Annotated in this window: 113 protein-coding genes and 4 tRNA genes (2 of these 117 running past the window's edge); 48 read left to right on the top strand and 69 right to left on the bottom strand. The window is 63.8% G+C overall.

Annotated elements, in window-relative coordinates; all coding sequences use genetic code 11:
- The 10 genes from E8Q40_RS11280 to E8Q40_RS11235 all read right to left on the bottom strand — a co-directional run.
- Window positions 1–398, bottom strand: the 5' end (the start) of a protein-coding gene (locus tag E8Q40_RS11280) for an ABC transporter permease (RefSeq protein WP_246662808.1). The gene continues 409 nt to the left of window position 1, outside the view; the window shows 398 of its 807 coding nt (coding positions 1–398); it begins with the start codon at window positions 396–398; the stop codon falls past the left edge of the window.
- Between the two features lie 33 nt (window positions 399–431).
- Window positions 432–1,511 (bottom strand): ABC transporter substrate-binding protein, encoded by a 1,080-nt coding sequence (locus tag E8Q40_RS11275; protein WP_137044648.1) that lies wholly within the window; start codon window positions 1,509–1,511, stop codon window positions 432–434.
- A gap of 16 nt (window positions 1,512–1,527) precedes the next feature.
- A complete protein-coding gene (locus tag E8Q40_RS11270) occupies window positions 1,528–2,586 on the bottom strand; it encodes an ABC transporter ATP-binding protein (RefSeq protein ID WP_137044647.1) in 1,059 nt (352 codons plus the stop codon).
- The gene (locus E8Q40_RS11265; RefSeq protein WP_137044646.1) at window positions 2,583–3,368 is read right to left on the bottom strand and encodes an ABC transporter permease; all 786 of its coding nucleotides are present in this window, start codon (window positions 3,366–3,368) and stop codon (window positions 2,583–2,585) included. The genes E8Q40_RS11270 and E8Q40_RS11265 overlap by 4 nt, the downstream gene beginning before the upstream one ends.
- Window positions 3,369–3,535: 167 nt before the next feature.
- A tRNA-Val gene (locus E8Q40_RS11260) sits at window positions 3,536–3,610 on the bottom strand.
- 120 nt (window positions 3,611–3,730) lie between these two features.
- Window positions 3,731–6,157, bottom strand: coding sequence for an endopeptidase La (lon, locus tag E8Q40_RS11255; protein ID WP_137044645.1), 2,427 nt, complete (start codon window positions 6,155–6,157; stop codon window positions 3,731–3,733).
- Window positions 6,158–6,616: 459 nt separating this feature from the next.
- Entirely contained in the window at window positions 6,617–7,894 is a 1,278-nt protein-coding gene (clpX, locus tag E8Q40_RS11250) for an ATP-dependent Clp protease ATP-binding subunit ClpX (RefSeq protein WP_137044644.1), read from the bottom strand.
- Between the two features lie 376 nt (window positions 7,895–8,270).
- Complete coding sequence (gene clpP / locus E8Q40_RS11245; RefSeq protein ID WP_137044643.1) at window positions 8,271–8,903, bottom strand: ATP-dependent Clp endopeptidase proteolytic subunit ClpP; 633 nt, start codon at window positions 8,901–8,903, stop codon at window positions 8,271–8,273.
- Window positions 8,904–9,167: 264 nt separating this feature from the next.
- Entirely contained in the window at window positions 9,168–10,520 is a 1,353-nt protein-coding gene (gene tig / locus E8Q40_RS11240; RefSeq protein ID WP_137044642.1) for a trigger factor, read from the bottom strand.
- Window positions 10,521–10,636: 116 nt separating this feature from the next.
- Window positions 10,637–10,721, bottom strand: a tRNA-Leu gene (locus E8Q40_RS11235).
- Between the two features lie 213 nt (window positions 10,722–10,934).
- On the opposite strand from E8Q40_RS11235, the gene E8Q40_RS11230 reads away from it, so the two are divergent.
- Window positions 10,935–12,413, top strand: coding sequence for a multicopper oxidase family protein (locus E8Q40_RS11230; protein ID WP_137044641.1), 1,479 nt, complete (start codon window positions 10,935–10,937; stop codon window positions 12,411–12,413).
- Window positions 12,414–12,418: 5 nt separating this feature from the next.
- Here E8Q40_RS11230 and E8Q40_RS11225 read toward each other — a convergent pair whose 3' ends face one another.
- Window positions 12,419–13,909, bottom strand: coding sequence for an NAD(P)H-hydrate dehydratase (locus E8Q40_RS11225; RefSeq protein WP_137044640.1), 1,491 nt, complete (start codon window positions 13,907–13,909; stop codon window positions 12,419–12,421).
- A gap of 361 nt (window positions 13,910–14,270) precedes the next feature.
- Here E8Q40_RS11225 and E8Q40_RS11220 point away from each other — a divergent pair, with 361 nt between their 5' ends.
- The 7 genes from E8Q40_RS11220 to E8Q40_RS11190 all read left to right on the top strand — a co-directional run bounded on the left by E8Q40_RS11220 (window position 14,271) and on the right by E8Q40_RS11190 (window position 22,398).
- On the top strand, window positions 14,271–14,609 hold the full coding sequence (locus E8Q40_RS11220; protein WP_115518811.1) for a P-II family nitrogen regulator: 339 nt from the start codon (window positions 14,271–14,273) through the stop codon (window positions 14,607–14,609).
- Between the two features lie 79 nt (window positions 14,610–14,688).
- On the top strand, window positions 14,689–16,098 hold the full coding sequence (glnA, locus tag E8Q40_RS11215; protein WP_137044639.1) for a type I glutamate--ammonia ligase: 1,410 nt from the start codon (window positions 14,689–14,691) through the stop codon (window positions 16,096–16,098).
- Window positions 16,099–16,692: 594 nt separating this feature from the next.
- On the top strand, window positions 16,693–17,787 hold the full coding sequence (locus tag E8Q40_RS11210; protein WP_304577522.1) for a methionine ABC transporter ATP-binding protein: 1,095 nt from the start codon (window positions 16,693–16,695) through the stop codon (window positions 17,785–17,787).
- The gene (locus tag E8Q40_RS11205; protein WP_137044636.1) at window positions 17,777–18,445 is read left to right on the top strand and encodes a methionine ABC transporter permease; all 669 of its coding nucleotides are present in this window, start codon (window positions 17,777–17,779) and stop codon (window positions 18,443–18,445) included. Before E8Q40_RS11210 ends, E8Q40_RS11205 begins: the two co-directional genes overlap by 11 nt.
- Window positions 18,446–18,465: 20 nt before the next feature.
- Complete coding sequence (locus E8Q40_RS11200; protein ID WP_137044634.1) at window positions 18,466–19,245, top strand: MetQ/NlpA family ABC transporter substrate-binding protein; 780 nt, start codon at window positions 18,466–18,468, stop codon at window positions 19,243–19,245.
- Between the two features lie 141 nt (window positions 19,246–19,386).
- Window positions 19,387–21,369: a PhoX family phosphatase gene (locus tag E8Q40_RS11195; protein ID WP_137044632.1), complete on the top strand. Its 1,983-nt coding sequence runs from the start codon at window positions 19,387–19,389 to the stop codon at window positions 21,367–21,369.
- A 99-nt stretch (window positions 21,370–21,468) separates the two neighbouring features.
- Window positions 21,469–22,398, top strand: a complete 930-nt coding sequence (locus E8Q40_RS11190; RefSeq protein WP_137044631.1) for a glutaminase — start codon at window positions 21,469–21,471, stop codon at window positions 22,396–22,398.
- 68 nt (window positions 22,399–22,466) lie between these two features.
- On the opposite strand, the gene E8Q40_RS11185 is transcribed toward E8Q40_RS11190, so the two are convergent.
- Window positions 22,467–22,652 (bottom strand): DUF2735 domain-containing protein, encoded by a 186-nt coding sequence (locus E8Q40_RS11185; RefSeq protein WP_137044629.1) that lies wholly within the window; start codon window positions 22,650–22,652, stop codon window positions 22,467–22,469.
- A 487-nt stretch (window positions 22,653–23,139) separates the two neighbouring features.
- On the opposite strand from E8Q40_RS11185, the gene E8Q40_RS11180 reads away from it, so the two are divergent.
- The 4 genes from E8Q40_RS11180 to E8Q40_RS11165 all read left to right on the top strand — a co-directional run bounded on the left by E8Q40_RS11180 (window position 23,140) and on the right by E8Q40_RS11165 (window position 26,823).
- The gene (locus E8Q40_RS11180; protein ID WP_137044628.1) at window positions 23,140–24,177 is read left to right on the top strand and encodes a glutamine synthetase beta-grasp domain-containing protein; all 1,038 of its coding nucleotides are present in this window, start codon (window positions 23,140–23,142) and stop codon (window positions 24,175–24,177) included.
- 117 nt (window positions 24,178–24,294) lie between these two features.
- The gene (locus E8Q40_RS11175) at window positions 24,295–25,164 is read left to right on the top strand and encodes an SAM-dependent methyltransferase (RefSeq protein WP_137044626.1); all 870 of its coding nucleotides are present in this window, start codon (window positions 24,295–24,297) and stop codon (window positions 25,162–25,164) included.
- Window positions 25,164–26,075, top strand: a complete 912-nt coding sequence (locus E8Q40_RS11170; protein ID WP_137044624.1) for a class I SAM-dependent methyltransferase — start codon at window positions 25,164–25,166, stop codon at window positions 26,073–26,075. The genes E8Q40_RS11175 and E8Q40_RS11170 overlap by 1 nt, the downstream gene beginning before the upstream one ends.
- 10 nt (window positions 26,076–26,085) lie before the next feature.
- Complete coding sequence (locus E8Q40_RS11165; RefSeq protein ID WP_137044623.1) at window positions 26,086–26,823, top strand: pseudouridine synthase; 738 nt, start codon at window positions 26,086–26,088, stop codon at window positions 26,821–26,823.
- A gap of 52 nt (window positions 26,824–26,875) precedes the next feature.
- On the opposite strand, the gene E8Q40_RS11160 is transcribed toward E8Q40_RS11165, so the two are convergent.
- From E8Q40_RS11160 to E8Q40_RS11130, 7 genes are all read right to left on the bottom strand, one after another.
- Window positions 26,876–27,136, bottom strand: coding sequence for a hypothetical protein (locus tag E8Q40_RS11160; RefSeq protein ID WP_137044621.1), 261 nt, complete (start codon window positions 27,134–27,136; stop codon window positions 26,876–26,878).
- 53 nt (window positions 27,137–27,189) lie between these two features.
- A complete protein-coding gene (locus E8Q40_RS11155; RefSeq protein WP_168197806.1) occupies window positions 27,190–28,449 on the bottom strand; it encodes a GGDEF domain-containing protein in 1,260 nt (419 codons plus the stop codon).
- A gap of 185 nt (window positions 28,450–28,634) precedes the next feature.
- Window positions 28,635–29,861 carry a diguanylate cyclase gene (locus E8Q40_RS11150; protein ID WP_168197805.1) on the bottom strand — a complete coding sequence of 409 codons (1,227 nt, stop codon included), beginning with the start codon at window positions 29,859–29,861 and terminating at the stop codon, window positions 28,635–28,637.
- A 197-nt stretch (window positions 29,862–30,058) separates the two neighbouring features.
- A complete protein-coding gene (rpsI, locus tag E8Q40_RS11145; RefSeq protein ID WP_137044615.1) occupies window positions 30,059–30,535 on the bottom strand; it encodes a 30S ribosomal protein S9 in 477 nt (158 codons plus the stop codon).
- A 2-nt stretch (window positions 30,536–30,537) separates the two neighbouring features.
- The gene (gene rplM / locus E8Q40_RS11140) at window positions 30,538–31,005 is read right to left on the bottom strand and encodes a 50S ribosomal protein L13 (RefSeq protein WP_137044614.1); all 468 of its coding nucleotides are present in this window, start codon (window positions 31,003–31,005) and stop codon (window positions 30,538–30,540) included.
- A 168-nt stretch (window positions 31,006–31,173) separates the two neighbouring features.
- Window positions 31,174–31,605, bottom strand: a complete 432-nt coding sequence (locus tag E8Q40_RS11135; protein WP_137044612.1) for a PaaI family thioesterase — start codon at window positions 31,603–31,605, stop codon at window positions 31,174–31,176.
- A 171-nt stretch (window positions 31,606–31,776) separates the two neighbouring features.
- Complete coding sequence (locus E8Q40_RS11130; RefSeq protein ID WP_137044611.1) at window positions 31,777–32,106, bottom strand: DUF3175 domain-containing protein; 330 nt, start codon at window positions 32,104–32,106, stop codon at window positions 31,777–31,779.
- A gap of 117 nt (window positions 32,107–32,223) precedes the next feature.
- On the opposite strand from E8Q40_RS11130, the gene E8Q40_RS11125 reads away from it, so the two are divergent.
- The 4 genes from E8Q40_RS11125 to E8Q40_RS11110 all read left to right on the top strand — a co-directional run bounded on the left by E8Q40_RS11125 (window position 32,224) and on the right by E8Q40_RS11110 (window position 34,563).
- Window positions 32,224–33,042, top strand: coding sequence for an enoyl-CoA hydratase (locus tag E8Q40_RS11125; RefSeq protein ID WP_137044610.1), 819 nt, complete (start codon window positions 32,224–32,226; stop codon window positions 33,040–33,042).
- 13 nt (window positions 33,043–33,055) lie between these two features.
- Window positions 33,056–33,280 (top strand): cysteine rich repeat-containing protein, encoded by a 225-nt coding sequence (locus E8Q40_RS11120; RefSeq protein WP_370455243.1) that lies wholly within the window; start codon window positions 33,056–33,058, stop codon window positions 33,278–33,280.
- Between the two features lie 96 nt (window positions 33,281–33,376).
- On the top strand, window positions 33,377–33,997 hold the full coding sequence (locus E8Q40_RS11115) for a pyridoxamine 5'-phosphate oxidase family protein (protein WP_137044609.1): 621 nt from the start codon (window positions 33,377–33,379) through the stop codon (window positions 33,995–33,997).
- A 23-nt stretch (window positions 33,998–34,020) separates the two neighbouring features.
- Complete coding sequence (locus E8Q40_RS11110; protein WP_137044608.1) at window positions 34,021–34,563, top strand: CoA-binding protein; 543 nt, start codon at window positions 34,021–34,023, stop codon at window positions 34,561–34,563.
- 25 nt (window positions 34,564–34,588) lie between these two features.
- Here E8Q40_RS11110 and E8Q40_RS11105 read toward each other — a convergent pair whose 3' ends face one another.
- Window positions 34,589–35,092 carry a DUF2846 domain-containing protein gene (locus tag E8Q40_RS11105; protein WP_137044607.1) on the bottom strand — a complete coding sequence of 168 codons (504 nt, stop codon included), beginning with the start codon at window positions 35,090–35,092 and terminating at the stop codon, window positions 34,589–34,591.
- Between the two features lie 261 nt (window positions 35,093–35,353).
- Here E8Q40_RS11105 and E8Q40_RS11100 point away from each other — a divergent pair, with 261 nt between their 5' ends.
- Both E8Q40_RS11100 and E8Q40_RS11095 read left to right on the top strand, forming a co-directional pair.
- The gene (locus tag E8Q40_RS11100; protein WP_137044606.1) at window positions 35,354–36,637 is read left to right on the top strand and encodes an O-acetylhomoserine aminocarboxypropyltransferase; all 1,284 of its coding nucleotides are present in this window, start codon (window positions 35,354–35,356) and stop codon (window positions 36,635–36,637) included.
- A gap of 165 nt (window positions 36,638–36,802) precedes the next feature.
- Window positions 36,803–37,585 (top strand): M15 family metallopeptidase, encoded by a 783-nt coding sequence (locus E8Q40_RS11095; protein ID WP_137044605.1) that lies wholly within the window; start codon window positions 36,803–36,805, stop codon window positions 37,583–37,585.
- On the opposite strand, the gene E8Q40_RS11090 is transcribed toward E8Q40_RS11095, so the two are convergent.
- On the bottom strand, window positions 37,485–38,267 hold the full coding sequence (locus tag E8Q40_RS11090) for an enoyl-CoA hydratase/isomerase family protein (RefSeq protein WP_137044604.1): 783 nt from the start codon (window positions 38,265–38,267) through the stop codon (window positions 37,485–37,487). The genes E8Q40_RS11095 and E8Q40_RS11090 overlap by 101 nt on opposite strands.
- Window positions 38,264–39,331, bottom strand: a complete 1,068-nt coding sequence (locus tag E8Q40_RS11085; RefSeq protein ID WP_137046678.1) for a COX15/CtaA family protein — start codon at window positions 39,329–39,331, stop codon at window positions 38,264–38,266. The genes E8Q40_RS11090 and E8Q40_RS11085 overlap by 4 nt, the downstream gene beginning before the upstream one ends.
- Before the next feature lie 174 nt (window positions 39,332–39,505).
- Here E8Q40_RS11085 and E8Q40_RS11080 point away from each other — a divergent pair, with 174 nt between their 5' ends.
- Both E8Q40_RS11080 and E8Q40_RS11075 read left to right on the top strand, forming a co-directional pair.
- Entirely contained in the window at window positions 39,506–39,721 is a 216-nt protein-coding gene (locus E8Q40_RS11080) for a DUF2842 domain-containing protein (RefSeq protein ID WP_137044603.1), read from the top strand.
- Between the two features lie 45 nt (window positions 39,722–39,766).
- Window positions 39,767–40,042 carry a GNAT family N-acetyltransferase gene (locus tag E8Q40_RS11075; RefSeq protein ID WP_137044602.1) on the top strand — a complete coding sequence of 92 codons (276 nt, stop codon included), beginning with the start codon at window positions 39,767–39,769 and terminating at the stop codon, window positions 40,040–40,042.
- Window positions 40,043–40,063: 21 nt separating this feature from the next.
- On the opposite strand, the gene E8Q40_RS11070 is transcribed toward E8Q40_RS11075, so the two are convergent.
- Window positions 40,064–40,915 (bottom strand): hypothetical protein, encoded by an 852-nt coding sequence (locus tag E8Q40_RS11070; RefSeq protein ID WP_137044601.1) that lies wholly within the window; start codon window positions 40,913–40,915, stop codon window positions 40,064–40,066.
- Between the two features lie 306 nt (window positions 40,916–41,221).
- Between E8Q40_RS11070 and E8Q40_RS11065 the strand changes: the two genes are divergently transcribed.
- Together E8Q40_RS11065 and E8Q40_RS11060 are read left to right on the top strand one after the other, a co-directional pair.
- Entirely contained in the window at window positions 41,222–41,470 is a 249-nt protein-coding gene (locus E8Q40_RS11065; RefSeq protein WP_137044599.1) for a hypothetical protein, read from the top strand.
- Window positions 41,471–41,566: 96 nt separating this feature from the next.
- Window positions 41,567–42,121: a Spy/CpxP family protein refolding chaperone gene (locus E8Q40_RS11060; RefSeq protein WP_137044597.1), complete on the top strand. Its 555-nt coding sequence runs from the start codon at window positions 41,567–41,569 to the stop codon at window positions 42,119–42,121.
- Here E8Q40_RS11060 and E8Q40_RS11055 read toward each other — a convergent pair.
- The 4 genes from E8Q40_RS11055 to E8Q40_RS21965 all read right to left on the bottom strand — a co-directional run bounded on the left by E8Q40_RS11055 (window position 42,106) and on the right by E8Q40_RS21965 (window position 44,519).
- The gene (locus E8Q40_RS11055; RefSeq protein WP_137044595.1) at window positions 42,106–42,690 is read right to left on the bottom strand and encodes a hypothetical protein; all 585 of its coding nucleotides are present in this window, start codon (window positions 42,688–42,690) and stop codon (window positions 42,106–42,108) included. The genes E8Q40_RS11060 and E8Q40_RS11055 overlap by 16 nt on opposite strands.
- A gap of 22 nt (window positions 42,691–42,712) precedes the next feature.
- Window positions 42,713–43,351: a hypothetical protein gene (locus E8Q40_RS11050; protein ID WP_137044593.1), complete on the bottom strand. Its 639-nt coding sequence runs from the start codon at window positions 43,349–43,351 to the stop codon at window positions 42,713–42,715.
- A gap of 331 nt (window positions 43,352–43,682) precedes the next feature.
- Window positions 43,683–44,336 (bottom strand): trimeric intracellular cation channel family protein, encoded by a 654-nt coding sequence (locus E8Q40_RS11045; RefSeq protein ID WP_137044591.1) that lies wholly within the window; start codon window positions 44,334–44,336, stop codon window positions 43,683–43,685.
- A gap of 45 nt (window positions 44,337–44,381) precedes the next feature.
- A complete protein-coding gene (locus tag E8Q40_RS21965; RefSeq protein WP_168197803.1) occupies window positions 44,382–44,519 on the bottom strand; it encodes a hypothetical protein in 138 nt (45 codons plus the stop codon).
- Window positions 44,520–44,687: 168 nt separating this feature from the next.
- Between E8Q40_RS21965 and adhP the strand changes: the two genes are divergently transcribed.
- From adhP to E8Q40_RS11015, 6 genes are all read left to right on the top strand, one after another.
- On the top strand, window positions 44,688–45,728 hold the full coding sequence (adhP, locus tag E8Q40_RS11040; protein WP_137044589.1) for an alcohol dehydrogenase AdhP: 1,041 nt from the start codon (window positions 44,688–44,690) through the stop codon (window positions 45,726–45,728).
- 116 nt (window positions 45,729–45,844) lie between these two features.
- Window positions 45,845–46,123, top strand: coding sequence for a hypothetical protein (locus tag E8Q40_RS11035; RefSeq protein WP_137044588.1), 279 nt, complete (start codon window positions 45,845–45,847; stop codon window positions 46,121–46,123).
- Between the two features lie 233 nt (window positions 46,124–46,356).
- Window positions 46,357–47,451, top strand: coding sequence for a PAS domain-containing protein (locus E8Q40_RS11030; protein ID WP_137044586.1), 1,095 nt, complete (start codon window positions 46,357–46,359; stop codon window positions 47,449–47,451).
- A 239-nt stretch (window positions 47,452–47,690) separates the two neighbouring features.
- Window positions 47,691–48,008: a ribbon-helix-helix domain-containing protein gene (locus E8Q40_RS11025; protein WP_137044584.1), complete on the top strand. Its 318-nt coding sequence runs from the start codon at window positions 47,691–47,693 to the stop codon at window positions 48,006–48,008.
- Window positions 48,009–48,055: 47 nt separating this feature from the next.
- Window positions 48,056–48,331, top strand: coding sequence for a GNAT family N-acetyltransferase (locus E8Q40_RS11020; RefSeq protein ID WP_137044583.1), 276 nt, complete (start codon window positions 48,056–48,058; stop codon window positions 48,329–48,331).
- Between the two features lie 90 nt (window positions 48,332–48,421).
- Window positions 48,422–49,438 carry a sterol desaturase family protein gene (locus E8Q40_RS11015; protein WP_137044581.1) on the top strand — a complete coding sequence of 339 codons (1,017 nt, stop codon included), beginning with the start codon at window positions 48,422–48,424 and terminating at the stop codon, window positions 49,436–49,438.
- A 10-nt stretch (window positions 49,439–49,448) separates the two neighbouring features.
- Here the strand turns inward: E8Q40_RS11015 and E8Q40_RS11010 are convergent, their stop codons facing one another.
- The 3 genes from E8Q40_RS11010 to E8Q40_RS11000 form a co-directional block, all read right to left on the bottom strand.
- Window positions 49,449–50,027 carry an NAD(P)H-dependent oxidoreductase gene (locus tag E8Q40_RS11010; protein ID WP_137044579.1) on the bottom strand — a complete coding sequence of 193 codons (579 nt, stop codon included), beginning with the start codon at window positions 50,025–50,027 and terminating at the stop codon, window positions 49,449–49,451.
- Window positions 50,028–50,109: 82 nt separating this feature from the next.
- The gene (locus tag E8Q40_RS11005; RefSeq protein WP_137044578.1) at window positions 50,110–50,817 is read right to left on the bottom strand and encodes an alpha/beta fold hydrolase; all 708 of its coding nucleotides are present in this window, start codon (window positions 50,815–50,817) and stop codon (window positions 50,110–50,112) included.
- A 21-nt stretch (window positions 50,818–50,838) separates the two neighbouring features.
- Window positions 50,839–51,705: a sulfite oxidase heme-binding subunit YedZ gene (locus tag E8Q40_RS11000; RefSeq protein WP_137044576.1), complete on the bottom strand. Its 867-nt coding sequence runs from the start codon at window positions 51,703–51,705 to the stop codon at window positions 50,839–50,841.
- Window positions 51,706–52,037: 332 nt separating this feature from the next.
- On the opposite strand from E8Q40_RS11000, the gene E8Q40_RS10995 reads away from it, so the two are divergent.
- Window positions 52,038–52,445 carry a hypothetical protein gene (locus E8Q40_RS10995; RefSeq protein ID WP_137044575.1) on the top strand — a complete coding sequence of 136 codons (408 nt, stop codon included), beginning with the start codon at window positions 52,038–52,040 and terminating at the stop codon, window positions 52,443–52,445.
- Between the two features lie 16 nt (window positions 52,446–52,461).
- On the opposite strand, the gene E8Q40_RS10990 is transcribed toward E8Q40_RS10995, so the two are convergent.
- Genes E8Q40_RS10990 through E8Q40_RS10980 form a run of 3 tightly spaced genes read right to left on the bottom strand, consistent with a single transcriptional unit; the run spans window position 52,462 to window position 54,917 of the window.
- Window positions 52,462–52,917 carry a MaoC family dehydratase gene (locus E8Q40_RS10990; protein ID WP_137044573.1) on the bottom strand — a complete coding sequence of 152 codons (456 nt, stop codon included), beginning with the start codon at window positions 52,915–52,917 and terminating at the stop codon, window positions 52,462–52,464.
- Between the two features lie 3 nt (window positions 52,918–52,920).
- The gene (locus tag E8Q40_RS10985; RefSeq protein WP_137044571.1) at window positions 52,921–54,138 is read right to left on the bottom strand and encodes an MFS transporter; all 1,218 of its coding nucleotides are present in this window, start codon (window positions 54,136–54,138) and stop codon (window positions 52,921–52,923) included.
- Window positions 54,139–54,149: 11 nt separating this feature from the next.
- Window positions 54,150–54,917: a substrate-binding domain-containing protein gene (locus E8Q40_RS10980; RefSeq protein WP_137044569.1), complete on the bottom strand. Its 768-nt coding sequence runs from the start codon at window positions 54,915–54,917 to the stop codon at window positions 54,150–54,152.
- A gap of 492 nt (window positions 54,918–55,409) precedes the next feature.
- Here E8Q40_RS10980 and E8Q40_RS10975 point away from each other — a divergent pair, with 492 nt between their 5' ends.
- Window positions 55,410–55,565: a DUF1127 domain-containing protein gene (locus E8Q40_RS10975; RefSeq protein WP_137044567.1), complete on the top strand. Its 156-nt coding sequence runs from the start codon at window positions 55,410–55,412 to the stop codon at window positions 55,563–55,565.
- Between the two features lie 71 nt (window positions 55,566–55,636).
- Here the strand turns inward: E8Q40_RS10975 and E8Q40_RS10970 are convergent, their stop codons facing one another.
- Window positions 55,637–56,254 (bottom strand): hypothetical protein, encoded by a 618-nt coding sequence (locus E8Q40_RS10970; protein ID WP_137044566.1) that lies wholly within the window; start codon window positions 56,252–56,254, stop codon window positions 55,637–55,639.
- Between the two features lie 53 nt (window positions 56,255–56,307).
- On the opposite strand from E8Q40_RS10970, the gene trmFO reads away from it, so the two are divergent.
- Entirely contained in the window at window positions 56,308–57,747 is a 1,440-nt protein-coding gene (gene trmFO / locus E8Q40_RS10965) for a methylenetetrahydrofolate--tRNA-(uracil(54)-C(5))-methyltransferase (FADH(2)-oxidizing) TrmFO (RefSeq protein WP_137044564.1), read from the top strand.
- A gap of 3 nt (window positions 57,748–57,750) precedes the next feature.
- On the opposite strand, the gene E8Q40_RS10960 is transcribed toward trmFO, so the two are convergent.
- The 5 genes from E8Q40_RS10960 to yajC are packed head-to-tail and all read right to left on the bottom strand — an operon-like array spanning window position 57,751 to window position 62,076.
- The gene (locus tag E8Q40_RS10960) at window positions 57,751–58,602 is read right to left on the bottom strand and encodes a phytoene/squalene synthase family protein (RefSeq protein ID WP_137044562.1); all 852 of its coding nucleotides are present in this window, start codon (window positions 58,600–58,602) and stop codon (window positions 57,751–57,753) included.
- A gap of 8 nt (window positions 58,603–58,610) precedes the next feature.
- Entirely contained in the window at window positions 58,611–59,000 is a 390-nt protein-coding gene (locus tag E8Q40_RS10955; RefSeq protein ID WP_137044561.1) for an Mth938-like domain-containing protein, read from the bottom strand.
- A 2-nt stretch (window positions 59,001–59,002) separates the two neighbouring features.
- The gene (gene secF / locus E8Q40_RS10950) at window positions 59,003–60,067 is read right to left on the bottom strand and encodes a protein translocase subunit SecF (protein ID WP_137044559.1); all 1,065 of its coding nucleotides are present in this window, start codon (window positions 60,065–60,067) and stop codon (window positions 59,003–59,005) included.
- Between the two features lie 21 nt (window positions 60,068–60,088).
- Window positions 60,089–61,687 carry a protein translocase subunit SecD gene (gene secD, locus E8Q40_RS10945; protein WP_137044557.1) on the bottom strand — a complete coding sequence of 533 codons (1,599 nt, stop codon included), beginning with the start codon at window positions 61,685–61,687 and terminating at the stop codon, window positions 60,089–60,091.
- Window positions 61,688–61,728: 41 nt separating this feature from the next.
- The gene (gene yajC / locus E8Q40_RS10940; RefSeq protein WP_137044555.1) at window positions 61,729–62,076 is read right to left on the bottom strand and encodes a preprotein translocase subunit YajC; all 348 of its coding nucleotides are present in this window, start codon (window positions 62,074–62,076) and stop codon (window positions 61,729–61,731) included.
- A gap of 237 nt (window positions 62,077–62,313) precedes the next feature.
- Here yajC and E8Q40_RS10935 point away from each other — a divergent pair, with 237 nt between their 5' ends.
- Window positions 62,314–63,276, top strand: a complete 963-nt coding sequence (locus E8Q40_RS10935) for an ATP-binding protein (protein ID WP_137044553.1) — start codon at window positions 62,314–62,316, stop codon at window positions 63,274–63,276.
- A gap of 49 nt (window positions 63,277–63,325) precedes the next feature.
- On the top strand, window positions 63,326–63,928 hold the full coding sequence (locus E8Q40_RS10930) for a TlpA disulfide reductase family protein (protein WP_168197802.1): 603 nt from the start codon (window positions 63,326–63,328) through the stop codon (window positions 63,926–63,928).
- 7 nt (window positions 63,929–63,935) lie between these two features.
- Here the strand turns inward: E8Q40_RS10930 and E8Q40_RS10925 are convergent, their stop codons facing one another.
- Together E8Q40_RS10925 and E8Q40_RS10920 are read right to left on the bottom strand one after the other, a co-directional pair.
- A complete protein-coding gene (locus tag E8Q40_RS10925) occupies window positions 63,936–65,324 on the bottom strand; it encodes a peptidoglycan DD-metalloendopeptidase family protein (RefSeq protein WP_137044550.1) in 1,389 nt (462 codons plus the stop codon).
- Between the two features lie 156 nt (window positions 65,325–65,480).
- A complete protein-coding gene (locus E8Q40_RS10920) occupies window positions 65,481–66,155 on the bottom strand; it encodes a protein-L-isoaspartate(D-aspartate) O-methyltransferase (RefSeq protein WP_137044549.1) in 675 nt (224 codons plus the stop codon).
- A gap of 192 nt (window positions 66,156–66,347) precedes the next feature.
- On the opposite strand from E8Q40_RS10920, the gene E8Q40_RS10915 reads away from it, so the two are divergent.
- Window positions 66,348–66,656, top strand: a complete 309-nt coding sequence (locus E8Q40_RS10915) for a response regulator (RefSeq protein ID WP_137046677.1) — start codon at window positions 66,348–66,350, stop codon at window positions 66,654–66,656.
- Between the two features lie 168 nt (window positions 66,657–66,824).
- Here E8Q40_RS10915 and surE read toward each other — a convergent pair whose 3' ends face one another.
- The 10 genes from surE to E8Q40_RS10860 form a co-directional block, all read right to left on the bottom strand.
- Window positions 66,825–67,586 carry a 5'/3'-nucleotidase SurE gene (gene surE, locus E8Q40_RS10910; protein WP_137044547.1) on the bottom strand — a complete coding sequence of 254 codons (762 nt, stop codon included), beginning with the start codon at window positions 67,584–67,586 and terminating at the stop codon, window positions 66,825–66,827.
- Between the two features lie 190 nt (window positions 67,587–67,776).
- Window positions 67,777–69,102 (bottom strand): serine--tRNA ligase, encoded by a 1,326-nt coding sequence (gene serS / locus E8Q40_RS10900; RefSeq protein ID WP_137044543.1) that lies wholly within the window; start codon window positions 69,100–69,102, stop codon window positions 67,777–67,779.
- 154 nt (window positions 69,103–69,256) lie between these two features.
- Window positions 69,257–70,093, bottom strand: coding sequence for a twin-arginine translocase subunit TatC (tatC, locus tag E8Q40_RS10895; protein WP_137044541.1), 837 nt, complete (start codon window positions 70,091–70,093; stop codon window positions 69,257–69,259).
- On the bottom strand, window positions 70,090–70,617 hold the full coding sequence (gene tatB, locus E8Q40_RS10890; protein ID WP_137044540.1) for a Sec-independent protein translocase protein TatB: 528 nt from the start codon (window positions 70,615–70,617) through the stop codon (window positions 70,090–70,092). Before tatB ends, tatC begins: the two co-directional genes overlap by 4 nt.
- A gap of 100 nt (window positions 70,618–70,717) precedes the next feature.
- Window positions 70,718–70,957: a twin-arginine translocase TatA/TatE family subunit gene (locus E8Q40_RS10885; protein WP_137044538.1), complete on the bottom strand. Its 240-nt coding sequence runs from the start codon at window positions 70,955–70,957 to the stop codon at window positions 70,718–70,720.
- A 322-nt stretch (window positions 70,958–71,279) separates the two neighbouring features.
- On the bottom strand, window positions 71,280–72,077 hold the full coding sequence (gene scpB, locus E8Q40_RS10880) for an SMC-Scp complex subunit ScpB (RefSeq protein ID WP_137044536.1): 798 nt from the start codon (window positions 72,075–72,077) through the stop codon (window positions 71,280–71,282).
- Window positions 72,078–72,090: 13 nt separating this feature from the next.
- Entirely contained in the window at window positions 72,091–72,885 is a 795-nt protein-coding gene (locus tag E8Q40_RS10875) for a ScpA family protein (protein ID WP_246663090.1), read from the bottom strand.
- 70 nt (window positions 72,886–72,955) lie between these two features.
- On the bottom strand, window positions 72,956–73,960 hold the full coding sequence (nagZ, locus tag E8Q40_RS10870; RefSeq protein WP_137044532.1) for a beta-N-acetylhexosaminidase: 1,005 nt from the start codon (window positions 73,958–73,960) through the stop codon (window positions 72,956–72,958).
- A 73-nt stretch (window positions 73,961–74,033) separates the two neighbouring features.
- Window positions 74,034–75,488 (bottom strand): SPOR domain-containing protein, encoded by a 1,455-nt coding sequence (locus tag E8Q40_RS10865; protein WP_137044530.1) that lies wholly within the window; start codon window positions 75,486–75,488, stop codon window positions 74,034–74,036.
- A gap of 95 nt (window positions 75,489–75,583) precedes the next feature.
- Window positions 75,584–77,350 carry an arginine--tRNA ligase gene (locus tag E8Q40_RS10860; protein ID WP_137046676.1) on the bottom strand — a complete coding sequence of 589 codons (1,767 nt, stop codon included), beginning with the start codon at window positions 77,348–77,350 and terminating at the stop codon, window positions 75,584–75,586.
- A gap of 208 nt (window positions 77,351–77,558) precedes the next feature.
- Here E8Q40_RS10860 and E8Q40_RS10855 point away from each other — a divergent pair, with 208 nt between their 5' ends.
- From E8Q40_RS10855 to E8Q40_RS10830, 6 genes are all read left to right on the top strand, one after another.
- A complete protein-coding gene (locus E8Q40_RS10855; protein ID WP_137044529.1) occupies window positions 77,559–77,918 on the top strand; it encodes a hypothetical protein in 360 nt (119 codons plus the stop codon).
- Window positions 77,919–77,980: 62 nt separating this feature from the next.
- Entirely contained in the window at window positions 77,981–78,874 is an 894-nt protein-coding gene (bla, locus tag E8Q40_RS10850; protein ID WP_137044527.1) for a class A beta-lactamase, read from the top strand.
- 328 nt (window positions 78,875–79,202) lie between these two features.
- Window positions 79,203–80,630 carry an ethylbenzene dehydrogenase-related protein gene (locus E8Q40_RS10845; RefSeq protein WP_137044526.1) on the top strand — a complete coding sequence of 476 codons (1,428 nt, stop codon included), beginning with the start codon at window positions 79,203–79,205 and terminating at the stop codon, window positions 80,628–80,630.
- Between the two features lie 2 nt (window positions 80,631–80,632).
- Window positions 80,633–81,205: a heme ABC transporter permease gene (locus tag E8Q40_RS10840; RefSeq protein WP_137044524.1), complete on the top strand. Its 573-nt coding sequence runs from the start codon at window positions 80,633–80,635 to the stop codon at window positions 81,203–81,205.
- 248 nt (window positions 81,206–81,453) lie between these two features.
- Entirely contained in the window at window positions 81,454–82,866 is a 1,413-nt protein-coding gene (locus tag E8Q40_RS10835; protein WP_168197801.1) for a methyl-accepting chemotaxis protein, read from the top strand.
- 102 nt (window positions 82,867–82,968) lie between these two features.
- Window positions 82,969–83,169: a hypothetical protein gene (locus tag E8Q40_RS10830; RefSeq protein ID WP_137044521.1), complete on the top strand. Its 201-nt coding sequence runs from the start codon at window positions 82,969–82,971 to the stop codon at window positions 83,167–83,169.
- A 9-nt stretch (window positions 83,170–83,178) separates the two neighbouring features.
- On the opposite strand, the gene E8Q40_RS10825 is transcribed toward E8Q40_RS10830, so the two are convergent.
- Entirely contained in the window at window positions 83,179–84,387 is a 1,209-nt protein-coding gene (locus E8Q40_RS10825) for a deoxyguanosinetriphosphate triphosphohydrolase (RefSeq protein WP_137044519.1), read from the bottom strand.
- 108 nt (window positions 84,388–84,495) lie between these two features.
- On the opposite strand from E8Q40_RS10825, the gene erpA reads away from it, so the two are divergent.
- Entirely contained in the window at window positions 84,496–84,843 is a 348-nt protein-coding gene (gene erpA, locus E8Q40_RS10820; RefSeq protein WP_137044518.1) for an iron-sulfur cluster insertion protein ErpA, read from the top strand.
- A gap of 22 nt (window positions 84,844–84,865) precedes the next feature.
- Here the strand turns inward: erpA and E8Q40_RS10815 are convergent, their stop codons facing one another.
- From E8Q40_RS10815 to E8Q40_RS10795, 5 genes are all read right to left on the bottom strand, one after another.
- Entirely contained in the window at window positions 84,866–85,837 is a 972-nt protein-coding gene (locus E8Q40_RS10815; RefSeq protein ID WP_137044516.1) for a tripartite tricarboxylate transporter substrate binding protein, read from the bottom strand.
- Window positions 85,838–85,925: 88 nt separating this feature from the next.
- Complete coding sequence (locus E8Q40_RS10810) at window positions 85,926–86,366, bottom strand: NfeD family protein (RefSeq protein ID WP_137044514.1); 441 nt, start codon at window positions 86,364–86,366, stop codon at window positions 85,926–85,928.
- Window positions 86,367–86,374: 8 nt separating this feature from the next.
- Window positions 86,375–87,295, bottom strand: a complete 921-nt coding sequence (locus E8Q40_RS10805) for an SPFH domain-containing protein (RefSeq protein WP_137044512.1) — start codon at window positions 87,293–87,295, stop codon at window positions 86,375–86,377.
- A 124-nt stretch (window positions 87,296–87,419) separates the two neighbouring features.
- Window positions 87,420–90,551, bottom strand: a complete 3,132-nt coding sequence (locus E8Q40_RS10800) for an efflux RND transporter permease subunit (protein WP_137044510.1) — start codon at window positions 90,549–90,551, stop codon at window positions 87,420–87,422.
- Between the two features lie 84 nt (window positions 90,552–90,635).
- A complete protein-coding gene (locus E8Q40_RS10795; RefSeq protein WP_246663071.1) occupies window positions 90,636–91,778 on the bottom strand; it encodes an efflux RND transporter periplasmic adaptor subunit in 1,143 nt (380 codons plus the stop codon).
- A gap of 247 nt (window positions 91,779–92,025) precedes the next feature.
- On the opposite strand from E8Q40_RS10795, the gene xth reads away from it, so the two are divergent.
- A complete protein-coding gene (gene xth, locus E8Q40_RS10790; protein WP_137044507.1) occupies window positions 92,026–92,814 on the top strand; it encodes an exodeoxyribonuclease III in 789 nt (262 codons plus the stop codon).
- A gap of 6 nt (window positions 92,815–92,820) precedes the next feature.
- On the opposite strand, the gene E8Q40_RS10785 is transcribed toward xth, so the two are convergent.
- From E8Q40_RS10785 to ilvD, 4 genes are all read right to left on the bottom strand, one after another.
- Window positions 92,821–93,507 carry a class I SAM-dependent methyltransferase gene (locus E8Q40_RS10785; protein ID WP_370455242.1) on the bottom strand — a complete coding sequence of 229 codons (687 nt, stop codon included), beginning with the start codon at window positions 93,505–93,507 and terminating at the stop codon, window positions 92,821–92,823.
- 22 nt (window positions 93,508–93,529) lie between these two features.
- Complete coding sequence (locus E8Q40_RS10780) at window positions 93,530–93,994, bottom strand: Rrf2 family transcriptional regulator (protein WP_137044504.1); 465 nt, start codon at window positions 93,992–93,994, stop codon at window positions 93,530–93,532.
- Window positions 93,995–94,098: 104 nt separating this feature from the next.
- Window positions 94,099–94,950, bottom strand: a complete 852-nt coding sequence (locus tag E8Q40_RS10775; protein ID WP_246663070.1) for a tetratricopeptide repeat protein — start codon at window positions 94,948–94,950, stop codon at window positions 94,099–94,101.
- Window positions 94,937–96,661 carry a dihydroxy-acid dehydratase gene (gene ilvD / locus E8Q40_RS10770; RefSeq protein WP_137044502.1) on the bottom strand — a complete coding sequence of 575 codons (1,725 nt, stop codon included), beginning with the start codon at window positions 96,659–96,661 and terminating at the stop codon, window positions 94,937–94,939. Before ilvD ends, E8Q40_RS10775 begins: the two co-directional genes overlap by 14 nt.
- Window positions 96,662–96,960: 299 nt before the next feature.
- Between ilvD and E8Q40_RS10765 the strand changes: the two genes are divergently transcribed.
- Window positions 96,961–97,527, top strand: a complete 567-nt coding sequence (locus E8Q40_RS10765) for a DNA-3-methyladenine glycosylase (RefSeq protein WP_137044500.1) — start codon at window positions 96,961–96,963, stop codon at window positions 97,525–97,527.
- Between the two features lie 112 nt (window positions 97,528–97,639).
- On the opposite strand, the gene E8Q40_RS10760 is transcribed toward E8Q40_RS10765, so the two are convergent.
- Entirely contained in the window at window positions 97,640–100,378 is a 2,739-nt protein-coding gene (locus E8Q40_RS10760) for a valine--tRNA ligase (RefSeq protein WP_137044498.1), read from the bottom strand.
- A gap of 79 nt (window positions 100,379–100,457) precedes the next feature.
- On the opposite strand from E8Q40_RS10760, the gene E8Q40_RS10755 reads away from it, so the two are divergent.
- Complete coding sequence (locus E8Q40_RS10755; protein ID WP_137044496.1) at window positions 100,458–101,678, top strand: MFS transporter; 1,221 nt, start codon at window positions 100,458–100,460, stop codon at window positions 101,676–101,678.
- 8 nt (window positions 101,679–101,686) lie between these two features.
- On the opposite strand, the gene E8Q40_RS10750 is transcribed toward E8Q40_RS10755, so the two are convergent.
- From E8Q40_RS10750 to E8Q40_RS10740, 3 genes are all read right to left on the bottom strand, one after another.
- Entirely contained in the window at window positions 101,687–102,364 is a 678-nt protein-coding gene (locus tag E8Q40_RS10750; RefSeq protein ID WP_137044494.1) for a PopZ family protein, read from the bottom strand.
- A 197-nt stretch (window positions 102,365–102,561) separates the two neighbouring features.
- Entirely contained in the window at window positions 102,562–103,974 is a 1,413-nt protein-coding gene (locus E8Q40_RS10745; RefSeq protein WP_137044493.1) for a TolC family outer membrane protein, read from the bottom strand.
- A gap of 224 nt (window positions 103,975–104,198) precedes the next feature.
- A complete protein-coding gene (locus E8Q40_RS10740) occupies window positions 104,199–104,858 on the bottom strand; it encodes a protein-L-isoaspartate O-methyltransferase (protein ID WP_137044491.1) in 660 nt (219 codons plus the stop codon).
- A gap of 187 nt (window positions 104,859–105,045) precedes the next feature.
- Between E8Q40_RS10740 and E8Q40_RS10735 the strand changes: the two genes are divergently transcribed.
- Both E8Q40_RS10735 and E8Q40_RS10730 read left to right on the top strand, forming a co-directional pair.
- Window positions 105,046–105,119: transfer RNA gene (locus tag E8Q40_RS10735), tRNA-Cys, on the top strand.
- A 91-nt stretch (window positions 105,120–105,210) separates the two neighbouring features.
- Window positions 105,211–105,285: transfer RNA gene (locus E8Q40_RS10730), tRNA-Asn, on the top strand.
- Window positions 105,286–105,333: 48 nt separating this feature from the next.
- Here the strand turns inward: E8Q40_RS10730 and E8Q40_RS10725 are convergent.
- The 4 genes from E8Q40_RS10725 to E8Q40_RS10710 all read right to left on the bottom strand — a co-directional run bounded on the left by E8Q40_RS10725 (window position 105,334) and on the right by E8Q40_RS10710 (window position 107,170).
- Window positions 105,334–106,167 carry a sterol desaturase family protein gene (locus E8Q40_RS10725; protein WP_137044489.1) on the bottom strand — a complete coding sequence of 278 codons (834 nt, stop codon included), beginning with the start codon at window positions 106,165–106,167 and terminating at the stop codon, window positions 105,334–105,336.
- Between the two features lie 6 nt (window positions 106,168–106,173).
- Window positions 106,174–106,449, bottom strand: coding sequence for a cysteine rich repeat-containing protein (locus tag E8Q40_RS10720; RefSeq protein WP_137044488.1), 276 nt, complete (start codon window positions 106,447–106,449; stop codon window positions 106,174–106,176).
- Window positions 106,443–106,676 (bottom strand): GCG_CRPN prefix-to-repeats domain-containing protein, encoded by a 234-nt coding sequence (locus E8Q40_RS22420; RefSeq protein WP_370455255.1) that lies wholly within the window; start codon window positions 106,674–106,676, stop codon window positions 106,443–106,445. Before E8Q40_RS22420 ends, E8Q40_RS10720 begins: the two co-directional genes overlap by 7 nt.
- A 149-nt stretch (window positions 106,677–106,825) precedes the next feature.
- Window positions 106,826–107,170: a hypothetical protein gene (locus E8Q40_RS10710; RefSeq protein WP_137044484.1), complete on the bottom strand. Its 345-nt coding sequence runs from the start codon at window positions 107,168–107,170 to the stop codon at window positions 106,826–106,828.
- A gap of 169 nt (window positions 107,171–107,339) precedes the next feature.
- On the opposite strand from E8Q40_RS10710, the gene E8Q40_RS10705 reads away from it, so the two are divergent.
- Complete coding sequence (locus E8Q40_RS10705; protein ID WP_137044483.1) at window positions 107,340–108,050, top strand: response regulator; 711 nt, start codon at window positions 107,340–107,342, stop codon at window positions 108,048–108,050.
- Between the two features lie 12 nt (window positions 108,051–108,062).
- Window positions 108,063–108,785, top strand: partial view of a cell wall metabolism sensor histidine kinase WalK gene (locus E8Q40_RS10700; protein WP_137044481.1) — the 5' portion only. The gene runs 627 nt beyond the window's last position; 723 of the gene's 1,350 nt are visible here — the first part of the coding sequence; it begins with the start codon at window positions 108,063–108,065; the stop codon falls past the right edge of the window.

The raw sequence follows: 108,785 nt of genomic DNA, 5'->3' as shown, positions 1-108,785 counted from the left end.
TGTGGCGAAAACAGAAGCCGCGAAAAGGCAACCGGATCGGCGCCAACATAGGACAGGATTTGCGTGATGAAGCCGGCACGGCCGTAAGACAGGATGAAGCCATAGGCCACGATCAGGCCGGAGAAGGTCAGCGGCAGTGCGATGAAAAACATCAACACGGTGCGCGCCCGTTCCGACAGCCGCGACAAATGCAGCGCCACGATGAAGCCGACGATAAGCGAAAACACCGATGCCGTCGTGCCCAGGATCAGCGAACCGCGCAGGCCGCCCCAGAACAGCTCGTTGTGAACGACACGCAGGAACGCCGCGCCGCCGCCGGTAAAACCGTCGGCGGACACGGCAATCAGCGGGATCAGGAAAAAGAAAACGAACACGGCTGCGCCGGGCAGCGCGAGCATGAGCTGATAATCCCGGCGCATTGCCGTTCGTCTCTAGTTCGCCACCGCGGCCTTGGCCCAGCCGGTGTCGATTTCCTGCTTCTTGGCCGCGGCTTTCTGCACGTCGAGCGGCTTGACCTGCGGCGCCGGCGGCAGCTTGTCGGCAACGCTCGCCGGCAGCTTGACGCCCGGCACCGACGGACGCACGAAGCCTTCGGCGAAGATGCCCTGTCCGAAGTCGGTCATGATGAAGTTGAGCCAGAGCTTGCCGGCATTCGGGTTCGGCCCGTTCTTGACGAGGCTGATGCCGTAAGGCGCCGCGACCGAACCGTCCTTCGGCACAACGACCTCAACCTGGTCGCCGAGACCGTCGATGTACTTGGCCTTCATGCCGTCATTCTCATAGGAGATCCAGACCGGGATCTCGCCCTTGACGAACTGCGAATACGGCGTCGTGCCGACCACGCGCAGCACCGAACCGGCCTTGTGCAGCTTGCCGAGATAGTCGATGCCCGGCGTGACATTGTCGACGCTGCCGCCGTTGGCGTACGCGGCGCCGAAGGTCATCACTTGGCCGACACCGGTCGAGCGCGGATCGAGATAGACCACCGTGTTCTTGTATTCCGGCTTGAGCAGATCGGCCCAGGTCTGCGGCACCTGCTTGACCAGCTTCTTGTTGACGATAAAGGCGATGGTGAGCTGGTGGATGGTGAACCACTTGCCGCTCGGCTCGCGGAACACGTCCGGCAGCTTGTCGAAGTTCACCGGCTTGAACGGCGCGACGACGTCCTTGGCCACCGCGTCAACCGCCGAGGCGGCGAAATAATAAGCGGTGTCGGCCTGCGGGCGGTTACGCGCCTTGTCGAGCGCGATCACGGTCGCGGCCGAGCCGAGATCGTTATAGGCCATCTCGACCGCCGGATAGCGCGTTTTGAAGGCCTTGAACTGCGCCGCCCAGTTGGCCCAGGTCGGGCCGGTGTCAAACGACACGACCATGCCTTCCTTGGCCGCCGCCTCGTAGAGCGCCTTCTCGCCCGGATAGAGCTCCGGGGAGTTCATCACGGTCTGCGCCTGCGCCAGAACCGGCGCCAGCGTCAGCGCGGCGATCGTCAACGATCTCTGCAGTGCTCTCATCGATGCCTCCAGTGGTTTACGGCGCCTTGCCGTCGTGATCCGCCAGCAGCTGGATGGCTTCTGGCGCAATGTGAATGGACGTGATTTCGGCCATGTCTCCGGTCTCGCCGAGCAACGTGACGCCACCGACTTCGAAGTCGAAGCGGCGAAAGCTGCCAAGAAAGCGGTCGCGCGTGACCTTGCCGGCAAACGTGTTGACGCCATTGGCGGCGGGGCCAATAGCGAGTTTTTCCGGCCGCACCAGGACGACGATCGGCTCACCGACGGCGAAACCATGCGGCGCAGTCGTCAGGACACCGAACGGCGTCTCAACGCTCGTGCCGTTGGCGATGCGCCCGCGCCACAGATTGGCGTGGCCGATGAAGGACGCGACGGCGTGGTTGGCCGGGCGCGCGTAAAGCGCCTTGGGCGCATCGACCTGTACGAGGCGGCCGTCGCGCATGACGGCAACGCGATCGGCCATCGAGAGGGCTTCTTCCTGGTCGTGGGTGATGTGCATGGTCGCGATATGGTGCGCGCGCTGCAGCCGGCGGATTTCGTCGCGCATTTCGACGCGCAGTGCGGCGTCTAGCGCCGACAAAGGCTCGTCGAGCAGCAGAGCCTGCGGATCGAACACCAAAGCGCGCGCCAGCGCCACGCGCTGCTGTTGCCCGCCCGACAACTGCGCCGGCAGCTTGTCGACATGATCCTTGAGGCCGACGCGCCCGAGAATATCGAGCGCCATGCTCCGCCGCGTCGCGGCCGGCTGGCCGCGCAGTTTCAGTGGATAGGCGACGTTCTCGAGAGCCGTCATGTGCGGGAACAGCGTGTAGGACTGGAACACGATGCCGATATTACGCTCGCGCGGCGGAATGCCGGCGGCATCCTTTCCGGCGATAATGACGCGGCCGCGTGACGGCTGAACGAAACCGGCAATGATCTTCAACAAGGTCGATTTGCCGCAGCCGCTCGGCCCGATCACCGCCAGGAGTTCGCCAGGCCGGATGCCCAGATTGACGTCATGCACGCCGATATTCGTGCCCGGATAGGTGAAGGTTACGCCTTCGAGCAGGACGGTGAAATCGGAAGCAGTCATGCGCCGGCTCCATAGGCGCCCTGCGCGCCGCGTGCAGTGAGTGCGCCGCCAACCGAAGCCAGCAACGCCAGCGCCAGCAGCACCACGGTCGCGGCGCAGGCGAAGCCGGTCGCACCATAGAAGGCCTGCAACAGCACGACCGGATAAGGCCGCGTCAGAAAGCCGGCGACGAGATTGGACAGTTGAAATTCGCCGATCGACAAAGCCGCGACCGTGATCAGCCCGGACGCCAGGCTGTGCCGCAGGCTCGGCAGCACGATGTCCAGGAAGCGCCGTGTCGCGCCGGCACCAAGCGACTCGGCGGCGAGTTCGACCTCGGCCAGCTTGAGGTGGCGCATGTCGCCGATCAAAGTCTGCAAGAGATAAGGCAGCGTCAGCACCAGATGGCCACCGACCAGCACCCACAGGCTACCGAGAAACGGCAACGTGTCGCTTGAGAACACGAGGACGAAGCCGAAAGCGAGCACCAGCGGCGGCACCGCGATCGGCAGCAGATAGATGATGCGGGCGGCGGCGCGCGCCTTGCGCGAGGCGGCTCGGTAGATGGCGTAAGCCAGCGGCACGCCGACCGCGGCGCCGATCACGCAGGTCAGTGCGCAGACTTTCAGGCTGGTCCAGAAGGCGCGCTGGAAGCTGCCGTCATTGGCGACCTGAATGTACCATTCGGTGGTGAAGCCCGATGGCAACAGCGTGTTGAACCACACCTGCCCCACCGAACCTATCAGGAGCAGCGCGATCGGCGTGAACAGGTAGACGAGATAAAGATAGGTCGCGAGCGCCATTCCTGCTGTCGATCTCGCACGGGACAAATGCTAGCCCGCGAAAGCTCGCCCCGGCTTTAAAGGGGTCAATTTAGCAAAGAAACGCTGAGGCGACTCTGCCGTACCGACATTGACCTAGCGCAAGCGTGTGACAGTTCTGCGAAACTCTGCTGCACTTGCGAAGGGAATGGTGGGCAGTGAGAGGATCGAACTCCCGACCGTCCCGGTGTAAACGGGATGCTCTACCGCTGAGCTAACTGCCCGGCCCCATCTGGCGTCCGTTTATCGCTATTGCGGCGCATCGCGCAAGCCGCCCCGCGGCCCCTTAAATCAAAAACGGCGCCCGGAGGCGCCGTTTTCGCATTTTCTGCTGGACTCGCCGCTTAGTGCGCAGTCAGGCCCGAACCTTCTTCATCGGCCTTGCCATCGGTAGCCGCAATCTTGGCCGCAGCCTCGTCCCATTCGATCGGCTCGGGCTTGCGCACCAGAGCCTTGGCAAGCACCTCGTCCATCCGGGAGACCGGAATGATCTCGAGGTGCTTCTTGATGGTCTCGGAGATCTCCACCAAGTCCTTGGCGTTCTCCTCCGGGATCAGCACCGTCTTGATGCCGCCGCGCGCGGCGGCCAGCAACTTCTCCTTGAGACCGCCGATCGGCAGCACGCGGCCGCGCAGCGTGATCTCGCCGGTCATGGCGACATCCTTGCGCACCGGAATGCCGGTCATCACCGAGACGATGGCCGTGACCATCGCCACGCCGGCCGACGGACCATCCTTCGGCGTCGCGCCTTCCGGCACGTGCACGTGGATGTCCTTGCGGTCGAACAGCGGCGGCTCGATGCCGAAGGCGACCGCACGGGAGCGGACGTAGGACGCCGCCGCCGAGATCGACTCCTTCATCACGTCACGCAAGTTGCCGGTGACGGTCATACGACCCTTGCCCGACATCGACGTGCCTTCGATGGTGAGCAGCTCGCCGCCCACATCCGTCCACGCCAGACCGGTGACCACGCCGACCAGATCGTCCGCCTCGACCTCACCGAAGCGATACTTCGGCACGCCAAGATAGTCCGACAGGTTCTTCGCGGTGACGGCGATCGACTTCTTCTTCGAGGTCATGATCTCCTTGACCGCCTTACGCACGAGCGTCGACAGCTCTCGCTCAAGGCTGCGCACGCCCGCTTCGCGGGTGTAGCGCCGGATCATCAAGAGCAGACCTTCGTCGTCGATCGTCCATTCCGCAGGCGACAGGCCGTGCTTGGCGACCGCGTGCGGGATCAGATGCTTGCGCGCGATCTCGACCTTCTCATCCTCCGTGTAACCGGCGATGCGGATGATCTCCATGCGGTCCATCAGCGGGCCGGGAATGTTCAGCGTGTTGGCCGTGGTGATGAACATCACGTTCGACAGATCGTAATCGACCTCGAGATAGTGGTCGTTGAACGTCGAGTTCTGCTCCGGATCGAGCACCTCGAGCAGTGCCGAGGACGGATCGCCGCGGAAATCGGAACCCATCTTGTCGATCTCGTCGAGCAGGAACAGCGGGTTCGACGTCTTCGCCTTCCGCATCGACTGGATGACCTTGCCGGGCATCGAGCCGATATAGGTGCGGCGGTGACCGCGGATTTCGGCCTCGTCACGCACGCCGCCGAGCGACACGCGCACGAACTCGCGGCCGGTCGCCTTGGCGATCGACTTGCCGAGCGAGGTCTTGCCGACGCCTGGAGGCCCGACGAGACACAGGATCGGACCGGTCAGCTTGTTGGCGCGCTGCTGCACGGCCAGATACTCGACGATGCGTTCCTTGACCTTCTCGAGGCCGTAGTGATCGGCATCGAGGATGGTCTCGGCGGCGGTGAGATCCTTCTTGACCTTGCTCTTCTTGCCCCACGGGATCGAGAGCAGCCAGTCGAGATAGTTGCGCACGACCGTCGCCTCGGCGGACATCGGAGACATCTGCCGCAGCTTCTTGAGTTCGTGCGTCGCCTTCTCGCGAGCTTCCTTCGAGAGCTTGGTCTTCTTGATCTTGTCTTCCAGTTCGGCGAGCTCGTCGCGACCTTCCTCGTCGCCAAGCTCCTTCTGGATCGCCTTCATCTGTTCGTTGAGGTAGTACTCGCGCTGCGTCTTCTCCATCTGCCGCTTGACGCGGGTACGGATGCGCTTTTCCACCTGCAGCACCGAGATTTCGCTCTCCATCAGGCCGAGCACCTTCTCCAGGCGCGCGGTGACGGACGGCGTCTCCAGGATGTCCTGCTTGTCCGGAATCTTGACGGCGAGATGCGAAGCCACAGTGTCGGCGAGCTTGGCGTAATCCTCGATCTGCTGGATCACGCCGACGACTTCCGGCGACACCTTCTTGTTGAGCTTCACATAGTTCTCGAACTCGGTGACGACCGAACGCGCCATGGCTTCCGCCTCGACGCGCTCGCCGAGGTCGTCGGCAATCGCGGTCGCGTCGGCTTCGTAGTAGTCGGCACGGTCGGTGTACTTGGAAACCTTGGCGCGCGTCGCGCCCTCGACCAGCACCTTCACGGTGCCGTCGGGCAGCTTCAGGAGCTGCAGCACGCTCGCCAGCGTACCGACCTCGAAAATCGAGTCGGTTGCCGGATCGTCGTCGGACGCGTTCTTCTGCGTCGCCAGCAGAATGAAGGTGTCGGAGCGCATCACCTCTTCCAGCGCCTTGATCGACTTTTCGCGGCCGACGAAGAGCGGAACGATCATGTGCGGAAACACCACGATGTCGCGCAACGGCAGCACCGGATAGGAGCGGCTTTCGCCAGGCTGCAGCGTGGGTCGTGGCTTGTTGGTCATGGTCTTCCAGTCCTTTTTGTTGTGCCCCTGATCCGAGGACCCGCTTCAAGCGGCATCGCAAGATCAGTGCCGGTCAGGATGGGGAACGTTGGATGCGCGCTTCCTGTTTCGCGGTCCACCCGAAGGCTTTCGGGTAATCATCCAAGTCGCAGATCAAGTCGCAAGTTCGGTCGAATAACGACGAAGATTGGTACGCCGGTTCTCGGACAGCACTATACGTAGGATGACGGCCACCCCGCCGCAAGTAACGCCCGAAACTCCAGTTAAGATGACACTACGCGGGATCAGGACACCACAAACAGCGTCGATTCGGCGACGAAATCGCGCCGGAAAAGCCGTTATCCAGCCACGCTCGGAAGGCTGGTCCGGTATCCGACAAAGGGCTAGCCGGTCGGGGCCAACCGGTCGCGGCCGGCGCCCAAAGCGGGCGCCGGTGGAACTTCCGTGCCGGTCCTGACGTCAGGCGCTGGCCGATCCCTGGTCGGCGGTGCGGTCGCTGCGGTCGGCGTAGATGTAAAGCGGCCGGGCGGTACCGTCGACCACCTCCTTGGAGATCACGACCTCCTCGACGCCTTCCAGCGACGGCAGGTCGAACATGGTGTCGAGCAGGATGCCCTCCATGATCGAGCGCAGGCCGCGCGCGCCGGTCTTGCGCTCGATCGCCTTGCGGGCGATGGCGCCGAGCGCCTCCTCGGCGAGCGTTAGATCAATCTGCTCCATTTCGAACAGCCGCTGGTACTGCTTGACCAGCGCGTTCTTCGGCTCGACCAGGATCTTTTTGAGCGAAGCCTCGTCGAGGTCCTCCAGGGTTGCGACGACCGGCAGACGGCCGACGAACTCGGGAATGAGACCATACTTGAGCAGATCTTCCGGCTCGACCTCGCGGAAGATCTCGCCCTGGCGGCGGTCTTCCGGCGCAGTGACCTTGGCACCGAAGCCGATCGAGGTCGACTTGCCGCGGCCGGAGATGATCTTGTCGAGGCCGGAGAAAGCGCCGCCGCAAATGAAGAGAATGTTGGTCGTATCTACCTGCAGGAACTCCTGCTGCGGATGCTTGCGGCCGCCCTGCGGTGGCACCGACGCAACGGTGCCTTCCATGATCTTGAGCAGAGCCTGCTGGACGCCCTCACCCGACACATCGCGCGTGATCGAGGGGTTGTCGGACTTGCGGCTGATCTTGTCGATTTCGTCGATATAGACGATGCCGCGCTGGGCGCGCTCAACGTTGTAATCGGCGGCCTGCAACAGCTTGAGGATGATGTTTTCGACGTCCTCGCCGACATAGCCGGCTTCGGTCAACGTCGTCGCGTCCGCCATTGTGAACGGCACGTCGAGGATGCGCGCCAAAGTCTGAGCCAGCAGCGTCTTGCCCGAGCCGGTCGGACCGATCAGCAGGATGTTCGACTTCGCGAGTTCGACGTCCTGGTGCTTGGTCTGGTGATTGAGGCGCTTGTAGTGATTGTGCACGGCGACCGACAGCACGCGTTTGGCGTGGAACTGGCCGATCACGTAATCGTCGAGGACCTTGCAGATTTCCTTCGGCGTCGGGATGCCGTCGCGCGACTTCACCAGCGAGGACTTGTTCTCCTCACGGATGATGTCCATGCAAAGTTCGACGCATTCATCGCAGATGAACACGGTTGGGCCGGCAATCAGTTTCCTGACTTCGTGCTGGCTCTTGCCGCAGAACGAGCAATACAGGGTGTTCTTCGAATCGGTGCCGCCGACTTTGCTCATTCCGTTCTCCGTATCACTCTTCCGTATACGCGACCTAAGACAGCCCGATCTTTAAAAGCAGCCTGGTCTCGTATCGTTCACTGGCGCCGCCCCCGCCGTGAGGCAGATCAATCGTCTGCCCTACTACCGAAGCAAATTCCGCGCCGGAAATTAAGGCCCGGCAACCCGCTCATTTCGGGAGGCCGCTCCCGACTACACTCCCACACCCCGAGCGAAGCATGCTACGGGCAGGATGATCAAGAATGTATTAACGATAACAATGGCCGTTTTTGTCCACAAAACGGGCCGAAATTACCGCTGTCTGCGGGCCGCCGAAGGCCCGGTCGCGCATCTTGTCGCGGGGAACTTTCGCCACCCGAAACAATCCAGGCCCGGGTCAAGCGGGCTTCACGGCCACGTCCTGCGGCCGCTTTTCGATGACCTTGTCCACGATACCGAAGTCGCGCGCCGCTTCCGCGGTGAGGAAGTAGTCGCGCTCCAGCGCGTCCTCGATCTTCTTCAGCGACTGGCCGGTATGGTGCACGTAAATCTCGTTGAGCCGCTTCTTCAGGTTCAAAATCTCCTGAGCGTGCAGCATGATATCGGTCGCCTGGCCCTGGAAGCCGCCGGACGGCTGATGCACCATGATGCGGGCGTTCGGAAGGGCAAAACGCATGTCCTTCTCGCCGGCGGCGAGCAGCAGCGACCCCATCGACGCGGCCTGGCCGATGCACAGGGTCGACACCGCCGGTCGGATGAACTGCATGGTGTCGTAGATCGCCATGCCCGACGTCACCACCCCGCCCGGCGAGTTGATGTACATCGAAATCTCTTTCTTCGGGTTCTCGGCCTCAAGGAACAGAAGCTGGGCGACGATCAGGGTCGACATGCCGTCCTCGATCGGTCCCGTAATGAAAATGATCCGTTCCTTCAGGAGCCGGGAGAAAATGTCGTAGGCCCGTTCGCCGCGGTTGGTCTGTTCGACCACCATCGGCACGAGGTTCATGTAGGTTTCGACCGGATCTTTCATAACGGCTCCAGGACGCGCATTGAGGCGCTTTGACGCGAATCGCAAGGGCTAGCTTAGCGGGTCGCCCTGCTTCGACGATCTATTTTCGGTTGCCCCGGAGCGCAAGGGCCGCTCCGAGGATGGTGACAGGTCTCTTAAGAAGAGTTGCAAACTGGGTTGGCGCGGCGCCTCAAAGACAGACCGCCCGGCGAGGCTATTCCCCACCGGGCGGCGTGTGTAACAGAAGCCGATTAAGCAATCGTGGAGAGACTGCGGCGGAAATCGTTAAGCCGCCTCTTCGTCTTCCTTCATCAGCTCTTCCTTGGAGACCTTCTTCTCGGTCACGTCGGCGAGCTCGAGCAGGAAGTCGACCACCTTCTCCTCGTAGATCGGTGCGCGCAGTGAGGCGAGAGCTTCCGGGTTCTGGCGGTAGTAATCCCACACGCGCTGTTCCTGGCCGGCGAACTGGCGGGCGCGCTCGGCAACCGCGCGCGACAGCTCCTCGTCGCCGACTGTGATCTTGTTCTTGTCGCCGATCTCGGCGAGCACGAGGCCGAGGCGCACGCGGCGATCAGCAATGCCGCGATACTCTTCCCTGGCCTTCTCTTCCGTCGTGTTCTCGTCCTCGAAGGTCTTGTTCTCCGCCTTCAGCTCCTCCGTCACCGAGGCCCAGACGCGATTGAATTCTTCTTCGGCGAGCGTCGGCGGCAGGTCGAACTTGTGCATCTTGTCGAGCGCGTCGAGCAGCGCGCGCTTCACTTTCTGACGCGACATGCGCTGGTAGTCGCGGCCAATCTGTTCCTTCACCGCGTCGCGCAGCTTGGCGAGCGATTCAAGGCCGAGCTGCTTGGCGAATTCGTCATCGACGGTGACGGTGCCGGGGGCTTCGATCTTCTTGGCCGTGACAGCGAACTCGGCGGCCTTGCCGGCGAGTTCGGCATTGGCGTAAGCGGCCGGGAACGTCGCCTTCACGGTGCGGTTCTCGCCGGCGGCGATGCCGATGAGTTGCTCCTCAAAGCCCGGAATGAAGGTGCCGGAGCCGATATCAACAGCAATGTCCTGACCGGTGCCGCCCTGGAAGGCGACGCCGTCGATGGTGCCGACGAAGTCAATGGTGACGCGGTCGCCGCTCGCGGCCTTGGCGCCCTCACCTTTGTCGGCGAACGGGGTGTTCTGCTTGGCGATGCGGCCGAGCGCCTCATCGATCTCCGCTTCCGCAACTTCGGCCACCGGCTTCTCGAGCTTGATGGTCTTGAAGTCGCCGAGCTTGATCTCGGGCACGATTTCGATGCCGACCGTATAGTTGAGATCGGCCGAACCGCTGATCAGCTTCTCGACATCGGCTTCCTCGGTCGGCAGCGTGACCTTCGGATCAGCGGCCAGCTTGAAATTGTTGTCGGTCACGATCTTCTGGTTGGCGTCGCGCACCGAAGCCTCGATGACCTCGGCCATCGCCGAGCGGCCATACATCTTCTTGATATGCGAGACCGGTACCTTGCCCGGACGGAAGCCGTTGAGCTTGATCTTGTCCTTGAGTTCGGCGATGCGGGCATCGACCTTGCTGGCGAGCTCGGCGACCGGAATGCTGACGCTGTATTCGCGCTTGAGGCCTTCGGAAAGTGTCTCAGTAACCTGCATGATCTCACTTGCTTCTCGTTACGCGCGCCACCGCCCACAAGGACCGTTTCGCACCGTGGTGTCCTGAATTGCGGGACCGTTCCCGCATTTCGTACGCAAACCCATAAACCTTTGTCTGGTGCGGGCGGAGGGACTCGAACCCCCACGACTTTCGCCACTGGAACCTAAATCCAGCGCGTCTACCAATTCCGCCACGCCCGCAAAGGGCCTTCAAATCTTGTCTGCCCGCGACGGGCGGACATAACGCCTCATCCGGGCAAGGGCAAGGCGATAAAGCGCCGCCTCCGCTCGGAACGAGCCAAAGCCATCTAAATACCAACTTATTTCTGTTATTTATGTCCGGTTTGCGGTGGCTCAAGTTCGGCCCGGTATCGAGGGCCTATCATTGTAACAAAGCGCACATAGGAGGCGTCCATGACCTTCCGCCCGACGACCCTATCCCGCCGGCGTGTAATCGCCGGACTGGGAGCCAGCGCAACGCTGATTGTCCTGCCGCCCTCTGTGGCTGTTGCGCAGCCGGCCGGAGACGACGGCTTCCGCGTGCTGCGCGCCAAAGCCGGGACGGCGCACTTGCGCGGCCCGGCTGCGCGGCCGACCCGGATTTGGGGCTATGACGGGTTGTCACCCGGGCCAATCCTGCGAGTGAAGCAAGGCGAGGAACTGAAGGTCCGTCTCGTCAATGAGCTCGACCAGACGACCGCGATTCACTGGCATGGCCTTCGTATCGACAATGCGATGGACGGCGTGCCGCACCTGACACAGCGTCCAGTCGCGCCGGGCGAGAGTTTCGATTATCGCTTTACGCCGCCCGATGCGGGCACCTTCTGGTACCACACTCACTTCTTGTCATCCGAGCAGCTCGAGCGCGGCCTGTACGGCGCGCTGATCGTCGACGAAACAACGCCCGTCAATGTCGACCGCGACATGACGCTGGTGCTCGACGACTGGCGGCTGACCGCCAACGGCGACATCGACCCGAGCTTCGGCAACATGCACGACGCCATGATGGAAGGGCGGCTGGGGCAATACGCCACGATCAACAGCCAGGACGAATTCGAGATCAAGCTACGCACCAACGAACGTATGCGCCTGCGCCTCATCAACGCCGCCAATGCCCGCATTTTCCGCCTTCGCATCACGGATCACGAAACGCGCGTGATGGCGGTGGATGGCCAGCCATGCCCGCCGGAAGTGATCGCGGATGGCTGGCTGCGCCTTGGTCCGGGCGCGCGCACCGATCTGTTCCTGGACGCCACACTCAAATCCGGCGCGACCGCGCGCATCGTTATCGACAATGGCCGCGGCGGCGAATTCGCCCTCGGTACGCTTGCCTACGACAATAGCGCGCCGCTGCGCGAGGCGCCGCTGCCGGCGCCGGACGCACTGCCGGCCAATCCGCTGCCGACCCAAATCGATCTGAAGTCCGCGCTCACGATCGACATTCCGCTCGACGGCGGCATGGGCATGATGATGGGGGGCGGCATGATGGGAGGCATGGGAGGTGGAATGGGCGGCGGCATGCGCGGCGCCATGGGACCCGGCCGCTTTAATGGCTTTGGCCTGCCATCGCAGGAACGTCTCTGGGCGCTCGCCAGTATCTCATCGAGTGGACATGACGGCCCGCCGCTGTTCCGCGTCGCGCGCGGCCGCACCGTCATGCTCGATTTCGTGAACCGAAGCCTGATGCCGCACGCCATGCACGTCCACGGTCATCATTTCCGGCAAATATCGAATGGCGGCATGACGCCCTATTGGCTGGACACGGTCATCGTCGACCCCGAGCGCAGCGAGCGTGTCGCTTTCGTCGCCGACAACCCCGGCAAGTGGATGCTGCACTGTCACATGATCGAACATATGGCGACCGGCATGGCCGCCTGGTTCGAGGTGACCTGAGCGATCTACCGCAGGCCCTCGACCAGCCGCCGGTAGACCGCCGGGAGCGCCTCCGGCAGGTCCTCGGCGATCAAACCGGGACCAAAGGCCGCGGCCGCTTCGCCATGGAGCCAGGCGGCCGCGCTGGCCGCCTCGAAGCCGGCCATGCCTTGGGCCAGCAAACCGGCAATCATGCCGGCGAGAACATCGCCGGCGCCGGCGGTAGCGAGGTAAGGCGGCGCGTTGTTGGCAATCGATGCCCGGCCGTCCGGCGCCGCCACCACGGTATCCGGCCCCTTAAAAAGCAGGACGGCACCACTGGCGCGCGCGGCGGCCCGCGCCATTTCAAGTTTTGAATTAACTTTAGAATTATCAATTATTTTATTGAATATTCTAGCAAACTCACCGCTGTGAGGGGTGAGCACAGTGTTCGCCACGCCCGCCTTGATGGCTGCAAACAAAGGTTCCGGATCGCCGGCAAAACTGGTCAGCGCGTCGGCGTCCAACACCACGCCCGCCTTACTTCGCAGTGTAGCGGTAACTTGTTGCCGCATCGTTTCGCCGACGCCGCCTCCCGGTCCCAGCACCACGGCGTTCCGCCGCGGATCGCCCAGGAATTCGGCCAGTTCCGCCACGCCGTCGACCGGCCGCACCATGATGGCGAGATTGCTCGCCGCGTTGACTGCGAGCGCCTCGCGGGGGCTGGCGATGGTCACGAGCCCTGCCCCAGCCCGTAGCGCCCCGCGCGCCGCCAGCCGCGCGGCGCCGGTGGTCGACAGGCCGCCGGAGACCACGACGGCGTGGCCGCGGCTGTATTTGTGACCATCGATGCGCGGGCGCGGAAATGCCGCACCCCAGAGCCCCGGCCCGTTGGCGAAGGTCCTGGGCTGGACTGCGTCGAGCACGCTCGGCGCAATGCCGATATCGGCGACTGTGACCGGCCCGCAATGCAGACGGCCAGGGAACAGCAGATGTCCCGGCTTGCGCCGGAAGAAGGTCACGGTCTGCGTCGCCTTGACGGCCAGACCCATCACCGCGCCCGTCGCACCATTGATGCCGCTCGGCAGGTCGACGGCGATGATGGGCTTGCCGCTGGCGTTCATCGCCTCGATCATCGCCCGCGCGGCGCCTTCCACCGGACGATCGAGCCCGGCACCGAACAGGGCGTCGATGATGATGTCGCAGTCGTTGAGTGCATCCGGTGACGCAGCCTCCACCGGTCCGCGCCAGCGCTCGAACGCGGCGCGCGCGTCGCCCTTGAGACGATCCGGATCGCCGACCAGAACGACCTTCGCGTTATGGCCGCGCTCGGCCAGCAATCGCGCCGCGACGAAGCCATCACCGCCATTGTTGCCTGGCCCGGCAACAACCGTGACGCGTCCTTGCGGCATCAGCGCCGCCGTTGCATCGGCGGCCGCCGCGCCGGCATTCTCCATCAAGGTCAGCCCCGGCGTGCCGCCAGCAATTGTGAGCCGGTCGGCCTGCGCCATCTCGTCGGGTGTGAGCAGTTCGTTCATGCCCTCGACACTATCCGTCGTGAATATGACCGACAATTCGGCGGCGACGCATCGCCTCCCGTCATCGCCAAGCTGCTGCACTGCAATGGTCTTTCTTACCTATGGCCATTTTGTAATCACGATGCTTAATTGCGAGGCAGTAAATCTTAGGCAGACACCCGGCTGAACCTGACACGAAGCAGCAAGCCCTTGCTGTAGAATGAAAATCGGGTGCCACCCGATTTGGCACAGGACCTGCAAACATCAGCGCGGCCAGACGTCAGCGCGGCACATTCAGTTGGGCTGCCGGCCGGATGAAGGCTTCGGAACGAAAAGCTCCGGACAATCAAGACCCGGAGTTCATTGGAAGAGAGACAAGCGGATGAAGAAAATCGAGGCCATCATCAAGCCGTTCAAGCTCGACGAAGTGAAAGAAGCGTTGCAGGAAGTCGGTCTGCAAGGCATTACGGTCACGGAAGCCAAGGGTTTCGGCCGCCAGAAGGGCCATACCGAACTGTACCGCGGCGCAGAATACGTTGTCGATTTCCTGCCGAAGGTGAAGATCGAGATCGTCCTGGGCGACGACATGGTGGACAAGGCGGTGGACGCCATCCGCCGCGCTGCCCAAACCGGTCGCATCGGCGACGGCAAGATTTTCGTCTCCAATATCGAGGAAGCGATCCGCATCAGAACCGGTGAATCCGGTATCGACGCGATCTAATCCGCTATTGACGCCATCTGGCGCTTGGCCAAATGTCCCGGTCTGATCGACCCATTCCAGCCAGGGGGAAATGCTACCGATGACGACAGCCAAGAACGTCATGAAGATGATCAAGGACAACGACGTCAAATACGTCGATTTCCGCTTCACCGATCCGCGCGGCAAGTGGCAGCACGTCACTTTCGACGTGTCGATGATCGAGGAAGACACCTTCGTTGAAGGCCAGATGTTCGACGGCTCGTCGATCGCCGGCTGGAAGGCGATCAATGAATCCGACATGAACCTGATGCCGGACCCGGCCACGGCCTGCATCGATCCGTTCTTCGCCGAGACCACCCTCGTCCTGGTGTGCGACGTGCTCGAGCCGACGACGGGCGAGCCCTACAACCGCGATCCGCGCGGCATCGCCAAGAAGGCCGAAGCGCTGGTGAAGTCACAGGGCCTCGGCGACACTATCTTCTTCGGCCCCGAAGCCGAGTTCTTCGTGTTCGACGACGTCAAGTACAAGGCCGATCCCTACAACACCGGCTTCAAGCTCGACTCGATCGAACTGCCGACCAACTCCGACACCGATTACGAAGGCGGCAATCTCGGCCACCGCATCGGCATCAAGAAGGGCTACTTCCCGGTGCCGCCGCAGGACTCGGCGCAGGACATGCGCTCTGAAATGCTCGGTGCCATGGCGCGCATGGGCGCCAAGGTCGAGAAGCACCACCACGAAGTGGCCTCGGCCCAGCACGAACTCGGCCTCAAGTTCGCGCCGATGACCTACATGGCCGACCACATGCAGATTTATAAATACTGCATCCAGCAGGTCGCCCAGATCTACGGCAAGTCGGCGACCTTCATGCCGAAGCCGATCTACGGCGACAACGGCTCGGGCATGCACTGCCACCAGTCGATCTGGAAGGACGGCAAGCCGATGTTCGCCGGCGACAAGTATGCCGGCCTCTCGGATATGTGCCTGTCCTACATCGCCGGCGTCATCAAGCACGCCAAGGCGGTGAACGCCTTCACCAACCCGACCACCAACTCCTACAAGCGTCTGGTGCCGGGCTTCGAAGCGCCGGTGCTGCTCGCCTACTCGGCGCGCAACCGCTCGGCCTCGTGCCGCATCCCCTACACCGAGAGCCCGAAGGCCAAGCGCGTCGAAGTGCGCTTCCCCGATCCGCTGGCCAATCCGTATCTGTGCTTCTCGGCGCTGCTGATGGCCGGCCTCGACGGCATCAAGAACAAGCTCCACCCCGGCGATGCCATGGACAAGGATCTCTACGACCTGCCGAAGGCCGAGCTGAAGCAGATCCCGACCGTCTGCGGCTCGCTGCGTGAGGCGCTCGAGAGCCTCGACAAGGACCGCGACTTCCTCAAGGCGGGCGGCGTGTTCGATGACGACTTCATCGACGCCTATATCGAACTGAAGATGACCGAGGTCATCCGCTTCGAGCACACGCCGCACCCGGTCGAGTTCGAGATGTACTATTCGGCGTAAGCCGATCGGTTCGCCGGCGACGACCGGCATCGCAATACCGGACGCCTCGTTGAAGCGAGGCGCCTTGAAATCAAACAACAAGTCCTCGCCATCAGGTCATCGCCGTGGCGGGGACTTTTTGATTCCACGGCGGAGAAGAACATTCGCCGCACGAACCGCGCGGGACATCGCGTTATCTCTTTCGGCGCTCGTTGCGGCACGGAACTTCTTATTTATCGCCGGGCCGTTGACGGATGGCGGGGTCTGTGGCGATCTCACATCCGGTAGCACTAATTGAGCGGAACTTGTCGCCGGCCCGCTACCCCGGTGCAACGAGCCCCAGATGCCTTTGAACGCTCAGCGAATGCTCTGTTGTTGCGGCTGTCACGCCGTCACCTGCGCTTAAAGGCTTTGGCGAGCCGGCAGGCTCCGCACTGATCCTCAATTCAGCGTTGCAGACTGGCGGCTCGCCGGACCGAACCCCCGTCTCTCCAAATTCAAATTCCCAGGCTTTTCGGAATCTCCATGAGCACGACTTCTGACTTATCGGGTAACCTGCTCCGTCCAACCGCCTTGCGCGGCTCCCTGACTGACTTCTTTGCAGGTATATCCGCCGTGAACGACACCACCGCGCCGACCGTAGGGGCGCACCAAGGCGCCCTCGCCGGCGAACTCATCAAGTTCGATCGCGTTCGCAAGACATTCCCGGCGCGCGGCAGCGCGACCGAGGTGGGCGCTCTGCATGACGTCTCGCTGACCGTCCGTGCCGGGTCGATCATGGGCGTCATTGGCCGCAGCGGCGCCGGCAAGTCGACCTTGATCCGTCTGGTCAACGGCCTCGACAAACCAACGAGTGGTCATGTGCTGTTCGATGGTGTCGATGTCGGGAGCCTCACCGGCGGCGCGCTTCGGCAAACCCAGCGCCAGATCGGCATGATCTTCCAGCACTTCAACCTGCTGTCGTCGCGTACGGCGTTCGACAACGTTGCCCTGCCTCTCGAAATAGCCGGCGTCGATCGCGCGACCATCGGCAAACGCGTCAACTCGCTGCTGGAACTCGTGGGGCTGGCCGACAAGCGCGACCGCTATCCGAGCGAATTGTCCGGCGGTCAGAAACAGCGCGTCGGCATTGCGCGCGCGCTGGCGACCGAACCGAAAGCACTCCTGTCCGACGAGGCCACCTCGGCGCTCGACCCGGAGACCACCCGCTCCATTCTCGACCTGCTCAAAACCGTCAACCGCGAGTTGGGGCTCACCATCCTTCTCATTACGCATGAAATGTCGGTGGTGCGCGAAATCGCCGACGAAGTCGTGGTTCTCGACCATGGCCGCGTCGTCGAGCACGGCCATGTCTATGACGTCTTCACCCAGCCGCAACACGCGGTGACACGCTCGTTCTTCGCCAATGACGCCGGACGCCAGTTGCCGGCCGATATCAGCGCGCGGCTCCAACCGACGGCAACTCCGGGCGGTAAGGCTATCATTCGCATCGTGTTCCGAGCCGCGTCGGCCGACGACGCCGTGTTGTCGAAGCTGGCGCGCGATCTCGGTGTCGACGTCAACATCATGAGCGCGACGGTGGATACTTTGGCAGGAAAGCCATTCGGCTGGTTCATCGCCAGTATCAACGGCAACAGACCGGCGGAAGAAATCGTTTCCTACCTCTCCCAGTACGGCGTCAGCGCGGAGGTGCTCGGTCATGTCGCCTGAAATCATCCGCCTGATCCTCAATGCGTCAATCGACACGCTTTACATGGTGGCGCTGGCGCTCAGCTTCGGCACGTTGATCGGCTTGCCGCTCGGCATCTTCCTCGCGACCGGCGGCAAGGGGGAACTGCTCGCGCTCCCGGCAGCGAAGACGGTCCTCGGCTTCATTGCCAACGCGACGCGATCGACGCCATTCATCATCCTTGTCGTCGCCATCATCCCGTTCACACGGCTGGTCGCCGGCACCTCGATCGGCACCACCGCGGCGATCGTACCGCTGACCATCGCCGCCATTCCCTTCATCGCGCGCCTGATCGAGGGAGCGATCCGCGAAGTCGATTACGGCCTGGTCGAAGCGGCACGCGCCATGGGCGCGACGCCGCTTCAGATCGTGCGCAAGGTGCTCATTCCCGAAGCCTTGCCCGGCATCGCGCTCGGGCTCACATTGGCGGCCGTCAATCTCATCGGTTTTTCGGCCATCGTCGGCGTGGTGGGTGGCGGCGGCCTTGGCGATCTCGGCATCCGTTACGGCTACCAACGCTTCATGCCGGAGGTGATGGCGGTCGTGGTCGTCGTCCTCATCGTTCTGGTGCAGGGCGTGCAATCCTTCGGCGACCGCCTGTCGCGCCGGCTCAATAAACGCCTTCGTCACTCGTCCTGAACATTCAAAGGAGAACTCGCATGTCCTTACGTCTCATCCTGTCCGCTGCCATCGCGGCGGCCATCGGCACCAGCGCCGCGCAAGCCGAAACCATCAAGATCGGCGTCACCCCCGGGCCGCACGCCCAGGTGCTCGAAGTCGTCAAGCCGATCGCCGCCAAGAAGGGCCTCGATATCCAGATCATCGAATTCTCGGATTACGTCATTCCGAACACCGCGCTCGACGCCGGCGAAATCCAGGCGAATTCGTTCCAGCACCAACCTTATCTGGACAACCAGAAGAAGGACCGCGGTTTCAAGATCGAGAGCGTCGCCACCACGTTGAACTTCCCGCTCGGCATCTATTCCAAGAAGCACAAGTCGTTTGCCAATGTGCCGGCTGGCGGCACCATCGCGATCCAAAACGATCCGACCAATGGCGGCCGCTCGCTGCTGTTGCTGCAGGCCAATGGCATCATCAAAGTGAAACCCGAGGCCGGCCTCAAGCCGAGCGTCGCCGACATCATCGACAATCCGAAAAAATTGAAGATCATCGAAGTCGAGGCCGCGCAGGCGCCGCGCTCGCTTGACGACGTCGATGCCGCGTCGGTCAACACCAATTACGCGACCCAAGCCGGGCTGACACTCAACGACGCCATCCTCAAGGAAGACGCCAAGGGCCCCTATGTGAACGTGATCGCGGTGCGTTCGGTCGACAAGGACAAGCCGTGGGTCAAGACCTTGGTCGAATCCTATCACACCCGGGAAGTAAAGGCGTTCGTGCAGGACAAGTTCAAGGGGGCGGTGCTGCCTAGCTGGTGATCCCGAACAGGCCGAGTTCACCAATCCGCCGGCCGGTCACGGCCGGCGGTGATTTTTCCGCACACCCGGTACGGTCCCTGTCACGGATAGGTCATTTGCGCTCCTTAGATTGGTTCGCAACCAGGGAAACCGGAGGCGGATATGAGCGAAACAATGCTGACGCGCGCGCAGGCTTTTGAAGAAGCCGAGAATGCCGGCAGCAATCCGAGCGGCAATCCCAGCATCGGCGATATCATCGCCGCTCGCTATCACCGCCGAGATGTTCTGAAAGGCGCGCTCGGCGTGGCGGCCATCGCCGCGACCGTCAGCCCGCTCGCGCTTGCCGCCTCCCAGAAAGCTCATGCCGCCGTTGCCGGCTTCAAATTCAAGGAGGTCGCGGCCGGCGTCGACGAGCGTCATCATCTCGCCGAAGGCTATGACGCCGACATCCTGATCCGCTGGGGCGATGCCGTGTTGCCCGGCGCGCCGGCTTTCGATCCGGCGCAACAGAGCGCCGCCGCCCAAAAGCAGCAGTTCGGCTACAACAACGATTACATCGGCTATCTGCCGATGCCGGGCGCTGCCAATTCGTCCGCGCACGGGTTGCTGGTCGTCAATCACGAATACACCAACGAAGAGCTGATGTTCTCCGGCGTCGGCCGGCAGGACGTCAAGGAGAACCCGTTCGCCAAAATGACAAAGGAGCTCGTCGATATCGAGAAGGCCGCGCATGGCGGCGCGGTGCTCGAGATCAGGCGCGAGGGCGGTAAGTGGTCGGTGGTGTCGAACTCGAAATATGCCCGCCGCATCAACGCCGACACGCCGATCGAAATTTCTGGCCCGGCCGCCGGGAGCGACCGCCTGAAGACCAAGGCCGATCCGACCGGCCGTAGAGTCCTCGGCATGGTCAATAATTGCGCCGGTGGCGTCACGCCGTGGGGCACGTGGCTGTCCTGCGAGGAAAACATCAACGGCTATTTCTGGGGCAAACTTGCCGACGATCATCCGGAAGCCCGCGGCTTCAAGCGCATGGGGATTCCGGGCAACGCCTATGCCTGGGGCAAGTTCGAGGATCGCTTCGACATCGCAAAAGAGCCGAACGAAGCCAACCGCTTTGGCTGGGTGGTCGAGATCGACCCGTTCGATCCGGCATCTACGCCGAAGAAGCGCACCGCCATGGGCCGCTTCAAGCACGAAGGCGCCGCCGGCATCACCAACAAAGATGGCCGTTACGTCGTCTACCAGGGCGACGACGAACGCTTCGACTATGTCTACAAGTTCGTCACGCAGGCCGCCGTCAGCACCGACCGCGCCGCCAACCGCGACATCCTCGATAGCGGTACGCTCTATGTCGCCAAATACAACGCCGACGGCAGCGGCGAATGGATGCCGCTTACGCACGGCCAGGGTCCGCTCACGGCCGCGAACGGCTTCAAGGACCAGGCCGATGTGCTGATCGAGGCGCGCCGCGCCTCGGACCTGCTCGGCGCCACCAAGATGGACCGGCCTGAGGATGCCGAGGTCAATCCGGTGACGCAGAAGGTCTACGTCATGTTGACCAACAACACCCGGCGCAAGCCCGATCAGGTCGATGCCGCCAATCCGCGCGCCGACAACAAGTTCGGCCACATCATCGAAATGACGCCGGCCGATAACGACCACGCCGCGACAAAGTTCACCTGGGAGATTCTGGTCAAGTGCGGCGATCCGTCGGTCGCGGAGGTCGGCGCCACGTTCTCGTCGGCGACGACCAAGGATGGCTGGTTCGGCATGCCGGACAATTGCGCCGTCGACGCCGACGGCCGGCTATGGATTTCGACCGACGGTAATTCCGACAAGGCTACCGGCCGCGCCGATGGCATCTGGGCGCTGGAGACCGCGGGCGAAGCCCGCGCCACCTCGAAGCTGTTCTTCCGCTGCCCCGCGGGCGCCGAAATGTGCGGGCCGATGTTCACCCCCGATCTCGAGACCCTGTTCGTCGCCGTCCAGCACCCCGGTGACGACGGGCCGCAGTGGAAGGCCTTCGGCCGCGCCTCGACCTTCGACGATCCATCGACGCGCTGGCCGGACTTCAAGCCCGGCGTGCCGCCCCGCCCCTCGGTGGTCGTGATCACACGCCAAGGCGGCGGCAAGATTGCGGGCTAACGGGGAGTGCGCCGCGCCCCTTGCGCCGGCCCCCGCCGTCCGATCTAACATCGCCGCTTGTCATGATCCTGCCGGGTCGGATGGAAGCGAGTTAGAGACGTGCCCGACCTGAAAAGTGTCGTCGGCGAGATCGCCGACGAGATGAAGCAGCGCCCCGACCGTGGCGAGGTGGCGCATTACATTCCCGAACTGGCCAATGTCGATCCGAAGCATTTCGGGATCGCCGTTGTGGGTGTCGATGGCTCGAACGCGACCGGCGGCGATTTCGACCTGCCGTTTTCGATCCAGAGCGTGTCCAAGGTGTTCACCCTGACGCTCGCGCTCGGCAAGGTCGGCGACCGGCTGTGGAGTCGCGTCGGCCGCGAGCCATCCGGCAGCGCCTTCAATTCGATCGTCCAGCTCGAATACGAGAAGGGAATCCCGCGCAATCCCTTCATCAATCCCGGTGCCATCGCCGTGACCGACCTGATCCTGTCCGGCCACCAGCCGCGCGAGGCCCTGGGCGAAATCCTGCGCTTCATCCGGTTCCTTGCCGGCGACCAGGCCATCGTCATCGACGAGAAGGTTGCCGCCTCCGAGCAGCGCACCGGTTTCCGCAATGCCGCGCTCGCCAACTACATGAAATCCTTCGGTGTCATCGACAACCCGGTGGAGATGACGCTCGGGGTCTACTTCCACCAATGCGCCATCGCCATGTCATGCCTGCAGCTCGCCAATGCGGGGCTGTTCCTGGCGATGTCAGGCCGCAATCCGATGACAGGCCATCAGGTCATTCAGGCCGAACGCGCTCGGCGCATCAACGCCGTGATGCTGACCTGCGGACATTACGATGGCTCGGGGGAGTTCGCCTACCGCGTCGGTCTGCCGGGCAAGAGCGGCGTCGGCGGCGGCATTCTGTGCATCGCGCCGGGCAAGGCCTCGATCGCGGTCTGGGCGCCGGGACTCGACGCCGCCGGCAATTCGCATTTGGGACGCGTGGCGCTGGAAGCGCTCACGAGGCGCATGGGCTGGTCGATCTTCGGCGCTTAGTGCCGCATAGCGTTTTCAGGCGAAGTGGATACCGGTTCGCGTGAAGAAAACGCGTCAGAAGAATCCGATCAGTTCTTCAGCGGCTCGGCGGCTTCGCGAATGGCTTCGTCGTGATACCAGCTGCTGCCGTAGCTGATGTTCGGCAGATCCGCGAAGCGGACCGCCTCGGGCGAGCGGCGCGGCGCCAGGCCGGCGCGGCCGCCCACGGGAAACTGGTAGATCGTCGCCGTCTCGCGTGGCGCGTTGGTCGGCATTGTGGTCTCTCCTCTGATAAGCGCTTCCCGGCGCTACGCTCAGAACGGGTTGTTCTCTGGAACAACGCAACAACTCACATAGGGTTCTATAGCAAAAAGTGAACTCCCATTGGGCAGACTGCCTTCAAAAAATCAGCATTTGCTCAACATTTGCGCAGACAATTGAGTGCCCGCGGTCGAGGCATAACACTGTCGGAACAACGGCTTCGTGCGCGGACACTGCCGCAACTTTGGCCTTCGGCACTGCAAACGCCTAACAAATCGGCGTATTTCACGACATTCCGATCGGTCGTTGGAGCGACGCGACTCTCGCACCGCGCCAGCCCATCACAGACTACCACTTGGCACATTTAATGCTTGTTAAAGAGCGGTCGTTGAGGCCGGGCGTGCCTTGACCGGCTGCCATTCGCCGTCCCGCGGCGAAGGCCGTAACAAGGCTCCTCACACTCACGGGCGCTTCTGGCGTCATCAGAATGAGAGATTCGCAATGACAAAGTACAAGCTCGAGTACATCTGGCTCGATGGCTACACGCCGGTCCCGAATCTGCGTGGCAAGACACAGATCAAGGAATTCTCGTCGTTCCCCTCGCTCGCCGAACTGCCGCTCTGGGGCTTTGACGGCTCCTCGACGATGCAGGCCGAAGGCCACTCGTCGGACTGCGTGCTCAAGCCGGTCGCGGTGTTCCCCGATGGCGCCCGCAAGAACGGCGTGCTGGTGATGTGCGAAGTCATGATGCCGGATGGCGTCACGCCGCATGCCTCGAACAAGCGCGCCACTATTCTCGACGACGCCGGCGCCTGGTTCGGCTTCGAGCAGGAATACTTCTTCTACAAGGACGGCCGTCCGCTCGGCTTCCCGGAGCACGGCTATCCGGCGCCGCAGGGCCCCTACTACACTGGCGTCGGCTACAAGAACGTCGGCTCGATCGCCCGCAAGATCGTCGAAGAGCACCTTGAGCTGTGCCTCGAGGCCGGCATCAACCACGAAGGCATCAACGCCGAAGTGGCCAAGGGCCAGTGGGAATTCCAGATCTTCGGCAAGGGCTCCAAGACTGCGGCCGACCAGATGTGGGTCGCCCGCTACCTGATGATGCGCCTGTGCGAGCAGTACGAGATCGACATCGAGTGGCACTGTAAGCCGCTCGGCGACACCGACTGGAACGGCTCCGGCATGCACGCCAACTTCTCGACCGAGTATATGCGCACGGTCGGCGGCAAGGCCTATTTCGAAGCCATGATGAAGGCTTTCGAAAAGAACTGGAAAGAGCACATCGACGTGTACGGCCCGGACAACGACAAGCGTCTGACCGGCAAGCACGAGACGGCGCCGTGGAACAAGTTCTCGTACGGCGTGGCCGATCGCGGCGCTTCGATCCGCGTGCCGCACTCCTTCGTGAAGGGTGATCTCTACCGCGGTTACCTCGAAGACCGCCGCCCGAACTCGCAAGGGGACCCCTACCAGATCGCGTCGCAGATCCTGAAGACCATCTCGGAAGTCCCGCTTCCGAAGTCGGCGGCCGCCTGAGGCTTCCGCGTTACCTCTAGAGTGTTTCCTCCCAAGACTTGGGCGCCCCCACCGGGGCGCCCTTTTTCTTGGCGCGGCGGCCTTTGACGCCGGCGGAACCGCGGCTAGATAGGCGGCATGAGCAAGCCGACCGCCAAAGCCCCCATCAGGCCCGCCGCCCAAAAGCCGTCCGGCCAAGAGAGCGACTGGACCCAACTCTGGCCCAGCGCCGACCCGCGCCAATCCGAGCCGCTCCTGAAGGCACTGCATATCCTGACGCGCGACGGGGCGCTGAACGCGGATTCGCGCCGCAAGCTCACCCAGGTGCTGCACCTCACCCAGCTTCTAAGGCCCGCCATCGAGGCAATGCTCGAGGAGAAGGATGACCCGATCCTTGCGGATTTAGGCGCCGGCAAATCGTATCTAGGCTTCATCCTCTACGACCTGCTGATCGGCCCGGCCGGCAAGGGCCGCGTGATCGGTGTCGAGACCCGCGACAAACTGGTCGAGACCTCGCGCGCGCTGGCCCAGCAATCCGGCTTCGACCGAATGGATTTCATCACCGCGCCGATCGCCGACGCCAACCTGCCCGGAGGCAAGGCCGACATGGTGACGGCGCTGCATGCCTGCGACACCGCCACCGACGACGCGATCCGCTTTGCCCTGCGCCACGAGGCCAAATGGGTGGCGCTGGTGCCGTGCTGCCAGGCCGAGGTCGCGCGTCTGCTCGACGGCCATCAAGGTCCGATGCGGCAACTGTGGCGGCATCCGATCCAGCGTCGTGAATTCGGTGCGCATCTGACCAATGTCATTCGCGGCCTGGTGCTGGAGGCGCATGGCTACAAGGTGCGCGTCACCGAATTCACCGGCCTTGAGCACACCATGAAGAACGAACTGATCCTCGCCGAGCGCCACCAGCGCTCGAATGCGCAGGCGCGTGGCGAGCTCTATCGTTTGATCGACCAGATCGGCGTCAGGCCGGCTTTGCTCGATGTAATGGCCGCGTGATGAGCGCAACGGGAGTCTACGGCACGCCGCCATCCGATCTCGCGGATGTGCCGCGTGACGCGACGCAGTTCTCGCCGCTGATGCCCGGCGCCGCTGGGCTGGACAAACAGCCCGCGGGCTCGCTCGACGCCATCACCCTGCTCGCGCCGCCCGGCACCATCGAGCGCCGCTATGCGCTGGCGCTCGCCTTGCGCGCCCTCAAGGGCGGCGCACCGCTCACGGCGCTGGCGCCGAACGATCGCGGCGGCACAAGGCTGCGGAAGGAGCTTGAAGCCTTCGGCCTTGAGGTCAACGAAATCTCGAAGCGCCATCACCGTATTGCGACGGCAACCAAGGTAACCGGCATAGACGACATCATTGCCCAAGTCATTGCAGATGGCGGGCCGCGCTTCGACGACGAGATCGGGCTGTGGACCCAGCCCGGCGTATTCTCATGGGACCGGCTCGATCCCGGCACGCATATGCTGATCGAGCGTCTGCCGGCGCTATCCGGCCGCGGCGCCGATTTCGGCTGCGGCATCGGCATTCTGGCGCGCGCGGTGCTCGCCTCCGACGCCGTCACCGAACTGACGCTCGTCGATATCGACCGCCGCGCCATCGAATGCGCCGAGCACAACCTCGATACCCAGCGCGCCAAATTCCTCTGGGCCGATCTGCGCGATCCGCATCCCGGACTCGTCAATCTCGATTTCGTCGTCATGAACGCGCCGTTCCACGACGCCGGGCAGGAGGACAAAGGGCTGGCGCAGGCTTTCGTGCGCCGCGCCGCCGAGAGCCTGCGCAAGGGCGGCGTCTGCGTCATGGTGGCGAACCGCCATTTGCCCTATGAGGCCGTGCTGAAGCCGCTGTTCAAAGCCGTCACCCCGGTGATCGAGCAAGGCGGCTACAAGATCTACGAGGCGCGCAAATGAGCCAAACCATATGAGCAAAGGACCGACGTCGCTTCGCCTCGACCGCCTCCTGTCCAATCTCGGCTACGGCTCGCGCCGCGAGGTGCAGGACCTGATCGAGGCCGGTTATGTGCTGCTCAACGGCGAAGCCATTATCGACAGCGACGAGAAAATCGCGATCACGCCCGATCTCGCCGCGCGCATGACGGTGGAGGGCGAGCCGCTCGATCCGCCGCCCGGCCTGGTGCTGATGCTGAACAAGCCCGTGGGTGTCACCTGCTCGCACAAGGAGCAAGGGCCGCTGGTCTATGGCCTGCTGCCCGAGCGCTGGCGCGCGCGCAATCCGGCGATCTCGACGGTCGGCCGGCTCGACAAGGAAACATCCGGCCTCCTGCTGCTCACCGACGACGGCGCGTTGCTCCACCGGATCATTTCGCCGAAGGCCAACATCGCCAAACGCTACGACGTCACGCTCGACCGGCCGCTGCGCGGCGACGAAGGCGCGGTGTTCGGCGCCGGCACCTTGATGCTGGACGATGAAGACAAACCGCTACTGCCCGCGCAATTCGAAGCCGTGTCGGAGAAGCGCGCTTTCGTCACCATTACGGAAGGCCGCTATCACCAGGTGCGGCGCATGTTCGCGGCCGTCGGCAACCATGTCGTGGCGCTCAAGCGCGACCGCGTCGGTGCCCTCGCTTTGCCGGGGGATTTGGCGGCTGGTGAATATCGGATTCTAGGCGAGGATGAGTTGGCGAAAGTCTTTTCGTAGCCCGGGTGAGCGCAGCGAACCCGGGAACGTCCTATCCCGGCTTTCAGCCGGGCTACAGAAGCTGGATGACCGCGATGATCACCGCAAGCCCGGCGGCAACAGCGCAGGCGGCGGTGAGCAACTGCCGGCGCTGGCGCTTGGGACCATAGATACCGGCGGCGCGCCGCTCGGCGATCAGAGCCGCATCATATTCGGCCGAGGACGAATACTGGCATCCCCAGGCCGATCCGGCCTGCAGGGCGTGCGCCTCAAGCAGCAAAGCCGCCTCGTTGGGAGAGGCAGGCGACAGGACTCGGCTGGATAGATACGACATGGCGTCATGGTAACGCCCGCAGGGTTAACGAAATTTTACCTTGATGCGCGCCGTCACGCCGTGGCGATCTGTTCCGGCTTGGCGCGGCGCCCGGCCCACGTGCCAGTCTTGGCTGCAGCCGGCTTGCCACGAGCCGCCCAGCGAGCGCGCGCCGCCTCGCTGCCCGGCTCCTCGTCGGCGCAAGTATAGCGATTGCGGCCGCTATTCTTGGCCTTGTACAGCGCCTCGTCGGCGCGCAGCAGCAGGGAGTCGATGGTCGCCTCCGGCTTGTAGGTCGTAGCAAGCCCGATGCTCACCGTGGCACCGATGGCGATGTCGTCAATGGTGACGCCGGCCGCCTGAAAATTCACGCGCAGACGCTCGGCGACAACACAGGCATCCTCCATCGCCTCCGGCACCATGGCGACGAATTCCTCGCCGCCGAGCCGGCCGATCACGTCGGTGGCGCGCGTACTCTCCTGCAGCACCCTGGCGAACACCTTGAGCGCGCTGTCGCCGACGGCGTGGCCGAAGCGGTCGTTGATCGACTTGAACTTGTCGAGATCGAACATCAGCAGCGTCACCGGCTCGCCGCGCGAACCCTGGCCGGCATGCATCGCCGTCGCCGCCTCGAGAAAAGCACGGCGGTTGAACACCCCGGTGAGATGATCGGTGGTGGCGATCTTGCGATAGAAATGGACGTGGCGGTCCTTCACCATCAGGATCACGATGAAGGCGGTGCCGACGGTATAGATCATGGCCTCGACCGCGAATACGATCTGCCAGCGCGTCGCAAAAACATCCGGATAGAAGTAGCGCAAGGCCAGCGGCAGCAGGAACATGCCGGCGTGTAGCAACGGCACCACGACCGCCGCGGTGCGCGAATAAAGCGACCGGCGGCGCTCGCGTCCAAGCTCGAAGGCCATGAAAAAGGTGTAGACGGCGACGACCACCACAGCGAGCGCGGCGCGCTGCGAACTGCCCTCCTCCATGCCCGGCAAACCGGTCACGAGGAGCCACGCGGCCGCTGCTGCGAAGGGCACCACCGGCCACATCCTGCGGCCGTGGAACAGCCGCAGGCCGTTCCAGAACATGCCGCAGGCCAGGAAGATCATCGCCTCGGCATAGGCCGCCGGCACCTGGAACATCTGATGCGGCGCGCTCCACAGGATGATCGCGGCACCGCCGATGAGATAGGCCGAGCCCCACCAAGCCAGTGCGCCGATATCGCGCTGTATGATCCAGTTGGCGATGAGAAAGACCCCGAGAAACACCGCCATGCAGACAGTCGCGAAGATCAAGGTCGGAGCGTCGAGAATAACCGGCTGGTGCATGCGCAGCTTTCGATGGCTAACGGGCATTCATATTTTCAACCTTTATGGATGATAACGTTTGAAATGATGCGAAAGCTTTGAAGGAGCCGCCGCCCTTTGAGGCAACAGCGGTTCGAATTCACCTCAAATAAAATGTAAAAATCCGCCGATGGCGGGCTTTGTCAGGAGCGGTGCAGACGACCGCCTCAGGCCGTTGCCGGCAGCTTGCGCCACTCACGGCGCTCCAGAACGCCGTCCGCGGACGCGATGCTTGCGCCATCCTCCGACGTCATCGCGCTCGCCACCCGGTTACGGCCCTTCGCCTTGGCGCGATAGAGCGCGCGGTCGGCGGCCGCCATGAGCGCGGCCAGTGTCATTGTGGTCTCGTTCTCAAGTGCCACGCCGATGCTGACCGTCGGCACGATGTCGCCCGCCAGGTCGGTTACCGCAAACGCCCGGCGCACCTGCTCGGCGATAGCGAGGGCCTCGCCAAGATTCGACACGCGCATGATCGCGCCGAACTCCTCGCCGCCGATGCGGCCGAACAGAACACCGTCGCCAAACGACCGCACTGCCGTGGCCGCAAAGTTCATCAAGACCGCATCGCCGGCCGCGTGGCCGAGCCGATCATTGATGGACTTGAAGTGATCGAGGTCGAACAGCATGACGGCCAATGCCGTGCCGTCGGCCCGCGGATCGGCCGCCATCTGCTCGGCGCCGGCGAGGAAGGCACGGCGATTGGGTACGCCCGTCAGTGGATCGACCAGCGCTGCGGTCTTATGCCGAAGCTCGGTGCGCTCCTTGGTCATGTTGAGCAGCAGAAAGGCGATCACCACCGAGAACAGCAAAGTGGCGAAGGACAGCAGCGGATAGAAGACGCTGGCGGTGAACTGATACTCGCCGGCCGGCTGCGGCACCATCAGCGTAACGGGTGCCCGGGCAATCATGATCGCACCGTACACGAACAGTGTGATGGCCGTCGGCCACCGCGACATCAGCGGCTCGGACCGGCCACGCCAGACCTCGTACGCCGCGGCAAAGGCCACAAGTCCCGACAGGGTCGTTACCGTGACCGTCCGCAAATTGATGTCGGCGCGGATGTCCGGAACGGCGCAGGCCGCGATCCAGATCAGCGGCGCTACGGCCACCATCGCCACACGCGTTTCGCGGCCATCGAACTGACGCGCGCCGACCCACACCAGCCCCAGACCGATCAGCACCGCCACATTCGCGAATTGTATCGAAATCCAGTCCGGCACCATGCCACGCACGGCGACCAGCGCCACACCGAGCGCACACAGCAGGAAGGCCCCGCCCCAGGTCATGAGCGCGCGAACGGCGCGGTTCTGCAGCCCGGCAAAGACCAGCAAGCCGCCGAGCAGCGCCGTGACGAACACCGTCACCATCGCCAATGTCGGAATATCCAACCGCATGAATTCCACCGCGCCCGCCCGTCCGGAATGTAGGCAGTCGAGTATTGGCGGTGAGTTACCGACGCGACTTTTGTGCGCGGCAGCATTGCCGACAAGTAAACGCATTTACAAGAATGCATGGCATCGCTTGTCGGCCATTCCAAAAGAAAAGAGCGCGCCGAAGCGCGCTCTTTGGAATTGTTCGAAGGCGTCTTTTATTAGCGCTTCGAGAACTGGAACGAACGGCGGGCCTTGGCCTTGCCGTACTTCTTGCGCTCGACCACGCGGCTGTCGCGGGTGAGGAAGCCGCCGCGCTTGAGCACGCTGCGCAGATCCGGTTCGAAGTAGGTCATCGCCTTGGCGATGCCGTGACGCACGGCGCCGGCCTGGCCCGACAGACCGCCACCCGACACGGTGCAGACCACATCGAACTGGGTGGCGCGGTTGGCGGCGACCAGCGGCTGCTGGATCATCATGCGCAGCACCGGACGCGCGAAGAACGCCTCGATGGTGCGGGTGTTGACGGTGATCTTGCCGGAGCCCGGCTTGATCCAGACGCGGGCGACGGCGTTCTTGCGCTTGCCGGTGGCATAGGCGCGGCCCTGCTTGTCGACCTTCTTCTCATAACGGGGAGCATCGGGCGCCGCGGTCTTGAGCTGCGACAGGCCTTCCATTGACTGTACGGTCTCGGCCACGATCAGGCACTCCTCACGTTCTTGCGGTTCATCGCGGCGACATCGACCACTTCGGGCTTCTGCGCTTCATGCGGATGCTCGGCGCCCGGATAGACGCGCAGATTGCCGAACTGCACGCGGCCAAGCGGCCCGCGCGGCAGCATGCGCTGCACGGCCTTCTCGACGATGCGCTCGGGGAACTTGCCGTCCATGATCTGCTTGGCAGACCGTTCCTTGATGCCGCCGATATAGCCGGTGTGGTGGTGGTAGACCTTCTGGTCGCGCTTGCGACCGGTCAGCACGACCTTGGCGGCGTTGATGATGATGACGTTGTCGCCATCATCGATATGCGGGGTGTAGCTCGGCTTGTGCTTGCCGCGCAGGCGCATGGCGACGATCGAGGCAAGACGGCCGACGATGAGCCCGGAGGCGTCGATCAGCAGCCACTTCTTCTCGACGTCGGCGCTTTTGACCGACTGGGTGGTCTTCATGACAAATCCCGAAGAGTGGAAAATCCAAGGAAAAAGGCGCGGAAACGAACCGCGCCAGCGTGGGCGGGTATGTAGACGAGCCGCCGCGCCCCGTCAACGCCATCTGGCGAATATTAGTCTATATATTTCAATATCTTATAAGATTGGTATATCACTACCAGCGCCTAATCACTTCTGGACCGGGAGCGAATAGGTCGAGGTGACATGGGCCACCTGATCGGATTCGCCGTCCGAATAGAGGCTCACCTCCCCGACCGCCAGCCTTTTGCCGACCTTCATCAGCCGCGCCTCTGCGATCAGGTCGGCGGCGGCCGGCTTGCGCAGGAAATTGATGTTGAGGTTGGTGGTCACCGCCAAAGGCTGCGGACCCACGGCCGAGAACACCGCGACATACATGGCGAAATCGGCCAGCTCCATCATGGTCGGGCCGGACACCGTGCCGCCGGGGCGCAGATGGTCCTCATGAAAGGCCTTGCGGATGCGCACGTCGCCGTAATTGGCGCGCTCGATGGTCAAGCCGCAGCCGGGATAAAAGGCCTGCGGAAACTCTCGTCCCAGCAGCGCCGCCATCTCCTCGATCGTCATCACCGACGCGCGCATGCTTTGCCCTCCTTGACGTCCGGTCTTTGCCGGCAGGCAGTCTTAGAAGGGCCGACGACGTAGCTCAAGCGAACGCTACAAACCGTTCGCCCCCGCGAAACGGGGGCCCAGGGTATATTCGGTATGCCGCAAGACTGGGTCCCCGCTTTCGCGGGGACGAACGGAGAGAGATCACGTCTTCCCATAAACCTCCCTCAGCTCGTCCTTGGCCTTCTCGAGCTTCTGCTTGCGACTCTTGGACAGCCCCTTGCCGGCGCGGTTGATGTAGAAGGTCAGCATCGACATCGCCGAGCGATAAGGATCGGCCTTGCGGCGCTTGCTGCGATCGGCAGAACGTTTCAACGACAGCGCGATCTGGCGCGGCGTCGGTTTCTTGAACACACCCTCCTCGAGCGTCAGCGCATCGCTCTTCTCCGTGACGCGCTGCGACCAGCGCCGGCTGCTGCGCGTCTTCGTCTTGCGCCGCCGCGGGTGCGAAACCTTGCGGATCTTTTTCGACATGGTGCGCGCTCCTGTTTCGGAACCCAACGCCAGCGCCGCCACGGCCGTTCCGCCGCTTTGCAGGTTCGGCGTCCGGGACTATGGTACGCCCGCTTCCGCCCCGGGGAAACACCGCGCATGAACCTCGAAACCGCCCGTGATATCGACAGGACCGTCCTGCTGATCGAGCGCGACGGCCCGGTTGCGATCCTCACGCTCAACCGGCCGCAGGCGCGAAACTCGCTGTCCGAAGGTTTGCTGATCGCGCTGTCGGAAGCCTGGACGGCCATTGCCGCCGACGCCTCGATCCGCGCCGTCGTGCTCGCCGCCAACGGTCCCGGCTTCTGCGCCGGTCACGACCTGAAAGAACTCACCGCGCGCCGTAGCGATCCCGACGGCGGCCGCGCCTACTTCCACCAGCTCATGACCATCTGCAGCGCCATGATGCAGCAGATCGTCCATCTGCCGAAACCGGTCGTCGCCGCCGTGCAGGGCGTCGCCACCGCGGCCGGTTGTCAACTCGTTGCGAGCTGCGATCTTGCTATCGCGTCGGACGCCGCGAAGTTCGCCACGCCTGGTGTCGATATCGGCCTTTTCTGTTCGACGCCGATGGTCGCCCTCTCCCGCAACGTCTCGCGCAAGCACGCCATGGAAATGCTGCTCACCGGCGACATGGTATCGGCCGAACGCGCGGCGCAGATCGGCCTCGTCAATCGCGTCGTGCCCGTCGGCCAAGAGCGCGCCGAGGCCATCGCGCTGGCGAAGAAGATCGCGGCGAAATCGGCCTACACACTGAAGGTCGGCAAGGAAGCCTTCTATCGCCAGGCCGAGATGAGCTTGTCGGCGGCCTATTCCTACGCTTCCGAGGTCATGACCGAGAACATGATGGCGCGCGACGCCGAAGAAGGCATCTGCGCCTTTATCGAGAAGCGCACGCCGACGTGGCAAGACAAGTAATTTGGGAAGACAAATGATGATCCGTATCGCCGTCGCTTCGTTCGCCATGCTCGCCGCCGTCTCCGCGGCTTCCGCGCAGGAATTCAGCGCCGAACAGCGCGCCGCCTGCAAGAGCGACTACGACCAGTTCTGCAAGGGCACCATGCCGGGCGGCGGCCGCGTGCTCGCCTGTCTCGCCAAGAACAACGACAAGCTCTCGGGCGCCTGCAAGAAGGTCGTTGCCGAGGCGAAGAAGTAACCGCCGTTCACGGCGGCTTGATCCGGGCCGCCCTTTGCGTCACCGCTTCTCGTGCCTAACTATGGCACCCTTGCGCGACCGGAGGGCGGCCCTGCCATGTCAAACGCATCCATCGTCTTCACCCCGGCCGTTCAGGCGGCACAGGCCGAGCGCGGCTCGGCGCGAGCCTATGCGCAGCGCGTCGCCGAAGGCTTTCCCGACAAAGTGACGTCGGAGCTTGCGGCCTTTATCGCCGAGCAGGACACGGCGTTTCTCGCCACCGCCACCAAGGACGGCGCGCCCTATATCCAGCATCGCGGCGGGCCGAAAGGCTTCATCAAGGTCATCGACGAAAAGACTTTGGGCTTTGCGGATTATCGCGGCAACCGCCAGTACATCACGCTCGCCAATCTGTCCGAGAACGACCGCGCTTATTTGTTCCTGCTCGATCCGGCGCGCCGCCAGCGCATCAAATTGTGGGGCCGCGCCCGCGTCGTCGAGAACGATGCCGCGCTGGTCGAAAAGCTGTTCGACGCGGGTTACAAGGCCAAGCCCGAGCGCGCGATCTTGTTCACGATAGAGGCCTGGGACGTGAACTGCTCGCAGCACATTGTCACCCGCTTCACGGAAGCGGAAATTGCCGAAGCGATGGGCGGCGTCACGCGCAAGATCGCCGAGCTGGAGGCCGAAAACGCGCGGCTGAGAGCGCTGTTGGCGGTAGGCCGCGAAAACGGCTAAGCATCGAGGCCATGAATCCGACAATGAACCACGACTCCTACCCCGACGCCTACATCCGCGGGATTCTCAACACCGTGAAGACCATCGCCATGGTCGGCTTTTCGCCGAACACAGTGCGGCCGAGCTATTTCGTATTCAAGTATCTCCTCGAGCGCGGCTTCAAGGTCATCCCGATCAATCCGGGCCATGCCGGCAAGGAATTCCTCGGCCAGAGGTGCTACGCGACGCTCGCCGACGTACCGGAGCCGATCGACATGGTCGACATCTTCCGCGCGCCGCAGTTCGTCGTGCCGATCGTCGAGGAAGCGCTCAAGCTAACGCCGAAGCCGCAGGTGATCTGGATGCAGCTCACCATTCGTAATGATGAGGCGGCGGCTTTGGCCGAGGCCGAGGGCCTCAAGGTGGTGATGAACCGCTGCCCCAAGATCGAATACGGCCGCCTCTCCTCCGAGATCTCCTGGATGGGCATCAACTCGCGCACTCTGTCGAACAAGCGCGCGCAGAACCTCGGCGGCGGCTTCCAGCGCATGGGGCTCGGTGAAGCGGGCGGGAAGAAAGACACCTGATACCGCAGCACGGCAAAAATGAAGCCTATTGCGGCTTCGTCAGCTGCGCCAGAATCGCTTGTCCGGCCGCATCATCCAGCTGGCTTATATAGACTCCGGCCATCGAGTTTCGTTCGGTAACCGGCCGCCCCACGGATGTACCAGGCATGGGAATCGCCATGACAAAACCGCCGCTTACGACAGCCGAAGTCGATGATTTGATGTTGAAGACAAAGTAATAGTTGCGGCCAGCTACCGCATGAAATTCGTGCGCGACGTCGGCGACAGAAATAAGCCACTTGATAGCGATCTTGTGCCGGCCAGCCGGCCGATCGACCGAAATATAGGATCCGGCCGCCAACTTCCCGACGGGCTTGTCGTCGATTTCGATATTGTATCGAGCGAATTTCCCAGCCCAACTATCGGGAAAGATCAGATAAATTCGAGCCTGTTGCGCGCTGCGAGCCGCGCCTTGCGGTTCGAGCGCCGACGTTGACACGCAACCCGCCAAAAAGGCGCACGCCAGCGCCAACCAGATCGCACGGATCATCGTCGTCTCCCCCAACCCTGACACTACCGTACTACCTTCGATAGCAGATTCGCAATCTCGCACGCGCGCTCCCGCAATCGGCGAGGGCAACGGGTGTTCTGTCTGGCGGGGGTAACGGGCGAACTTATTCCAGCCCCATGCCACTTCCGAGCACTGCTGGCCTGAAACAACGCGTCAACTTGACGGCACAGCGACCTCCCTTCTTAATCCGGCCACCTTGTGCGGGCCGGGAGCGCCCGTTTTCACGTGACGGAGACATTCATGGCCGACGCCGAACGCACCCCCGGATTTGACACGCTGGCCATCCACGCCGGCGCCAAGCCCGATCCGACCACCGGCGCGCGGGCGACGCCGATCTACCAGACCGCGTCCTATGTGTTCGACGACGTCGATCACGCCGCCTCGCTGTTCGGCCTGCAGGCCTTCGGCAACATCTATACCCGCATCGGCAATCCGACCTGCGCCGTGCTCGAGGAGCGCGTCGCAGCGCTCGAAGGCGGCACCGCCGCCCTCGCCGTCGCCTCCGGCCATGCCGCGCAGGTCATCGTCATGCAGACGTTGCTGATGCCGGGCGACGAGTTCATCGCCTCCAAGAAGCTCTATGGCGGCTCGATCAACCAGTTCAACCACGCCTTCAAGAGCTTCGGCTGGAACGTGGTGTGGGCTGATCCGGACGATATCTCGTCCTTCGAGCGCGCCATCTCGCCGAAGACCAAGGCGATCTTCGTCGAGTCGATCGCCAATCCCGGCGGCACCGTGACCGATCTCGAACCGATCGGCGCCATCGCCCGCAAGGCCGGCATTCCGTTCATCGTCGATAACACCTTGGCCTCGCCCTATCTGTGCAAGCCGATCGACTTCGGCGCCGATATCGTCGTCCATTCGCTCACCAAGTTCCTCGGCGGCCATGGCAACTCCATCGGCGGCATCATCGTCGATGCCGGCACCTTCAACTGGTCGCGCGACAAGAAGTATCCGATGCTGTGCGAGCCGCGTCCGGAATATGCCGGCATCGTGCTGCATGAGACCTTCGGCAATTTCGCCTTCGCGATTGCCTGCCGCGTGCTCGGCCTGCGCGATCTCGGGCCGGCCTTGTCGCCGTTCAACGCCTTCCTGATTTCGACTGGCATCGAGACGCTGCCGCTGCGCATGCAGCGCCACTGCGACAACGCGCTCGCGGTCGCCGAATTCCTGTCGAAGCATCCGAGCGTGGCGTGGGTCAGCTATGGCAGCCTGCCGGGCGACAAGTACAACGCGCTCGCCAAGAAGTATGTGCCGAAGGGCTGCGGCGCGGTGATGACCGTCGGCCTCAAGGGTGGCTACGAGGCCGGCGTCAAGCTCGTCTCCAACGTGAAGCTGTTCTCGCATCTCGCCAATATCGGCGACACCAAATCGCTGATCATTCACCCGGCCTCGACCACGCACCGCCAGCTCTCCGACCAGCAAAAGATCGCCGCTGGCGCCGGGCCGGACGTGGTGCGCTTGTCGATCGGCATCGAAGACGTCGCCGACATCATCGCCGACCTCGATCAGGGGCTGAAGTAAGATCTATTCTGGCGGCTCTCGATGGGCAGCCCCACACTCCGTTCATTCCCGCGCATAGCCGTTCGAAGAACGGCGTTCTTCCAGAACGCCTATGAGCGGGAATCCAGTTCTTCTGGGTCCCCGCTTTCGCGGGGACGAACGGTGAGTTTGGTCGCAGCATTGTTTATGACTGCTGTTTCGAGTGCCGCTGCGCAAACGCCGCTGGTTTATCTCCGCGACATCGACCCGACCATCCGCCAGGACATGCACTATGCCGGGCGGGACAATTTCACCGGCCGGCCGCTGCCCGGTTACGACGCGGCGGAATGTCTGTTGCGGCGGCCTGTCGCGCTGGCGCTCAAACGCGCGCAGGCCGATCTCGGCAAAGCCGGCTACTCACTGAAAGTCTATGACTGCTATCGCCCAACCCGCGCCGTCGCTGCGATGATGGCATGGGCGCGCGATGCCAAAGCAACGCCGGACACGTCACGTTTCCATCCGGCGCTCGACAAATCGCGGCTGTTCGCGCTCGGTTACATCTCCGGCCATTCGGCGCATTCGCGCGGCGTGGCTGTCGATCTCACCATCGTGCCACTCCATGCGCCGCCCGCCGCGCCGTTCGATCCGGCGGCGCGCTATGGCGCCTGCACCGCGCCGCAGGCCGAACGCGCGCCGGACGAAACGCTCGACATGGGCACCGGCTTCGACTGCTTCGACATGAAGAGCCACACGGCCAATATGTCGATATCGCCCGCGCAGGCCGGCAATCGCCGCATCCTGCTGAACGCCATGCGCCGCCACGGCTTTGCCAGCTACAAGCGCGAATGGTGGCACTTCTCGTTCGACCGCGCGGACGATGGCGTGGCGTTCAATGCACCGATCCGGGCGCGCGAGGCGCCTTGGTCAGTGTCTTCGCCACATAGATCGCGACGCGCCGCAGCGTCGCCTCCTGCGTCCAGATCGCCGTGACCGCCTCGTCCGTCGCCTTGCCGTGCGTGGCGACAGCATCCACCACCGGCTGGCGGATCTGCGCCTTGGTCTGGGCGAAGGCTTCCGGCGACATCGCGGCGTGCAGTTTGGCGAGCCGCAAAGCGCGCGGCATCAACTCCCAGCCATCGACCACTTCGTCCACCCAGCCTTTCTGCAAGGCTTCAGCGGTCACATAGGTGCCGGCGCCGAGCGCGAACTCGGACAGGTAACGCGACGGCACCGCGGCGCGCACGATCTCGAAGGCGAGCGCCGGCAGCGGCACGCCGACCTGCAGTTCGGTAATGCCGATGCGGCCCGACTCAGCCGCCATGACGCGACGATCCGCACACGCCGCCAACACGGCGCCACCGGCAATGGCATGGCCGTTGATCGCCGCGATCACCGGCTTCGGGAAGAAGAACACCGTTTCGTAAAGCGCGTGCAGCACTGGCAGAAAGCGCAACACATATTCGGCGCCGCCGGCCGAGAGGCGCTTCAGATCGACACCGGCGGAAAACATCGTCGCCGTGCCGGTGAGCACCACGGCCTTAACCTCGGCTTTCGCCCGCAACTGCCCAAACAGCACCGTCATCGCCTCGCAGAACTCGATGTCAAGCGCATTGGCCTTGCCATGCTGAAGCCTCACCACTGCGATGCCGTCGTCGAATTTGACGTCGATCATATGCTCTGCTCCACCGGCCGCAAAGCGGGCGCGGCAGCCCGCGCCGACAGCCGCTGCGCATGAACGACCGCCGCGGTCAACACGATCACCGCGAAAGCCTGATGCGCGATCGCCAGCAACAGCGGCACCTGATGCAGCAACGTCAGAATACCCAGCACCGCTTGCGCCGTAATCAGCGCAAACACGGTCAGCGCGCCGCCCGCACGGCCACTTCGCCACGCATCCCACGCATGCCAGGCGGCGACCAGCCAGATCGTATAGGCTGCCATGCGGTGCACGAATTGCACCGTCAGTGTGTTCTCGAACAGATTGCGCCAGGCCGGATCGATGTGCCACAGCCGCGCCGTCTCCGGGATGAAGCCGCCGTCGATCAGCGGCCAGGTGTTGTAGATCAGCCCCGCATCGAGCCCGGCCACCAGCGCGCCGAGATAAATCTGGAACAGGACGAGCAGCGCGATTGCCAAAGCCGCGAGGCGCAGCCGCGCGGGTACGCTCTCGGCGTGCGCACGCAGTCCTTGCGCCGTCCACAACACCGCGAAGTAAATGGCGCAGGCGAGCGTCAGATGAAACGCGAGGCGATATTGAGACACGCTGGTGAGATTGGTTCCGGCGAGCCCCGACGACACCATCCACCAACCCACCGCGCCCAAGGCCGCGCCGCCGGCGAAAATCAGCCACAGCCGCGCCTTCAGGCCGCGCGGGATCATGCCGCGGGCGAGGAAGAACAGGAATGGCACGAGGAACACGAAGCCCGTGGTGCGCGCCAAAAGCCGGTGCGACCATTCCCAATAGAAAATGGTCTTGAAGGCATCGAGCGACATGCCCTTGTTGACCTGCTGGTATTGCGGGATCTGCCGGTACTTGTCGAACTCGGCCTGCCAGTCCACGTCCGAAAGCGGCGGCAGCACCCCGGTGACCGGCTTCCATTCGGTGATCGACAGCCCGGATTCGGTAAGCCGTGTGGCGCCGCCAACCACCAAAGTCAGAAAAATCATGGCGGCAACGCAATAGAGCCAGACGCGCACCGCGTGGGGATTTCGAGAAGCGGCGGCTGAGGATGGCATGACGTTCATGATGACGGTCGCGGCAAAAAGCGGCCTTGCGGCAGGCAGCGCCGACCATATAGTCAGGAGCAACGCCCGAGGCAAATGCGGCAATTTCGTTGCATTTGACGGCCCCGCGGCCATCTCGGCGGCCTTGTGGCCGAGGACCGCGGCCGGAGACACGTTGGAGACTTGATGCCCATCCGCCTGCGCAAATTCATCGGCGCCATTGCGCTGCTCTCGTTGGTTATCGTCTGGGCACTGATCGCCATGGCGCTGGCGCAATCCGCGCTCACGGATATCAACGGCTTCGTCGCCACGATCTATTACGTCGTGGTTGGCCTCGGCTGGGTGCTGCCGGCGATGCCCATCATCTCGTGGATGTCGAAACCCGACAAGGTGAAGGCTTAAGAGCCCGCTCTTGTGGCCGCCGCGCCTTCGTCTTACCTCTGACGCATGACCGACATTGTCCGCGACAATCCTTCCCGCCACCGTTTCGAACTACCAACCGGCGCCGGGCTGGCGATCGCCAATTACCGCCGCGACGATACGACCATCACCATCACGCACACCGAAGTGCCGCGCGCGGTCGAAGGCCGCGGCGTCGGATCGGCGCTGGTCAAAGGCATGCTCGACCAGATCCGGCATGAAGGCCGCAAGGTCGTGCCTTTGTGCTCCTTCGTGCGCAGCTATATCGGCCGACATCCGGAATACGCCGACCTGCTGTTCTAGTTCCGCGCACCCGTCGTCACGTCAACTTGTATGGCCAACTCCAATTGTGAATTGTCCGCCTGCATACCGTATCGTGACGCTGGTATAAGGCTGCCGCGGCGGCGCCTCCTCATAGCGAAGCGGGATCGGTGTTTTCACCTGCAAGACCTGACCCGTCGGAGGCGTGGCAACGATATCCATAATCAGATCGAACGGGTTGAATCCTTGTGGCGAAGCGGGGGCGAACGACACGCGCCATCCGCTTGTCGACGCGACGACATCGCCGGTCACGTATAATTTCGGGCCGGCCATGGGCATGGTGTCGATCCACGCCCGGAACGAATCTTTGAGCACTTCGAGTCCGCTGACCGTATCGGTGACGATGAGTCCGCTGGCCGCCTCGACGGCGAATCCGCCATTGTCGGCGACATATTTTTCACAATCCGCAAGCGAGGCCGGGCCAAAGACGCGGATATAGACAGTTGGCAAAGTCGCATCGCACTTTGCGATCAAAAGGCGGTTGATGCCGATCCAAGAAAAAACACAGTAGTTGGCGGGTCCGTCGACCGCCATCGCCATTCTCGTCACGTCGATTGGCGGCACAACTTCGGCAATCGGAACGTCGTGCATGCCGTCAGCATCCTGAATTCGAATGCTCTTGGCACTTGTCGGATAGATGATGGCTTCCTGGTAACTGAACGGCTTTGTCGCCGGCAGCCCAATATCGGGCGTGATGACATAGAAAGCAAACATCGGCGGAAAAATACGAAACGGTAATTGCTCGAAATCGAACTTGTCGTTCAAGTGCGAAGTTTCGCCGGTCGCAATCAGATATGTCACGCCGAGCAGCCGATAGGCATGGTACCGCGCGCGTCCAAGCTCCTTTTTCGCCATAGCGCCCTCCCCTTGCGTTATTTGTCTGTAAAAATGATTGTCGGCTTTTGGACATCGACAGCCGAGGCTGCGACCCACAAAATATGCCACACCTTATAGTTGTGGTCCAGGACTTGTCGGACGCCAGGCCATTGGTGACAAAGGTGCCTTGGTCCGGCTGTTCAGCATTCTCACGACAAAACGATCAGGCGCGCGCCTGGAACTCCCACGGCGTCACTCACACCCGGATATGGCGACCTGCTGCAATTAAGGCGGAACCTCGCCCTCACCTCGCGAATTGACAGGACGGACAAGCGAGGAACCAACATGTCACGCGAAACGAAAACGCGAATCGGCATCGCATCGCTGGTGAGCCTGATGGTCAACGCCGTGCTGTTCGGCGCGGGGCTGATCGCGGTGCTGATGATCCCCGCGCTCAATGCCAACGTCTTCGTGGCGCTGCCGGTGATGATCGTGCTGAGCTTCGTGCTCGCGGCGCCGATTTCCTGGGCGATCGCCCCGCGCCTGCGAGCCCGTTACTGGCGCGGCCGCGAGCCGGATTTCATCGCGGGCTGAGCGCCACTTCGGTTGCGGGTCATCATAAGCCATATCCGGCGATGACAACGGCCTCGTCGCTCACCTACACTCCGCCGAAACCGCCCGGAGTTCATCATGGCCCGCATCACCCTCGCCCTCACCGCTGTCGCTGTCCTGACCACCTCTGCCTTCGCCCAGCACGCACAGCCTTATGGCGGCCTGCAGCTTCGTCCGGTCAAGGCGCTGTCCAACGAACAAATTGCCGACCTCCGCGCCGGGCGCGGCATGGGGCTCGCGCTCGCCGCCGACCTGAACGGCTATCCGGGGCCGCTCCATGTCATCGAACTCGCCGCTCCGCTCGCGCTCACGGATGCGCAGCGCGAACGCGCGCAAGCTTTGTTCTCGGCGATGAAGGCGGAGACCGTACCGCTCGGCGAAGCGCTGATCGCCGCGGAGACCGACCTCGACCGCCAGTTCGCCGCCCGCACCATCACACCGGCATCGCTGTCGGCCGCCACCGACGCGATCGGCGCGGCGCAAGGCCGGCTGCGCGCCGCGCATTTGAAATATCACCTAGCGATGCTCGAGGCGCTGACGCCCGAACAGATCAAGCGCTATGCCGAACTGCGCGGCTATGCCGCCGCCGCGCCAACGGGCCACACGCCGGGCATGCATCACAGGATGAAGTGAGGGCGCCTCGCCAAAGCTCCGCGGGTTCTTGTGGTAGCGTTCGCGGCCTTCTGCGCAGAAGGCACGACTAGCTTCATCTTGGATACCGAGTGCTTCACATCGATCATGCCGCCCACAAACAGGCACATCGAACCAATTCCAGCGATGACTGCAACGGCAAGAAATAACGTACGCAGCATGGTGTAGCACCTATCTGGCGGCCCCAAATAAGGGTGTTCCCAAAGCCTCTTCTTACTCGACGACATCGCGGCAGTGGCCAGGTTGGTGAAATAGGCTGCCCCGGTAGAAAAACCGGCCAACGCCACGCCCGACGTGAACCACATCAATGCGCTTGTGATATTCTGAACATCAGCGTCACCGATCCGGCCTTGCCCTGCAACCGCGCCGATAAACCCCAGCACGGCCAGCGCAGCGCCACCGTTGATTAAAAAAGCAGTTTTGATCGCGAGCGTGCCGCCGTCCAACGCGCCTTGATTTACTTGTGTCCAAAATTCGCTTTCGGCGTCGTGCGCGCGCAGCGCGTCTTCCCGCAAATTCCTTACATGCTCTTCCTGCGGCGTCACGGTCATCGAATCCTCCAGCCTCCTGACACTATGCGTCCTTGTAGCCGTTTATCAGATCAGCGCCGACGCGCCGATAGGCATCAATAATTTCTTTCGGCGCTTCCGGGAAATGCGTCGCGTACAGCATTGTGGCTGGCCCCAGTCGCAGCACGACTTCATGCAACCAGGCCTTGAGCATAAAATCATCAATAAACGGACCGAGCTCTCCATACCTGCCGCGCGCAGTAAATTGGAAACCCCGAGCCGTTGCATGAGAGACCAATTCAGACAACTTCGCGTATTCTGTTGCGCGTCGCATTTCTTTATCGCCGTCACGTTCGTCTAAGGCGACGCGTATCTGGAACGGATCGAACAGCTTTCGTCGCGTTTTTCTGTCGGCAGTCCGCCACACGGCAATCTGATCTGGCGACGTACGGAAGTAATCGATCAAGAAGCCCGTCTCCATGATATCGCGAGCCTGTTGCAATGCCGTCTGATAGTAGCCCGACAAGCCCAACTTCACCGAAGTGGCGCCCGCATTGAACAAGCGCAGCCCTAGCATCTGTATCGTATGCTCTTCGTCATCTTTGGCGACATAGTCGAGTGAATAAGCGAAAAGCACACCTAAGACACGCTCAGTCATCTCTAGCCGGCGAGCCAGCTCCTCATTGCCAATAATGAGCGCCATTGTCTCTTTGCGAAGTCTCTCTTCGTGTACATGAGTATTGTTCAATGCGGCGAACCGACCGTCCGACATAAATGCCTCTTAAATGCTAGAGATTCCAAAGCAGGCATTGCCTGATCGAACCAAGCTTGCGCTTAAGCCGACGGCCGTGATTTATAGAGTCTCGCGTCACGGCGCGACTATACCTTTTCTGTCGTCACTGGGCTTGAACCGGTGCCGCTCAGGCCGGCACACCGTCAGCCGCTAAGCGAGGTGGCCGGGTCATAGCTGTTCGAAGAACGACGTTCTGCAAACGCCTTTGCCGGCCATGACGAGGCAAATCAACTGCGCCCCTCTACCTCCCCAACCTCTCCACCTCCTCCATCGTCCGCCCTTCCCGCGCGCGATACACCGGCAACGACCAGCCGTAATGCAGCGCCAGCGCGCGGATGACGAAGCACAGGGCAAAGCCAAGCGCCGTGGCGACCGGTTTGGCGGCGCCGAATGCGGCCAGGCTCACATAGGCGCTCGCACCGGCCAGCGCCGCGGTGACATAGACTTCCTTGCGCAGCACCAGTGGGCTCTCGCCGCCGAGAATGTCGCGGATCACACCGCCAAAGGTCGCGGTCGTCACGCCCATCGCCACCGCGATGAAGCCGCCCGCGCCGGCCTCTAACGCCTTGTCGGCACCGACCACGCAAAACAGCGAAAGCCCTGCCGCGTCGAGCCAGAGCAGCGCGCGATAGCGCGACTCCGGAATATGCGCGAGGAAGAAAGTCGCCGCCGATACGACGAGGCAAATCGCCAGCGCCGCCGGCTCCTTGACCCAGAACACCGGTAATTGCCCGAGCATCACATCGCGCAGGCTGCCGCCGCCGATTCCGGTCGCAGCGCCGAGCAGCATGAAGCCGAAAATGTCCATGCGCTTGCGCGACGCCACCAGCGCCCCGGTCACCGCGAAGATCGCAAGACCAAACCAGTCGAGCGTCATGAGCCAGGAGGTGGGCATTGAAACGTTCACGGTGTCGCTCCCAATGTTTGTCGCCTGCACGCCTCAAACGGATTCGCTGCGGCACTGGATCAAATGCATCGTCTCGTCGGCGATCGTCTTAAAGACTATGGACAAGGCGATGGCCCAGCCACCGGTCGCGGCGAGCAGCGCCAGCGACGATCGCGATGTCAGCGCATTCATGCGCCCCCCCGCCTCTTTCGTGACGCTATCCCCTGCGCCGCGGCTTGCGACAGCCTGTCACGGTTCCATCGCCACGTCATCGTCCCCGGCTTGATTCAGCGCAAGGCCGTCCCGGCACTCCTGTTGTGTGCTGGGCTCAATGGAAATGGAAATGAAAGGACGCTTGCGATGGCCAACATGATGAAAGCCGCGGTGGTGCGGCAGTTCAAGGCGCCCCTCATCATCGAGGATGTGCCGGTGCCCGTGCCCGGCCCCGGCGAGGTGCTGGTCAAGGTTGCCGCCAGCGGCGTCTGCCACACCGATCTGCATGCCGCGAGCGGCGACTGGCCGGTGAAACCGACCCCGCCTTTCATTCCGGGTCACGAAGCGGTCGGCACCATCGCAGCCATTGGCAAAGGTGCGAATGGCCGCGGCGCGTTCGGTCTTCGCGAGGGCGATATCGTCGGCGTGCCGTGGCTGCACGATGCCTGCGGCGGCTGCGAATATTGCACCACCGGCTGGGAGACCTTGTGCGGCGAACAGCACAACACCGGCTACAGCGTCAATGGCGGCTTTGCCGAGTATGTGCTCGCGAGCGCCGCTTATGTCGGCCGCATTCCGAAGGGCGCCGATCTCGTCAACATGGCGCCGATCCTGTGCGCCGGCGTCACCACTTACAAAGGCCTCAAGGAAACCGAGGCCAGGCCAGGCGAATGGGTCGTCATCTCCGGCATCGGCGGGCTCGGCCACGTCGCCGTGCAATATGCCAAGGCGATGGGACTTCACGTGGCGGCCGTCGATGTCGCCGAGGACAAACTGGCGCTGGCGCGCAAATTGGGCGCGGATGTCACCGCCAATGCGATGACCGAGGATGCGGTGACGAAGGTGATCAAGGAAACCGGCGGCGGCGCCCATGGCGTGCTGGTCACCGCGGTGTCGAACGCCGCCTTCGGGCAGGCCATCAGCATGGCGCGCAAGCGCGGCACCGTGGCGCTGGTCGGCCTGCCGCCGGGCGATTTCCCGGCGCCGATCTTCGACGTCGTGCTCAAGCGCATCACGGTGCGCGGCTCCATCGTCGGCACGCGCAAGGATTTGAGCGAGGCCATCGCCTTCGCCGCCGAGGGCAAGGTGAAGTCGACCACGACGACGCGGAGGCTGGACGAGATCAACGCCGTGTTCGACGCCATGAAACAGGGAACGATCGACGGCCGGGTAGTACTGACGATGTGAAAATGTATCCCGTTACCGGGACACGCAGTTGCGCGGACGGCGCTTTGTTCCCATCATATGCACAATCAAAAATGCGTCGCGCCGGGACCGCCGGCGTAACCTCGGGGAAACGAGCCATGAAGTCCCGTATGAAGTCCGCCGCGCGGGTGCAGATCGCGCTTCTGTTCTACACGACCTTCAACATCGTAATGTTCACGGCGGCGACCTATGCCGGCACGCTGTTTCCGCCGCTGGTGCCGCATACCGGTCTCGTCATCGCCTGCATGATGGCGCTGGGACTTATTGGAGGGCTTCCGCTCGCTTGGGCGGTCGGCAACGCCCTGCCGCGCGACTGGCACCAAGGTCTCATCGCCCGGCAATCGCCGCTAGCGCACGAGCCCGCGCGCGAAATCTAGCGGCCGTTATTGAGCGCGATCGTCGGTAAACCGCCTGAATTCCAGATTTCGGTCCGGGCGCCACCGAACGCATGACTTTTTTATTGTGCGGTGCAGTGCAATTTTCGGCGACAAGGCACGCCGAAGTAGCAATTTAAGAAAGCAAAATCGGCGTAGCGCGCAATTTTACCGATTCTGTTTGCCGTCTTCGGCAATTTCTGTAACGTTGTGCTAGCTGCGGCGGTGGGCCAACGATGCTGCACTTATTTGCCGGCGACAATGCTGTCGAAGAGACCGTTCGCTTCGCCGAGGAAGTTGCCCGTTATGGTCTCTGGCAAGTGGACCTCACCTCCGGCCGGATGACCTTCTCGTCCAATCTGTACCGCCTTATCGGCCTCAAGGTGCCCGATGGGGCGCTGGACCAGGTCGACGACGTCACCTTCAGCACGTTCGAGAAGGTGACGCATCCGGACGACCTACCGGTGCTGGCGGAGATCCAGCATATCCTCGCCGAAGGTCTGCCGTTCGAACGCCAGTTCCGGGTCATCCATCCCAACGGCCGGGTGCGGGCCATGGCGATCCACGGCGAGGTCGTGGTCGACGCCTCCGGCCGAAAGTCGCGCGCCATCGGCGCCCTGATGGACGTCACCACCCACGTCGAAAGCGTGCGCGCCTCGCAGGTCGATTCCGAGCGCGTGCGCAACATCATGTCGGCCATCGACGGCCGGCTGTGGACCGCCCGCTCCGACGGTTTTCGCACCGACCTCCTGCTGCGCGGCCGGTCGAGCACGGCGGTCGCCAGCAACTGGCTCGGCTTTGGCTGGCTCGCCCGCGTCCATCCCGACGATGCCGGACTGGCGCGCGCCACCTGGGCCGAGGCTGGCGAGCGCAAGAAGAGTTTCATGGTCGATCTGCGTATCCGCGGCGACGACGGCGATTATCACTGGCGGCGGCAGTATTGCTCACCGATTCTCAATGACGATGGCAGCGTGCGCGAATGGGTCGGTCTCTCGCTGCTGGTCAATGCCGGCGAGATGGCGGCGGAATCTGCTGCCGGAACCATCACCGGCGCACAAATTCGCGCGGCCCGCGGCATTCTCAATTGGTCGGTCCGGCATCTCGCCGACCGTACCGGGCTGTCGACAGGAACCCTGCGTCGCATCGAGGCGCACGATGGTTATAACAAAGGTGCGTCGTCGGCGTTGCTTTTGATTAAAGATGCACTCTCCGCCGCCGGCGTCGATTTTTTTGTACTTCCGACCGGCGAGGCCGGCGTCTATCCGACGCGCAAGGGCTCAAGGCTGAAAGTGGTCAGCAAGCAGGACGATACCAAAAAAGCTTCTGCGTAACGCGACAAGCAGCCGATTTGGCTTGCTCGATGTTACCTGCGTACCAGAGGCCCACCATTTGTAACGAGTCTTGCCGCCATGCGGTAAAACAAGCCGCTATCGCCGCCGAAAATACATCCCAAAACTCCGCCTGCCGTCATAATTCCTTCATGGCCACATTTTTTGACGGCTGGTTTCACGATGAAAACAACATCATGGTCCGCCCGCTCTCGCGATGAGAGCGGACGGAGATTCGAGAGATGAACTCGGGGATTACCAAACGCTCGGTGCTGATCACGGGGCGCAAGACCAGCATCAGCCTGGAAGACATGTTCTGGCACGCGCTCAAGGACATCGCCGCGGAACAGCGCACCTCGGCCACGGCGCTGCTGGTGCAGATCAATCAGAAGCGCGGCAACACGAACTTCTCGTCGGCCGTGCGCCAGTTCGTGATGGCCTACTACATCAATCTGGTGAACGATCTGCGCAAGAATACAACGTCGTCGCTCGGCGATTGCGACGCCGGAACTCAGTCCGCCGGCGTGACACTCGCGCCGCTGCCCGCTACCTTGCTTTGAAGGCGCCGCGAGGGCGGCCCCGCCCCCTCGCGAGGACACCTTCATTCATGCAGCATCAGGTCCGCGACGCCAAAGACCGCCATCGTTTCGAACTGGAAGCCGACGGACACGTCGCCTTCTCGACCTACGAGCGCAGCGGCGGCACCATCACGATCCTGCACACCGAAGTACCGAATGAACTTGGCGGGCGCGGCATCGGCACGGCGTTGGCCCAGGGCATGCTCGAACTGATCCGTGCCGAAGGGCTCAAGGTGAAGCCGCTGTGCCCCTTCGTGAAGGCCTACATCGGCAAGCATCCGGAGTTTGCCGATCTGGTCGTTTGATTGTCGGCTTCTCACCGAGGCGCCATAACGCAATTTTTACGTTTCGGTAAGACATTGGGCGCCTGCAGCAGTTTTTGCTGGGAGCCTCCTTTGAACTTTGCAAGCGGCGTACAATTTTTCCTTGGCCAGTGCGAGAAATTGCTGTTCTCGCTCGGTTCTCCATTCTCGCTGACCTCGCTATCCGCGGCGCTCCTCATTGCCGTTGCCTTCTTCACGGCGCAGCGCCTCAAGCGCGGGCGCCGTTTGCACTGGCGCACCTTGTGGCGCGCGCTGTTTCCTAAGCGCATCGTCGCATCGAAATCGAACGAAGCCGATATCGGCTATCTGATCTTCAACGTCTTCGTCTATGGCGTGGTGTTCGGCTGGGCCGTGCTATCGTACCAGTCGATTTCGCAGGGCATCGTGGCCGGCGCGGCGGCGCTGTTCGGCCCCATCGAGCCGACGACGCTGCCGTCCTGGGTGCCGCGCGTCGTCATTACGGTGATGCTGTTTCTCGCCTACGAGCTCGGCTACTGGTTCAATCACTGGCTCAGCCACAAGGTGCCGCTCTTGTGGGAATTCCATAAGGTGCATCACAGCGCCGAAGTGCTGACGCCCCTGACCAACTTCCGTGTCCACCCGGTCTACGCCTTTATCTTCGCCAACATCCTCGCCGTCTCGGCGGCGATCGCCAACGGCCTCGGTCACGCCATGTTCGGCCAGACGGTGCCGCAATATGCGATCACCGACACCAACATGATCCTGGTGCTGTTCATACACACTTACGTGCATCTGCAACATTCGCACGTGTGGATTTCGTTCCAAGGCTTGCTCGGCCGCCTCTTCATCTCGCCCGCGCACCATCAGGTGCATCACTCGGCCGACCCCAAGCACTTCAACAAGAACTTCGGCAGCTGCCTCGCGCTGTGGGACTGGATGTTCGGCACACTCTATGTGCCGGCTAAGAAACGCGAGGCACTCACCTTCGGCTTTCCGAACGAGCCCGATGCTCACACGGTCAAGGGCGAACTGGTCAATCCGTTCATCAACGCAGCCGGTCACCTCAAGCCGCTGTGGCCCAGGAAAAGCGAAGCTTCGCTTCCCGCCGCGACGCGCGATCCGGCCTAGCCGGCCACTCCTACTCGGCGGCGTGGCCCATGGCTTCGACCTCGCGCAGCCAGACGTGGCGCTTGTCGTCACCGGCGGCCTCGATCATGCCGAAGATGGTGGAGCGCACCGGCTTGACGCCGACGAAGCCGAGGATGTTGCGCTTCATCAGCTTGAGCGCGTGGGCGCCGTAATACCAGCGATAGAACCAGCCCGGCATGCCCATGGTCATAATGATGCGGGCCGACTTGCCGCTGTAGACCTTCCAGTTCGCGCCGCCGCCGCTTTTCTGGAAGGCGAGCAGGTCGGGCTGCAGGATGCGCTCGAGAAAGCCTTTCATGATCGCCGGCATGTCGCCGCACCACAGCGGAAACACGAAGACCAGATGATCGGCGGCCGCGAAGGCATCGCGCGCCGCGATGAGATCAGGCTCCAGCGGCTGCTCCCGGCGATAACCTTCGCGTAGCACGGCGTCGAACTGCATCTCTCCGAGCACGAACAGGGTTGACTGATGCCCGCCGCTTTCGGCACCGCGCTGATAGGCGCGGCCGAGCGCCTCGCAGTAGCTGTCCTTCAGCGGCGTGCCGACAATGATCGCGATCTTCGCCATCGCCTGCTCCTCGGGTTGCGCGCAAGCATCCTAGCTGCGCGCCGTCCTAAGGCGTTGATTCAGCGCAAAGCGCGCTGGTCGCTCAGGCCACGATCCGCGCCAGCAGATCGGCGAAAGCCTGCGGCGCAGTGATGTGCGGATTGTGGCTGGCGTCGATCTCGTAAGACTGCCAGCCGGCTTCGGTCTTCGCCCGTTCGTAGAAAGGCCGGAAGCGATCTTCCGGTGTGTGCCGCGTGCAGTAGATGTAATGGCGTGGCAGGGTCAGATCGCCATTCTCAAATTTGAGTTTCTGCTCGAAGGTCTTGAGCGGCTGCGGCACGCGACGCGGCGCGCACCAGGCCTGATCCTCCGGCGAGGTGTCGGCCGGCATCGGCCCCGGCGGAATGCGCCAGTTGTCGGGCCCATCGGCGGCGGCCGACTGGCGCTGCTTGCGCGTCGATTCCGGCATGACGTCGAAGGCGCTTTCGCCATCGCGCGGGACGAAAGCATCGACATAGATCAGCTTGGCGATACGGTCGCGGGCGCGGTCGGCGACGCCGGTCGCGACCATGCCGCCATAGGAATGGCCGATCAGGTAGACGTCGCGCAGATCGTTGTAGAACAGGCAGGCCATCACATCGGCTATGTGCGTGTCGAGATCGATGCCCGGGTGAGCAAGATGGCTGCGCTGACCGAGACCGGTCAGCGTTGGAATGACGAGATGAATGCCGCGCGGCTCCAGCAGCGGATACATCTTCTTCCAGGCCCAGGCCGAACTCCACGCGCCGTGCGCGACGACACAGAATGCCATGTCCCCCCCCTCGTCTCTTCTCTATTGGGCCGCAACCGGTCGCGGCCGTGCCGACCGGCTATTCCATCGCGCACGCACGAAATCAAGCGCGACGACGGCGAGACCCGCCGCGAGCACCTGCCAGCCGGGGCGGATACCGGCGTCGAAGTCGAAAGCCGTCGCCAGCACGCGCAAGGGCGACACGCCGAATTCGATGGCAATGCCGATCGCCTCACCGGCGAAAGCGAGCGCGGCTACGATGACGCTCAGCGCCAGCAGGCTCAGTGTCGACAGTTCGGTCTTGTCCTGCCACCAGGCCAGAATGCGGTAAGCGATCAGCCAGCCAAACAGACCCGTGACAAAGACCGGCACGGTGAGGTCCGCCTTGGTCTGCTGGAAGTAGTGAATGAGCGCGAGCAACGCGATCACATAGATGGCCTGGTGCAGCCGGCGCCAACGCTTGCCGCCAATGCGCTTGATCATACCGTCTGTCGAGGTGATCGCCAGCGCGGCCAGCCCGGTGAGTGCGATCATGCCGACGATGAGATAGACGCGGCGCGTGATCTCGGTGAAGACCTTGATGAGGTCGAAGCTCTGATCGGCGACATAAAGCAGGATATGCGCGAGCGCGTAGCAGAAGGTGCCGACGCCGAGCATGCGGCGCACGTCGATGAGGTTGCCGTAACGGCCGATACGGCGCAGCGGCGTGATCGCTAGGGTCACACCGAGAAACACCAAAGCCCAGAAGCCGGTGCGGTGGATGACGTCATTGAGTGGCCGCGCGCCGCCGGCGATGGCCCCCGCATCGACGAGCGCCTTGGCCACCGGAAAAAGCAGCAAGCCGAGCGCGACGATTCGCAGAGCCGACAGGCGGCCGCGCCGGTCACGCCAAAGCTCGTAAGACGCCATTCGAAGACCTCTTTATCATACCCAGCGCCGCCGCGCGGACCCCGCCCGATACCACAGCGCGTCTTCACCCCGCTCTAAAGCCTGCGTGAGCGGCCTGTGAGGTGTCCGGACGGCCCCGATCTTCCCTTTGTTCTGTCTCCCGGTGTCGCGAAGCGGACCAGAACCTACCATTCACAGCCTTGATCTGGCCATGGTCGGCCGGACTGATAGCATTGCTGCAGAAGGATTCGCCGGCGGACGTCACGGTCACGCGGCGTCAGGACGACAGGGAAAACGACCAGGACGGTACAGACCTAAAAAGAGCCACGCCGGGCCCACGCTTCCAGGAGGCCATGATGTCGCGACATCCGTTCCGACCCGTGCTCACTTTGTTTGTGCCAACAATGCTGGCGTGCGCTGTATCCTCGTTGTTTGTTTCGTCGGTCTTCGCACATGAACTCTGGATCAGCCGCAACAACTACAAAAATCCGGCCGGCGAATGGTGCTGCGGCGCCGAGGATTGCGGCGTCGTCTCTCCCGATGCGGTGAAAGCGGTCAAGGGCGGCTACTCGCTGCGCGGGCCGGTGACCTACGGCAAGGATGTGACCGGCAACGAGGCCGACGGCCCAACCCGCAGCGAACAGCTCAACGAAGTCGTGCCCTACAGCCAGGCACTGCCCTCGCTGGATGGCGCCTACTGGCGCTGCAAACGGCCGGACGGCTCGCCGCGCTGCTTCTTCGCCCCGCAGAACGTCAACTGAGTGGATCGCCGGGCGGCTACACGCGCGGCAGCGGCCGGCCGCCCTGCTCTTTCGACGGCACCTTCACCCAGGCTTCGCCGTCGAGCACAACGTCGTCATCGACGCGGCAGACGCAGGACAGGCGCGCCCGCGTCTTTTCCGGCATCAGTTCGGCGACCTGGACGGTGACCTCGACCGTATCGCCGATCTTCACCGGCGCGCGGAAATTCAGGGTCTGCGAAATATAGATGGCGCCGGGGCCCGGCAGCCGGGTGCCGAGCACGGCCGAGATCAGGCTCGCCGTATAGAGGCCATGGGCGATACGGGTGCCGAACGGCGTCTGCGCCGCGAAGTGCTCGGACAAATGGATCGGGTTGCGATCGCCGGAGATTTCCGCGAAGCCGACCACGTCGGAAGCGCTCACCGTCTTCAACAGGGTCTCGGTCTGGCCGACGGACAGATCCTCAAAATAAAGCGTTTGCAGCACCAGCATCGTCTAGGGTTCCGTTCGCAGTTGAGCCCGGCACATCGCCCACAACAGAGCGATCAGCACCACATTAATCAAAGCCAGCGCGGTCAATAGACCGATGGTCGCATCGACGCCGAAGCGCTCGATCATCAGCGCGCCGGCCGACGGCGCCAATGCCTGAACGATCAGGCTCGGAAAAGCAATCCGGCCCATCAGAGTCGGAAACCGCGCCGGCCCGAACAGAGCCAGCGGAAGGGTCCCACGTCCGATCCAGGAAATGCCGTAGCCCGCGCCATAGAGCAGGATAGCGACGACCAGAAAGGGGAAATAGCTGAGGATCAAGGCAAGGCCAAGCGTCATCAGCAGACAGCAGGCGACCATGGTCCAGATCGGGTGATAGCGCGATCCGAACAGTTGTTCGATCACGCGGGCACCGACCTGCGCCGGCCCGAACAAGGTGCCAAGCGCAATGGCCGCGGTCTCTGCGACACCACGGGATTGAAGAAAGATCAGGAAGTGGACGAGCACCACCGAGCCGACCCCAGCGGCGATCGACAGGATCGTGGCCAGCAGAATGAAGACGCGGCGTTCGTTCCGGAGCGACGGCGGCGACTCATGCGCCGCCGCAACGCTATCCGCCGCCGCGGTTTCAACCGCGGCCTTGCGCCTGCCGCTCACCGCGAACATGAGCGGCAGGCTGAGGACGAGATGCAGCGCCGCGTAGATGAGGCAAGCCACGCGCCAGCCGGTGTGCTCAATCAGAAAAGCGCTAAACGGCCAGCAGATCGTGCTCGAGAAGCCCCCGAACAAGGTCAGCGTCGTGATCGGCCCCCGCGCCTCGCGGCCGTAGCGCTGCCCGAGCACGGCGAACACCGCATCGTAGAGGCCGGTGCCCATGCCGAGGCCAATTACCACCCAGGCCAGAAGAAAGACGGCGACATTCGGCGCAAAGCCGACCGCGGCGAGGCCAGCGGCAAAGAGCAGCGAACTCGCGCATAGGATCGGACGGCCGCCGTGGCGGCCAATGGCCTCGCCGACCTTGGGCGAGATCAGACCGCCGACCAGCAGCCCGATCGACGTGCCGGACACGACCAGGCCGAGCGACCAGCCGGTGTCGGCGACAATCGGCGGCGCAAATACGGCCGGGAAATAGAACGAGGTACCCCAGCCCAGGATCTGAACGATCCCGAAGGCGGTCACGACAAGACGGCGATCGGGCCCAGCCTCGGCGGTTGCCGTTGTCAAAATGCGCGCCTCTAATTAGCCGGATCCATGCCTTTCGCGCGCAACGCGGCTCCGGCGGCCTCGCCGATGAAGCTCCTGATCAACTGGGCCGCGGCGTCCTTATTGGCCGAACGCGCGCCAATGCCGGCCGCGTAAGTTGTCGTGTTCTGGATTTCCTTGGGCAGCGGACCGACCAGCACGGCGCCCTTCACCGGCACGATTTCGCTGATCTGATGCAGGCCCAGCTCGGCCTCGCCGCTGACGATCAGATCGGCGACGTAGCCGCCCTTTTTCAGTTTCGCTTTCGCACGCACCGCGTCGGCGATGCCAAGCCGCTCGAGCAGTTTGTCGATGTAGATGCCGCTGGAGCCGCCGCTGGCCGGGTCGATATAGGCTACGCTTTTGGCGGCGAGCAGCGCCTGCTTGAAAGCCTCGACGGTCGCGATGTCAGGCTTTGCCGCGCCTTCCTTCACAACGACGCCGACACCGACCGTCGCGACGTTGACGCGGCTGCCGCCCGCAATCGCACCACTGGCGATCAGGTCATCGACGATGGCGGGGGTGATGATCGCGACATCGAAGGCTTCACCGCCCTCGATGCGCTTCTTGAGGGCGCCGGCGGTGTCGTTATCGACAATGAGCTTGTGGCCGCTCGCTTTCTCGAAATCGGGCGCCAAGGCCAGCACAACCTGCTTGAAGGCGCCGGCCGAGAGCACCTTGATCTCGGCGGCGGAGGCGGCCGATGCCCCGAACCAAAGCGCAGTGGCAACGAGCGTCACGCAGAGCGTTGCGGGTGACATGATGGGCCATCCTCCGATGAGGTGCGGAATTTACACGCCCGCTGCGCGCCATGATACCGGCGGTATCGCCAAACGAAGCGTCGAAAAGGCTCGGAAACAGGCCGAGTCGGGCGATCTCCACATTCATATGCGATTAACGCATAGGTCGATTCTGTGGCGTCGGCTGAGAATGGGGTCGAATCTACGGGGAAAAGACCAAACTCATGCGTACCGACAGTTTTTCGACCTATTTCAATGCCTTCAAAGGACCCGTCTTCGCATATGCACAACAGATGAGCACATCAATTCTCTGCCTAAACCGCAATCCGTGCGAAAAAGTCGTTTTTCTCGTTATATTTAAATGACTTAAGTTATGCATTTTTGCTTAGCTGCACCGCAACATCAATGCTTTTCATATGTGCAGGGCTGAGTATGTTCTGCGCAGATCGATCGGACATTCAAGTTTCCGGTCGAAAAGCCGAATTCAAACAGCGACCCCGAGAGAGAAATCCCATGTTTGCCTCCCTTGTCCGCTTCATCCAGGAATGGAAGCGTTACAGCCGTAGCGTCCGCGAACTGTCCCGTCTGGACGACCGCGAACTGGCCGATATCGGCCTGAACCGCTCGGAAATCGAGCGCGCCGCCTGGAGCGCCGCTCAGACCCGCTAAGACGCCTCAAAACGTCGACGGTCCCAAACGCCCGCAGCTCTGCGGGCGTTTTGATTCAGGGGGCCGGCGTTTCAGTCGAGCTGTCTCCAGCGCTCCAGAGGCATGACTTCGGGGGCCTGGCCATAGGCCCGGGTCCAAGCGTCGACGGACCATTTGACGCCGCTGTCCTTCTCCACCAGCACCGCGGTCGCGTGCGGGGCCGTGAAATCGATGATGTGCCCTCTCGCCTCGGGCTCCGCGACACGGTGGTATTTGAATAGGCCGAGCTCATCGAGCACCAGCAGCAGGCTGGTGATATTGCGGCTGGTATCGATACAGTCGAACTGCCCTTTATCGAACATGTAGTCGCGATTGGCCCGGGCGACGTGGCCCTTCGTGCCGGCCAGCGGCGCAACACGCTTGTCGAACCAGGCCCCAACAGCCGCCACTGCGGCACGTTCTTTGGCCGCGGAGCCACTGCCGGCGGCCATCAGCCGCCGCATGGTCGCGTGATCTGCGGAGGTCAGGCCTAGTTCCACGCGGTATTGGCAGCCGAAACCATGACACACCGTCATGAAGGAGGCGCTTGGCGCCGATAGCGACAGGCCGCTATAGGCCGAGGCAACCACAGAAGCGCGGTCGGCCCGGGCGGGAGCAGCCAAAGCCAGCAACAGAACGGCAAAAGCAGCGGCTTCTCGACCCAAACGCATCGCCCCACTCTCAACCATTGCCGGTCCGGCCGGCACCGCCTAATGATCACCTTATGACACTCGATCGAGCGATCACGGCAAAATTCGTACCCATTCACATTGTCGGCGGCGGCCTGTCCGGTTCCGAAGCCGCCTGGCAGCTCGCCCGCGCCGGCGTGCCGGTGATCCTGCATGAAATGCGCCCCTTGCGCGAGACAGCGGCGCATAAAACCGACTTCTATGCGGAACTCGTCTGTTCCAACTCCTTCCGCTCCGACGATGCCGCGGCCAATGCCGTCGGTCTGCTGCATGAGGAAATGCGCCGCCTCGGCTCGCTGATTATGCGCGCGGCGGATGCCAATCAGGTGCCGGCCGGCGGCGCGCTCGCGGTCGACCGCGACGGCTTCTCGAGCGCCGTCACCGAGGCGCTCAAGGCCGAGCCGCTGATCACGCTCGAGCGCGGTGAAGTCACCGTACCACCGGCCGACTGGGATAGCGTCATCATCGCCACCGGTCCCCTCACCTCGCCCGATCTTGCCGCCGCGGTCGCGCAGCGCACCGGCGAAACACAGCTCGCCTTTTTCGATGCCATCGCGCCGATCGTACATCGTGAATCGATCGACATGGACAAGGCCTGGTTCCAGTCGCGCTACGACAAGGCCGGCCCCGGCGGCTCCGGCGCCGACTACATCAACTGCCCGCTATCGCGCGAGCAATACGACGCCTTCATCGACGCGCTGCTCGCGGGCGACAAAACCTCATTCAAGGAATGGGAAGCGAACACGCCCTATTTCAACGGCTGCCTGCCGATCGAAGTCATGGCCGAGCGTGGCCGCGAGACCTTGCGCCACGGGCCGATGAAGCCCTTCGGCCTGACCAATCCGCGTTCGCCGGAGCAGAAGCCTTACGCCGTCGTGCAACTGCGGCAGGACAACAAGCTCGGCACCTTGTTCAACATGGTCGGCTTCCAGACCAAGCTGAAACACGGCGAACAGGTACGCATCTTCCGCACCATTCCCGGCCTCGAGAACGCCGAGTTCGCGCGGCTTGGCGGCCTGCATCGCAACACCTTCCTGAACTCGCCGAAGCTGCTCGACGAGACACTGCGACTCAAAGCCAATCCGGCCTGGCGCTTCGCCGGCCAGATCACCGGCTGCGAGGGCTATGTCGAGAGTGCCGCGGTCGGCCTGATGGCGGCGCGCTTTGCCGCCGCCGAGCGGCGCGGCGAAACACTGATGCCGCCGCCGCCAACCACCGCGCATGGCGCGCTGCTGGCGCATATCACCGGTGGCCATATCGAAACCATCGACGGCGGCGCCTCGTCCTTCCAGCCGATGAACGTCAACTTCGGCCTGTTCCCGCCGATTACCGAACCGGTCGCGTTCGACAAGGACGGCCGCAAATACGGCCGCGGCTCGGCCAAAAACGTCGCGCGCAAGGGCGCCCTCAGCGCAAGGGCGCTCGCCGATCTGGCGCAGTGGATGAACGGCACGAAAGCGGACGCGGCGGAGTGACTGCTAAGTCTCGAATATCCGCTCCGGCTTTTTCGACGCGCGCCAAATCAGCCATTGCCGCCTAAGCCCCGACAACGGCACGACATCGAACGGCTCGTAGCCGCGCCGGTCCATCGGCTTGAGCGTCGGCCCGACGAGCGCCAGCGGCAGCAGCGCCGGCAGGATCGTCAGCGGCACCTGCCCGCCTTCATTGCGCGCCGCGATCATCTGCCGCCGTGCGTGACGACGCAGCTCAGCCAGCGCGTTCTTGAGCGCCTCGCTGGTCTTGCCGGCATAGACCTCGCCGATATCGACGCCATGACGCTCCAGCACTTCGAGCGGGATGAACATCTGCCGCCGCGAAACGTGCTTCGCCAGATTGACAAGAACGCCGGTAACGGCGACCGCGATCCCCGCGGCACGGATCAGCATCATCGCTTGCGGGCCACCGCCACCGAGAATGCCGGTGGCGACGTCGAGCAGCGCCGATTGCGTCATCACACCGTAATTATCGAGATCGTCGAGCGTGCCCATCGGATCGTCGTAGAGATCGAAAGCGTGCGCGTCGACAATACCGGCGAGACGCTCCGGCGCGATGCCATGATGCTTGAGGCCCGCCGTCAACGCCGCCGCCACCGGATGCGCCGCCGCCTCGCCGTCGCGCTTTCCTTCCAGCACCTCGCGCCACCATTGCAGGCGGATTTCGCCGGGCATCGGCTCTCGCGCCACGTCGCGCACACGGCCAATCTCGATGGCGAAGGCATAGAGCGCGTATAGCGCATCGCGCTTGTCCGGCGGCGCAAACAAGGTGGCGAGATAACGGTCGCGGTCGGCCTCGCGCACCAGCGCCGCGCAATAGTCGGCTTGCTTGGCCATGCCGCTTCCTACTCGACCGCGATCAGTCCGGCGCCAGCGCGGCGGTTCTCCGCCAGCAGCACATTATAGGTGCGCACGGCCGCGCCCGTGGTCATCACATCGACGGAAATCGACAGGTCGTGGAACATCGAGCGCAGCGCCGGCGGCAGAAATGCCGGATCGCGACCGGCCCCGATCAGGAACACGTCGAGTGCCTCGCCGCGCGCGAAGGCCTGCGCCAGCGTTTCGGCGGTCACGTCCTTGATCGACGCGACCGGCCACGCCCACATGCCATCGGGGAAACAGATGAGCGAGCCACGATGCGACATGCCGCCGAAGCGGAAGCCGCCGTTGCCATAGGCATCGATCGGCGCGGGCGTCGGCAGATGCGGCGTGTCGTTGCCGAGCCCGCCGGCCATCGTCAGCGGCGACCCTTCGGTTTGGGCTTGTTGGTGATCGAGGTCTTGCCGCCGGGCCGCGTGGCCGGCTTGTCGGCCACCTCGTTCGCCGACGTGTCCTCGACGAAGCGCGCCGGAATCGCATTCGGATTGATGATCTCGGGCTCCGGCTCCGCCGACAGCGCGTCGCGGCCCGAGCCGACGCCGAGATAGATCAGGATCGGCGCCGCGATAAAGATCGACGTATAGGTGCCAACGAGCACCACGCCGAACATCATGGTCGCCGTGAAGGAGTGGATGGCCTGGCCGCCGAACAACAGCAGCGCCAGCAGCGCCAAAGTCACCGTCATGTGGGTGATGACCGACCGCGACAAGGTCTGGTTGACCGATGCGTTCAGGATGTCCGCCATGGGCATCTTCTTGTAGCGGCGTAAAATCTCGCGGATACGGTCGTAGATGACAACGGTGTCGTTCAGCGAATAACCGAGAATGGTCAGCAGCGCCGCGATACTCGTCAGATCAAAATCGATCTGCGCAATCGACATGAAGCCGATAGTGAGCACGAGGTCGTGCACGTTGGCGATCATGGCGCCAAGCGCGAACTGCCACTCGAAGCGGAACCACAGATAAATCAGGATGCAGAGAATGGCGAGGCCGAGGCCGACGATGCCGTAGGACAGAAGTTCGCCCGACACGCGCGGGCCGACCACCTCGACGCGGCGGTATTCGATCTGATCGCCGAGCGCGGCGCGCACCTTCTGCACCGCCGCCTGCTGCGCGGCATCGCCGCCAGGCTGCTCGGCGATGCGGATTAGGACTTCGCTCGGGCCGCCGAACTGCTGAAGCTGGACTTCGCCGAGGTCGAGGCCGCCGAGCGTGGCGCGCATCTTGGCAAGATCGGCGGGACCGGCGGTTTCGCGGATTTCCATCAGCGTGCCGCCGCGGAAATCGATGCCGAAATTCAGGCCATGGATGAAGTACAGAACGATGGCCGCGATGGACAACAACGCCGACAGCGGAAAGCTGATGCGCCGGAAGCGCATGAAATCGAATTTAGTGTCGTCCGGAACGATGCGGAGCAGACGCATGAGTGGATCTCTCCCCGCCCCTTAGATCGGCACGCGCTGCGGCCGGCGCCAGCGCACCCAGGTCGCAACGATGAGCCGCGTCACCGTGAAAGCGGTGAACACGGTGGTGATGATGCCGATGCCGAGCGTCACGGCGAAGCCGCGCACCGGGCCGGTGCCGATGTAGAACAGCACGGCGGCGGCGATGAAAGTCGTGATATTGGAGTCGAGAATGGTCGCCAGCGCGCGGCTGAAGCCGGCGTCGATGGCGCTGATGGCGGATCGACCCAGCCTCACCTCTTCGCGGATGCGCTCGTAGATCAGCACGTTACTGTCGACCGCGATGCCGACGGTGAGCACGATGCCGGCGATGCCAGGCAGAGTCAGCGTCGCGTTAAGCAGCGACAGGACGCCGAAGATCATGGCAACGTTGATCGCCACGGCGATGTTGGCGAACAGACCGAACAGGCCGTAAGTCGCGAGCATGAACAGCACGACGAGACCGGCGCCGACATAGGACGACAACTTGCCCTTGGCGATGGAGTCGGCGCCAAGGCCCGGACCGACAGTGCGTTCTTCGATGATAGTCAGCGGCGCCGGCAGCGCGCCGGCGCGCAGCAGAATGGCGAGATCGTTGGCGCTCTGCACCGTGAACGAACCCGAGATCTGGCCCGAGCCGCCGAGGATCGGCTCGCGGATCACAGGCGCCGAGATCACCTCGTTGTCCAGGACGATGGCGAAGGGCCGGCCGACATTCTCCTGCGTCGCCTGGGCGAATTTGCGGGCGCCGGAGGTATTGAAGCGGAACGAGACGATCGGCTCCGAGGTGCGCTGGTCGAAGCCGGGCTGGGCGTCGGTCAGGTCGCCGCCGGAGACCAGCACGCGCTTTTCGATGAGATAGGGCGTCTTCGGCGAGGACGCGCTGTACAGCAGGTCGTCCTCGGGCGGTACGCGGCCCTGGAGGGCCTGCTCGACCGGCGTGTTGGAATCCACCATGCGGAAGTCGAGCTTGGCGGTCTTGCCGAGCAGTTCCTTGAGGCGCGACGGGTCCTGCAGGCCCGGCACCTGGACGAGAATTCGGTCGGCACCCTGCCGCTGGATCAGCGGTTCGACGGTACCGAGTTCGTTGACGCGGCGCTCGATGATCTGGATCGACTGTTCGACCGACTGGCGGATGCGTTCGATCATCGCGGCGTCGGAGACTGTCAGGCGGACGAGGTTTCCGTCGGATGTTATCTCGAGGTTGCGCTGACCGCTGCCGCCGAGAATGCCGCCAAGCGGCACCGACAGCTCGCGCAGCTTGGTGAGCGCCTGCCCGGCATTGGCGTCCTCTCGGACGCGGACCTCAACGCTGTTGCCGCGAATGGCAAGGCCCGTATAGCCGATGCGGGCGTCGCGCAGCACACGGCGCACGTCATCGCGCGTCGTCTCAAGCTTTTCCTTACGCACCGCATTGGAGTCGACTTCGAGCAGGATGTGCGAGCCGCCCTGCAGATCGAGGCCGAGCACGAGATGACGTTGCGCCCATTTCGGCCAGCCGGCGACGACGTCGGACGGGAAGAAATTGGGAACGGCACACAGGCAGATGACGAGCGCCGTGAGAATGGTCGCCGCCGCCTTCCACCGGGAAAAGTAAAGCATGAGATCCTGGCTTGCTTGACCGGTTTGAAGAAGCTCCGCCCTTAGCCGGCGGTGGCTTCGTCCTTCACCGGTTCACCCTTGGCGCGCACGTCGCTGATCATGCCGCGCATCTGGCGGATGCGGACACCGTCGGCGATTTCGACTTCGATCTGGTCGTCATCGACCACCTTGGTGATCTTGCCGACCAGGCCGCCGCTGGTGACGACCGTGTCGCCACGGCGCACGTTCTTGACCATCTCCTGATGCGCTTTCACCCGCTTCTGCTGCGGGCGCAGGATCAGGAAGTACATGATCACGAAAATCAGGATGAACGGCAGCAGCGACATCAGGATGCCGCCGTCGCCCCCGAGGCCCGGCGCGCCTTGCGCGAATGCGGACGTGATGAACATCGTGTTGAAACCTCTGGCTGGTTATCGGTCGCGCCGGGCGTCCCGCCCCTGCTCAACCCGGCTCAAATCGCTTGAATTCGGCGCGGACTATAACGGCCGCCCGCCCAATTGCAACGCTGCCAGACCCCGGATTCATAGGCGTTTTCTTGGCCGTTTTCAGTCATTTCCGCCCCGTTCGGGTTGCCCGGCCAGCCTACGCCCGCTATGCAGCAGCCCGTCAGTTCCGAAAGCACCGCCATGGCCAAAAAGAAGACCTCCAAGAGCAAGTCCCCGCGAGCTTCGTCCGCGCGAAAACTAGCCTCATCCGCCGCCCCGTCGAAAGCGGTGAGCGGCGCCGATCCGGTCGTGCTCGCCCGTATCGCCGACGCGCTGGAGCGCCTCGCCCCGCCGGCCAGGAAGCCGATCGACCTTGAGGCCGCCGACGCTTTCGTCTGGCAGCCGGACGGCCAGCTCTCGCCGGTGCCGCACGTCAACCGCGTCGGTATGTCGCTCCTGAAGGGCATCGACCGCGTCCGCGACACGCTCGTCGAAAACACCGAACGCTTCGCCAAGGGCCTGCCGGCCAATAACGCCCTGCTCTGGGGCGCGCGCGGCATGGGCAAATCCTCGCTGGTGAAAGCCTCGCACGCCTCGATCAACGCCGCGCTGGCCAAAGCCGGCGGCAAGCTGCCCTTGAAGCTGGTCGAGATTCACCGCGAGGACATCGAGACGCTGCCAAACCTGATGGCGATCACGCGCGCCTCGCCCTACCGCTTCGTGCTGTTCTGCGACGATCTCTCGTTCGACAACGAGGATACCAGCTACAAGTCGCTCAAGGCCGTGCTCGACGGCGGCATCGAAGGCCGCCCCGAGAACGTGATCTTCTACGCGACATCGAACCGCCGCCATCTCCTGTCGCGCGACATGATCGAGAACGAGCGCTCGACCGGCATCAATCCCGGCGAGGCGGTCGAGGAAAAGGTGTCGCTGTCGGATCGCTTCGGCCTGTGGCTCGGCTTCCACCGCTGCAGCCAGGACGAATTCCTCGCCATGGTGCAGGGCTACGTCAATCACTACGGCCTGAAACTGGCCGAGGACGAACTGCGGCGCGAGGCTCTGGAATGGGCCACCACACGCGGCTCGCGCTCGGGCCGCGTCGCCTGGCAGTTCATCCAGGAAATCGCCGGGCGTCAGGGCGCGGTGCTGAAGGACAACGAGTAACGCGCCTCGCCCCGTTCGTGTCGCAATGATGCGGGAAGACACGACATTGATGGACAATAACCCCGCCCACCTGTCTCGCCGTGCGGCCTTGGCTGCGGTTCTCGGCACCGCCGCGCTGCCGATATTCGGATCGCGCGGCCGCGCTCAAGGCGACGATCGTCCACCGGTCTTTCAGACGGCAAAGCGTCAGTTCACCGTCGTTCGGCCGTCGAAACAGTTGCCGGGCGTAACGCTCGCCGACATCAACGGACGCCCGGCGCAGGTCGCTCCGGTTCCCGGCAAGGTGCTGCTCATCAACATCTGGGCGAGCTGGTGCGATGCCTGCCGCGTCGACCTGCCGCTGCTCGAGCGCTTTCACAAGACCGGTGGCCGACAGGTCGAGATCGCCGCCGTGTCTGTCGACACGGACGGCCGTGAGCACGTGAAGTCCTATCTGGAGAAGCTGTCGGTCCGCGCGCTTCCGGTCTATCTCGACCAGGACGGCAGGCTCGCCGGCAATGCCGCCAAAGGCGCGGCGCCGCTTCTGATTTACGGCATGCCGCTGACTTATCTCATCACACCGTCGGGGCGGATTGCCGGCTACATGGCCGGCGTGGCGGATTGGCTCGCCCCAGACGCGCAGCAACTACTGGCTTACTACGCGGCTGCCTAGAGCAGCGCTAATTGCTGGCGAGATACTTGGTCGGATCGACCGGCGTCGAGCCCTTGCGGATCTCGAAGTGCAGCTGCGGCGAGGTCACGTTGCCGGTCTGACCGGACAGCGCGATCACCTGCCCGCGCTTGATCGTGTCGCCGCGCTTGACCAGCAGCTCGCTGGCATTGGCGTAGGCCGACACATAGCCGTTGGCATGGCGGACCAGCACGAGGTTGCCGTAACCCTTGAGCTCGTTGCCGGCATAGGCGACGACGCCGTCGTCCGCGGCTTTCACCTGCGTGCCTTCGGGCACGGCGATATTGATGCCGTCGTTCTGCGTGCCGTTCGGCTTGGAGCCGAAGCCGGCGATCACGCGGCCATGCACCGGCCAGCGGAATGACTGCAAGCTGCCGGCGGGCTCGGCGGCCTTCTCCGGCACCGGTTCGGCCTTGGGCATTTCCTGGCTGACCATGCGCACGCTCTGCGTCGGCTCGGCGGCGGGCGCGCGGTCAATCGGGATGGTGCGCGGCTGGCTCGGCGCGTTGTTCGGCCAGCTCGCCGCCTGCGGAGCGGTGGTCTGCGGCCGCGTCACCTGCGGCGCCGGCGCGGCGGCGGCATAGCGTTGCGGCAGCGGCGCGGTCTGCTTGGGCTGTTGTGCCATAGCCTGGCGGCTGGTGCCCGGCACCTTGATACGGTCGCCGACACTGACCCGCGTATAAGGTGAGATGCCGTTGTGACGCGCCAGCGCGGCGAGCGTGATGCCGTAGCGACGCGACAGCCCAATCAGGCTTTCGCCGGGCGCAACGACGTGAACGTTTTCGCCCGCGACAGGCGCCGCATGCGCGACAGGCGCCGGAGCGGGAGCCGGCGTGTAAGACGGAGCTGCCACCTGCGGCGCGGGCTGCGCCGGCGCGGAGCCCGCGACATAGCGCGGAATGACAAGACGCTGACCAGGACGGACCTGCGACGCATTGGCAATGCCGTTGGTCTGGAGAATGGCCGACACCGGCACGCCCTGACGGCGCGCGATCATGTCGACGGTTTCGCCATTGCCGACGGTGACCGGATGACCGCCGTCCCAGGTCCAGTGACCCGCCGGCTGCTGCGAAACGCTGCCGGTGATATCGCCGTAACGCTGGACCGGCTGCGATCCGTAGGAGGTGTTGCCCGCCGCGACGGTCTGCGGCGGAGTCGGCAGCGGCTGCGAGGTCACACGCGCGGTCGGCGCGGGCGGACGCGCGATGGAACCGGTCACCTCGCCGCGCGGCGGCATGCTGCTCTGACGCGAGGCCGTTGGATACGGGCTGTCGAAGCGGCTGGAGTTGGAGCAACCCGCCAGCGCAATACCGAGCGCGGCGACGGTAGCGACGCGCGGCCAAACGCGCGAAGAAACTGACACAGCAACACGTGACATAGGGTTACTCACTCAGGCACAAAATCGCTTGAGTTTTAAATAAAGCAGCACCGAGTAAATAAGGCTTTAAGGTTGTGGAATGGCCGCCCGAGCGCAAAATCGAGGAATCGGGAAGTACTGAGCGTGCCCGGCAAGCAAATCCGGCGGCGCCGTTAACTACAATTCGCGCGCTTTACCACGCAACATCGGCACAAAGCGCACCGGGATCAGTCTGTCCTCGGCAAGCCGCGTCCCTTCCGGCGTTTGCGATTTGGTAATCCTGACGAGATGCTGCGGCCCGTTTTGCGGCCCCAGTGGCAAAATCATCACACCGCCATCGGCCAATTGGTCGGCCAACGCCGCCGGCACCTCCTCCGCCGCCGCGGTGACGATGATGCGGTCGAACGGCGCCCGGTCCGGGCAGCCCTCGAAGCCGTCGCCGACGATCACCTCGACATTGCCGCAGCCGGCCGCGTTCAACCGCCGCCGCGCCTGGTCGGCGAGCGTGCGATAGCGCTCGATGCTGACCACCTCGGCCGCCAGTTTCGACAGCACCGCCGCCTGGTAGCCCGAGCCGGTGCCGATCTCGAGCACGCGATGCTGCGGCTTCACGCCCAGTTGCTCGGTCATGTAGGCGACAACGTAAGGCTGGCTGATGGTCTGCCCGCATTCGATCGGCAGCGCCTGATCGGCATAGGCGCTGGTGGCAAGGTCGGCGGACACGAAGGCGGTCCGCGGCACCTCGCCCATCGCGCGCAGCACGGCCTGATCCGAAATGCCGCGCCGGCGCAGCGTCAGGAGGAAATTGACGCGGTCGATGTCGGCCTGAGTGCTGGTTCCATCTGTCATCATGCCGCGATCATGCTAACATTTGCGTAGGTCGGGCACCAATCATTGCCTTGATCTTCGTCAAGCATTCTGACGGCCACAGCAGAGGGGGAAGAAAGATTGGCGGACGAAAGATTGGCAGAGCAAAAACGGGCCGAACATAAACCGGCAACGCCGGCCCGCATTCTGGTGGTCGAGGACGAGTCCCTCATCCGCATGCTGCTCGAGGACATGCTCGCCGACCTCGGTCATGAGGTCGCGGCGACCGCCGCCTCGGTCGAGACGGCCAGGAAGCTCGCCGCCGCCGGCGGCTTCGACGCGGCCATTCTCGACGTCAATCTCGAAGGCCAGGAGATCTTCCCGGTCGCTGAAATTCTCGCCGAGCGCGGTGTGCCCTTCGTCTTCGCCAGCGGCTACGGCCACGCCGCCCTGCCCGAACAGTTCCGCGGCCGCCCGACTTTGCAGAAGCCGTTCCAGGGCGCGCAGCTCGAAGCGGCGCTGAAGGCTCTGCTGCAGACGGTGTGAGACGCTACTTGCTTGTAGCCCGGGTGAAGCGAAGCGTAACCCGGGAACGATCAGCGGCTGTCCCGGATTTCGCTGCGCTCATCCGGGCTACGGATTCCAGCAAATGAAGCGCTGGATCGCCCGCCTTCGCGGGCGATGACGGAATGAGATCGCGCCGCAAGGACAAGCTCAAGCCAACACCTGCGCCAGCTTGGTCATGAACGGCTCGTCGGTGAGATCGAGCCGCAGCGGCGTCACTGAAATCTTTTTATTGTCGAGCGCGGCAAGATCGCTGCCCGGCGGCGCAGCCGGCTTGATGCCGCGTGCGATGGCGATCCAGTAATACGGATTGCCGCGGCCGTCATGGCGCGCGTCGATCTTGAGAAACTCGGCGTCGCGCTTGCCCTGCGTCGACACCGCCACGCCTTCGACCTCTTCCGGCAAACAGTCCGGGAAGTTGATGTTGACGAGGACATCCTTCGGCATGCCCTCCTTCAAGATCTTCTGCATCAGCGCCGGCCCGTGCGCGATGCCGGTCTGCCAGTACGGCAGATGCTTGGTGGTAAAGGCATAAGCCTGCGACAGCGCGAAGGACGGAATGCCGAGCACCGTCGCTTCCTTGGCGCCGGCCACCGTGCCGGAATACAGAACGTCCTCGGCGACGTTGCGGCCGCGGTTGACGCCGGAGATCACAAGATCCGGCTTGTCGGGCATGATGTGGCGCACGCCCATGATGACGCAATCGGTCGGCGTGCCCTTGACCGCGAAATGCCGCTCGCCGACTTCGCGCAAGCGCAAGGGATCGTTCAGCGACAGCGAATGCGACACGCCGGACTGGTCGGTTTCCGGCGCCACGATCCACACATCGTCGGAAATCGCGCGCGCGATCTTCTCGCAGGCCACGAGACCAGGCGCGTGAACGCCGTCGTCATTGGTGATGAGAATGCGCATTAGTGTTCGCCCCACGCCGCAGCCTGTTCCCCTCCCCCTTGTGGGGAGGGGTTAGGGGTGGGGGTCGATGTCGTCAGCGAACATTTCGCAAGATGATGACCTCGCAACCACCCCCCTCCCCAACCCTCCCCCACAAGGGGGGAGGGAGAAGAGAGCGCGCGTGGGACGGACTTGCACATCGTCAGACGCATCACTTCTTCTCAATCACATTCACGCCGCCCATATACGGCTTGAGCACGTCCGGCACGGCGATCGCGCCGCCGTCCTGCTGATAGGTTTCCATCACAGCGATGAGCGCGCGGCCGACGGCGACGCCCGAGCCGTTGAGCGTGTGGACGTGGCGCACCTTGTTCTCTTTATCGCGGAAGCGCGCATTCATGCGCCGCGCCTGAAAATCGCCACACACCGAACAGGAAGAGATTTCGCGATACATGTTCTGCCCCGGCAGCCAGACCTCGATGTCATAGGTCTTCTGCGAGGCAAAGCCCATGTCGCCGGTGCAAAGCGTGATGACGCGGTAGTGCAGATCGAGCTTCTTGAGCACCGCCTCGGCACAGGCGAGCATGCGCTCATGCTCTTCCTTCGATTTCTCCGGCGTGGTGATGGAGACGAGCTCCACCTTAGTGAACTGGTGCTGGCGGATCATGCCGCGCGTGTCGCGCCCCGCCGCGCCGGCTTCGGCGCGGAAACACGGCGTGCAGGCCGTGAGCCGCATCGGCAATTCGTCCTCGGCGACGATGGCTTCGCGGACGAGATTGGTCAGAGGGACTTCGGCGGTGGGGATCATGCCCCAGCGCGCGCCCTTCATATCCGAAGCCGCAGCGTTGTTCGCGAACACATCGCCACTGACGGCCCAGAACTGGTCGTCCTCGAACTTCGGCAGTTGCGCCGTGCCGAACATCACATCGTCTTTGACGAGCAGCGGCGGATTGACTTCGGTGTAGCCGTGCTCGTCGACATGCGTATCGAGAAAGAACTGGCCTAGAGCGCGCTCAAGGCGTGCGAGGCCCTTCTGCAACACGACGAAACGCGCGCCGGACAGTTTGGCGGCGGTTTCGAAATCCATCTGCTTCAAGTCTTCGCCAAGTTCGAAATGCTGCTTCGGCGTGAAGGCGTAATTGCGCTTGGCGCCGCTCACCGACTTCTCGACATTGTCGTGCTCGTCCTTGCCGTCCGGCACGTCGTCATTCGGCAGGTTCGGGATTTGCGCCAGTTCCTTGTCGAGGTCCTCGGCGAACTTCTTCGCCTCGGCCTCGAGCGCCGGCATGGTCTCTTTCAGCGTCGCGACCTCGGCCATCAAAGCCTGCGCGGCGGCCTCGTCCTTCTTCGCCTTGGCCTGGCCGATTTCCTTGGACGCGGCGTTGCGGCGCGCCTGCGCCTGCTCCGAAGCCGAAATGGCGGCGCGGCGCTTCTCGTCGAGCGCCAGCAGTTTGGCCGAAAGAGGCTCCAGCCCGCGCCGTTTCAGGCCGCGGTCGAAAGCCTCGGGGTTCTCGCGAATCCATCGAATGTCATACATGGGCGGCGTTCTAGTCGGATTTTGTGAGGCGGGAAAGACGGGGTTTATACCTGTCGTCCCGGGCGAGCGAAGCGAGACCCGGGACCCATAGCCACGGGTCTATCGAGAGCACACAGCGTATGGGTCCCCGCCTTCGCGAGGACGACCAAGTGCCTCAATCCGGGCCGGCGGCGCCGACCTTGGCGGCGGCTTCGGCGTCAGCCTCGGCCTGGGCATTTTCCTTGGCCGCGGCTTCGGCGCTCGCCTTCTTCTCGACGATGCGCACCGACCAGATCGAGCCCTCGTAGAGAATAAGCAGCGGGATCGCGAGCGAGAGCTGGCTGATCACGTCCGGCGGCGTCAGCACCGCGGCGATGACAAAGGCGGCGACGATGAAATAGCGACGCTTCTCCTTGAGCGTCTGCGACGTGATGATGCCGATGCGGCCGAGCAGCGTGAGGATGACCGGCAACTGGAACGCCGCGCCGAAGGCGAGCACCAAAGTCATCATCAGCGACAGGTATTCGCCGACCTTGGGCAACAGCGCGATCGAGGCTTCGCCCTCGCCCGATTGCTGCATGCCGAGCGAGAAGCGGATCAGCATCGGCAGCACGACGAAATAGACCACCGCCGTGCCGAGCGCGAAGAAGAACGGCGTCGCCACGAGATACGGCAGGAAAGCCCGGCGCTCATGCTTGTAGAGGCCTGGCGCAACGAACATGTAGACCTGCCCCGCCACCACCGGAAACGACAGGAAGGCGGCGCCGAACATCGCGAGCTTGAGCTGGGTGATGAAATATTCGAGCAGCGCGGTGTAGATGAACTTGGAATTCTCCGCGCCGGCGACCCAGACGAAGGGCCACACCAGCACGTTGTAGATGTCTTTCGCGAATATGAAGCACAAAGCGAACATCAGGCCGAAGGCGATCATCGCCTTGATGAGCCGCGAACGCAGCTCGATCAGGTGATCCATCAACGGCGCCTTGCTGGCCTCGATGTCGTCCTGGCTCACGCGGCGCCTCCGGCCTTCTTGTCGGCGGGCGCGTCGGCCTCGGCGGTCTTGATATCTTCTTTGGGCAGGAAGTCTTCGGTGCGCACCGGCGGCAGCGGCTCAGGCTCGGGAATGTCGAGTTTCGCCAGATCGGCCGTCTGCTCGGCCGGCGGCGGCAATGCTTCACTCGACTCCACCGGCGTCACCGGCGCGGCGGCTGGCGTGCTATCGGACGCAGTCGCGGCCGGTGCGTCGAAGGCGCTCTCGATTTGTTTCTTGGTGTCGGCGAGCGGATCGATTTTGGTGAAGTCGGTGACCTGCTCCTTCACGCTCGAGGTCAGGTCCTCAGCCTGTTTCTTCAGGTCGGCGACTTCAGCTTCGCGCAGGGCTTCCTGGAACTGGCCCTGGAATTCGGCCGCCATGCGCCGGACCTTGGCCATCATCTGGCCGACCGAGCGCAGCACGGTGGGCAGTTCCTTCGGCCCGATCGCGATCAGCGCGACGATACCGATGAGGACGATCTCGCCCCAACCGAAATTGAACATGACTTAGACGTCCCGAATTCGCCCCGGCGATGTGACCGGCACGGCCTGTCTTCTAGCGCGAGGTGCGATCCAGAGCGACATGCCGTCCGGCGAAAACGCGTCAGGAGCGCGCGCCCTCGGCGCGGCGTTCGGCGTCGGTCTTCTGGGCGCCCGCCTCGAGCGACTTGACCGGTTCGGCCGGCTTGGCGTCGGCCTTGTCGTCCTCGGCCATGCCCTTCTTGAAGGCCTTGATGCCCTGGGCGAAGTCGCCCATCAGGCCGGAAATCTTGCCGCGGCCGCCGAACAGCAGCAGCACGACGACGGCAACGATGAGCCAGTGCCAGACGCTAAACGAACCCATGACCTAATCCCTCCGCGGCGACGGCGTTGGCCCTGAAGGCTCGTCCCGCCTTGTGTTTCGGTCAGAAACTAGGCTGCGGAAGCGGCAAAAACAAGGAGTTAACGGGGATTGGTTAAGGGCAGAAAGACGCGGTGGCAGCGCCACTCGGCCAAAGGGATTTGGCTCTTTCGACTGCAATTTCTCCGTTCGTCCCCGCGAAAGCGGGGACCCAGTGCCCCAAACTCATGCCGTTCTGGGTCCCCGCCATAGGCGTCCTGAAAGAACGCCGTTCTTCGAACGGCTATGCGCGGGGACGAACGGTGTTTCGAGGGAATGCCTCAGCTTATTTTTCAGGTTCGGCTTCCGGCTCCGCCGAAGCCTCCGGCGCGGGCGCGAGACCCAGATCGAGGTCGCCCGGTTCGAGCGGGTCCTCATCATCGCGCAAGGTGGCGTCGTCGGACGGCATCGGCACCGAGAAGCCCGGCGGCATCGCGCCTTCGATCAGGCCGGCGCCCTTGAGCTCGTCGAGGCCGGGCAGATCGCTGACCTCCTCCAGGCCGAAATGCGACAGGAACGCCTCGTTGGTGCCGTAGGTGATCGGACGGCCCGGCACCTTGCGGCGGCCGCGCGGGCGAATCCAGCCGGTCTTGAGCAGGACGTCGAGCGTGCCGGCGGCGGTGGCAACGCCGCGGATTTCCTCGATCTCGGCGCGGGTCACCGGCTGGTGATAGGCGATGATCGCCAAGGTCTCGATGGCGGCGCGCGACAATTTGCGCTGCTCGACGGTTTCCTTGGTGAGCAGCCACGACAAATCGGACGCGGTGCGGAAGGTCCACTTCTTGCCGATGCGCACGAGGTTGACGCCGCGCGGCGCGTACTCGGCCTGCAGGGCGGCAAGCGCGGCCTTCACATCGACACCGTCGGGCAATGCGCGCACCAAGGTCGGCTCGTCGAGCGGCTCGGACGCGGCGAACAACAGCGCTTCGAGCAGACGCAGCTCGTCCGGGCGCTGCGCCGGCTCGGCGGCCTCGGCCTCAACCTCGACGACGATCGTCTCTTCCACGCTTTGTTCAAACTGGACGGCAGCGGTTGCCGGCTCGTCGTTCGACACGATCACGAGCTTCTTGGCCGCGCTGGACATGGATTCCGTCTCCTTATGCGGTTTCTTGTGCGTCATGCGACGATGCGAATCCGTTCGCGCTCACACGCTTGCGCATGTAGATCGGCGAGAACGCATCCTTCTGATGGATTTCGGCGCGGCCGTCGCGCACGAGTTCGAGCGCCGAGGCAAAGGACGACGCGAACACGGTGGCGGCCAGCGCCGGCTCGACCACGTACTGAATGAGGAAGGCGTCGATGCGCGACCAGTCGCTCGACTGGCCGATCATGCGCTCCAGCGTCTCGCGCGCTTCGGCCAGCGACCACACCGTGCGCTTCTTGAAGCGTACGCGCGACAAGGTCGTGCGCTGACGCTGCACCGCATAGGCGGACAGAAGATCGTAGAGCGTCGCGGTATATTCCGGCTTCTTGATCTCGGCGATCGGCTCGGGCATCCCGCGCTCGAACACGTCGCGGCCAAGCTGCGGGCGGTCCATCATGCGGCTGGCGAATTCGCGGATCGCTTCGAGGCGGCGCAGACGGTTGGCGAGCGCCAGCGCCATGTCTTCGGCGGACGGCCCCTCTCCCGGCGCCGCTTCCGGCAGCAACAGGCGCGATTTGAGATAAGCGAGCCACGCCGCCATCACGAGATAATCGGCGGCGAGTTCGAGGCGCACTTTGCGCGCCTGCTCGATGAACATCAGATACTGGTCGGCGAGCGCGAGAATGGAGATCTTGTGCAGATCGACCTTCTGCTGGCGCGCGAGCGTGAGCAGAAGATCGAGCGGACCTTCGAAGCCCTCGACGTCGACGATCATTTCCGGATCGGTGACGCCGCGATCCGCTTCCATCTCGGCCGCGAGTTTGTTGTCGAAATCCTCAGGCGCCATGAGCCTGTTCATCCTTCACTGATGGTGGAGCCTAAGCCACCATCGCATTGAAAATCCGCCGCGCCTCCGCGACGTCGAACGTCTCGCCTTGCGACCGCATCGACAGCGCGCGGCTTGCGCGCTCCGCGGCCGCGCCGGAAAGCTCGGGCGCGACGCCGGCGACCTCGCTCATTTCGGCAAGATCGCCGTTGCAATGAAGCACGACATCGCAGCCCGCTGCGAGCGCCGCCTGACTGCGCTCGGCAATTGTCCCCGACAAAGCGCCCATTGACACATCGTCGCTCATCAACAAGCCGGAGAAGCCGATGAAGCCGCGAATCACCTCGCGCACCATTGTGACGGAAGTTGTGGCCGGGGCATGGGCATCGATGGCGCTGAACACAACATGCGCCGTCATGCCGAGCGGCAGGTCCTTGAGCGGCTGGAAGGCGGCAAAATCGGTTTGTTCCAAAGTGGCGCGGTCGGTGTCGACGACCGGGAGTTCCTTGTGGCTGTCGGCGCGGGCCCGGCCATGCCCCGGAAGGTGCTTCAGCACCGGCAGCACGCCGCCGGCGAGCAAGCCCGCCGCGACAGCGCCGGCGATCGCCGCGACCTTGGCCGGCTCGGTGCCGTAAGCGCGGTCGCCGATTATGGGATCGGCCTCGGACACCGGAACGTCCGCGAGCGGCAGACAATCGACGTCGATGCCGAGCGCCTTGAGGTCGGCGGCGATCAGATGCGCGCCCATGCGGGCGGCGGCGATGCCTTGCGCGGGGTTCTGGTCGTAGAGCGCGCTGAATACGGCGCCCGGCGGATAGGCCGGCCAGTGCGGCGGGCCAAGGCGCTGCACGCGGCCGCCTTCCTGATCGACCAGGATCGGCGCTTCCCAGCCGACCGCATCGCGAAAATCACGTGCCAGACCAGCAATCTGAGCCGGATCGCTGATGTTCCTCTTGAAGATGATGAGGCCCCACGGCTGCGCCTCGCGCAGAAAGGCGCGCTCAGACGGCGTGATCGTCAGGCCGGACAGGCCGGTGATAAAGGCGCGGGAAGCCATAGCGGCGGCTTAACCCGCACTGCCGGAGGGAGCAAGCAAGCCTGTTGATGGCGAAAGCGCGTGAATCCGGCGCTTAATTGCGCTGGATGAGGCAGGAACCGCCCGCGGCCTTCAGGCTGGAGCACAGTTCGCTCGCCTCGCCCGACGTCCCCACCGGCACCAGCGCGCGGTAGTAGATGCCCTTGTCGCCAAGATCGACGCGCTTGATGAAGGGCACGCGGCCACCGAGCTGGTTGGGGAACTTGCCCTGCAGCGACTGGAAGGCGGCCTGCGCTTCGGCCTCGCTGCGCTGGGCGGAAACCTGCACGGCATAGCCGCCAGCCGTGGCAGTCGCCTGCGGTGCCGGAGCCGGGGCTTGCGCGGCCACGCGGGCGGGCGCGGCAGGCCGCGCCGGCTGGGCATTGGGATTGAGCGACAGCGGTGCATTGGAGGGCTGTGCGACCGGCTGGGGCGCCGGAGCAGCCGCCTGCGGCGTCACGTTACGCGGCGGTTCGGGCGCGGGCTGAGGAGCGACCCGCGGCGCCTGAGCGGCCGGCGCTGCGTTGACAACGCGCACCGGCGGCTGTGCCGCCGACGGCGCGGGTTCCGGCGCCGCGGGCGCCGCGCTGGTGCTGTCGGCCGACTGGTCCGGACGGATCTGGATCGTGCGGATTTTCTTCGGATCGCCGACGACGCCACTGCCCATGGCCGGTGCACCGGCGTTCGGCGAACTGCCCGACGGCGATGGATTGGGCGTCGTGGTGACGGGCACCGGCTGCTCTTCGCGCGACAACAGACGCTCGATCTGGCCATTACCGCCGACGCGGTCGGTGACCTTGCCCGGCTCCTTGCTCGTCGTCGCCGGCACGACCTTGCTGGGCGTGGCGTCGGCCTTGATCACAGGCGGCGTGCTCGGCACCGACGACGGTCCGAACACTGCGCGATAGCCCAGCGCGCCCGCCGTGCCGAGCACAGCCAGAGCAAATACGCCGGCGATCGCCAGAACGCTGATGCGGCGCCGGTTCGGCGCAACGTCGTCGTAGTAATCATCGGTCGGCGCCGGACCGAACTGCTGATGCACGTCGTGCAGCGGCTCCTGCGATGGCGGGAAAGCCTGGTCATAGGCACCCGCCACGCCGTTCGCATAAGGATCGGCTTCGTAGCCCTGCGAGGCGTAGCCCGGCGCATGGGCATCGACCGGATAAAGCTGCGATGAATCGGCCGGCAACGGCGTGCCGCCATAGGTCTGCCGGGAGAAGCCGCCATTGCCATGAGAGCGATCGGCGTAGGCGTTCGGTTCGGGCAAGGCCGGCTGTTCAGCGGGGTAAGCGGGGGTCTCGTCCGGCCACGCCGCCGGCGCCTGCTGACCGGGCACGGTCGCGGTGCGGTGGGCGTTGTTGCGGCCGTATTCGGCGAAGGGATCGGTCTGTCCGATCAGGCGCGCGAGTTCCGCCAGCGGATCGTTGCCGGAGGTGCCGCTGCCCGCAGCGGCACCGCGCGAGGAGAGGTCGCTCCCGCGATAAGCGCGCTGATTGTGGTCGTCCGCCATGGCGTCCCCGGTACCGAGTTTACAAAATGCGCAAGGCCCCTACGCGTCCCTTCCCCGTCGAGGGACGCGTCATGCGCTCCGGTGGCCTATCAAGCCTACCGCATTTCCTCAGGCGCTTCGACCCCGAGCAGGTCGAGGCCGGACGCCAGCACGGTCACAATGCCCTGCACCAGGGCAAGCCGCGCCAGGGTCGTTTGTGGATCATCTTGCATAATGAACCGTAAATGCGGCGATTCCTTGCCTCCCCGGGTCCATTGGGCGTGGAATTCGCTCGCCAGTTCATAGAGATAGAAGGCGATCCGGTGCGGCTCGTGGGCCAGCGCCGCGGCCTCCAGCATGCGTGGATAGAGCGCCAGCTTGCGGATGATCGTGAGTTCCCCGGGATCGGTCAGGCGGGTGAGATCGGCCTGTTTCAGTGCTTCCGGATCGGCGGGCAGCATGCCCTGCTCGGCGGCCGTGCGGAAGATCGACTTGCCGCGGGCATGGCCGTACTGGACGTAGAACACCGGATTTTCGCGGCTCTGCTCGATCACCTTGGCGAGATCGAAATCGAGCACCGCGTCATTCTTGCGATAGAGCATGTCGAAGCGAACGGCATCCTTGCCGACCTCATCGACCACTTCGCGCAAGGTGATGTAGTCGCCGGCGCGTTTCGACATCTTCACCGGCTCGCCATTGCGCAACAGACGCACGAGCTGAACCAGCTTGATGTCCAGGCTCGCCTTGCCGCCGCTGACCGCCTTCACCGCCGCCTGCATGCGTTTGACGTAGCCGCCGTGATCGGCGCCCCACACGTCGATCATGTCGGCAAAGCCGCGATCGAATTTCGATTTGTGATAGGCGATGTCGGTCGCGAAATAGGTGTAGCTGCCGTCCGACTTCATCAGCGGACGATCGACGTCGTCGCCAAATTCGGTCGAGCGGAACAGCGTCTGCTCGCGGTCTTCCCAATCCTCGAGGTTGCCACTCTTGGGCGGCGGCAGACGGCCGTCATAGATGTGACCGGCCTGACGCAGCGCCGTGATGGTTTCGGCAACGATATTGACCGGCGGCTTTGGCGGTTCCTTGGAGAAGGGATCGGGTAATTCGCCTTCGATCAGCGACCGTTCCGAGAAGAACACTTCCGGCACAATGCGCAGGCGCGCCAGGTCGTTGCGGATTTCGGCCATCATCATGTCGGTGGCGCGCAGGCGCACGATCGGCAGCCATTCGGCTTCCGGCATCTGCGTCAGCCGGTCCTCGTAGTCGTTGACGAGTTCCTGGCCGCATTCCTTCAGATAATCGCCCGGATAAAGCCCTTCCGGAATTTCGCCGATATCCTCGCCAAGCGCTTCGCGGTAGCGCAGGAAAGCCGAGCGCGCGAGCACATCGACCTGAGCGCCGGCATCGTTGATGTAATATTCGCGCGTCACGCTGTAGCCGGCTGCGGCGAGCAGGCTCGCCAGCGCATCGCCGAACACGGCGCCGCGACCATGGCCGACATGCAGCGGCCCGGTCGGATTGGCGGAGACGTATTCGACATTGACCTTGCGGCCGGCGCCGATGGTGCTGCGGCCATAGCCCTTGCCCTGCTCCAGCACGGCGCGCAGAGCGTCCGGCCAGACCTCGCCCTTCAAGGTGAGGTTGATGAAGCCGGGGCCGGCAATATCGACTTTCTCGATCTTCGCGTCTTCGCGCAGCTTCGCGGCGATGGCGTCGGCGAGATCGCGCGGCTTCTGCCCGGCGTCCTTGGCCAGTACCATCGCGGCATTGGTCGCCATGTCGCCATGCGAGGCATCGCGCGGCGGCTCGACGACGATACGCGACAGGTCCGCCTGCGGCCCAAGCACGGCGACCGCAGCCGCGTGAACGCGGGCAAGCATGTCGGCGAAAAGATGCTGGGTCGGCGCCCTCAGCGCGAGGGTCTCCGGCGGCGCTGCGATTAATGGCTGCTCCGCTGGCCGCGCCGCGATCTGTGCCAACTCGATCGCCTTTGTGTTCGGCTTGGCCGTCTTGATCGGAGTTGGAGAAGGCTTCTGCATCGAGGACTTGAGCGCGGTGCCACCAGCCTTCAAGGCCTTGTCGGCCGTCTTGCTCGTCACCTTGCTCGCGGTTTTGACGCTGCCGCGACGCGTCGATTTCTTCGCCGCTTTCTTCGCGGTTGCAGCACGTTTAGTGCCCGCTTTGGCTTCCGCCGGGACCGACTTGACCTTGGTCTTCGTCTTGGATTTCCGCTTGGCGGACGCGGCCTTTTTCAGGCTCGTCTTGCGCGCCTTTTTGGCCCGCGCCGGCGAAGCTTTTGACTTCGAGCGTGCCTTGGAGCGTGCCTTGGAGCTCGCCTTGGACCGCGCCGCGGTCGCGGCTTTGGATTTATTCGATCTTTTATGGGCCATGATGGTCGCTGCGGGTAAGGGATTTCGGCGGGCGAGTCAAAGCGAAGTCATGATATAGGCGTGAACTTATAGATTATCGGAGATTCGTTCGTTCCGTCCCCAATTCTGGAATGCCCTGCCATGACCGACGGCTTTTCTCGTCTTTCCCGCCGCCAGGCGGTTGTCGGCCTCTCCTCACTCCCGCTCCTCAGCCTCGCCACCCCGGCCCTGGCACTCGATCCGCCAGCGCAGCGTGTGGCCGCGCTGGAGAAAAAAATCGGCGGCCGCGTCGGCGTCTATCTGCGCGACATTACCGGCCGGGTGCTGGTGGCGCACCGCGCCGACGAGCGCTTTCCAATGTGCAGCACCTTCAAGTTTCTGCTCGCTGCCGCGGCGCTCAAGCGCGTCGACCAAGGCCAGATGTCACTCGATCAAATCCTCAACTTCGGCGAGGCCGATCTGTTGAGCTACGCACCCGTCGCCAAAGCCAATGTCGCCAAAGGCGGCCTGCCTCTGGCCGAATTGTGCGCCGCCATCGTCACCGTCAGCGACAACACCGCCGCCAATGTCATTCTGCGCAATATCGGCGGTCCGCAGGCGGTCACCGCCTTCGCCCGTTCGATCGGCGATCAGGACACGCGGCTCGACCGCAACGAGCCCGACCTCAACTCCGCCATTCCCGGCGACCCTCGCGACACCACGACGCCACAGGCTATCGGCGAGGACATGCCCCGCCTCCTCTCCGGCAACGCCCTGGGAGCGGCCTCGCAGCAAATGCTCGAGAACTGGATGGTGGCGTCGAAGACCGGGCTCAAGCGGGTGCGCGCCGGACTGCCGAATGGCTGGGTGGTCGGCGACAAGACGGGCAGCGGCGCCAATGGCAGCGCGAATGTCGTCGCCGTCATCCGCCCGGGAAACCGGGCGACCTTGTTTGCTTCGGTGTATTTGACCGGTTCGAGCGCGCCGGCGGAAGAACTCGATGCCGTGCATACGGAGGTCGGCCGGATCATCGCCGACATTGTGGTGCGCTCCTGATCGCGCCGCTCATCGCGGAGCAGCATCGTCGAAACCGGTTCACCCCCGACCAACTCGGGGGTGTTTTATTTCCGGAAGAATGCGCGGTGCCTTTGCGGCCAGGGCAATTCGATGTCGCAAGTGAGGTAGCGCGGCACGGACACGACTAGGCGTCGGTCCAGCGACGCGGCTTCGCTTTCGCACTCGCGCCATCACCCGGACTGCAATCCAAAGACGATTGACCAAGATCAAGGCGCAATCCCGCATGGGAGTTATCAACTAACTAATAAATCGCAATAACAAGTTGCTGCCACGCGTTCAAACGACCGCGTCGGAAGAGGAGGAAGAAATGCTCAATCGGCGAAACCTGCTTTATTTGGCGATTTTGGTATTTGTCGGTGCGCTCGGCGTTTCTTTTTTCACCCAGGGTGTTGGCGTTGTGCGCAACGATGCCAGTCACCATCTGGCCATTCCTTCGCCGCTGACCGTTCCGCTGCAGGTGCAGGCCGCCTACAACGGGCGCGAGATCGTTTTCCGCTATCGATGGCCATCACCGAAAGCGGGCATCTTCCATGATGTGCTGCGCTTCGAAGGCGGGAAGTGGGTCGTGAAGGGCTCCGCCGTTCCAGGCTCCCAGCCGGACGGCCTGCACGAAGACCGCGTGGTGATGATGGTCGATGACGGTAGCGTGCCAGAGTTTTCGCGCTACGGCGGCTATATTACGGTCGGCCGTCGGCTCACCGGCTTCAGCGACGAGGTTAGCGGCAAGGAAGTCGCCGCCCATCCCTATCTCGGCGCCAAACTGAAGCAGGACGAAGCGACCAAGTATCTCCCGGCCACCCGCAAGGACATCAACGACTGGTCGTCGGTCGTTCCCGAAGACGAACTGAAAGCGCAGCGCGCTGCCGGCTACTTCATCGATCTTTGGCATTGGCGCGCCAACCGCTCCAATCCGGTCAACCTGTCCGACGATCAACTGGTCGCCGAAGCCCGCCTAAGCGATACCGGCAAGAGTATGTACGCCACCAACTGGGACGGCGGTAAGAAACAGCCGCGGCTCATGTTTGACGCCACCAAAGCCGGCTCTGCCGCGCTGAAGTGGGACGACATCAAGTCCGGCAAAATTACCCAGGATAGTACCTATGCGCTGCGAGAAGATATCGCGGCGCCGTTCGACCCCAGCGCGGCATGGCGGGAAGGCGATACATTGCCTCGCCGAATTGTCCGGCCGGCGGATGGCTCGCGGGCCGATATCAAAGTGCTTGGCAAGGCTCGCTGGGCTGACGGCTTCTGGGACGTGACGCTGTCGCGCAAGATGGACACCGGCAATCCTCTTGAAGACAAAATCATGGTCGACCGCGGTGTCTATCATGTCGCCTTTGCGGTGCATCGGCAGGCGACAGGAGGCCGCTGGCACTATGTTTCGTTACCCTACACGGTCGGGCTCGGCCGCGATGCCGACATTAACGCCGTACGCTTCGAAGGCGAGACCCCGAAATGGGATCAGCCCGCCAAATCCGTGACCCTGTTCTATCCGGGGCAAGTCAGTTGGGCACTCGTCAACAGCGCCAAGCACCCCGGCGCTGACAAGGTGAAGGCCGGCGTGCCGGTCAAGTTCCGTCATAGCGAATCCGAGCTTGCGCATTACGGCGTCGAGATGGAGTTCAACGACGCCATCCGGCGGCAATGGCTGCTGACCATGCTGGCCGGCGTCCTGCTGATTGCCGCCTTTGCTGTCGCCCTCAATGCCACGCTCAAGCGCGCGAAAGGAGCCTGATCATGGCCGCATATCACGTCGTGCTCGTTCACTTCCCGATCGCGCTCTGGATGACCGCAACGCTGGCTATCCTGTGGCGGGCCGTGTCGAACGGCCCCGTCGCATTGGCCATTGATCGCGCCATGATCCCGCTGCTTTCGGTCGGGCTCGCCTCCGGCATTATTGCCGTGACAGTCGGGCTGATGGTTTGGCCATGGGATGCGATCTCGACCTCGCCGATGGGCCGCAACCACATCCTTCTCGCCGCCTGGACGGTGGCCTACTGGACCCTCCTGCTGGTGACGCGCTCGATCCAGGGCGAGGCCATCTGGGATGGCCCGGGACGCTGGGTCATGGCGGGATTGGCCATCCTCGGTAGCGCCCTGCTCGGCATTACCGGCACGCTCGGCGGCCACCTCGCCGGCATTTACACCGACCTGTCGGCGGTGCTCCGGGCGCTCGGCTGGGAGGTGCATCGAACCTTCTACGTTCCGAACCTGACACTCGGCGTCATCGTCGCGGCGGCTGTGGCTCTGATTGCGATCGGCTGGTTGGCATCCCGACAACATGAGAGCGGGGCCGCTCGAATCAACTAACGATGCACACATCCCTGCGGCTGCCGTTGGCCTTCAAGCCCAAGATGATCCTCGGACAGGGTGGTCACAGGTTGAAGGATCGGCGGCAGCCGGGATTCAGGCGCGTTTCCATCGGCACATGGAAGGAGTTGTCCTTCATAGGCACTAACGCGCCGCGAGTAATTTCGAATTAACCGCATTCCGGTACGGTCCGTCTCGATAAAGCTTAAGAAAACCGGGCGAGACGCATGGCCGCACGAATCTTGCGAATGCCCCTGCGGAGGGATAGCCGCGCGTCGTCGTTTTCGGATATCGGCGACCGCGCCGGGCGTCTGAGCGTCGAGATCGCCGACGCCGCCGGTCTGATCGGCGACCTCACCGCCCTCGGCAAGACGCAGACGGAGCGCGCCCAGGGCGCCATGGCCGCGGCCCGGCAAATGGCCGAGACCAATGCCGTGCTGTCCTCGGCCATGAGCGCCGCCCGCGCCTCGGCCGACGCCGCCGAAGAAACCCTGCGCGAAAGCTCGAGCCACGTTTCGACCGCGCTGACCAATTCCATCGAGAAGATCGAGGCGCTCGGCGACGGCGCCATCGCTTTGAAAGAAGCGATCGAGAAGGTGTCGGCCACCATTCAGCGCGTTCAGGAAACCAGCGCCGCGGTGCGCCGCATTGCCGATGAGACCGAACTTCTGGCACTCAACGCCACCATCGAGGCCGCCCATGCCGGCACCGCGGGCGCCGGCTTTGCCGTGATCGCCGGCGCGGTGAAACGGCTCGCCGAACAATCGCGTCAATCGACCAAGGACGCTCAGTCTCATCTCGAGACGCTGACCGTCACCCTTGCCGAACTGGTGAACCGCGCCGACGTCAACACCCAGACCGCCATCGCCGCCAAGGCGGAATCGAAAGGCGCGCAGGCCTCGATCACTGAACTGGAAGCGCTCGTCGAAACCGTGCAAGGCATGACGCACGAGATCGGCACCATGGCGGCGCAGGTCGACAGCAACAACGAATGCTTCGACAGCCTTACGAATGAACTCACCGGCCTGGTCGGTGCGGTCGAAGCCGGCTCCGACAAGCTGACACAGGCCAAGGCGCGCACCGACTCGATCCTGACCATCAGCGAAGACTTCCTGCTGTTCATCGCCGAGAGCGGCATCAAGACACCCGATACGCCCATCGTCACCTTGTGCCAGAAGACGGCGGCGCAAATTGCATCCGCGTTCGAGCGCGCCGTGGCCAAGGGCGCGATCACGATGGACGCGCTGTTCGACGAGCGTTACGTGCCGATCCCGGGCACCGATCCGCAGCAGATGATGTCGAAATTCGTCGCCTTCACCGATAAAACACTGCCCGAATTTCAGGAGCCGCTGCTTCAGGCCGATCCGCGTATCGTGTTTTGCGCGGCGATCGACCGCAACGGCTTCCTGCCGACGCATAATCTCAAATACTCGCAGCCGCAGGGCGACGATCCGGCGTGGAACGCCGCCAACTGCCGCAACCGCCGCATGTTTAACGACCGCACCGGATTGTCCGCAGGCCGCAGCAAGCGCTCGTTCCTGCTGCAGACCTATCGGCGCGACATGGGCGGCGGCGAGTTCGTGCTGATGAAGGACGTATCGGCACCGATCACGGTCAACGGCCGTCACTGGGGCGGCTTCCGCATCGGCTTCAAGGTATAATAAACATCGATACCGTGCCGGTATTGATCGGCGGTATTGCGCCAAATCAAGGCTCGATTCGCATTCTCGTTCCTGAATGTCATCGCATTCAGGAGAATAGCCATGCTCAAAATCGCAGCGCCTGTGTGGGTCATTATCGGCACCATGTTCGCCGGCAGTGCCGTTATCGCCGTTCTCAGCGTCCCGGCCCTCGCCGCCCACGACCGACAACTCATCCCGATGGTTGCCATCGCTGGTTATCTCGCCGCAATCCCGATCGCGCTTGCGGTCGCGGTCAGGATGCGCGACGCGTTCTCGCGCTGAGACGGCGCGTCAGCGCAGTTCAGGCGTCGTCCCGAAGAAGCGCGTGTGCTCGGCGAGCGCGTAGCGATCGGTCATGCCGGCGATATAGTCGGCGATGCGCCGTTCCCTGCTCGTATCGTCGAGCCCGGCAAAACCCACGCACCACTCCTCGGGCAAGTCGCTTGGTGTGGCGCTGAAGTGCAGGAACAGGTCGGCGACCACGCCTTCGGCGTCGTGCATCACCCGCATGACCCGATGGTGGCGATACATGCGCGGATAGAGGAAGCCCTTGATCGCTTCGTCGACCGCCGTCATCGCCGCCGAGAATCCGACCACCGCTCCCGGTGCGTTGCGGATATCGGACACGCTGTGCGGGGCAAGCTCGGCAATGCGGCGCTCGCTCTCGGCGATCACGTCCTCGATCATCCGCGTGATGACGCGGCGCGTCACCTCATGGACGCGGCGCGCCGGATCGAGGCTGCGATAACGGTCCTCGATCTCGCGCACGATGCCGCCAAGGAACGGCACGCTCGATAGATCGCCCAGGGTGAACAGGTCGGCGCGCAGACCGTCGTCGATGTCGTGGGCGTCGTAAGCGATGTCATCGGCGACCGCCGCGATCTGCGCCTCGGCGGAAGCCTGCGACCACAGTTCGAGGTCGTGCCGCCTGTTATAGGCCAGGATCGGTTTCGGCACGCCGTGCTCGGCATAGCGCACCGTCGGCGCGCCATCGCGCGCCAGCAGTGCGCCGTTGTGCTTGACCAGACCCTCGAGCGTTTCCCAGGTCAGGTTGAGGCCGTCGAAGTCGGCATAGCGGCGCTCCAGATCGGTGACGATCCGCAGCGCCTGCGCATTGTGATCGAAGCCGCCGGCATGGCGCAGAATGCGGTCGAGCGCGCGTTCGCCGGCATGACCGAACGGCGTGTGGCCGAGGTCGTGGCTCAGCGCCACCACCTCCGCCAGATCTTCGTCACAGCCCAAGGCCCGCGCCAGCGAGCGGGCGATCTGCGCCACTTCCAACGTGTGGGTGAGCCGCGTGCGGTAGTGATCGCCTTCGTGGAAGATGAAAACCTGCGTTTTGTAAGCAAGGCGCCGGAACGCCGCCGAGTGGATGATGCGGTCGCAGTCGCGGCGGAAATCGTTGCGGGTCGGGCTTGCCGGCTCGGCCACCAGCCGGCCGCGGCTTTGGCGCGGATCGGCGGCGTAAATGGCGCGGGGGCGGCCGCTATCGATGGCCATGTGGCGTTTTCCGGCGAATCGGGGCCGCATTGACGGGGCGGTCCGGCGCACTTAACTATCGGTGACAGCCTATGGCAACGCCATAGAGGAACCGATTTGGGAACTGAAATGGACGCGGTCACCGATAGCGCCACCCCGGTTACGGTCAGCGAACGCGCCGCCCGGCGGATCGGCGAAATCCTCAAAGGCGAGCCCGTCGGCACCATGCTGCGCGTCTCGGTCGAAGGCGGCGGCTGCTCGGGCTTCCAATACAAGTTCGATATGGATCGCGAGTGCGCCGACGACGACCTCGTCATCAGCCGCGACGGCGCCACCGTGCTCATCGACCAGGTGTCGGTGAACTACATGGCCGGGTCCGAGATCGACTTCGTCGATGACCTGATCGGCGCCTCGTTCAAGGTCAAGAACCCGAACGCCACCGCGGCCTGCGGCTGCGGCACCAGCTTCGCGCTTTGATTCCATCAAAGCTGCCAAGGCTCTAGTTGATCTTCATCCCTGTTTTCTTGGCGAACTCGGCATAGGTGCCGAGTTCGGTCTTGACCTGCTTGTCGAACGCCTCGCGCGAGATCGACGCCGGTTGGGCACCGATCGCCTCAAGCTTCGCCCTCACTTCGGGCGAGGATAGCGCCTTGGCGATCGCGGCTCCGAATTTATCGGCGATCGCCTTGTCGGTCTTGGCCGGCGCAAAGGTGCCGATCCAGAACGTGTAATCGCTGTTCGGGAAACCGGCTTCCAACGTCGTCGGCACGTCGGGCAGTTGCGGCGCGCGCGTCGGGCTCGACACCGCCAGCGCCAGCAACTTGCCTGCCTTGATGTGCGGCAGCGCGGTGGCGATGGGGCAGAAATAATAGTCGACGCGGCCGGCGATCACCTCGTTCAGCGCTTCGGCCCCGCCCTTGAACGGCACGTGCAGAGCATCGTAGCCGGCACTAAAGCGGAAGCGTTCGGCGCTCATATGCACCGCCGATCCGATGCCGAGCGAAGCGAAAGTGAGCTTGCCGGGATTGGCCTTTGCTTCCTTGACGAAGTCCTGAATGGTCTTGATGCCGCGCGACGGCGCAATAATCAACACGTTCGGGACGCTGCCGACCGCTGCCACCGTCGCAAAGTCGTCCGCCACCGAATAACTGAGCTTGGAGTAGAGTGCCGGCGCGATGGTGTGCGCCGACGATGTCGTCAGGAACGTATAGCCGTCCGGTTCCGCGGCGGCGACGGCGGCTTCGCCGATGGTGCCGCCGGCACCGCCGCGGTTTTCAACGATGATCTGCTGCCCGATTTCCCTGCCGACCTGGTCAAACACGATACGCGGAATAACGTCGGTGGCGCTCCCAGCGCCGAACGGAACGACGACCCGCACGGGCCGCGTCGGCCAGTCCGCCGCCTGGACCGACGGCGGAATATTGAGCGACATCGCAAGCAACAAGGCGACGAAAGCGGCAACGCGGCGCATGGCATTCTCCAGTCGATTGGACCAGAGCTACCAAAGCAAGGCCTATGCCATTGTATACAGTCGCCTGCCCTGCACTTTTGTGCGCGGCTTACTTTCTGACAACGACCAGACTCGTTCCATGCACCGCCGTAATCGTCAGCGCCGTACCGGCGGCGAAATCCTCGTTGCCTTCGGCCAGCCAAATCGTGTCGTTGAGCCGGACATGGCCGCGGCCGTTGACAAAAGCTTCGCTGGCCGTGGCCGGCTGACCGACCAGCTCAAGATCGCGCCGGTTCATCGGCTCGGCATCGGCACCACTCAACGCCAGCCGGCGATAGACAAAATAGCCCGCGACGCAGGACGCGATGCAGGCCACCGCGAAGAAAGTCAGTTGCGAATTCAACGACCAGTCGAATACGAAGCCGACAAGAGCCGTGAACGCGGCGGCACAGGCGATCCAGATGAGATAATTGCCTGGCACCGCCAGTTCGAGAAACGCGACGACGACGGCCGCCACTGCCCAGACCCACGGCGATGTCCAGATCGGCATGGCTCCGGTCACTTGGCGTCACCGAGCTTGGCGTTCTTGGTCAACTCGGCGATACCGGCAACCGCGCTGACCACGCCGGACATCTCCATTGGCATCAGCAGTAATTTGGCATTCGGCGCCTGGCCAATCTGGCTAAGCGCTTCGACATATTTCTGTGCCACGAAATAATTGAGCGCCTGCACATTGCCATCCTCGACCGCCTTGGAGACGGCGCGCGTCGCCTCCGCCTCGGCGGTAGCGAGACGCTCGCGCGCTTCGGCGTCGCGGTTAGCGGCCGCAAGGCGGCCTTCTGCCGCCAGAATCTGCGACTGCTTCTCGCCTTCCGCTTTCAGAATCGCGGCCTGCTTGATGCCCTCGGCGGTCAGGATGGCCGCGCGGCGTTCGCGCTCGGCGGTGAGCTGCATCGCCATCGAGGCCACGACGTTGTCCGGCGGGCTGATGTCTTTCAGTTCGACGCGGGTGATCTTGACTCCCCACGGCTGCGTGGCGGCATCGAGCACTTGAAGCAATCGGTCGTTGATTTCGTCGCGCTTGGACAGGGTCTCGTCGAGATCGAGCGCGCCGATCGCGGTGCGGATATTGGTGAGCGCCATATTGGCGACCGCCCCCTGCAGATTCTGCACTTCATAGGCAGCTCTCGCCGCCTGCAGGACCTGAAAGAACACGATGCCGTCCACCGTCACCGAGGCGTTGTCCTTGGTGATCACCGACTGGCTCGGAATCTCGAGCACCGTTTCCTGCACGTTGATCTTGTGGCCGATCCTGTCGATGAAGGGCACGATCAGGTTGAGGCCCGGCATCAGCGTCGTGCGATAGCGGCCGAAGCGCTCCACGGTCCATTGAAAGCCCTGCGGCACCGTCTTCACACCGGCGGCAACCACCGCCAGCACCAGCACCACCAGTGCGATCAGAAATACCAGCGATTCCATGTTGCCTCCCCGTTCGGCCTGTCGACGCGGCCGGCATCATAGCATCAAACATGACAGGGCAATGGCCGGACTGGCTGCCCGGCCATTCCAGGTTAAAAACTCCATTACTCGGCTTTAAAGCGCCCTATTCGGCCGCCACCTGCGCCGGGGCGTCCTTGACCTCCTCGAGCTGCGGCTCGAGGCGGCGCTTGAGCATGCGGTCGAAGCGATCGAGATAGAGATAGACCACCGGCGTGATGTACAGCGTCAGCAACTGCGACACGCAGAGGCCGCCGACCACGGCGATGCCGAGCGGCTGGCGCAGTTCGGCGCCGGCGCCGGCTCCGAGCGCGATCGGCAAGGTGCCGAAGATCGCCGCGAAGGTCGTCATCATGATCGGGCGGAATCGCAGCAGCGCCGCCTCACGGATCGCCGCCTCCGCCGACAGGCCGATGCGGCGGCGCTCGAGCGCGAAGTCGATCATCATGATCGCGTTCTTCTTGACGATACCGACCAGCATGACGATGCCGATCATGGCGATCACCGACAGATCCATCTTGAACAACATCAGCGTCAGGATGGCGCCGATGCCGGCCGACGGCAGGCCGGAGATGATCGTGATCGGGTGGATGAAGCTCTCGTAGAGAATGCCAAGCACGATATAAGCGGCGAAGATGGCAGCGAGGATCAGGATGCCCTGCCCCTTCTGCGCCTCCTCGAACACCTGCGTAGTACCCTGGAACGTCGCGGTGATGCTCGCCGGCAGCCGCTCGTCGCGCTCCAGCTTGCGGATGGCGTCGGTCGCCTGGCCGAGTGAGGTGCCGGGCGCAAGGTTGAAGGAGATCGTCACCGATGGCTGCTGGCCCTGGTGGTTGACCTGCAGCGGGCCGACGGTGCGCTCGAAACGCGTCACCGCCGACAGCGGGATCGAAGTGCCGCTCGCGGTCTTCAGGTAGATGTTGTTGAGCGCATCGGGGCCTAGCTTCTGGACCTCCGGCAACGCCTGCAGGATCACCTGATAGTCGTTCGACGGCGTATAGATGGTCGCGACCTGGCGCGTGCCGAAAGCGTTGTAAAGCTCCTGACGCACCTGATCGATGGTGACACCATACACGGCGGCCTTCTGCCGGTCGACCTCGACCGACACTTGCGGGTTCTTGATGTAGAGATCGGTCGTCACGTCGAGCAGGCCGGGCAGTTCGGCGATCTTGTCGCGCATGTCCGGCGCCAGCCGATACAGCGCGTCGGTGTCGTTCGACTGCATCGTATATTGATACTGACTCTTCGACGGCCGGCCGCCGAGATTGATGTTCTGAATCGGCTGGAAGAAGATCCGGATGCCCGGCACGGCGTTGGCGGTACGCCGCAGCCGGTCGATCACGGGACGCAATTCTCCGCGCTCCGACTTGGGCTTGAGCGCCACCAGCATGCGCCCGTTATTGACGAGCGAATTCGGGCCGCCAATGCCGACGGTCGAGTTCACATAGGCCACCGCCGGATCGGCGCGCACGATATCGGCCAGCTTGCGCTGGTGCTCGACCATGGCGGCATACGAGATATCGGTCTTGGCCTCGGTGATGCCGGTCAGGAAGCCGGTGTCCTCGGTCGGGAAGAAACCCTTGGGCGCGATGGCATAGAGCCAGACCGTGCCGATAAGCGTCAGAAACGTCACGCCGAGCATCACCGCCTTGTAGGCGAGCACGCGGTCGAGCGTCCGTTCGTAGGCGCCGAGGACCCGCTCGAACGCCCACTCGAAGCCGCGCAGGACGAAGTTCTGCTTCTCCTCTTCGCCCGGATGATGTCCCCTGAGCACGCGGGCGCACAGCATCGGCGTCAGCGTCAGCGACACGAAGCCCGACACGACGATGGCGACGGCCACCGTGACGGCGAACTCGCGGAACACCCGGCCGACCATGCCGCCCATCAGCAGCACGGGGATGAACACCGCGATCAGCGAGAACGTGATCGATACGATGGTGAAGCCGATCTCGCGCGCGCCTTTCAGCGCCGCCTCGAACGGCCGCATGCCGCCCTCGATATGGCGCACGATGTTCTCGAGCATGACGATGGCGTCGTCGACGACGAAGCCGACCGACAGCGTTAGCGCCAGCAGCGTCATGTTGTTGATCGAGAAGCCGAACATGTACATCGCGGCGAACGTGCCGACCAGCGACATCGGCACCGCCAGCGACGGGATCACGGTCGCCGACACCTTCCGCAGGAACAGGAAGATCACCATGATGACCAGCACCACGGCGATCGCCAAAGTCTCCTTCACGTCGTGCACGGCGTCGCGGATCGAGATCGAACGGTCGAACAGCGGCCGCAGCTCGATGGCCGCCGGTATCTGCGCGCGCATGCGCGGGATGAGATTGACCGCGGCGTCCACCACCTCGACCGTATTGGCGTCGGGCTGGCGCTGGACGGCCAGCACGATGGCGCGGTCGTCATTGAACCAGGTGGCAATCTTGTCGTTCTCGACGCTATCGACGACACGCGCCACTTCGCTGAGCTTGATCGGCGCGCCATTAACGTATTTCACGACGACATCGGCATAATCGGCCGCGCGCTTCATCGATGACGTCGCGACAAGGGTCAGCGACTGTTTGTTACCGTCGAGATTGCCGACCGGCGCCGCCGAGTTGGCGCGCGCGACCACGGTGCGGATTTCATCGAGCGAGACATTGCGTGCCGCGGCCGCGACCGGGTCGACTTGCACGCGGACAGCATAGCGTTGCGCGCCATAGACGGCGACCTGCGCCACGCCGGGCAATTGCGAGAGCTGAGGCGATAGTACCGTTTCGGCGAAATCGTTGATTTCCGAAAGCGGCATCGTCGCCGAGCGCATCGAGAAGAAGATCACCGGGAAGTCGCCCGGATTGACCTTTCGGAACGACGGCGGCGTGGTCATTTCGACCGGCAGGCGCCGCTGCGCGATGGACAGTGCCGTCTGCACGTCGAGCGAGGCGCCGTCGATATTGCGGCCAAGGTCGAACTGGACGGTGATTTCGGTGTTGCCGAGCGAGGACGACGAGGTCAGCGACGTGATGCCGGCGATGGTCGATAACTGGCGCTCGATCGGCGAGGCCACCGATGCCGCCATGGTTTCGGGCGAAGCGCCTGGCAGCGTTGCGGTGATACGGATGGTCGGGAAGTCTACCGCGGGCAACGCCGCCACCGGCAGCAGCCGATAGCCGAAGATGCCGAGCACGATGATCGATGCCATCAACAGCGTCGTCAGCACCGGACGGCGAATGCAGACTTCTGAAATATTCATCGACCTCGACCTGCCCCTATCAGCCCGAAACGTCGCCCATCATGACCGGCGCGTCGCCGCCTCGCCGGTTCGTCTTTTGCAAGCTTACGTGCCCGCCGGTTTGCCGGCCGGCGCCGGCCGGCCGCCGGTCTGTATCCGAACCCGCGTGCCATTGGCGAGAAAGGCCTGACCGTCGGTCACCACTGTCTCGCCGCCCTTGAGCCCTGATGCGATGACCGACTCGTCGCCGACCTGCCGTTCGACGACGATCTGCTGCACCCGCGCCTTGCCGTCCTCGATGACAAAAACGAAATTGCCGGTCTGGCTGACAGACACGGCATTCGCCGGTACGGTCACCGCGTCCTCGACACGCAAGGTCATGCGCGCATTGACGAGCGTGCCGGGCCACAACAATTCATCCTGGTTCGGCATGGTGGCGCGGATCATGGCCGTGCCGGTGGACGCGTCGACCGAATTCTCGATCATGGTCACCGCGCCATCGGCGCGCTTGGCATCGCCCGGGATGTTGGCCTGAACGGTCGCCGTTTCGGCGGCAATCGCTTGCCGGATCGCCGGCAGGTTCTTCTGCGGCACCGGGAAGCTCACATAGATCGGCGCGGTCTGGATGATGGTCGCCATCGGCGCGGTGTCGGCGGGGCGCACAAAGTTGCCGACCTTGACATTGGCCATGCTGATGCGGCCGGCGATCGGCGCACGGATCGAGCAGTAGCCAAGCTGGACCTTGAGATTTTCAAGCTGAGCGCGGTTCGACTCCGCCGTGGCACGGGAGACGTTCACCGCGGTTTGCGCGTTGTTGAGGGTGACGATAGGCGTCGCATTGCGGTCGACGAGATCGGAATAGCGCTGCACGTCGCGCTGGGCCTGTTCGAGCGAGGCTTGCGCGCCGTCGATAACAGCCTGCACCCGCTTCATGTCGGCTTCGATCTGGCGGCAGTCGAGCGTGAAGAGAAGATCGCCCTTGTCGACATGCGCTCCGTCACGGAAGTGGACGGCGGTGATGGTGGTCTCCAGCCGCGCCTTCAGGGCGACATTGGCGATGGGCGTCACGGTTCCCAGAGCATCGAGATTGACCGGAACCTTCTTCTGCTCGGCCTTGGCAACCTCGACGGGCACGACCCGTTCGCCGCCGCCTTGCTGTGCGCGCACGGGGCCCGACTCGCCCGTGAAATAGCCACGAGCAAAATAAACGGTGCCGGCCGCAACCAGCACGAGAACCAAAAGCAGCAACTTTCGACTTTTCATCGTCTTCAGACGGTCTGGGTCCGTAGCCCCCTAACCCAGACGCTCCTTTTAGCGGTTTCCGGCGGCCAACCGGTCGACCGCAATGGCGGTCACATAAGCGCGATACTTAGCATATAACGGGCCAAACTGCACTTACCTGCGCCGTTTCTGCTAAACAGGGGCACCTTTCGCCGTTTCGCCCGATTCTGGCGCGTAACTTTCTGTTTATGTGCTTCCGACGGATTTCCGCCCGATGCGTATTGCCACCTGGAACGTGAACTCCATCCGCCAGCGCCTCGACAGCCTGCAGGCCTGGCTCAAGGAACGGGCACCCGACATCGTCTGCCTGCAGGAGATCAAGTGCCAGGACGATGCCTTCCCCCGCGAGCCGCTGGAAGCCCTCGGCTACAATGTCGCAGTCCACGGCCAGAAGACATTCAACGGCGTCGCCCTGTTATCCAAATTACCCTTCGACGAGGTGGCACCTGGCCTGATCGGCGACGAGGCCGACGTCCAGGCCCGTTTCCTGGAGGCGCTGGTCTCCACCAAAGCCGGCGTGGTCCGGGTGGTGAGTCTGTACTTGCCGAACGGCAACCCCGCCCCCGGCGACAAATACGATTACAAGTTGCGCTGGATGGACCGGCTCCACGCCTTTGCAGCCGACCGGCTCAAACTGGAAGAGCCGCTGGTGCTCGCCGGTGACTACAACGTTATTCCGCAGCCGGTCGACGCCAAACGTCCCGAAGTGTGGGTCAACGACGCGCTCTTCCTGCCGCAGACGCGCGAGCGCTTTCGCGCGCTGACCAATCTCGGCTTCACCGACGCGATCCGCGCTGTGACAGACGACAGCGGCGTCTACAGCTTCTGGGATTATCAGGCCGGCGCCTGGCAGAAGAACGAGGGCATTCGCATCGACCACCTGCTGTTGTCACCGCAGGCGGCCGACAAGCTCACCGATGCCGGTATCGACAAGCACGTGCGCTCCTGGGACAAGCCGTCGGATCACGTGCCGGTGTGGGCCGATCTGAATATCGAACGCTAGACTCGCTCAGGCATAGGAGACCCAGCCGCGCCATGTGAACGCTGCATAGAACGGCGTCACATCGGTAAAGCCACCGGCCGACAGCATGGCCGCGTCTTCTTCCGGGCTGAAAAGGCACTGGAAGCGAGCGATCACATCTTCGATCCCCGCACGCATTTTATCGCCATCGGCGCCGTCATGTCCGGAAGCAACCGCGAAGTTCGCATAGCGCGACAACCACAGCGCCCGATCCCGTTCGCCTTGCGGAAACGAGAAATGCGCCGCGACAAAAGGCGCCGCCGGCTTCAGGCGTCGATGAATTTCGCCGATGGTGCGGATGCGCTCGTCGCGGCCGAGAAAGTGCAGCGTCAGCAGACACACGGCCGCATCGAAGGGCCCTTGCGGTGCATCGTCGATCAGGCCTTCGATCAGGGTCACGCGCTCACCCAGTGGGCCGAGGGTTCGCCGGGCGAGCTTGAGCATTTCAGCAGCCGGATCGACGCCAACGAACGTCCAACCAGGGTTCGCTTCCGCCAATGCTTTCAGTTCGAGCCCGCCGCCGGCACCGACCACGAGAACGCGACCGTCATTCGGCGTGCGCTCCGCCAGTAGGATCGATGTCATGCGATGCAGATCCGCCAGGCCCGGCACGAAGCGAACCGGCCCCTCGGCGTAGCGAGCAACCTTCTCAGGGTCGAAGAACGACGCCAGCATGGGATTTGTTGCGTCAATAGCGTCAAGAGCCATGCGCTGTCTCCATGTCGTAATGACCAGCGCGCGACTTCATGCGCGCACGAAAATCCGCGCTAAGCGTGCCGAGCCGCACGTCGCCGAGCCGCTTAAGCAGCAGCGCTTCGGCATCGCGAAACGCACTTCCGAGCGCCGCGTTGACTGCTTTTTCGACCAGACATCCCGGCGTCTCGGCGCGATTACCGATCGCCAGCAACGACGGCTCACCGAGCGCGTCATAGACCTGACGAAGCGTGATCTCCTGCCAACCCGGCGCCAGGGTCCATCCGCCGCCATGGCCCTTCTCGGCTCGCACATATCCCTGCTCGCGCAGTCCCGACATCACGCGGCGCACCACCACCGGATTGGTGTCCATGGCTTTGGCGAGCGTCGCCGATGTGGCCGGACCGTCCTGCTCCGCCATGTGCAGCAGAACGTGAAGCACGCCCGATAGACGGCTGTCCTTTTTCATGTAACTTCATTTATTGCTTGATTGGCCAGACGTCAAGACCGGCGCGGGTTGCGCCAAGCCGGTTCGACGTTTTCTAGAAAAAGCCGCTTTGCCGCCGCGACAAGCTACTCGCGCCGCGTTTCCATCCAGCGCTTGAGATAGACCAGCGCCAGTGCGCGCTCGTCCTCGATCGACTGCTGGTAGGCGCCGTCGTAAAGCTGGGCGACCCAGGTTTCATCCGGGCCGGACCGACAGGCATCGCGCGCCAGCGTCAGCCACATCAGGCCACGCGCCGCCTGCCGCGGCACATGATCGCCGGCAAACAGCATCGCCCCGAGCATGGCCTGCGCCTGGCACTGGCCCTTTTGCGCAGCCAAGCCGAACCAGCGCGCCGCGGTGCGCGGATCGTGCGGTGCACCGGTGCCGTTGAGGTAGAGCCGCGCCAGATAATACTGGGCCTCGGCGTCGCGGAAATACGACGCGGCATAATCGAACATCTGCCGCGCCCGCTCCGGCTCGGCCTTGATCTTGTTCGGGATGCCCTCGAGATAATAGTGGCCGAGCGCGACGAAGGCCGAAGCAACAAAGCGCGACTGCGCACCGTTCGGATTATCGTCGGCATGGTTGGCGGCGATCGAACGGAAATACTCGAAAGCCTTGAGATCGTCCTGCGCGACGCCGTCGCCCGCCTGATACATACGGCCGAGCTTCCACTGCGCCGCCGCATGGCCGCGCTCGGCGGCATATTCGAGCGAGTTCACCGCCTTCTGCTTGTCGCCGCTCTTGAGCCACTTGGCGCCGGAGCGGAAAGCCTCGTCCATCGACTTCAACGCCGGCGGGCCGCCCGCGACGATGTCGTCGGACTTGCTACCGTCGAGCGCGAGCGCGGGGCAGGCCAAGACTAGAGGGGCCATCACCGCGAGGATCAGGCCAGCGCCCAGCGTTGCCAAACGCAAAGTTGCGTCAGCTATCCGCATAGCACTCCTTCTCCCCCGCCCCGCCTGGATGGGTCACGGCACCATCGACGGCCGGACCGACCTGTTGCGCATATTTCCAGAGATAGCCGGAGCCGAAATGAGTCTCGCGCGGCTTCCAGTCTTTCTTGCGGACGGCGAGTTCGTCGTCCGACACCTTCACATCGATGGTGCCGTTGACGGCGTCGATGGTGATGATGTCGCCGTCCTTGACCAGCGCGATCGGACCGCCGACCGCCGCTTCAGGTCCGACATGGCCGATGCAGAAACCGCGCGTCGCGCCGGAGAAACGGCCATCGGTGATCAGGGCCACCTTGCCGCCCATGCCCTGGCCATAGAGCGCCGCTGTGGTCGACAGCATCTCGCGCATACCCGGGCCGCCACGCGGACCTTCGTAGCGGATGACGAGAACTTCGCCTTCCTTGTAGGTCTTGTTCTTGACGGCCTCGAAGCAGGCTTCCTCGCCGTCGAAGCACCGCGCCGGGCCGGTGAACTTGAGTTCGCTCATGCCGGCAACCTTCACGATCGCGCCTTCGGGAGCGAGGTTGCCCTTGAGGCCGACGACGCCGCCGGTGACCGTGATCGGCTTGTCCGCCGGACGCACGACGTCCTGGTTCGGATTCCACTTCACCGACTTCAGGTTCTCGGCAATGGTACGCCCGGTCACAGTCATGCAGTCGCCGTGGAGGTAACCGTTGTCGAGAAGCGTCTTCATCAACAACGGGATGCCGCCAACTTCGAACATGTCTTTGGCGACATAACGGCCACCCGGTTTCAAATCCGCGATATATGGTGTCTTTTTGAAGATTTCGGCGACATCAAAAAGCGTGAATTCGATACCGCATTCATGCGCGATGGCCGGCAGATGCAGCGCAGCATTGGTCGAACCACCGCTGGCGGCGACCACCGCGGCAGCGTTCTCCAGCGCCTTGCGCGTGACGATGTCGCGCGGCCGCAGATTGAGCTGCAGCAGTTCCATGATCTTTTCGCCGGCCAAGGTGCAGAACTTGTCGCGCATCTCGTAAGGCGCCGGCGCGCCGGCCGAGTAAGGCAGCGCGAGGCCGATGGCTTCCGACACCGTCGCCATGGTGTTGGCGGTGAACTGGGCGCCGCAGGCGCCCGCCGACGGACAGGCGACCTGCTCCATTCCGTCGAGGTCTTCGTCAGACAGTGCGCCGACCGAGTTCTTGCCGACGGCCTCGAACATGTCCTGCACGGTGATCGGCTGGCCCTTCCAGGTTCCGGGCAGGATCGAGCCGCCATAGATGAAGATCGAGGGCACGTTCATGCGCACCATCGCCATCATCATGCCGGGCAGCGATTTGTCGCAGCCCGCGAGGCCGATCAGCGCGTCATAGCCATGGCCGCGCATGGTCAGCTCGACAGAGTCGGCGATCAGGTCGCGCGATGGAAGTGAAGCGTACATCCCGGCATGGCCCATGGCGATGCCGTCGGTCACGGTGATGGTGCAGAATTCGCGCGGCGTACCGCCGGCGGAGGCGACGCCCTTCTTGGCGGCCTGGGCCTGGCGCATGAGCGAAATGTTGCAGGGCGCGGCTTCGTTCCAGCAGGAGGCCACGCCGACGAACGGCTGGTGGATCTGCTCCTTGGTCAGACCCATCGCGTAATAGTACGAGCGATGCGGCGCCCGGGCCGGACCTTCGGTCACATGCCTGGAGGGAAGTCGCGATTTGATGTTGGTCTTGGCGTCCATCGTACTTTTTGGGCCCCCGCCCCATTTCAGCGCCGCCAGTTCATTCCCGGCCGGCTTTGTCGACACTCGCGAAGGCCTCCGATTCCGGCCCCGGCGTCCCAAAAAAGGGCACCGGGCAAACGCGAAATCCAGAACTCCTGCAACGGTTTGCGCCGCAACCTGGAAAGCCTTCGATGTGATTGAAGGGTATGGCCAAATCGCGGCGTGGCGAGCCATCATTGGCCGCCGGAGCTTGATTGTTCCTTAAGTGTTGCAGGCCGGACACAGAAACTGCTGCCGTCGGCCGGCATGAGAGACGAATGCCCCCTCGCCTGACCCGCCGCTTCTTCGACCGTTCCGTGCATGAGGTTGCGCCCGAACTGATCGGCGCCACCCTCATGGTGAACGGCGCCGGCGGCGTAATCGTGGAAGTTGAGGCCTATCACCACACCGACCCGGCGGCGCACAGCTACCGCGGTCAGACGCCGCGCAACGCCGTGATGTTCGGCCCGCCCGGCTTTGCTTACGTCTACAGGTCGTACGGCATCCACTGGTGCCTGAACTTTGTCTGCGAGGCGGAGGGCTCGGCCAGCGCCATCCTGATCCGGGCGATCGAACCGACCGAGGGGCTGGCCGCCATGCGCCGGCGGCGCAAGCTGCCCGAGCCGCGCGACCTGTGCTCGGGTCCCGGCAAGCTCTGCGAGGCGCTCGGCGTGACGATCAAGCACAACGGCCTGCCGCTCGACCAGGCGCCGTTCGAACTGCGGGCGCGGGTGGCCGAACCGGAGATTGTGGTCGGGCCACGGATCGGCATCACCAAGGCGGTCGAGCACCCGTGGCGCTATGGGCTCAAGGGGTCGAAATTCCTGAGCAAGCCGTTCCGGTAATCAAAAGCCGTTCGTCCCCGCGAAAGCGGGGACCCAGCCTGTTCAACGCGCTGGAAAGAACTGGGCCCCCGCTTTCGCGGGGGCGAACGGAAAATACGGCTTGGGTTAGCGATTACGCCGCGCCCTTGAGCCGCTCGATGGCCTCCGCGATCTTGGCCTTGCGGGCGAGCGCTTCCTCGCGCTTGGCCCGTTCTTCCTCGACCACTTCCGGTTCGGCGCGCTCGACGAACTTCGGATTGCCAAGCTTCTTCTCGACGCGGTCGATATCGTCCTCGGCCTTCTTCATTTCCTTGGCGAGGCGCGCGCGCTCGGCGGCGATGTCGATAACGCCGACCAAAGGCAGCGCGACTAGATCGCCGCGCACGACGAGCTGCGCCGAGCCCTGCGGCGGCGTCGCCGCCGCCGAGATTTCCGACACGCGGGCGAGCCGCTTGATGAACTCGGCCCAACGCTCGGCACGCGCCTGCGTCTCGGCTGGCACGCCGGCCAGCACCAGCGGGATGTTGACGTTGATGTTCATCTCGGCCCGGATCGAGCGGATCGCGGTGATGAGGTCGATCACCCAGCCGATTTCGGCTTCGGCCTTGTCGTCGGTGAGACCCTCGAGCTTCGACCACGGCGCCAGCGCCAAGAGCGTCTCGCGCTTCGGCCCCTGCTCCGCCGTCACCCGCCACAGCTCTTCGGTGATGAAGGGCATGAACGGATGGAGCATCTTGATGATTTCATCGAGCGCCCAGGCGGCCATGGCGCGGGTCTCGTCCTTGGCCGGGCCGTCGACGCCGGTCAGCAGCGGCTTCGACAGTTCGACATACCAGTCGCAATAGACATTCCAGACGAAGCGATAGGCCGCGTTGGCGGCTTCGGCGAATTTATACTCGCCGAGCGCGGCTGTGACTTCTTCAAGCGCCTTCTGCGTCTCGTGCGCGATCCAGCGGTTGAGCACTTCCTTGGCGCTCTTCGGATCGAAGCCGGCGACGCGCGCCGCGCCATTGAATTCCACGAACCGCGCCGCGTTCCACAGCTTGGTCGCGAAGTTGCGATTGTTCTCGACGTCCTGCGGCCCGAGGCGAATGTCGTGCGACGGCGCGACGGCGCGCATCAGCGTGAAGCGCAGCGCGTCCGCGCCGAACTCGTCGATAAGCCCCAGCGGATCGACCACATTGCCCTTGGACTTCGACATCTTGGCGCCGGAGGCATCGCGCACCAGGCGGTGGATATAGACATCCTTGAACGGGATTTCCGGCGCGCCCTTCTCATCCTTCATGAAGTGCATGCCCATCATCATCATGCGGGCGACCCAGAAGAAGATGATGTCGAAGCCGGTGACCAATGTGTTGGTCGGATAGAAACGCGTGAGTTCACGTGTCTCGTCCGGCCAGCCAAGTGTCGAGAAAGGCCAGAGTGCGGACGAGAACCACGTGTCGAGAACGTCTTCGTCGCGCTTGAGCACGGCCTTCTGGCCATAGTGCTTGTCGGCCTCGGCCTGCGCTTCGGCTTCGGCCTCGGCGACGAACACCTTGCCGTCCGGCCCGTACCACGCCGGAATCTGGTGGCCCCACCAGAGTTGGCGCGAGATACACCAGGGCTGGATGTTTTCCATCCAGTTGAAATAGGTCGCTTCCCAGTTCTTCGGCACAAAGGTGGTGCGACCGTCACGCACCGCCGCGATGGCCGGCTTCGCCAGTTCGGCTGCGTTGACGTACCACTGGTCGGTCAGGAACGGCTCGATGACGACGTTCGAGCGGTCGCCATGCGGCACGCTCAATCCATGGGGCTCGATCTTCTCGACCAAACCCGCCTCTTCTAGACGAGCGACGATCTGTTTGCGCGCGACGAAACGATCGACGCCTTCAAGCTCAGCAGTCTGTGCGAATGCAGGATTGCCACGCGCCTCGTTGAAGGCCGCATCGCTAAAGGTGATTTTCGCTTCAATCGTCAGCACATTGATCTGCGCCAGATTGTGCCGCTTGCCGACCTCGAAGTCGTTGAAGTCGTGCGCCGGCGTGATCTTCACCGCGCCCGAGCCTTTCTCAGGGTCGGAATATTCGTCGGCGAGAATCGGGATCTTGCGGCCGACCAGCGGCAGGATGACATTCTTGCCGACCAGCGCCTTGTAGCGCTCGTCATCCGGATGCACGGCGACGCCGGAGTCGCCCAGCATCGTTTCGGGCCGCGTCGTCGCGACGACGATGTAGGTCGATGGGTCTTCCGGGTTGAAGGTCTTGCCCTCGAGCGGATAGCGCAGATGCCACAGCGAGCCCTTGGTCTCGACCGGCACGACTTCCAGATCGGAAATCGCGGTGAGCAGCTTGGGGTCCCAGTTGACCAGCCGCTTGTCCTTGTAGATCAGCCCTTCGCGATAAAGCTCGACGAACACCTTGAGCACGGCCTTGGACAGGCCCTCGTCCATGGTGAAGCGCTCGCGCGACCAGTCGCACGAGGCGCCGAGGCGCTTGAGCTGGTTGACGATGGTGCCGCCGCTCTCAGCCTTCCACGCCCACACTTTTTCGAGGAACTTGTCGCGGCCGATGTCGCGGCGCGACGGCTCCTGCCGTTCCATCATCTGGCGCTCGACCACCATCTGCGTCGCGATGCCGGCGTGATCTGTGCCCGGCTGCCACAGCACGTCCTTGCCGCGCATGCGCTCGAATCGGCACAGCACGTCCTGCAACGTGTTGTTGAGCGCGTGGCCCATATGCAGCGAGCCGGTCACGTTCGGCGGCGGGATGACGATGGCGTAGGTCTCGGCGCCGGCGCGCTCGGGCCGGCCGGCCCTGAAGGCGCCCGCCTCTTCCCACGCCGCGGAAATGCGGCCTTCGACGTCGGACGGCTGATAAGTCTTGTCGATCATGCGTTTTTAGGGGTCGGAATTCGTTTCGTGCGGTGCGATTGGGCGGCTACAAAGCCTGCCACGCCACCGGGTGTCAACTTTGACCGACCGTCCTTCGCCTGCCGCCCCGCCATCGGCCGGCAGCGCCACCACCGCCATCGTCCTGCTCGCCACCGCGTCCTTCGCGGCACAGGCCATGGTGCGCTCGACCGACTCGCTGCTGCCGCAGATCGCCGCCGATCTCGACGCCACGGTCGGCGCTACCTCCATGATCGTGACCTTGTACCTGCTGGCGCACGGCTCGGTGCAGCTCATCATCGGCCCGATCGGCGACCGCTACGGTAAATACCTGTGCGTGACTTTGGCCGCCGGATTCGCAGCGCTGATGGTGGTGGCCTGCGGGCTCGCCACCAGCCTGCCGGCTCTGGTCGCGGCGCGGCTCGCCTGTGGGGTCGCCACCGGCTGGATCATTCCGTTGTCGCTGGCCTTCATCGGGGATGTCATTCCCGTGGCGCGACGCCAGCAGGTGCTCGGCTCGTTCCTGTCCGGGCAGATCCTCGGCCAGATGTTCGGCCAGGCGGCGAGCGGCGTGCTCGGCGACTATTTCGGCTGGCGCAACGTGTTCTTCATCCTCGCCGCGCTGCTGGCCATATCGACCGCCTGCCTGGTGTTCGAACTGATCCGCAATCCGCTGACGCGCGAACATAGTAGTTCGGGCAAAGGCGGCCCCGGCTTCGTCGAGGGCTACTGGATCGTTCTGAGTTCGCCCTGGGCGCGACGCGTGATTTTCGCCGCCTTCGTCGAAAGCGCCGCCATGTTCGGCGCGCTGACCTATGTCGGCGCCTATCTGCACAGCCGCTTCGATGTCTCGTTCACTTTGGTCGGGCTGTTCGTCGCCGCCTTCGCGATCGGCGGACTTGTCTACAGCCTGTCGGTGCGCGCGCTGGTGCCGCGGCTCGGCCAGATCGGCCTGTCGCGGACCGGCGGTTTCCTGCTGTGCGGTTCGTTCCTGCTGCTGGCGCTGACGCCGTTCTACGGCCTCGCGCCGCTCGCCACCGCCGGCATCGGCCTCGGTTTCTACATGCTGCACAACACGCTGCAGATGAACGCCACGCAGATGGCGCCGCAGGCGCGCGGCACGGCCGTCGCGATCTTTTCGTCCGCGCTGTATCTCGGCCAGACCGCAGGCGTCGCGGTGTTCGCGCTGATCTACGACCGCTTCACCGCAGTGCCGGCTTTCGTCGTCGCGGCAGCGCTGCTGCTGTGGCTTGGATTATGGATTTCGCGGCACCTCAGGCGCCGCGCCGCGCAAGGTCTGTAAGGCAGAAACTAGCGCCCGCCGCGCGAGACGCGCTCGATCTCGGCGCGCACGATGCGCTCGACCAGGCCCGGCAGGTTGTCATCGAGCCAGCCCTTGAGCATCGGCCGCAGCATTTCCTTGACCAGGTCTTCCAGCGTGCGGGCATTGTTGCCGAGCACGGTATTGGCCAGCGAACTGAAGGCGTGATCGACCGCCGCCTGCGTCGCATTCGACATCAGGCCTCGATCCAGCATCGGCGGCGAGGCCGGCATGCGAGGCGCCGCCGGGGGCGGCTCGGAGTTGCCTTCGGCGAACACGATGTCGGAGGCCGCGTCGATGGTGCGGAAGCCGGGCGACGGAGCCGGCGCCGCCATTGCTTCCGTCAGATCGAGGACATCGGCAGCCGGCGGTGCGACCGGCTTCGGCGGCGGCGCGGCGACAACGGGCGCCACATCCACGCTCGCCAGCATCGCGTCGATGTCGGCCTGATTGTTGGTAACCTCGGGCGGCTTCGGCGGCGGTGGGGGCGCGGGCGGCGGCGGTGCCGGCTTGGCCACGACCGGCGGCGGAACGGGCTCGGGCCTCGGCGGCGGTGGCGCCGCAGCGGCCGGCTTGGCCTTCCCGGTGTCTTCGTCGGCAATGATGCGCCGGATGGAGGCGAGGATTTCCTCCATCGAAGGCTCTTGAGCCTTGGCCGGTTGATTCATTCGTTATCCCCGAACGCCGTCACCACAGACGACACGCTGCCACCCCGTGCCGCCACGAGACGCGGCGGCGAATCGGCATACAACTTAGTTTATACGATAGGGGAGCCGCAGGCGGCAGCCGGAAAAGGCCGGCAGGTCAATGAGCTGTGGACTGAACGCCACTTCGCGGCGCAATGTTCCGTTCGGCGCGAGGTTCGTCAGCGGCCGTCCGGCGTGCGCACACCGGCCCAGCTGTCGCGCACCTGCTCGTAATGGACCTTCGGATTATAGGTGGGCGCGCGCAGGCCGAGCACCTGGGCCGACAAACGGCCTACCGCCGCCAGCAATGAATACGACGCCACGACGCGGTCGCGCTGCGCCGTTACCAGCGAAGCGCGCGCGTTCACCAGCGTCTGCTGGGCGTTGAGAACGTCAAGCGTGGTGCGCTGACCGACGCGCGCTTCCTCGCGCACGCCATTGAGCGCGATTTCCGACGACTGCACCTGCGCCGTCGTCGCCTCGATATTGCCCTTCGCCGCTTCGAGCTGGCCCCAGGACTGCACAATGGTCTGGCGCACCTGCTCGCGCGCGGTGTCCAACTCGATGCGACGCTGTCCGAGCGTTTCCTTGGACTGGCGAATGAGCGAGTATTCCGAGCCGCCCTGATAAACGGGGATGGTCAAGGTTCCGAGCACCGACGCGTTGTAGGCTTCCATCGTCGTCAGCGTCGAGGTCGACAGATAGTTCTTGGTGAAGTTGCCCTGCAAGCCGACGGTTGGGTACAGCGCGCCTTCGGCGACCTTCACCGCCTGCAGCGCGGTGTCGATGTTGAACTGCGCGGCGGTGATCGACGGGTGAATCGCACTGCCGGTCGAAATCGCTGTGGCGAGCGACGTCGGCGAGTAGCGATCGACGGGAGATGCCGCGGCCAACTTGCCGGGATCGACACCGATCACCTGACGATAAACGGCAACCGACGTCTTGTAGTTCGACTCGGCCGTCAGCACCGCCGAGCGGCCCGCGGCAAGACTGGATTCCGACTGCGCCACGTCGGTACGGGTGACTTCGCCGACATTGAATCGATCGCGCGTCTGCCGCAGTTGCTCCTGCAGCACTTCGACGTTGCGGCGCTGCAGGTCGAGGAGCGCCGTGTCGCGCAACAGATTCATGTAGGCGGTGGCAGCGTTAAGCAGTGTGCTCTGCTCGGTCGCTCGCAGATTTTCGCGCGCGGCCAGAACCTGGGCTTCCGCCTGACGCGTGCGGTTGGCGGTCTGGAAGCCGTTGAACAAAGTCTGCGTAATCGTGGCACCGACCGAGACCGGCGAATTGTAGCCGCTCAGAGTCGAATAGGTGGCCGGATTGGTCGAGGTCGACTTCGTCGTCGTGCTCGCGGATTGCTCGCCGGCGGTCGCGGTGATTGACACGCGCGGACGGTAGCCGGACAGCGCCTGCGGCACGTTTTCGTCGGTGGCGCGCACCAGCGCGCGCTGCGCGTTGAGGGTTGGGTTGTTGACATAGGTCTGTGTCAGCGCCGCTTCCAGCGTATCGGCAAGCGCAGGCAGCGCGCCAATAGCCGGCAGCACCGCCAGGGCCGCGCCTACAGACCAACCAATCGAAAGACGACCGCGCATTCCCAGACCCAAATTGTTTGATCCCACCCGTCACGACTCAGGGTGTAATATTTGCCAGATTCAACCTACTTTGCCCGTCGCCGCAACGATTCGTCCCAGCGCCTTCGGCCAAGTGCAGGAACAATAGGCACTGCAACAATCTGAGAAAACCCCCGGTCCATCTCGTCCCGGCGGATTACCGCACGGTTGGGGCATTTTCGCCACGCTTCTGTAGCGCCTTGGAATTAAAAGGCGAATTCGGCCGCCTTGGCGAACCCGGGCAGCAGAGCGGCACTGGCATCGAAGAACGGCCGGCCACCGAGTTCTGCACCGCTGCGGCGATAGACCATGGCGGCACCGGCGGGCGCGGCTCCCATCACGCAAACGAGTCGACCGCCTTCTTTGAGGTGGGCGCGGAAGGCGTCGGGAAGCGTCTCGACGGCGCCTTCGACCAGAATGGCATCGTAAGGCGCTGCGCCGGCATATCCGTTCGCAAGCGGTCCGGTGACGACCTTCACATTGGCAACGCCGGACAGGGCGTCTTTCGCGATGCGGGCGAGCCCCTCGTCCTGCTCCAGCGCGACCACCTCACCGGCCATGCGGGCGATGAGCGCGGCAGAGTAGCCGGTGGCCGCGCCGACGATCAGAACCTTGTCGGTGGATTCGATTTCGAGCGCCTGGATGAGCTTGGCCAGCACCATCGGCTTCATCAGGCAGCGCGTCGCCGCGCCCGCAGCGCCAAGGCCCAGATCGAGATCAAGATAAGCCAGCGCCCTGGACTGCGCGGGCACGAACGTCTCCCGTGGGACCTCAAGCATCGCGGTGGTGATGCGCAGATCGGTGACATCGGCGGGACGAATCTGGCCATCGACCATGTGACGGCGCGCGCTGGCGAAATCGGTCATCGCAAACCTCGATGCACGGCCATTCGCGCAACATGAGCGCGCCGGCCGAAGTAGCGGCTTTGTGCGGCAAGGTCGGTCAAAAGGCAAGCCGACCAGAACCGTCATACGGGCGTTGTCGACCGCGTTATCGTCCTGTATAGGCTCGGACCTTCGAGGCGCGCACCCTCACCGGTACGCGCTTCCGGATGGCCTCGTGGCGGAGTGGTTACGCAGAGGACTGCAAATCCTTGCACCCCGGTTCGATTCCGGGCGAGGCCTCCAACAACCTGACCTTCGGTCATGAATGTTGTTCCGGCTTGCAAATCGGGGCGGCTTTGTTATAGCCCCACCCTGTCAGGCGGAAACGCCCTGTTCCCGAGTAGCTCAGCGGTAGAGCATTCGACTGTTAATCGAATGGTCGCTGGTTCGATCCCAGCCTCGGGAGCCACTTTTTCAATAAAATCAACGCATTGGACGCGTCCGCTCAAGCGGCGTGTCAATCCGGCGCACCGAACAGGATGCGCAGGCGCGGCTTGAGGCCTTTGGCGCGACGGACCCGTCCGACCATATCGGCCCAAACTCCGAACAACACCCGGACCGGATTCGCACCCGGCGCGGCATGGACCAGGCCATAGCGCAGAGGTTCGTGACGGGGCGGCTCGGCGAAGGTGCCGCACAGCCGGTCGAACACGATCAGCACGCCACCGAAATTCCGATCAAGGCAGCCCTCGTTTGAGGCGTGGTGGACCTGATGATGCCGCGGCGTGTTCAGCACCCATTCGAGCGGTCCGAGATGCGGCGCCCGGGCAAGGTGCAGGAAGAACTGGTAGAGCAGCCCGAGGCCCAGCATGCCGAACACGGCCGCGGGCGAAAAACCGAGCGCGATCGGCGGCAGATAGAACAGGAAGCCGCCGGTGAGGTGCCCTCCCCAGCCTAGCCGCACCGCCGCGCTCAGATTGAGCCGCGTCGGCGAGTGATGCACCGAATGCGTCGCCCAGAACCAGCGCACCTTGTGCATGGCGACGTGATGCACGTAGTAGCAGAAGTCGACCACGACAAAGAGCGCGATCCAGGCCCAGGCATTGTCGAGCCTGATATCGAACAAGCGAAGCTGATAGACGGCCATCGCCGGGATCAACACCGCGCCGGCGGTGATGAAGCCGACCATCTTTCCGCCGACGGCGATGAACAGCGACACCGCCGTCTCGCGCGCGTCGTGATGGTCGAGATGATTGACCTTGTGAAACAGATACTCGACGAGCATCAATCCTGCCGCGAGAAGCGGCAGGATCAGTTTGCTATGCGGCCCCAGTTCGGAGAGCGCATTCATCGCCGCTCACTTCGCGCTCGACTTCGCCGCCTGCGCCTGCTGAAGGGCGCTCTTGCAGGCCGGCGAAACCTGATCGGGCTTGGCGGCGAGACATTGTACGATGCGTCCCTCGCCCGGTTTGACGCCGGCGCAAAGCTTGCGGACATCGCCGCCGCAAGCCTGCCGCAGGGCTTCGGGAGGCATCGACTGGGCCGCGGCCGGCGGCACGAGTGCCGCGAACGCTATCGTCAAAGCCGCAGCCGCAGTGCTGGCGAGCGTTACATCACGAGCAAGTTTTACCATGTACAGATCCTTTCTTGACCATAGGGACGAGTGACCCACCAGCAGCGGCGCGGCGGTGGAGGCGGTGGCGGGACGTAATAAACATACGGCCCGTAGTAATACGGCGCGCGATTACGCACGCAGACGCCGTAAGGCCCGCGATGCCAGCCAACGCCGCAGCCGCCGGCGACAGTGATGACATCGGACTGAGATGCGACCGGCTTCGTAACCGGCAAGGTGACTGGCATGGCGCTCGCGGCGGACATCAGGAGACCCGCGACGGGCGCCGAGAGGACAAGCGATTTGAGCATCGTTCGTCATCCTTCGTTGCTGTGATGGAGAAATGCGCGGCCGCGCCGGCTTGGTTGGGGGACCCGGAGCGGCCGCGCCGTCACGGTCAGTAAACGATGCGATATCCGTAGTGGGGACCGTACGGATAAGACACGACACGACCGCTTCTCGTCACCGAGCCGCCATTGGGGCCGGTGGTCGTCTGGCTGTAGCGATAGCGATGCGGACCAGTGCGCGTCGCACTGCCCGATTGAGTGACGGTCTTGCCGTTCGGTCCGGTGACGGAACGGGTCCGCGTACAGGTGCCGCCGGCGCAAGACCCGGACGCATGTCCGGTGTAGGTGCCGCGCGCGGTGGTAACGCTGCCGCTGCGGGTCCAGGCGCTCGCCTCGGTCACCGCGGCGACGCTCAAGGTCGCCGCGACGATCCCGGAAACCAATATCAACTTCATCTTTTGTCCTCCTTCGATCGGCCGCCGGTTCGCCCGGCCGCGTCATCTGGAGAGGACATTGCGCGCGGCGCTTTGCCCGAAGATTTCAGGAAAGGCCTATCTTGTAACGTTTTGTAACCCCGGCAACCGCCCTCTTGCCGCCCGGCGCCGGCCCCATAAAGTGCCGCCCATGACCGGCCAGACCATCATGATCGTCGAAGACGACCGCGAGATCCGCTCGCTGCTCGCCGATTTTCTCGACCGCGAGGGCTATGTCCCGATCTGCGCCGAGGACGGCGTGGCGATGGATCGTGCGCTCGCCGCGCAACGTCCCGATCTCGTCGTGCTCGACATCATGCTCCCCGGCGAGGACGGCCTGTCGATCTGCCGCCGGCTGCGGGCGAAGGGCGATCTCCCGATCCTCATGCTGACCGCCAAGTCCGACGACATCGACCGCATCGTCGGCCTCGAACTCGGCGCCGACGACTATCTGCCCAAGCCGTTCAATCCGCGCGAATTGCTCGCGCGAATCCGCGCCGTGCTTCGCCGGACCGACCGTCCGGCCGCGACCGCGCCGCCGTCGCGCCGCGTCACCTTCGACAGGTTCATTGCGGACCTCGATGCCCGTAGCCTCGCCTTCGACGGCACGGCAATCGACCTCACGGCCGCCGAGTTCGAACTGCTGGCCTGCTTCCTCGAACGGCCCAAGCGTGTTCTCTCGCGCGACCAGTTGCTCGACTGGACGCGCGGCCGCAGCGCCGATCCGTTCGACCGCACCATCGACGTCTCGATCAGCCGGCTGCGCCGCAAATTGAGCGGCGCCGATGACAAGGCGGCGACGATCATCAAGACCGTGCGCAACGGCGGCTATCTGTTCACCTCCGACGTCGCGCCGGTCTGACGGCGGAACATCATGGGCCGCATTCGCATCGCCAGCCGTCTCGTCCTCATCATCGTCGGCGCCATCGTTCTGGTGCAGCTCCTGATGGCGGGCGTGTTCATCGCCGAGTACCGGCGCAATGCCGGCCAGTTCTCGGAGACCCCGCTCCTCGCCCAGATCGCGGCGCTGACTCAGGCGCTCGAACGCGTGCCCGCGCCGGAACGTGGCCTGGTCCTGCGCGCCGTCAGCAACGCCCGTTTCTCTGCCGAGATCCATGCCCAGCCGCCGGCGGATTTCGACCGCAGCGCGCTGCTGTCGGACCGCGAACAGCGCCTGAAGACGCTGATCGGGCCGCCGGACAATCGCCTCGTGGCACTGTCGCTGGTGACCAATTCGGACCGCGGCGGCCAGAAGGTCACCCGATTACGCGACCTTGTCGGCGCGCGCGTGCGCGCCATCGTCGGGCTGACGGACGGCAGCGTGCTTGAGGTCGAAGCCGGCGGCGAAATGACATTGCGCGTGCTGGGCATTCCGGCTGGCCTGCTCGCCAGCATCTTCGGTTTCGTGGTGGCGCTGATCGCCATCATCGCGGTGCGGCGCGAAACAAAGCCGCTGTCCGAACTGACCGATGCGGTGTCGCGTTTCGGCACCGCCATCGAGCCGCAACCCGTCACGGAGCGCGGCGCGCCCGACCTGCGCAGCCTGACACGCGCCGTCAACGCCATGCAAGTTCGCATCGCCGATTTGGTGCGCAAC

The organism is Pseudolabrys sp. FHR47 (genome assembly GCF_005153485.1).
GTDB lineage: Bacteria > Pseudomonadota > Alphaproteobacteria > Rhizobiales > Xanthobacteraceae > Pseudolabrys.
Note: the sequence above shows the minus strand (reverse complement) of the source record. Positions and strands in the feature narration are given on the sequence as shown.

What these genes read in the sequence shown, in the direction of transcription:
- E8Q40_RS11275 (WP_137044648.1), bottom strand. Translation starts at nt 1,511, where the DNA reads ATGAGAGCACTGCAGAGATCGTTGACGATCGCCGCGCTGACGCTGGCG.
- E8Q40_RS11270 (WP_137044647.1), bottom strand. Translation starts at nt 2,586, where the DNA reads ATGACTGCTTCCGATTTCACCGTCCTGCTCGAAGGCGTAACCTTCACC.
- E8Q40_RS11265 (WP_137044646.1), bottom strand. Translation starts at nt 3,368, where the DNA reads ATGGCGCTCGCGACCTATCTTTATCTCGTCTACCTGTTCACGCCGATC.
- lon (WP_137044645.1), bottom strand. Translation starts at nt 6,157, where the DNA reads ATGACCAACAAGCCACGACCCACGCTGCAGCCTGGCGAAAGCCGCTCC.
- clpX (WP_137044644.1), bottom strand. Translation starts at nt 7,894, where the DNA reads ATGAGCAAAGTCGGCGGCACCGATTCGAAGAACACCCTGTATTGCTCG.
- clpP (WP_137044643.1), bottom strand. Translation starts at nt 8,903, where the DNA reads ATGAAAGATCCGGTCGAAACCTACATGAACCTCGTGCCGATGGTGGTC.
- tig (WP_137044642.1), bottom strand. Translation starts at nt 10,520, where the DNA reads ATGCAGGTTACTGAGACACTTTCCGAAGGCCTCAAGCGCGAATACAGC.
- E8Q40_RS11230 (WP_137044641.1), top strand. Translation starts at nt 10,935, where the DNA reads ATGACCTTCCGCCCGACGACCCTATCCCGCCGGCGTGTAATCGCCGGA.
- E8Q40_RS11225 (WP_137044640.1), bottom strand. Translation starts at nt 13,909, where the DNA reads ATGAACGAACTGCTCACACCCGACGAGATGGCGCAGGCCGACCGGCTC.
- E8Q40_RS11220 (WP_115518811.1), top strand. Translation starts at nt 14,271, where the DNA reads ATGAAGAAAATCGAGGCCATCATCAAGCCGTTCAAGCTCGACGAAGTG.
- glnA (WP_137044639.1), top strand. Translation starts at nt 14,689, where the DNA reads ATGACGACAGCCAAGAACGTCATGAAGATGATCAAGGACAACGACGTC.
- E8Q40_RS11205 (WP_137044636.1), top strand. Translation starts at nt 17,777, where the DNA reads ATGTCGCCTGAAATCATCCGCCTGATCCTCAATGCGTCAATCGACACG.
- E8Q40_RS11200 (WP_137044634.1), top strand. Translation starts at nt 18,466, where the DNA reads ATGTCCTTACGTCTCATCCTGTCCGCTGCCATCGCGGCGGCCATCGGC.
- E8Q40_RS11195 (WP_137044632.1), top strand. Translation starts at nt 19,387, where the DNA reads ATGAGCGAAACAATGCTGACGCGCGCGCAGGCTTTTGAAGAAGCCGAG.
- E8Q40_RS11185 (WP_137044629.1), bottom strand. Translation starts at nt 22,652, where the DNA reads ATGCCGACCAACGCGCCACGCGAGACGGCGACGATCTACCAGTTTCCC.
- E8Q40_RS11180 (WP_137044628.1), top strand. Translation starts at nt 23,140, where the DNA reads ATGACAAAGTACAAGCTCGAGTACATCTGGCTCGATGGCTACACGCCG.
- E8Q40_RS11175 (WP_137044626.1), top strand. Translation starts at nt 24,295, where the DNA reads ATGAGCAAGCCGACCGCCAAAGCCCCCATCAGGCCCGCCGCCCAAAAG.
- E8Q40_RS11170 (WP_137044624.1), top strand. Translation starts at nt 25,164, where the DNA reads ATGAGCGCAACGGGAGTCTACGGCACGCCGCCATCCGATCTCGCGGAT.
- E8Q40_RS11165 (WP_137044623.1), top strand. Translation starts at nt 26,086, where the DNA reads ATGAGCAAAGGACCGACGTCGCTTCGCCTCGACCGCCTCCTGTCCAAT.
- E8Q40_RS11160 (WP_137044621.1), bottom strand. Translation starts at nt 27,136, where the DNA reads ATGTCGTATCTATCCAGCCGAGTCCTGTCGCCTGCCTCTCCCAACGAG.
- E8Q40_RS11155 (WP_168197806.1), bottom strand. Translation starts at nt 28,449, where the DNA reads ATGCACCAGCCGGTTATTCTCGACGCTCCGACCTTGATCTTCGCGACT.
- E8Q40_RS11150 (WP_168197805.1), bottom strand. Translation starts at nt 29,861, where the DNA reads ATGCGGTTGGATATTCCGACATTGGCGATGGTGACGGTGTTCGTCACG.
- rplM (WP_137044614.1), bottom strand. Translation starts at nt 31,005, where the DNA reads ATGAAGACCACCCAGTCGGTCAAAAGCGCCGACGTCGAGAAGAAGTGG.
- E8Q40_RS11135 (WP_137044612.1), bottom strand. Translation starts at nt 31,605, where the DNA reads ATGCGCGCGTCGGTGATGACGATCGAGGAGATGGCGGCGCTGCTGGGA.
- E8Q40_RS11130 (WP_137044611.1), bottom strand. Translation starts at nt 32,106, where the DNA reads ATGTCGAAAAAGATCCGCAAGGTTTCGCACCCGCGGCGGCGCAAGACG.
- E8Q40_RS11125 (WP_137044610.1), top strand. Translation starts at nt 32,224, where the DNA reads ATGAACCTCGAAACCGCCCGTGATATCGACAGGACCGTCCTGCTGATC.
- E8Q40_RS11120 (WP_370455243.1), top strand. Translation starts at nt 33,056, where the DNA reads ATGATGATCCGTATCGCCGTCGCTTCGTTCGCCATGCTCGCCGCCGTC.
- E8Q40_RS11115 (WP_137044609.1), top strand. Translation starts at nt 33,377, where the DNA reads ATGTCAAACGCATCCATCGTCTTCACCCCGGCCGTTCAGGCGGCACAG.
- E8Q40_RS11110 (WP_137044608.1), top strand. Translation starts at nt 34,021, where the DNA reads ATGAACCACGACTCCTACCCCGACGCCTACATCCGCGGGATTCTCAAC.
- E8Q40_RS11105 (WP_137044607.1), bottom strand. Translation starts at nt 35,092, where the DNA reads ATGATCCGTGCGATCTGGTTGGCGCTGGCGTGCGCCTTTTTGGCGGGT.
- E8Q40_RS11100 (WP_137044606.1), top strand. Translation starts at nt 35,354, where the DNA reads ATGGCCGACGCCGAACGCACCCCCGGATTTGACACGCTGGCCATCCAC.
- E8Q40_RS11095 (WP_137044605.1), top strand. Translation starts at nt 36,803, where the DNA reads ATGACTGCTGTTTCGAGTGCCGCTGCGCAAACGCCGCTGGTTTATCTC.
- E8Q40_RS11090 (WP_137044604.1), bottom strand. Translation starts at nt 38,267, where the DNA reads ATGATCGACGTCAAATTCGACGACGGCATCGCAGTGGTGAGGCTTCAG.
- E8Q40_RS11085 (WP_137046678.1), bottom strand. Translation starts at nt 39,331, where the DNA reads ATGCCATCCTCAGCCGCCGCTTCTCGAAATCCCCACGCGGTGCGCGTC.
- E8Q40_RS11080 (WP_137044603.1), top strand. Translation starts at nt 39,506, where the DNA reads ATGCCCATCCGCCTGCGCAAATTCATCGGCGCCATTGCGCTGCTCTCG.
- E8Q40_RS11075 (WP_137044602.1), top strand. Translation starts at nt 39,767, where the DNA reads ATGACCGACATTGTCCGCGACAATCCTTCCCGCCACCGTTTCGAACTA.
- E8Q40_RS11070 (WP_137044601.1), bottom strand. Translation starts at nt 40,915, where the DNA reads ATGGCGAAAAAGGAGCTTGGACGCGCGCGGTACCATGCCTATCGGCTG.
- E8Q40_RS11065 (WP_137044599.1), top strand. Translation starts at nt 41,222, where the DNA reads ATGTCACGCGAAACGAAAACGCGAATCGGCATCGCATCGCTGGTGAGC.
- E8Q40_RS11060 (WP_137044597.1), top strand. Translation starts at nt 41,567, where the DNA reads ATGGCCCGCATCACCCTCGCCCTCACCGCTGTCGCTGTCCTGACCACC.
- E8Q40_RS11055 (WP_137044595.1), bottom strand. Translation starts at nt 42,690, where the DNA reads ATGACCGTGACGCCGCAGGAAGAGCATGTAAGGAATTTGCGGGAAGAC.
- E8Q40_RS11050 (WP_137044593.1), bottom strand. Translation starts at nt 43,351, where the DNA reads ATGGCGCTCATTATTGGCAATGAGGAGCTGGCTCGCCGGCTAGAGATG.
- E8Q40_RS11045 (WP_137044591.1), bottom strand. Translation starts at nt 44,336, where the DNA reads ATGCCCACCTCCTGGCTCATGACGCTCGACTGGTTTGGTCTTGCGATC.
- E8Q40_RS21965 (WP_168197803.1), bottom strand. Translation starts at nt 44,519, where the DNA reads ATGAATGCGCTGACATCGCGATCGTCGCTGGCGCTGCTCGCCGCGACC.
- adhP (WP_137044589.1), top strand. Translation starts at nt 44,688, where the DNA reads ATGGCCAACATGATGAAAGCCGCGGTGGTGCGGCAGTTCAAGGCGCCC.
- E8Q40_RS11035 (WP_137044588.1), top strand. Translation starts at nt 45,845, where the DNA reads ATGAAGTCCCGTATGAAGTCCGCCGCGCGGGTGCAGATCGCGCTTCTG.
- E8Q40_RS11030 (WP_137044586.1), top strand. Translation starts at nt 46,357, where the DNA reads ATGCTGCACTTATTTGCCGGCGACAATGCTGTCGAAGAGACCGTTCGC.
- E8Q40_RS11025 (WP_137044584.1), top strand. Translation starts at nt 47,691, where the DNA reads ATGAACTCGGGGATTACCAAACGCTCGGTGCTGATCACGGGGCGCAAG.
- E8Q40_RS11020 (WP_137044583.1), top strand. Translation starts at nt 48,056, where the DNA reads ATGCAGCATCAGGTCCGCGACGCCAAAGACCGCCATCGTTTCGAACTG.
- E8Q40_RS11010 (WP_137044579.1), bottom strand. Translation starts at nt 50,027, where the DNA reads ATGGCGAAGATCGCGATCATTGTCGGCACGCCGCTGAAGGACAGCTAC.
- E8Q40_RS11005 (WP_137044578.1), bottom strand. Translation starts at nt 50,817, where the DNA reads ATGGCATTCTGTGTCGTCGCGCACGGCGCGTGGAGTTCGGCCTGGGCC.
- E8Q40_RS11000 (WP_137044576.1), bottom strand. Translation starts at nt 51,705, where the DNA reads ATGGCGTCTTACGAGCTTTGGCGTGACCGGCGCGGCCGCCTGTCGGCT.
- E8Q40_RS10995 (WP_137044575.1), top strand. Translation starts at nt 52,038, where the DNA reads ATGATGTCGCGACATCCGTTCCGACCCGTGCTCACTTTGTTTGTGCCA.
- E8Q40_RS10990 (WP_137044573.1), bottom strand. Translation starts at nt 52,917, where the DNA reads ATGCTGGTGCTGCAAACGCTTTATTTTGAGGATCTGTCCGTCGGCCAG.
- E8Q40_RS10980 (WP_137044569.1), bottom strand. Translation starts at nt 54,917, where the DNA reads ATGTCACCCGCAACGCTCTGCGTGACGCTCGTTGCCACTGCGCTTTGG.
- E8Q40_RS10975 (WP_137044567.1), top strand. Translation starts at nt 55,410, where the DNA reads ATGTTTGCCTCCCTTGTCCGCTTCATCCAGGAATGGAAGCGTTACAGC.
- E8Q40_RS10970 (WP_137044566.1), bottom strand. Translation starts at nt 56,254, where the DNA reads ATGCGTTTGGGTCGAGAAGCCGCTGCTTTTGCCGTTCTGTTGCTGGCT.
- trmFO (WP_137044564.1), top strand. Translation starts at nt 56,308, where the DNA reads ATGACACTCGATCGAGCGATCACGGCAAAATTCGTACCCATTCACATT.
- E8Q40_RS10960 (WP_137044562.1), bottom strand. Translation starts at nt 58,602, where the DNA reads ATGGCCAAGCAAGCCGACTATTGCGCGGCGCTGGTGCGCGAGGCCGAC.
- E8Q40_RS10955 (WP_137044561.1), bottom strand. Translation starts at nt 59,000, where the DNA reads ATGGCCGGCGGGCTCGGCAACGACACGCCGCATCTGCCGACGCCCGCG.
- secF (WP_137044559.1), bottom strand. Translation starts at nt 60,067, where the DNA reads ATGCGTCTGCTCCGCATCGTTCCGGACGACACTAAATTCGATTTCATG.
- secD (WP_137044557.1), bottom strand. Translation starts at nt 61,687, where the DNA reads ATGCTTTACTTTTCCCGGTGGAAGGCGGCGGCGACCATTCTCACGGCG.
- yajC (WP_137044555.1), bottom strand. Translation starts at nt 62,076, where the DNA reads ATGTTCATCACGTCCGCATTCGCGCAAGGCGCGCCGGGCCTCGGGGGC.
- E8Q40_RS10935 (WP_137044553.1), top strand. Translation starts at nt 62,314, where the DNA reads ATGGCCAAAAAGAAGACCTCCAAGAGCAAGTCCCCGCGAGCTTCGTCC.
- E8Q40_RS10930 (WP_168197802.1), top strand. Translation starts at nt 63,326, where the DNA reads ATGGACAATAACCCCGCCCACCTGTCTCGCCGTGCGGCCTTGGCTGCG.
- E8Q40_RS10925 (WP_137044550.1), bottom strand. Translation starts at nt 65,324, where the DNA reads ATGTCACGTGTTGCTGTGTCAGTTTCTTCGCGCGTTTGGCCGCGCGTC.
- E8Q40_RS10920 (WP_137044549.1), bottom strand. Translation starts at nt 66,155, where the DNA reads ATGATGACAGATGGAACCAGCACTCAGGCCGACATCGACCGCGTCAAT.
- E8Q40_RS10915 (WP_137046677.1), top strand. Translation starts at nt 66,348, where the DNA reads ATGCTGCTCGAGGACATGCTCGCCGACCTCGGTCATGAGGTCGCGGCG.
- surE (WP_137044547.1), bottom strand. Translation starts at nt 67,586, where the DNA reads ATGCGCATTCTCATCACCAATGACGACGGCGTTCACGCGCCTGGTCTC.
- serS (WP_137044543.1), bottom strand. Translation starts at nt 69,102, where the DNA reads ATGTATGACATTCGATGGATTCGCGAGAACCCCGAGGCTTTCGACCGC.
- tatB (WP_137044540.1), bottom strand. Translation starts at nt 70,617, where the DNA reads ATGTTCAATTTCGGTTGGGGCGAGATCGTCCTCATCGGTATCGTCGCG.
- E8Q40_RS10885 (WP_137044538.1), bottom strand. Translation starts at nt 70,957, where the DNA reads ATGGGTTCGTTTAGCGTCTGGCACTGGCTCATCGTTGCCGTCGTCGTG.
- scpB (WP_137044536.1), bottom strand. Translation starts at nt 72,077, where the DNA reads ATGTCCAGCGCGGCCAAGAAGCTCGTGATCGTGTCGAACGACGAGCCG.
- E8Q40_RS10875 (WP_246663090.1), bottom strand. Translation starts at nt 72,885, where the DNA reads ATGGAAGCGGATCGCGGCGTCACCGATCCGGAAATGATCGTCGACGTC.
- nagZ (WP_137044532.1), bottom strand. Translation starts at nt 73,960, where the DNA reads ATGGCTTCCCGCGCCTTTATCACCGGCCTGTCCGGCCTGACGATCACG.
- E8Q40_RS10865 (WP_137044530.1), bottom strand. Translation starts at nt 75,488, where the DNA reads ATGGCGGACGACCACAATCAGCGCGCTTATCGCGGGAGCGACCTCTCC.
- E8Q40_RS10860 (WP_137046676.1), bottom strand. Translation starts at nt 77,350, where the DNA reads ATGCTTGCCCGCGTTCACGCGGCTGCGGTCGCCGTGCTTGGGCCGCAG.
- bla (WP_137044527.1), top strand. Translation starts at nt 77,981, where the DNA reads ATGACCGACGGCTTTTCTCGTCTTTCCCGCCGCCAGGCGGTTGTCGGC.
- E8Q40_RS10845 (WP_137044526.1), top strand. Translation starts at nt 79,203, where the DNA reads ATGCTCAATCGGCGAAACCTGCTTTATTTGGCGATTTTGGTATTTGTC.
- E8Q40_RS10840 (WP_137044524.1), top strand. Translation starts at nt 80,633, where the DNA reads ATGGCCGCATATCACGTCGTGCTCGTTCACTTCCCGATCGCGCTCTGG.
- E8Q40_RS10835 (WP_168197801.1), top strand. Translation starts at nt 81,454, where the DNA reads ATGCCCCTGCGGAGGGATAGCCGCGCGTCGTCGTTTTCGGATATCGGC.
- E8Q40_RS10830 (WP_137044521.1), top strand. Translation starts at nt 82,969, where the DNA reads ATGCTCAAAATCGCAGCGCCTGTGTGGGTCATTATCGGCACCATGTTC.
- E8Q40_RS10825 (WP_137044519.1), bottom strand. Translation starts at nt 84,387, where the DNA reads ATGGCCATCGATAGCGGCCGCCCCCGCGCCATTTACGCCGCCGATCCG.
- erpA (WP_137044518.1), top strand. Translation starts at nt 84,496, where the DNA reads ATGGACGCGGTCACCGATAGCGCCACCCCGGTTACGGTCAGCGAACGC.
- E8Q40_RS10815 (WP_137044516.1), bottom strand. Translation starts at nt 85,837, where the DNA reads ATGCGCCGCGTTGCCGCTTTCGTCGCCTTGTTGCTTGCGATGTCGCTC.
- E8Q40_RS10810 (WP_137044514.1), bottom strand. Translation starts at nt 86,366, where the DNA reads ATGCCGATCTGGACATCGCCGTGGGTCTGGGCAGTGGCGGCCGTCGTC.
- E8Q40_RS10805 (WP_137044512.1), bottom strand. Translation starts at nt 87,295, where the DNA reads ATGGAATCGCTGGTATTTCTGATCGCACTGGTGGTGCTGGTGCTGGCG.
- E8Q40_RS10800 (WP_137044510.1), bottom strand. Translation starts at nt 90,551, where the DNA reads ATGAATATTTCAGAAGTCTGCATTCGCCGTCCGGTGCTGACGACGCTG.
- xth (WP_137044507.1), top strand. Translation starts at nt 92,026, where the DNA reads ATGCGTATTGCCACCTGGAACGTGAACTCCATCCGCCAGCGCCTCGAC.
- E8Q40_RS10785 (WP_370455242.1), bottom strand. Translation starts at nt 93,507, where the DNA reads ATGCTGGCGTCGTTCTTCGACCCTGAGAAGGTTGCTCGCTACGCCGAG.
- E8Q40_RS10780 (WP_137044504.1), bottom strand. Translation starts at nt 93,994, where the DNA reads ATGAAAAAGGACAGCCGTCTATCGGGCGTGCTTCACGTTCTGCTGCAC.
- E8Q40_RS10775 (WP_246663070.1), bottom strand. Translation starts at nt 94,950, where the DNA reads ATGCGGATAGCTGACGCAACTTTGCGTTTGGCAACGCTGGGCGCTGGC.
- ilvD (WP_137044502.1), bottom strand. Translation starts at nt 96,661, where the DNA reads ATGGACGCCAAGACCAACATCAAATCGCGACTTCCCTCCAGGCATGTG.
- E8Q40_RS10765 (WP_137044500.1), top strand. Translation starts at nt 96,961, where the DNA reads ATGCCCCCTCGCCTGACCCGCCGCTTCTTCGACCGTTCCGTGCATGAG.
- E8Q40_RS10760 (WP_137044498.1), bottom strand. Translation starts at nt 100,378, where the DNA reads ATGATCGACAAGACTTATCAGCCGTCCGACGTCGAAGGCCGCATTTCC.
- E8Q40_RS10750 (WP_137044494.1), bottom strand. Translation starts at nt 102,364, where the DNA reads ATGAATCAACCGGCCAAGGCTCAAGAGCCTTCGATGGAGGAAATCCTC.
- E8Q40_RS10745 (WP_137044493.1), bottom strand. Translation starts at nt 103,974, where the DNA reads ATGCGCGGTCGTCTTTCGATTGGTTGGTCTGTAGGCGCGGCCCTGGCG.
- E8Q40_RS10740 (WP_137044491.1), bottom strand. Translation starts at nt 104,858, where the DNA reads ATGACCGATTTCGCCAGCGCGCGCCGTCACATGGTCGATGGCCAGATT.
- E8Q40_RS10725 (WP_137044489.1), bottom strand. Translation starts at nt 106,167, where the DNA reads ATGAATGCGCTCTCCGAACTGGGGCCGCATAGCAAACTGATCCTGCCG.
- E8Q40_RS10720 (WP_137044488.1), bottom strand. Translation starts at nt 106,449, where the DNA reads ATGGTAAAACTTGCTCGTGATGTAACGCTCGCCAGCACTGCGGCTGCG.
- E8Q40_RS22420 (WP_370455255.1), bottom strand. Translation starts at nt 106,676, where the DNA reads ATGCCAGTCACCTTGCCGGTTACGAAGCCGGTCGCATCTCAGTCCGAT.
- E8Q40_RS10710 (WP_137044484.1), bottom strand. Translation starts at nt 107,170, where the DNA reads ATGAAGTTGATATTGGTTTCCGGGATCGTCGCGGCGACCTTGAGCGTC.
- E8Q40_RS10705 (WP_137044483.1), top strand. Translation starts at nt 107,340, where the DNA reads ATGACCGGCCAGACCATCATGATCGTCGAAGACGACCGCGAGATCCGC.